Source organism: Pseudomonas lini, assembly GCF_030812475.1.
GTDB lineage: Bacteria > Pseudomonadota > Gammaproteobacteria > Pseudomonadales > Pseudomonadaceae > Aquipseudomonas > Aquipseudomonas lini_A.
Map to the genome: position 1 here is coordinate 342,840 of NZ_JAUSSR010000003.1, position 113,402 is coordinate 456,241.

General features: G+C 60.1%; 109 protein-coding genes, 1 tRNA gene and 1 pseudogene (1 of these 111 only partly in view). 66 read left to right on the forward strand and 45 right to left on the reverse strand.

Annotated elements, in window-relative coordinates:
* Complete coding sequence (gene mvaT / locus J2W17_RS07975) at positions 1-378, reverse strand: histone-like nucleoid-structuring protein MvaT (protein ID WP_007933316.1); 378 nt, start codon at positions 376-378, stop codon at positions 1-3.
* 338 nt (positions 379-716) lie between these two features.
* Between mvaT and purU the strand changes: the two genes are divergently transcribed.
* Positions 717-1,565 carry a formyltetrahydrofolate deformylase gene (gene purU, locus J2W17_RS07980; protein WP_307331883.1) on the forward strand — a complete coding sequence of 283 codons (849 nt, stop codon included), beginning with the start codon at positions 717-719 and terminating at the stop codon, positions 1,563-1,565.
* A 192-nt stretch (positions 1,566-1,757) separates the two neighbouring features.
* Here the strand turns inward: purU and J2W17_RS07985 are convergent, their stop codons facing one another.
* The 5 genes and pseudogenes from J2W17_RS07985 to J2W17_RS31260 form a co-directional block, all read right to left on the reverse strand.
* A complete protein-coding gene (locus tag J2W17_RS07985) occupies positions 1,758-2,753 on the reverse strand; it encodes a lysylphosphatidylglycerol synthase transmembrane domain-containing protein (protein ID WP_307331886.1) in 996 nt (331 codons plus the stop codon).
* Positions 2,750-3,526: a DUF2334 domain-containing protein gene (locus J2W17_RS07990; protein WP_307331888.1), complete on the reverse strand. Its 777-nt coding sequence runs from the start codon at positions 3,524-3,526 to the stop codon at positions 2,750-2,752. The genes J2W17_RS07985 and J2W17_RS07990 overlap by 4 nt, the downstream gene beginning before the upstream one ends.
* Positions 3,519-4,640, reverse strand: coding sequence for a glycosyltransferase family 4 protein (locus J2W17_RS07995; RefSeq protein WP_307331891.1), 1,122 nt, complete (start codon positions 4,638-4,640; stop codon positions 3,519-3,521). The genes J2W17_RS07990 and J2W17_RS07995 overlap by 8 nt, the downstream gene beginning before the upstream one ends.
* Positions 4,641-4,847: 207 nt before the next feature.
* Positions 4,848-5,612, reverse strand: coding sequence for a methyl-accepting chemotaxis protein (locus J2W17_RS31255; RefSeq protein ID WP_444965459.1), 765 nt, complete (start codon positions 5,610-5,612; stop codon positions 4,848-4,850).
* 93 nt (positions 5,613-5,705) lie between these two features.
* Positions 5,706-6,737: pseudogene (locus J2W17_RS31260) on the reverse strand (HAMP domain-containing protein); the annotation flags it as partial.
* Between the two features lie 175 nt (positions 6,738-6,912).
* On the opposite strand from J2W17_RS31260, the gene J2W17_RS08005 reads away from it, so the two are divergent.
* Positions 6,913-8,400, forward strand: coding sequence for a helicase HerA-like domain-containing protein (locus J2W17_RS08005; protein ID WP_307331897.1), 1,488 nt, complete (start codon positions 6,913-6,915; stop codon positions 8,398-8,400).
* A 146-nt stretch (positions 8,401-8,546) separates the two neighbouring features.
* Here the strand turns inward: J2W17_RS08005 and J2W17_RS08010 are convergent, their stop codons facing one another.
* The gene (locus tag J2W17_RS08010; protein ID WP_307331899.1) at positions 8,547-9,002 is read right to left on the reverse strand and encodes a DUF721 domain-containing protein; all 456 of its coding nucleotides are present in this window, start codon (positions 9,000-9,002) and stop codon (positions 8,547-8,549) included.
* Between the two features lie 307 nt (positions 9,003-9,309).
* On the opposite strand from J2W17_RS08010, the gene secA reads away from it, so the two are divergent.
* The 4 genes from secA to J2W17_RS08030 all read left to right on the forward strand — a co-directional run bounded on the left by secA (position 9,310) and on the right by J2W17_RS08030 (position 15,083).
* The gene (gene secA, locus J2W17_RS08015; RefSeq protein WP_307331902.1) at positions 9,310-12,045 is read left to right on the forward strand and encodes a preprotein translocase subunit SecA; all 2,736 of its coding nucleotides are present in this window, start codon (positions 9,310-9,312) and stop codon (positions 12,043-12,045) included.
* A 121-nt stretch (positions 12,046-12,166) separates the two neighbouring features.
* The gene (gene argJ / locus J2W17_RS08020) at positions 12,167-13,384 is read left to right on the forward strand and encodes a bifunctional glutamate N-acetyltransferase/amino-acid acetyltransferase ArgJ (protein ID WP_307331905.1); all 1,218 of its coding nucleotides are present in this window, start codon (positions 12,167-12,169) and stop codon (positions 13,382-13,384) included.
* Between the two features lie 125 nt (positions 13,385-13,509).
* Positions 13,510-14,142, forward strand: a complete 633-nt coding sequence (locus J2W17_RS08025) for a glutathione S-transferase family protein (RefSeq protein ID WP_307331908.1) — start codon at positions 13,510-13,512, stop codon at positions 14,140-14,142.
* A complete protein-coding gene (locus J2W17_RS08030; protein ID WP_307331911.1) occupies positions 14,139-15,083 on the forward strand; it encodes a Nudix family hydrolase in 945 nt (314 codons plus the stop codon). Before J2W17_RS08025 ends, J2W17_RS08030 begins: the two co-directional genes overlap by 4 nt.
* A 118-nt stretch (positions 15,084-15,201) precedes the next feature.
* Here the strand turns inward: J2W17_RS08030 and J2W17_RS08035 are convergent, their stop codons facing one another.
* Genes J2W17_RS08035 through J2W17_RS08045 form a run of 3 tightly spaced genes read right to left on the reverse strand, consistent with a single transcriptional unit; the run spans position 15,202 to position 18,785 of the window.
* Positions 15,202-15,783: a cob(I)yrinic acid a,c-diamide adenosyltransferase gene (locus J2W17_RS08035; RefSeq protein ID WP_307331914.1), complete on the reverse strand. Its 582-nt coding sequence runs from the start codon at positions 15,781-15,783 to the stop codon at positions 15,202-15,204.
* Between the two features lie 2 nt (positions 15,784-15,785).
* On the reverse strand, positions 15,786-17,822 hold the full coding sequence (locus J2W17_RS08040; protein ID WP_307332401.1) for a sensor histidine kinase: 2,037 nt from the start codon (positions 17,820-17,822) through the stop codon (positions 15,786-15,788).
* Between the two features lie 45 nt (positions 17,823-17,867).
* On the reverse strand, positions 17,868-18,785 hold the full coding sequence (locus J2W17_RS08045; protein WP_307331918.1) for a putative 2-dehydropantoate 2-reductase: 918 nt from the start codon (positions 18,783-18,785) through the stop codon (positions 17,868-17,870).
* Between the two features lie 141 nt (positions 18,786-18,926).
* Here J2W17_RS08045 and J2W17_RS08050 point away from each other — a divergent pair, with 141 nt between their 5' ends.
* Entirely contained in the window at positions 18,927-19,412 is a 486-nt protein-coding gene (locus J2W17_RS08050) for a YajQ family cyclic di-GMP-binding protein (protein ID WP_018926510.1), read from the forward strand.
* Between the two features lie 130 nt (positions 19,413-19,542).
* Positions 19,543-20,385, forward strand: a complete 843-nt coding sequence (locus J2W17_RS08055; protein ID WP_307331925.1) for a mechanosensitive ion channel family protein — start codon at positions 19,543-19,545, stop codon at positions 20,383-20,385.
* Between the two features lie 140 nt (positions 20,386-20,525).
* On the opposite strand, the gene J2W17_RS08060 is transcribed toward J2W17_RS08055, so the two are convergent.
* Positions 20,526-21,854 carry an OprD family porin gene (locus tag J2W17_RS08060; RefSeq protein WP_307331929.1) on the reverse strand — a complete coding sequence of 443 codons (1,329 nt, stop codon included), beginning with the start codon at positions 21,852-21,854 and terminating at the stop codon, positions 20,526-20,528.
* 901 nt (positions 21,855-22,755) lie between these two features.
* Here J2W17_RS08060 and J2W17_RS08065 point away from each other — a divergent pair.
* Positions 22,756-23,181, forward strand: a complete 426-nt coding sequence (locus tag J2W17_RS08065; RefSeq protein WP_307331932.1) for an HIT family protein — start codon at positions 22,756-22,758, stop codon at positions 23,179-23,181.
* Between the two features lie 3 nt (positions 23,182-23,184).
* Positions 23,185-23,391 (forward strand): SlyX family protein, encoded by a 207-nt coding sequence (locus tag J2W17_RS08070; protein ID WP_307331935.1) that lies wholly within the window; start codon positions 23,185-23,187, stop codon positions 23,389-23,391.
* A gap of 76 nt (positions 23,392-23,467) precedes the next feature.
* Here J2W17_RS08070 and J2W17_RS08075 read toward each other — a convergent pair whose 3' ends face one another.
* Entirely contained in the window at positions 23,468-24,070 is a 603-nt protein-coding gene (locus J2W17_RS08075; protein WP_307331938.1) for a cold-shock protein, read from the reverse strand.
* A gap of 536 nt (positions 24,071-24,606) precedes the next feature.
* On the opposite strand from J2W17_RS08075, the gene J2W17_RS08080 reads away from it, so the two are divergent.
* The 17 genes from J2W17_RS08080 (at position 24,607) to J2W17_RS08160 (ending at position 37,760) form a co-directional block, all read left to right on the forward strand.
* Positions 24,607-24,945 carry a ribbon-helix-helix domain-containing protein gene (locus tag J2W17_RS08080; RefSeq protein ID WP_307331941.1) on the forward strand — a complete coding sequence of 113 codons (339 nt, stop codon included), beginning with the start codon at positions 24,607-24,609 and terminating at the stop codon, positions 24,943-24,945.
* Positions 24,946-25,080: 135 nt separating this feature from the next.
* A complete protein-coding gene (locus J2W17_RS08085) occupies positions 25,081-25,302 on the forward strand; it encodes an FmdB family zinc ribbon protein (protein ID WP_307331943.1) in 222 nt (73 codons plus the stop codon).
* 123 nt (positions 25,303-25,425) lie between these two features.
* Positions 25,426-27,201 (forward strand): aspartate--tRNA ligase, encoded by a 1,776-nt coding sequence (aspS, locus tag J2W17_RS08090; protein WP_307331948.1) that lies wholly within the window; start codon positions 25,426-25,428, stop codon positions 27,199-27,201.
* Between the two features lie 123 nt (positions 27,202-27,324).
* Positions 27,325-28,071 carry a YebC/PmpR family DNA-binding transcriptional regulator gene (locus J2W17_RS08095; RefSeq protein ID WP_307331952.1) on the forward strand — a complete coding sequence of 249 codons (747 nt, stop codon included), beginning with the start codon at positions 27,325-27,327 and terminating at the stop codon, positions 28,069-28,071.
* 130 nt (positions 28,072-28,201) lie between these two features.
* On the forward strand, positions 28,202-28,726 hold the full coding sequence (gene ruvC / locus J2W17_RS08100; RefSeq protein ID WP_064679389.1) for a crossover junction endodeoxyribonuclease RuvC: 525 nt from the start codon (positions 28,202-28,204) through the stop codon (positions 28,724-28,726).
* A gap of 114 nt (positions 28,727-28,840) precedes the next feature.
* On the forward strand, positions 28,841-29,455 hold the full coding sequence (ruvA, locus tag J2W17_RS08105; RefSeq protein WP_307331957.1) for a Holliday junction branch migration protein RuvA: 615 nt from the start codon (positions 28,841-28,843) through the stop codon (positions 29,453-29,455).
* Positions 29,456-30,517, forward strand: coding sequence for a Holliday junction branch migration DNA helicase RuvB (gene ruvB, locus J2W17_RS08110; RefSeq protein WP_154850125.1), 1,062 nt, complete (start codon positions 29,456-29,458; stop codon positions 30,515-30,517). It abuts the gene before it with no gap.
* A 127-nt stretch (positions 30,518-30,644) separates the two neighbouring features.
* Positions 30,645-31,112 (forward strand): tol-pal system-associated acyl-CoA thioesterase, encoded by a 468-nt coding sequence (gene ybgC / locus J2W17_RS08115; RefSeq protein ID WP_307331962.1) that lies wholly within the window; start codon positions 30,645-30,647, stop codon positions 31,110-31,112.
* On the forward strand, positions 31,102-31,797 hold the full coding sequence (gene tolQ, locus J2W17_RS08120) for a protein TolQ (protein WP_052964284.1): 696 nt from the start codon (positions 31,102-31,104) through the stop codon (positions 31,795-31,797). The genes ybgC and tolQ overlap by 11 nt, the downstream gene beginning before the upstream one ends.
* 23 nt (positions 31,798-31,820) lie before the next feature.
* Entirely contained in the window at positions 31,821-32,273 is a 453-nt protein-coding gene (gene tolR / locus J2W17_RS08125) for a protein TolR (RefSeq protein WP_162493657.1), read from the forward strand.
* Positions 32,273-33,415, forward strand: coding sequence for a cell envelope integrity protein TolA (gene tolA / locus J2W17_RS08130; RefSeq protein WP_307331968.1), 1,143 nt, complete (start codon positions 32,273-32,275; stop codon positions 33,413-33,415). Before tolR ends, tolA begins: the two co-directional genes overlap by 1 nt.
* Positions 33,416-33,462: 47 nt before the next feature.
* Positions 33,463-34,713, forward strand: a complete 1,251-nt coding sequence (gene tolB / locus J2W17_RS08135) for a Tol-Pal system beta propeller repeat protein TolB (RefSeq protein ID WP_371916822.1) — start codon at positions 33,463-33,465, stop codon at positions 34,711-34,713.
* Between the two features lie 52 nt (positions 34,714-34,765).
* Positions 34,766-35,269, forward strand: coding sequence for a peptidoglycan-associated lipoprotein Pal (pal, locus tag J2W17_RS08140; protein WP_064679382.1), 504 nt, complete (start codon positions 34,766-34,768; stop codon positions 35,267-35,269).
* A 6-nt stretch (positions 35,270-35,275) separates the two neighbouring features.
* The gene (gene ybgF, locus J2W17_RS08145; RefSeq protein WP_307331975.1) at positions 35,276-36,112 is read left to right on the forward strand and encodes a tol-pal system protein YbgF; all 837 of its coding nucleotides are present in this window, start codon (positions 35,276-35,278) and stop codon (positions 36,110-36,112) included.
* A gap of 167 nt (positions 36,113-36,279) precedes the next feature.
* Positions 36,280-36,927 carry a 7-carboxy-7-deazaguanine synthase QueE gene (gene queE, locus J2W17_RS08150; RefSeq protein WP_307331979.1) on the forward strand — a complete coding sequence of 216 codons (648 nt, stop codon included), beginning with the start codon at positions 36,280-36,282 and terminating at the stop codon, positions 36,925-36,927.
* Between the two features lies 1 nt (position 36,928).
* Complete coding sequence (gene queC / locus J2W17_RS08155) at positions 36,929-37,621, forward strand: 7-cyano-7-deazaguanine synthase QueC (RefSeq protein ID WP_307331982.1); 693 nt, start codon at positions 36,929-36,931, stop codon at positions 37,619-37,621.
* 63 nt (positions 37,622-37,684) lie between these two features.
* Positions 37,685-37,760: transfer RNA gene (locus J2W17_RS08160), tRNA-Lys, on the forward strand.
* 130 nt (positions 37,761-37,890) lie between these two features.
* Here the strand turns inward: J2W17_RS08160 and J2W17_RS08165 are convergent.
* On the reverse strand, positions 37,891-39,171 hold the full coding sequence (locus J2W17_RS08165) for an MFS transporter (RefSeq protein WP_307331985.1): 1,281 nt from the start codon (positions 39,169-39,171) through the stop codon (positions 37,891-37,893).
* A gap of 373 nt (positions 39,172-39,544) precedes the next feature.
* Here J2W17_RS08165 and nadA point away from each other — a divergent pair, with 373 nt between their 5' ends.
* Positions 39,545-40,603 carry a quinolinate synthase NadA gene (gene nadA / locus J2W17_RS08170; RefSeq protein ID WP_007949416.1) on the forward strand — a complete coding sequence of 353 codons (1,059 nt, stop codon included), beginning with the start codon at positions 39,545-39,547 and terminating at the stop codon, positions 40,601-40,603.
* 134 nt (positions 40,604-40,737) lie between these two features.
* Here the strand turns inward: nadA and J2W17_RS08175 are convergent, their stop codons facing one another.
* The 15 genes from J2W17_RS08175 to gap form a co-directional block, all read right to left on the reverse strand.
* A complete protein-coding gene (locus tag J2W17_RS08175) occupies positions 40,738-41,226 on the reverse strand; it encodes an RDD family protein (protein WP_307331990.1) in 489 nt (162 codons plus the stop codon).
* Positions 41,227-41,322: 96 nt separating this feature from the next.
* The gene (locus J2W17_RS08180; protein ID WP_003175786.1) at positions 41,323-41,535 is read right to left on the reverse strand and encodes a cold-shock protein; all 213 of its coding nucleotides are present in this window, start codon (positions 41,533-41,535) and stop codon (positions 41,323-41,325) included.
* Between the two features lie 399 nt (positions 41,536-41,934).
* Positions 41,935-43,059 (reverse strand): glycine cleavage system aminomethyltransferase GcvT, encoded by a 1,125-nt coding sequence (gcvT, locus tag J2W17_RS08185; protein ID WP_307331994.1) that lies wholly within the window; start codon positions 43,057-43,059, stop codon positions 41,935-41,937.
* Between the two features lie 38 nt (positions 43,060-43,097).
* Positions 43,098-44,474, reverse strand: coding sequence for an L-serine ammonia-lyase (locus J2W17_RS08190; RefSeq protein WP_307331998.1), 1,377 nt, complete (start codon positions 44,472-44,474; stop codon positions 43,098-43,100).
* A 201-nt stretch (positions 44,475-44,675) separates the two neighbouring features.
* Entirely contained in the window at positions 44,676-47,528 is a 2,853-nt protein-coding gene (gene gcvP, locus J2W17_RS08195; RefSeq protein ID WP_307332002.1) for an aminomethyl-transferring glycine dehydrogenase, read from the reverse strand.
* Between the two features lie 11 nt (positions 47,529-47,539).
* A complete protein-coding gene (gcvH, locus tag J2W17_RS08200; RefSeq protein WP_307332005.1) occupies positions 47,540-47,917 on the reverse strand; it encodes a glycine cleavage system protein GcvH in 378 nt (125 codons plus the stop codon).
* A 452-nt stretch (positions 47,918-48,369) separates the two neighbouring features.
* Complete coding sequence (locus tag J2W17_RS08205) at positions 48,370-49,878, reverse strand: sigma-54-dependent transcriptional regulator (protein WP_307332008.1); 1,509 nt, start codon at positions 49,876-49,878, stop codon at positions 48,370-48,372.
* Positions 49,879-50,204: 326 nt separating this feature from the next.
* Positions 50,205-51,554, reverse strand: coding sequence for a CoA transferase (locus J2W17_RS08210; protein WP_307332011.1), 1,350 nt, complete (start codon positions 51,552-51,554; stop codon positions 50,205-50,207).
* A gap of 218 nt (positions 51,555-51,772) precedes the next feature.
* The gene (locus tag J2W17_RS08215; protein ID WP_307332013.1) at positions 51,773-52,177 is read right to left on the reverse strand and encodes a YbaN family protein; all 405 of its coding nucleotides are present in this window, start codon (positions 52,175-52,177) and stop codon (positions 51,773-51,775) included.
* Between the two features lie 162 nt (positions 52,178-52,339).
* Entirely contained in the window at positions 52,340-52,948 is a 609-nt protein-coding gene (locus tag J2W17_RS08220; RefSeq protein ID WP_307332016.1) for a biliverdin-producing heme oxygenase, read from the reverse strand.
* A 114-nt stretch (positions 52,949-53,062) separates the two neighbouring features.
* A complete protein-coding gene (locus J2W17_RS08225) occupies positions 53,063-55,654 on the reverse strand; it encodes a TonB-dependent receptor (RefSeq protein WP_307332019.1) in 2,592 nt (863 codons plus the stop codon).
* 122 nt (positions 55,655-55,776) lie between these two features.
* Positions 55,777-56,742: a FecR family protein gene (locus tag J2W17_RS08230; protein WP_307332023.1), complete on the reverse strand. Its 966-nt coding sequence runs from the start codon at positions 56,740-56,742 to the stop codon at positions 55,777-55,779.
* Positions 56,743-56,832: 90 nt separating this feature from the next.
* The gene (locus J2W17_RS08235; protein WP_307332026.1) at positions 56,833-57,360 is read right to left on the reverse strand and encodes an RNA polymerase sigma factor; all 528 of its coding nucleotides are present in this window, start codon (positions 57,358-57,360) and stop codon (positions 56,833-56,835) included.
* A gap of 77 nt (positions 57,361-57,437) precedes the next feature.
* Complete coding sequence (locus tag J2W17_RS08240; protein ID WP_307332028.1) at positions 57,438-57,902, reverse strand: methylglyoxal synthase; 465 nt, start codon at positions 57,900-57,902, stop codon at positions 57,438-57,440.
* A 3-nt stretch (positions 57,903-57,905) separates the two neighbouring features.
* The gene (gap, locus tag J2W17_RS08245; protein ID WP_307332031.1) at positions 57,906-58,907 is read right to left on the reverse strand and encodes a type I glyceraldehyde-3-phosphate dehydrogenase; all 1,002 of its coding nucleotides are present in this window, start codon (positions 58,905-58,907) and stop codon (positions 57,906-57,908) included.
* Between the two features lie 220 nt (positions 58,908-59,127).
* On the opposite strand from gap, the gene edd reads away from it, so the two are divergent.
* From edd to J2W17_RS08305, 12 genes are all read left to right on the forward strand, one after another.
* The gene (gene edd / locus J2W17_RS08250; RefSeq protein ID WP_154850090.1) at positions 59,128-60,954 is read left to right on the forward strand and encodes a phosphogluconate dehydratase; all 1,827 of its coding nucleotides are present in this window, start codon (positions 59,128-59,130) and stop codon (positions 60,952-60,954) included.
* A complete protein-coding gene (locus tag J2W17_RS08255) occupies positions 60,951-61,910 on the forward strand; it encodes a glucokinase (RefSeq protein WP_307332035.1) in 960 nt (319 codons plus the stop codon). Before edd ends, J2W17_RS08255 begins: the two co-directional genes overlap by 4 nt.
* 186 nt (positions 61,911-62,096) lie before the next feature.
* On the forward strand, positions 62,097-62,828 hold the full coding sequence (locus tag J2W17_RS08260; protein WP_307332038.1) for a response regulator: 732 nt from the start codon (positions 62,097-62,099) through the stop codon (positions 62,826-62,828).
* Positions 62,818-64,287, forward strand: a complete 1,470-nt coding sequence (locus tag J2W17_RS08265; RefSeq protein WP_307332041.1) for an ATP-binding protein — start codon at positions 62,818-62,820, stop codon at positions 64,285-64,287. Before J2W17_RS08260 ends, J2W17_RS08265 begins: the two co-directional genes overlap by 11 nt.
* Before the next feature lie 235 nt (positions 64,288-64,522).
* Entirely contained in the window at positions 64,523-65,782 is a 1,260-nt protein-coding gene (locus J2W17_RS08270; protein ID WP_307332044.1) for a D-mannose isomerase, read from the forward strand.
* A gap of 116 nt (positions 65,783-65,898) precedes the next feature.
* Positions 65,899-67,206 (forward strand): ABC transporter substrate-binding protein, encoded by a 1,308-nt coding sequence (locus J2W17_RS08275; protein ID WP_307332047.1) that lies wholly within the window; start codon positions 65,899-65,901, stop codon positions 67,204-67,206.
* 164 nt (positions 67,207-67,370) lie between these two features.
* Complete coding sequence (locus J2W17_RS08280) at positions 67,371-68,279, forward strand: carbohydrate ABC transporter permease (protein ID WP_064679358.1); 909 nt, start codon at positions 67,371-67,373, stop codon at positions 68,277-68,279.
* Entirely contained in the window at positions 68,272-69,117 is an 846-nt protein-coding gene (locus tag J2W17_RS08285) for a carbohydrate ABC transporter permease (RefSeq protein ID WP_307332050.1), read from the forward strand. Before J2W17_RS08280 ends, J2W17_RS08285 begins: the two co-directional genes overlap by 8 nt.
* 3 nt (positions 69,118-69,120) lie before the next feature.
* Positions 69,121-70,281 (forward strand): ABC transporter ATP-binding protein, encoded by a 1,161-nt coding sequence (locus J2W17_RS08290; RefSeq protein ID WP_307332055.1) that lies wholly within the window; start codon positions 69,121-69,123, stop codon positions 70,279-70,281.
* Positions 70,282-70,304: 23 nt separating this feature from the next.
* Complete coding sequence (locus J2W17_RS08295; RefSeq protein WP_307332058.1) at positions 70,305-70,475, forward strand: hypothetical protein; 171 nt, start codon at positions 70,305-70,307, stop codon at positions 70,473-70,475.
* 24 nt (positions 70,476-70,499) lie between these two features.
* Positions 70,500-71,846 (forward strand): carbohydrate porin, encoded by a 1,347-nt coding sequence (locus J2W17_RS08300; RefSeq protein ID WP_307332061.1) that lies wholly within the window; start codon positions 70,500-70,502, stop codon positions 71,844-71,846.
* A 115-nt stretch (positions 71,847-71,961) separates the two neighbouring features.
* Complete coding sequence (locus tag J2W17_RS08305) at positions 71,962-72,816, forward strand: D-hexose-6-phosphate mutarotase (protein WP_307332065.1); 855 nt, start codon at positions 71,962-71,964, stop codon at positions 72,814-72,816.
* 150 nt (positions 72,817-72,966) lie between these two features.
* Here J2W17_RS08305 and J2W17_RS08310 read toward each other — a convergent pair whose 3' ends face one another.
* A complete protein-coding gene (locus J2W17_RS08310) occupies positions 72,967-73,827 on the reverse strand; it encodes a MurR/RpiR family transcriptional regulator (protein ID WP_307332409.1) in 861 nt (286 codons plus the stop codon).
* Positions 73,828-74,065: 238 nt separating this feature from the next.
* Here J2W17_RS08310 and zwf point away from each other — a divergent pair, with 238 nt between their 5' ends.
* The 3 genes from zwf to J2W17_RS08325 are packed head-to-tail and all read left to right on the forward strand — an operon-like array spanning position 74,066 to position 76,918.
* Positions 74,066-75,535: a glucose-6-phosphate dehydrogenase gene (gene zwf, locus J2W17_RS08315; RefSeq protein WP_307332068.1), complete on the forward strand. Its 1,470-nt coding sequence runs from the start codon at positions 74,066-74,068 to the stop codon at positions 75,533-75,535.
* Positions 75,522-76,235, forward strand: coding sequence for a 6-phosphogluconolactonase (gene pgl, locus J2W17_RS08320; RefSeq protein WP_307332071.1), 714 nt, complete (start codon positions 75,522-75,524; stop codon positions 76,233-76,235). Before zwf ends, pgl begins: the two co-directional genes overlap by 14 nt.
* 17 nt (positions 76,236-76,252) lie before the next feature.
* A complete protein-coding gene (locus tag J2W17_RS08325; protein ID WP_307332074.1) occupies positions 76,253-76,918 on the forward strand; it encodes a bifunctional 4-hydroxy-2-oxoglutarate aldolase/2-dehydro-3-deoxy-phosphogluconate aldolase in 666 nt (221 codons plus the stop codon).
* 264 nt (positions 76,919-77,182) lie between these two features.
* Here the strand turns inward: J2W17_RS08325 and J2W17_RS08330 are convergent, their stop codons facing one another.
* Positions 77,183-78,364 carry an aminotransferase class V-fold PLP-dependent enzyme gene (locus J2W17_RS08330; protein WP_307332077.1) on the reverse strand — a complete coding sequence of 394 codons (1,182 nt, stop codon included), beginning with the start codon at positions 78,362-78,364 and terminating at the stop codon, positions 77,183-77,185.
* Positions 78,365-78,400: 36 nt separating this feature from the next.
* Positions 78,401-78,637, reverse strand: a complete 237-nt coding sequence (locus J2W17_RS08335) for a DUF3820 family protein (RefSeq protein ID WP_128870220.1) — start codon at positions 78,635-78,637, stop codon at positions 78,401-78,403.
* 203 nt (positions 78,638-78,840) lie between these two features.
* On the opposite strand from J2W17_RS08335, the gene J2W17_RS08340 reads away from it, so the two are divergent.
* The 4 genes from J2W17_RS08340 to J2W17_RS08355 all read left to right on the forward strand — a co-directional run bounded on the left by J2W17_RS08340 (position 78,841) and on the right by J2W17_RS08355 (position 82,599).
* Positions 78,841-79,308, forward strand: a complete 468-nt coding sequence (locus tag J2W17_RS08340) for a ferritin-like domain-containing protein (protein ID WP_307332086.1) — start codon at positions 78,841-78,843, stop codon at positions 79,306-79,308.
* A gap of 238 nt (positions 79,309-79,546) precedes the next feature.
* A complete protein-coding gene (locus tag J2W17_RS08345) occupies positions 79,547-81,535 on the forward strand; it encodes an FUSC family protein (RefSeq protein WP_307332090.1) in 1,989 nt (662 codons plus the stop codon).
* On the forward strand, positions 81,522-81,728 hold the full coding sequence (locus J2W17_RS08350) for a DUF1656 domain-containing protein (RefSeq protein ID WP_307332093.1): 207 nt from the start codon (positions 81,522-81,524) through the stop codon (positions 81,726-81,728). Before J2W17_RS08345 ends, J2W17_RS08350 begins: the two co-directional genes overlap by 14 nt.
* Positions 81,729-81,738: 10 nt before the next feature.
* Entirely contained in the window at positions 81,739-82,599 is an 861-nt protein-coding gene (locus tag J2W17_RS08355) for an efflux RND transporter periplasmic adaptor subunit (RefSeq protein ID WP_307332096.1), read from the forward strand.
* 201 nt (positions 82,600-82,800) lie between these two features.
* On the opposite strand, the gene J2W17_RS08360 is transcribed toward J2W17_RS08355, so the two are convergent.
* Together J2W17_RS08360 and J2W17_RS08365 are read right to left on the reverse strand one after the other, a co-directional pair.
* Positions 82,801-83,271, reverse strand: coding sequence for a MaoC family dehydratase (locus J2W17_RS08360; protein WP_307332099.1), 471 nt, complete (start codon positions 83,269-83,271; stop codon positions 82,801-82,803).
* A gap of 43 nt (positions 83,272-83,314) precedes the next feature.
* On the reverse strand, positions 83,315-84,259 hold the full coding sequence (locus J2W17_RS08365) for an alpha/beta hydrolase (protein ID WP_307332102.1): 945 nt from the start codon (positions 84,257-84,259) through the stop codon (positions 83,315-83,317).
* Between the two features lie 245 nt (positions 84,260-84,504).
* Between J2W17_RS08365 and fadD2 the strand changes: the two genes are divergently transcribed.
* Together fadD2 and fadD1 are read left to right on the forward strand one after the other, a co-directional pair.
* Positions 84,505-86,193, forward strand: a complete 1,689-nt coding sequence (gene fadD2, locus J2W17_RS08370; RefSeq protein WP_307332105.1) for a long-chain-fatty-acid--CoA ligase FadD2 — start codon at positions 84,505-84,507, stop codon at positions 86,191-86,193.
* Positions 86,194-86,614: 421 nt separating this feature from the next.
* On the forward strand, positions 86,615-88,315 hold the full coding sequence (gene fadD1, locus J2W17_RS08375) for a long-chain-fatty-acid--CoA ligase FadD1 (protein WP_307332108.1): 1,701 nt from the start codon (positions 86,615-86,617) through the stop codon (positions 88,313-88,315).
* Between the two features lie 223 nt (positions 88,316-88,538).
* Here fadD1 and J2W17_RS08380 read toward each other — a convergent pair whose 3' ends face one another.
* On the reverse strand, positions 88,539-88,916 hold the full coding sequence (locus J2W17_RS08380) for a hypothetical protein (protein ID WP_307332110.1): 378 nt from the start codon (positions 88,914-88,916) through the stop codon (positions 88,539-88,541).
* 200 nt (positions 88,917-89,116) lie between these two features.
* Here J2W17_RS08380 and J2W17_RS08385 point away from each other — a divergent pair, with 200 nt between their 5' ends.
* The 3 genes from J2W17_RS08385 (at position 89,117) to def (ending at position 90,965) form a co-directional block, all read left to right on the forward strand.
* On the forward strand, positions 89,117-89,308 hold the full coding sequence (locus J2W17_RS08385; RefSeq protein WP_046816634.1) for a CsbD family protein: 192 nt from the start codon (positions 89,117-89,119) through the stop codon (positions 89,306-89,308).
* 170 nt (positions 89,309-89,478) lie between these two features.
* Positions 89,479-90,429 (forward strand): YihY/virulence factor BrkB family protein, encoded by a 951-nt coding sequence (locus J2W17_RS08390; RefSeq protein WP_307332118.1) that lies wholly within the window; start codon positions 89,479-89,481, stop codon positions 90,427-90,429.
* Positions 90,426-90,965, forward strand: a complete 540-nt coding sequence (def, locus tag J2W17_RS08395) for a peptide deformylase (RefSeq protein ID WP_307332120.1) — start codon at positions 90,426-90,428, stop codon at positions 90,963-90,965. Before J2W17_RS08390 ends, def begins: the two co-directional genes overlap by 4 nt.
* A 131-nt stretch (positions 90,966-91,096) precedes the next feature.
* On the opposite strand, the gene J2W17_RS08400 is transcribed toward def, so the two are convergent.
* From J2W17_RS08400 to J2W17_RS08410, 3 genes are all read right to left on the reverse strand, one after another.
* Entirely contained in the window at positions 91,097-91,519 is a 423-nt protein-coding gene (locus tag J2W17_RS08400; RefSeq protein WP_307332123.1) for a GNAT family N-acetyltransferase, read from the reverse strand.
* A 504-nt stretch (positions 91,520-92,023) separates the two neighbouring features.
* Positions 92,024-92,656 carry a glutathione S-transferase family protein gene (locus J2W17_RS08405; protein ID WP_307332126.1) on the reverse strand — a complete coding sequence of 211 codons (633 nt, stop codon included), beginning with the start codon at positions 92,654-92,656 and terminating at the stop codon, positions 92,024-92,026.
* A gap of 78 nt (positions 92,657-92,734) precedes the next feature.
* On the reverse strand, positions 92,735-93,766 hold the full coding sequence (locus J2W17_RS08410; RefSeq protein ID WP_307332129.1) for a LacI family DNA-binding transcriptional regulator: 1,032 nt from the start codon (positions 93,764-93,766) through the stop codon (positions 92,735-92,737).
* 214 nt (positions 93,767-93,980) lie between these two features.
* Here J2W17_RS08410 and J2W17_RS08415 point away from each other — a divergent pair, with 214 nt between their 5' ends.
* Positions 93,981-94,514, forward strand: coding sequence for a gluconokinase (locus tag J2W17_RS08415; protein WP_307332132.1), 534 nt, complete (start codon positions 93,981-93,983; stop codon positions 94,512-94,514).
* A gap of 82 nt (positions 94,515-94,596) precedes the next feature.
* A complete protein-coding gene (locus tag J2W17_RS08420; RefSeq protein WP_307332135.1) occupies positions 94,597-95,949 on the forward strand; it encodes a GntP family permease in 1,353 nt (450 codons plus the stop codon).
* A 128-nt stretch (positions 95,950-96,077) separates the two neighbouring features.
* Here the strand turns inward: J2W17_RS08420 and alaC are convergent, their stop codons facing one another.
* The gene (alaC, locus tag J2W17_RS08425; protein ID WP_307332139.1) at positions 96,078-97,295 is read right to left on the reverse strand and encodes an alanine transaminase; all 1,218 of its coding nucleotides are present in this window, start codon (positions 97,293-97,295) and stop codon (positions 96,078-96,080) included.
* Between the two features lie 139 nt (positions 97,296-97,434).
* On the opposite strand from alaC, the gene J2W17_RS08430 reads away from it, so the two are divergent.
* The 3 genes from J2W17_RS08430 (at position 97,435) to J2W17_RS08440 (ending at position 99,235) form a co-directional block, all read left to right on the forward strand.
* A complete protein-coding gene (locus J2W17_RS08430; protein ID WP_307332142.1) occupies positions 97,435-98,097 on the forward strand; it encodes a LysE family translocator in 663 nt (220 codons plus the stop codon).
* 67 nt (positions 98,098-98,164) lie between these two features.
* Positions 98,165-98,650, forward strand: a complete 486-nt coding sequence (locus J2W17_RS08435) for a GyrI-like domain-containing protein (RefSeq protein ID WP_307332145.1) — start codon at positions 98,165-98,167, stop codon at positions 98,648-98,650.
* Positions 98,651-98,746: 96 nt separating this feature from the next.
* Positions 98,747-99,235 (forward strand): GNAT family N-acetyltransferase, encoded by a 489-nt coding sequence (locus tag J2W17_RS08440; RefSeq protein WP_307332148.1) that lies wholly within the window; start codon positions 98,747-98,749, stop codon positions 99,233-99,235.
* 191 nt (positions 99,236-99,426) lie between these two features.
* Here the strand turns inward: J2W17_RS08440 and J2W17_RS08445 are convergent, their stop codons facing one another.
* From J2W17_RS08445 to J2W17_RS08455, 3 genes are read right to left on the reverse strand one after another with little or no spacing between them, the layout of a single operon-like run.
* Positions 99,427-100,476: an alkene reductase gene (locus tag J2W17_RS08445; RefSeq protein WP_307332151.1), complete on the reverse strand. Its 1,050-nt coding sequence runs from the start codon at positions 100,474-100,476 to the stop codon at positions 99,427-99,429.
* Positions 100,477-100,507: 31 nt separating this feature from the next.
* Entirely contained in the window at positions 100,508-101,674 is a 1,167-nt protein-coding gene (locus J2W17_RS08450; RefSeq protein WP_307332152.1) for an MFS transporter, read from the reverse strand.
* A 3-nt stretch (positions 101,675-101,677) separates the two neighbouring features.
* Positions 101,678-101,998, reverse strand: coding sequence for an ArsR/SmtB family transcription factor (locus J2W17_RS08455; RefSeq protein ID WP_074874210.1), 321 nt, complete (start codon positions 101,996-101,998; stop codon positions 101,678-101,680).
* Positions 101,999-102,169: 171 nt separating this feature from the next.
* Between J2W17_RS08455 and J2W17_RS08460 the strand changes: the two genes are divergently transcribed.
* Positions 102,170-102,748: an acyl carrier protein phosphodiesterase gene (locus J2W17_RS08460; protein ID WP_307332159.1), complete on the forward strand. Its 579-nt coding sequence runs from the start codon at positions 102,170-102,172 to the stop codon at positions 102,746-102,748.
* A 108-nt stretch (positions 102,749-102,856) separates the two neighbouring features.
* On the opposite strand, the gene J2W17_RS08465 is transcribed toward J2W17_RS08460, so the two are convergent.
* Both J2W17_RS08465 and olsB read right to left on the reverse strand, forming a co-directional pair.
* Positions 102,857-103,651 (reverse strand): lysophospholipid acyltransferase family protein, encoded by a 795-nt coding sequence (locus tag J2W17_RS08465; protein WP_307332162.1) that lies wholly within the window; start codon positions 103,649-103,651, stop codon positions 102,857-102,859.
* Positions 103,651-104,406, reverse strand: coding sequence for an L-ornithine N(alpha)-acyltransferase (gene olsB / locus J2W17_RS08470; protein ID WP_307332166.1), 756 nt, complete (start codon positions 104,404-104,406; stop codon positions 103,651-103,653). The genes J2W17_RS08465 and olsB overlap by 1 nt, the downstream gene beginning before the upstream one ends.
* A 308-nt stretch (positions 104,407-104,714) precedes the next feature.
* Here olsB and J2W17_RS08475 point away from each other — a divergent pair, with 308 nt between their 5' ends.
* The 6 genes from J2W17_RS08475 to J2W17_RS08500 all read left to right on the forward strand — a co-directional run bounded on the left by J2W17_RS08475 (position 104,715) and on the right by J2W17_RS08500 (position 109,361).
* Positions 104,715-105,809 (forward strand): serine hydrolase domain-containing protein, encoded by a 1,095-nt coding sequence (locus J2W17_RS08475; RefSeq protein ID WP_307332169.1) that lies wholly within the window; start codon positions 104,715-104,717, stop codon positions 105,807-105,809.
* Positions 105,806-106,135, forward strand: a complete 330-nt coding sequence (locus J2W17_RS08480) for an amidase (protein ID WP_307332172.1) — start codon at positions 105,806-105,808, stop codon at positions 106,133-106,135. The genes J2W17_RS08475 and J2W17_RS08480 overlap by 4 nt, the downstream gene beginning before the upstream one ends.
* Positions 106,136-106,296: 161 nt before the next feature.
* Positions 106,297-106,887, forward strand: a complete 591-nt coding sequence (locus tag J2W17_RS08485) for a YceI family protein (protein ID WP_307332175.1) — start codon at positions 106,297-106,299, stop codon at positions 106,885-106,887.
* Position 106,888: 1 nt separating this feature from the next.
* A complete protein-coding gene (locus J2W17_RS08490) occupies positions 106,889-108,046 on the forward strand; it encodes a phospholipase D-like domain-containing protein (protein ID WP_307332177.1) in 1,158 nt (385 codons plus the stop codon).
* A 371-nt stretch (positions 108,047-108,417) separates the two neighbouring features.
* Positions 108,418-108,903: a glutathione peroxidase gene (locus J2W17_RS08495; RefSeq protein WP_307332180.1), complete on the forward strand. Its 486-nt coding sequence runs from the start codon at positions 108,418-108,420 to the stop codon at positions 108,901-108,903.
* Positions 108,900-109,361, forward strand: coding sequence for a MarR family winged helix-turn-helix transcriptional regulator (locus tag J2W17_RS08500; protein WP_307332183.1), 462 nt, complete (start codon positions 108,900-108,902; stop codon positions 109,359-109,361). Before J2W17_RS08495 ends, J2W17_RS08500 begins: the two co-directional genes overlap by 4 nt.
* Here J2W17_RS08500 and J2W17_RS08505 read toward each other — a convergent pair.
* Positions 109,345-111,666 carry a hybrid sensor histidine kinase/response regulator gene (locus J2W17_RS08505; protein ID WP_307332185.1) on the reverse strand — a complete coding sequence of 774 codons (2,322 nt, stop codon included), beginning with the start codon at positions 111,664-111,666 and terminating at the stop codon, positions 109,345-109,347. The genes J2W17_RS08500 and J2W17_RS08505 overlap by 17 nt on opposite strands.
* 163 nt (positions 111,667-111,829) lie before the next feature.
* On the opposite strand from J2W17_RS08505, the gene J2W17_RS08510 reads away from it, so the two are divergent.
* Positions 111,830-112,720 carry an ATP-binding protein gene (locus tag J2W17_RS08510; RefSeq protein ID WP_307332188.1) on the forward strand — a complete coding sequence of 297 codons (891 nt, stop codon included), beginning with the start codon at positions 111,830-111,832 and terminating at the stop codon, positions 112,718-112,720.
* Positions 112,717-113,199, forward strand: coding sequence for a GAF domain-containing protein (locus tag J2W17_RS08515; RefSeq protein WP_307332191.1), 483 nt, complete (start codon positions 112,717-112,719; stop codon positions 113,197-113,199). Before J2W17_RS08510 ends, J2W17_RS08515 begins: the two co-directional genes overlap by 4 nt.
* Before the next feature lie 10 nt (positions 113,200-113,209).
* Here the strand turns inward: J2W17_RS08515 and J2W17_RS08520 are convergent, their stop codons facing one another.
* Positions 113,210-113,402: the 3' end of a transporter substrate-binding domain-containing protein gene (locus tag J2W17_RS08520; protein ID WP_307332195.1), read on the reverse strand. The gene runs 3,455 nt beyond the window's last position; only the last 193 of its 3,648 coding nucleotides appear in the window; its start codon lies off the right edge, out of view; the stop codon is at positions 113,210-113,212.

Below are 113,402 nucleotides of genomic sequence, written 5' to 3' on the forward strand. Positions count from 1 at the left end.
TTAGCCCAACAGAGTAGCCCAACCTTCAACCACGTCGCCGCCCCACTTGGCTTTCCACTCTTTCAGAGTCTTGTGGTTGCCACCTTTGGTTTCGATGACTTCGCCGTTGTGCGGGTTTTTGTATTGTTTAACTTTGCGAGCACGTTTGGTGCCGGTAGTTTTTACTGCGCCACCGCGTGGGGCTTTGGTTTTGGACTCTGGGTCCAGCAACGCGATGATGTCACGCAGGGACTTGGAGTACTCGCCCATCAGGGTGCGCAGTTTGCCTTCGAATTCCAGCTCGGTTTGCAGTTTGTCGTCTTGGGACAGATTCTTCAAACGGGCTTGCAGCTCTTTGATAGCTTCTTCGGTGGCACGGTATTCGTTGATCAAGGACATGAGGACTACCTTATGTTGGGCGCTGGGTGCTAGGTGACAGTGCGGCAATAATAGTCAGGCTGTTTCATCAAGTAAACAATTAACCGGAGTTTATTTAATTTAGTTGTGTTGAACAGGTCCCGATTGGAGGCGCAGTTAAAAGATCATCAACCCGGTATCACAGACAGTCACATTTTGGCACTTGAAGAATGGCTATAAGAACACCATCGCGCGGGGAGCGCCTGTCGCTACAATCGGTCCCGGCAACCTTCGCGCAACGCAGGGCGTCATCAATACTGCAGTTTTGCTGCGCAATCGCTAGAATGGCAGCCTTTGCGAAGTTCTGGAGTTTGACCCTCATGCGCACATTTCGGCTGGTGATTGCTTGCCCGGACCGCGTCGGCATCGTTGCTAAAGTCAGTAACTTTCTGGCGTCCCACAATGGCTGGATCACTGAAGCGAGCCACCACTCGGACAATCTCAGTGGCTGGTTCTTCATGCGTCACGAAATTCGTGCCGATTCGCTGCCCTTCGGTATCGAGGCCTTTCGCGAAGCGTTTGCCCCTATTGCCGAAGAGTTCTCGATGGACTGGCGTATCACCGATACCGAGCAGAAGAAGCGCGTGGTGTTGATGGCCAGTCGCGAGTCTCACTGCCTGGCCGATTTGCTGCATCGCTGGCACAGCGACGAACTGGATTGCGACATTTCCTGTGTGATTTCCAACCATGACGACCTGCGCAGCATGGTCGAGTGGCATGGCATTCCTTACTACCATGTGCCGGTCAATGCGCAGGATAAAGAACCGGCATTCGCCGAGGTCTCGCGGCTGGTCAAACTGCATGATGCCGAAGTAGTGGTACTTGCCCGATACATGCAGATCCTGCCGCCCGCGTTGTGCAGCGAATATGCCCATAAGGTCATCAACATTCACCACAGCTTCCTGCCGTCGTTCGTCGGGGCCAAGCCGTATCACCAGGCCTCCTTGCGTGGCGTGAAGCTGATCGGCGCTACCTGCCATTACGTGACCGAAGAGCTGGACGCCGGTCCGATCATCGAACAGGACGTGGTGCGCGTCAGCCACAGCGACAGCATCGAAGACATGGTGCGATTCGGCCGCGATGTCGAGAAGATGGTCTTGGCCCGGGGCCTGCGTTATCACCTGGAAGACCGGGTGCTGGTGCACGGCAACAAGACCGTCGTGTTCTGACGCGAGACTGCGCGGTTGAAATCCGAAGGGCCTGGGCGTTCAATCGCTTCAGGCCCTTCGCCGTTTCTGCCCTGAGAATATGTTGATGAACATGATCGGGGGGCAGGCCTGAATTGACTGTGCGCTGAAGATCCCTGTAGGAGCCGGCTTGCCGGCGAAGGGGCCCTCAAATCTTGCACAGGACTTAAGCATTCACGCCTGCTTGAACTTCAACAACTTCTTCAACAACGGCCGCCCAAGCATCAACAAGAATACCGGCCCGCCAACCAGCAAATAGAAGTAATAGGTCACCGCCCGCCAGATCAGAATTGCCGCCGCCGCCGTGGATTTCCCCACCATCGGCGCCAGCAACGCCGCTGAGGTCAATTCCGCCGCCCCGGCGCCACCGGGTAACAGGCTGAATTGCCCGGCGCTCAATGAGAGCATTTGAATCAGAAAGCTCCAGGCCCACTGCAAATCCGCTCCGAGCCCGCGCAACGCCAGGTACAACACGCTGTAGCGCAAGAACCAATGCAGGCATGTCAGGGCAAACACTGTGATCAATGTTTGAAACGGCAACTTCAAGGTGTCGGTGAAGGCTGCCAGGAAGTGCAGGAGTTTTCGCGCCCAGCGCACGCGCGTGGCGCCTTTGACATTGAGACGAACGAGCAAACGACCGCTCAGACGAATCAGCAAACGGTGATAGCGCGCCACCACCACACAGGTCAGCAGGCCGCCAAACATGGAAACGGCGCTGACGGTCAGCAGCCACTCCATGCGCTCGCTCAAGTGCTGGAACAGGGCATAAATCAGAATCCCGCTCAGTGCGCAGAGGAAAAACAGCAGGTCGCTCAGCTGATCCATGGCGAACACCGCGCTGCCCCTGGCCGGACGCACGCCGTTACGCGCAAGCAATGCCATGATGGTCAGCGGTCCACCGCTGCCGCCGGGCGTGGCGCAATAAGCGAATTCGGCGGCCATGACCACCCCGAGGCTTTTGATCCGGCTCACCTTGTCGCACTGATCCCCCAGCAACAGACGCAAGCGCAGGGTGTTGAGCACCCAGCACAGCAGGATCATGCCGAACATGATCAGCAGCCATTGCAGCGGAAATTTTTGCAGCCGAGACCAGGTTTCGTTACCGCCCAGCAGTGATGGAATCAGCACTGCGGCGAGCAATGCGACGAGCAGCAATATCCCGCGACTCATGCGGCGCATCCGACACGGTCAGTGCGCATTGACAGCCAATCAGCCTTGGTCATCGGCACGCGCCCCTCGTCGAGCAGGCGCTTGAGCGTCTGCAACCAGTAAGTACGGGAGGACTCATGACGCATGTCCACCGGGTGCAGGCCGAGGCGAATCACCGGCGCCTGCCGCCAGCGTCGCTCGCGCTGCTCACTGAGCAGTCTGGACAGGCCCCGACGCCAGGCACTGCGTGCGCTCCAGACCAACCCGGGAGCGTCAACCACAGCGAAATCAGGCAGTCGGTACAGATGTTGCGGGTCACTGGTGTAACTCAGCGGCAGTTGGCGCAAAGCCTGGCGTGTGCCCTCGCTCATCAGCCAGGCCGGGGCGACGAAACCTGCCAGCGGCCAGTCGTGACGGCGAAACACCTCGATGCCAGCGTGCAGGCGGGCGAGCGCAGCGTCTTGGGACAGGCTGTAGAACTCGCCTTCGTGGGTGTAGATCCGGCGCATGAACCAGTCTCGCGGGGTGCTGGGCACGGGGCCTTCATCGCAGTGAAAGTAACCGTGCAGCGCCAGTTCGTCGCCACGGATGACCCGGCCGGTGAGCATACGTCGAAAGTCCGGATGGGCGTCCAGATTATTGCGCTTGTGAAAATCGGGCACCACCAGCCAGGTCATCGGCACGGCGCCCAAGGCGTCGACGGCGGCGACAAAGGGCTGATAATCAGCCCAGGTTTGTGGCGCCACGTCGTGCAGCACCAGTAACAGGCTGGGCCGGCTCATGAGCTCAGCCATTGGCTGTCAACGGCCAATGGCTGCCAAGCACGGCGTGATAGTGGCCCAGCAGGCTGTTGACCACTGTGTCCCAGGAGTAATGCTGCTCGACATGGCGGCGGGCCTGTTTGCCCAGGACGGCGCTCCCCGAATCGAACAGCTGGCGCACGGTGTTGGCCATCGCCATCGAGTTGTTCGGCGGGCACAACAGGCCACATTGTTCGGTGACGATTTCCTGAAAGGCCCCGGCCGCCACGGCCACCACCGGAATGCCGCTGGCCATGGCTTCAAGAATCACCAGGCCGAAGGTTTCCTGGTCACCGGCATGCAGCAGCGCATCGGCACTGGCCATCAGCCGGGCGACTTGCGGCGCCGGGCAGAATTCATCGACCACGGTGACGTTATCCGGCACCAGGGCCGGCATCGACGAGCCGACCAGCAGCAGGTGGTAGCGCCGCCCCAGTCGTTTCATGCAGTCGAGCAGGACCGGCAGGTTTTTCTCCTTGGAGCCGCGTCCGGCGAAGATCAGCAAGTGAGTGTTTTCATCGATCCCCAATTCTGCCCGCAGACCCGGATCCCGCACAGAGGGATGGAAGGTTTGCAAGTCGACGCCCAAGGGCTGCACGAAAACGTTCTTCACCCCCAGACCGGTCAGCTTGTCGGCCATCACCCGACTCGGCGCCAGGACCCGGTCGAAGTTGCCATACAACTTGCTGACATAGGCTTCGACATTGGTCGTGACCCAGTTGCCCATACGGTTGCTGACCAGCAGCGGCAGGTCCGAATGATAAAAGCCGATCACCGGCACATCGAGTTGCCTGCGCGCATCCAGGGCAGCCCAGGCGGTAAGGTACGGGTCGCCGACTTCGATCAGGTCGGGCTGCAGATCCTGCAGGACATTGCGCCAGGGCGCGAGACGGAGGGGAAAACGATAACCCTTGCCGAAGGGCAGGGCAGGTGCCGGAACCGTGTAGACGCCATCCCGTTCGCCCAGGGACGATCCGGGGATCAGTAAACTGTGGCGAATGCCCGGCTTGCTGCCCAGGCGACGGTGCTTTGCATCCAGATAAGTGCGCACGCCACCGCTGGCAGGGGCGTAGAACATGGTTATGTCAGCGATATGCACGATGAACATCCCTCCGGTCCGTAGTTCTCCCTTGGTTGACCTTTATGAAGGATAGATGTTCGGTTGGGGTTTTGTGGCGGGGTTTCCTGTGAGGGTTTTGCGGTGTATTACAGGCCGCTTTCGCTGGCAAGCCAGCTCCTACAAGGGATTTGCGTGAACCCTGTAGGAGCCGGCTTGTCGGACCGCCGCACCGCAGCGAAGAGGCCCTGTCAGGCACTAGATACGGAAACTACCCACCAACTGCTTAAGCCGCCCCGCCTGCTGTTCCAGATCCACACAAGCACGCAACGTCGACTGCAAATTCTCCACCCCCTCCTGGTTCAGGGTATTGATCTCGGTAATGTCCACATTGATCGACTCCACCACCGCGGTCTGTTCCTCGGTCGCCGTCGCCACGGACTGGTTCATCCCGTCGATCTCGCCAATGCGCAAGGTCACGCTGTTCAGGCGCTCGCCCGCCAGGTTGGCGATGTCCACGCTGTCCTGGCTGTGACGCTGGCTGTCGCTCATGGTGCTGACGGACTCGCGGGCGCCGACTTGCAGTTCCTCGATCATGGTCTGCACCTGCTGCGCCGACTCTTGCGTACGGTGGGCCAGGTTGCGGACCTCATCGGCCACCACGGCAAAACCGCGACCGGCCTCACCCGCACGCGCCGCTTCGATGGCGGCGTTGAGCGCCAGCAGATTGGTTTGCTGGGAAATACTGGTGATCACTTCCAGAATCTGCCCGATGTTCACGGTCTTGCTGTTCAGCGATTCGATGTTGGTACTCGAGGTGCTGAGCATGCTCGACAGCCGATTCATGGCGGCGATGCTGCGCTCCACCACTTGCTGGCCGTCTTCAGCCAGGCTGCGGGCATCGCTGGCCTGACTCGACGCTTGCGCGGCATTGCGGGCAATTTCCTGGGCGGCGGCGCCGAGCTGGTTGATGGCCGCGGCGACGCTGTTGGTGCGCGAAGCCTGTTGGTCGGAGTTGAACATCGACGAGTTCGAGGCCGCTACCACGCGCAACGCCACTTCGTTGACGTGCCCGGTGGCGGAGGACACTTCGCGGATCGAGCCGTGAATGCGCTCGACGAAACGATTGAACGCGGTGCCGAGCACGCCGAATTCGTCGTTGTTATGGATCGTCAGGCGTTTGGTCAGGTCACCTTCACCGTCGGCGATGTCGGCCATCGCGCGGGTCATGACATGCAACGGCTGGATCAGGATCCGGATCAGCATGCCCAACAGGGCGATGATGATGGCCACGGCGATGAGCGTCGCGATGACCGCCGAGGCGCGGAACTCGGTCAGCATCGAGAAGGCTTTGTCCTTGTCCACGGACAGACCGATGTACCAGTTGACCGAGGGCAGGCCCTTGATTTGGGTGAACCTGACGATGCGGGTCTTGCCGTCGACCTGCACTTCACTGAAGTCGCCGCTGATCCGCGGGGTGCTGTCCGGAAACGCCTCGCTCAGGGTCTTCATCACCAGGGTTTTGTCCGGATGAACCAGGATCTTGCCGTCGGAACTGACCAGGAAGGCGTAGCCCATACCATCGAAATCGCGGGCGCTGAGGGTGTCGATCAAGGTTTGCAGGCTCAGGTCGCCGCCCACTACGCCGACGTTTTGCCCGGCTTTTTTCGAGGCGGTGGCGATGGAGATGATGGTCTGGCCCGTGGCCGCATCGATATAAGGTTCGGTCAGGGTCGCGGTGCTGCTGCTTTCGGCGCCTTTGTACCAAGGGCGTACCCGTGGGTCGAAACCGGCGGGCATTTTGGCGTCCGGCCGAATGGTGAAACTGCCGGTGGCGTCGCCCAGGTAAGACGCCATGAAGGTCGACGTCAGGGCTTTCTGCTCGAGCAGGCTGGCGACGGTGGAAGGTTCAGGATTGATCGCGATGTTCTGGGCGAGATTGTCGATCAACAAGATGCGACCGGCCAGCCAGGTCTGGATATTGTTGGCGGTGACATCCCCCATCTCATTGAGGTAGTTGTCCAGGTCTTCGCGGATGGCGTTGCGCTGTAAATAGTCGTTGTACAGCGTGAACGAGGCAAAGGCGGCCATGACGATCAGGGCGGCGGCAAGCAGGATTTTATGGCTGAAACGCAGGTTTTTGTTCATGGCTTGGAGTTCCGCAGAGGTCTTGGTGCCAAAGGCGTGCTTTTATAAAGGAACGCACAATGGACGGCAGTGAAAACAAGCTGATATTTCCGTACTCTCCTTAGGGGAATTACCGACGCTGTTCAGTCTTTTATATCGGCCGTGAAGGATCAAAGATTAATCATGGGGTGACAAAATGCCTGATTCACTGCAACTCGTTATCGGTGCCGACCTCACCGGGCAGCCGATTGCCCAGGCCATGTGTCTGGCCAACCGACATGGTCTGGTGGCGGGCGCTACGGGCACCGGCAAGACCGTCACTTTGCAACGGCTGGCCGAAGCCTTCAGCGATGCCGGTGTGGCGGTGTTTGCGGCCGACATCAAAGGCGACCTGTGTGGCCTCGGCGCTGCCGGGACCCCTCAGGGCAAGGTCGCCGAGCGGATCGCCGGAATGCCGTGGCTGAATCACAAACCCCAGGCGTATCCGGTGACCCTGTGGGATATCCACGGTCAGTCCGGGCATCCCTTGCGCACCACCTTGAGCGAAATGGGGCCGTTGCTGCTGGGCAGTCTGCTGGAGTTGACCGACAGCCAGCAGTCGGCACTGTATGCCGCCTTCAAGGTCGCGGACCGCGAAGGGCTATTGCTCCTGGATCTGAAGGATCTCAAGGCGCTGCTCAATCACCTGCGTGATCAACCTGAATTGCTGGGCGACGACGCCGCGCTGATGACCACCGGTTCCAGCCAGGCACTGTTGCGGCGCCTGGCGATCCTGGAACAACAGGGTGCAGAAGCGCTGTTTGGCGAGCCGGGGCTGCAACTCGAAGATATTCTGCAGCCGGGCGCCGATGGTCGCGGGCGTATTCACCTGCTCGATGCCAGTCGCCTGGTCCACGAGGCGCCCAAGGTGTATGCAACGTTCCTGTTGTGGCTGCTGGCGGAACTGTTCGAGCAGCTGCCGGAACGCGGTGATGCGGACAAACCCCTACTGGCGCTGTTTTTCGATGAAGCGCATCTGTTGTTCGCCGGCACGCCCAAGGCCTTGCAGGAGCGGCTGGAGCAGGTCGTGCGACTGATTCGCTCCAAAGGTGTGGGGGTGTATTTCGTCACCCAATCGCCGGGCGACTTGCCGGATGACGTGCTGGCTCAGTTGGGGCTGCGCATCCAGCATGGATTGCGCGCGTTCACCGCCAGGGAGCAGAAATCCCTGCGCGCAGTGGCGGAGGGCTTTCGGCCGAACCCGGCGTTCGATGCCTTGTCGGTACTGACCGAGCTGGGGATTGGCGAGGCCTTGGTCGGCACGTTGCAGGATAAAGGCACGCCCGGGATGGTTCAGCGGGTGCTGGTGGCTCCACCGCAATCGCGCATCGGGCCATTGACCGAGACGGAGCGCACGATCCTGATCGCGGGATCGCCATTCAAGGGGCGTTACGACAAACCGATCGATCGCGAATCGGCGTACGAAGTGCTGTCGGGACGCAAAGGCCTGGCGCCTGAACCGGACACCGCCCCAGGTAAACCGGCAGACGAAGAGCCGAGCTTCACCGACAAGGCCGGTGAATTCCTCGGCACGGCGGCCGGTCAGGCGTTGAAATCAGCGATGCGACAGGCGGCCAATCAGTTGGGCCGACAATTGGTACGCGGTTTGATGGGCTCGCTGCTCGGCGGCAGCAAACGCCGCTGAAAAGCCAAAGATCGCAGCCTTCTGTAGGAGCGAGCTTGCTCGCGATGGACTTACAGGCACCGCGCCTATTCTATAGAAACGCGTAATCGTTAACGACCATCGTCGGAACGCCGCCCGGAGCAAGCTCGCTCCTGCAGGAGGTAGTTTTAAACCTTGGGCCTGGCGTGCGCCGCAAGGCGCTCCAGCGCTGCCCGCAGATTCGGATCGCTGATGCCATCGGCCGTGGCCTGAATGGTCTCGCCCGCATCGGTGGACAATCTGATGGTATGTCCAGTCGCGCCTTGCTGGACCGTGGGCGGCTGCACCTTGAACAGAATCCGCGTCAGGCTGGCGAACTCATCGAACAGCTGCAATTGCCGTTGCAGACGCTTTTGCTGGTAACGCAAACGAGTGGCCCAGTGACCGTCGGTGACAATCAGCAACAAGTTGCCTTCGCGCCAGGACGCCACATGGCAATGCTCGCGAGCAGCGGGCTGCAACTGGCTTTCCACCAGGCGTTGCAAATGACCCAGGCGTTGGGCGTGGCCAAAGATGGCTTTGAGCGGTTTGGCTTCGCGAAGCAGAACGGCGGGTGCTCTGGCCGTAAGAGGGCGAAATGCCATGATCAGACACCTGAAGAAACAGAGCGGCCATGTTAGCAGAAAGCACCGCATGCGCCCGACCCATTGCGTTGTGAGCGCTTTCCCCATCAAATCAACGGCTAACTTATGGGGCGAACGGCTTGAAGTTCAGCGAAAAGCCCTTATTTTAATGGAGCCCCGTCACAGCGCTGTGCCAGCATCGTGGAATAACGCCACTTTCCTCACCACCGTTTCCGGGTAGAATGCTCGTTCGCATGCGGCCATGAGGGCTGCTCGGGCGACTCATGGGGCCGCCCTCCATCCCTTTAGTGTGGAAGATCCTGCCGATATGTTTGCGCCTTTGTTAAAGAAACTTTTTGGAAGCAAGAACGAGCGTGAAGTCAAACGCATGCTCAAGACGGTGCAACTCGTCAATGCCTTCGAAGAGCAAATGATGGCCCTTTCGGACGATCAATTGCGTGCCAAGACGGACGAGTTCAAGGCCCGCATCGCCAACGGGGAAACCCTGGACAAGTTGCTGCCCGAAGCCTTTGCGGTCGCCCGCGAAGCCGGCAAGCGCGTCATGGGTATGCGCCACTTCGATGTCCAGCTGATCGGCGGCATGACCTTGCACGAAGGCATGATCGCGGAAATGCGTACCGGTGAAGGCAAGACCCTGGTAGCTACCCTGGGCGTTTACCTCAACGCGCTGTCCGGCAAGGGCGTGCACGTTGTGACAGTGAACGACTACCTGGCCCGCCGTGACGCCAACTGGATGCGTCCGCTCTACGAGTTCCTCGGCATGACGGTCGGCGTGGTCACGCCTTTCCAGCCGCCGGAAGAGAAGCGCGCCGCTTACGCTGCCGACATCACCTACGGCACCAACAACGAATTCGGTTTCGATTACCTGCGCGACAACATGGCGTTCAGCATGGAAGAAAAATTCCAGCGCGAACTCAATTTTGCCGTGATCGACGAAGTCGACTCCATCCTCATCGATGAAGCCCGTACCCCGCTGATCATTTCCGGTCAGGCCGAGGATAGCTCCAAGCTGTACATCGAGATCAACAAACTGATCCCGCAGCTGGAATTGCACGTCGAAGAAGTCGAAGGCGAAGTCACCAAGGCGGGCCACTACACCGTCGACGAGAAGACCCGTCAGGTCGAGCTCAACGAAGCCGGTCACCAGTTCATCGAAGACATGCTGACCCGCGTCGGCCTGCTGGCTGAAGGCGAGAGCCTGTACTCGGCGCACAACCTGGGCCTGCTGACCCACGTCTACGCCGGTCTGCGTGCGCACAAACTGTTCAATCGCAACGTCGAATACATCGTGCAGGACGGTCAGGTCGTGCTGGTCGATGAACACACCGGTCGTACCATGCCGGGTCGCCGTCTGTCCGAAGGCCTGCACCAGGCGATCGAAGCCAAGGAAAACCTGAACATCCAGGCCGAAAGCCAGACCCTGGCGTCGACCACGTTCCAGAACTACTTCCGCCTGTACAACAAGCTGTCCGGCATGACCGGTACGGCCGATACGGAAGCGTTCGAGTTCCATCAGATCTATGGCCTGCAGGTCATGGTGATCCCGCCGAACAAGCCTTTGGCGCGCAAAGACTACAACGACCTGGTGTTCCTGACCGCCGAAGAGAAATACGCGGCGATCATCAACGACATCAAGGAGTGCATGACTCAGGGCCGTCCGGTGCTGGTGGGTACCGCCACCATCGAAACGTCCGAGCACATGTCCAACCTGCTCGTGAAGGAAGGCATCGAACACAAGGTTCTGAACGCCAAGTTCCACGAAAAGGAAGCCGAGATCATTGCCCAGGCCGGTCGCCCCGGCGCACTGACCATCGCCACCAACATGGCCGGTCGTGGTACCGACATCCTGTTGGGCGGCAACTGGGAAGTGGAAGTCGCATCCCTGGAAAACCCGACCCCCGAGCAGATCGCCCAGATCAAGGCCGACTGGCAGAAACGTCACCAGCAAGTGCTGGAGTCGGGCGGCTTGCAGGTGATCGCTTCCGAGCGTCACGAATCGCGCCGCATCGACAACCAGTTGCGCGGTCGTGCCGGTCGTCAGGGTGACGCCGGTTCCAGCCGTTTCTACCTGTCGCTGGAAGACAGCCTGATGCGCATCTTCGCCTCGGACCGGGTGAAGAACTTCATGAAGGCCCTGGGCATGCAGTCCGGTGAAGCGATCGAGCACCGCATGGTGACCAACGCCATCGAGAAGGCACAGCGCAAGGTTGAAGGCCGTAACTTCGATATTCGCAAGCAACTGCTCGAGTTCGACGACGTCAACAACGAGCAGCGTAAAGTGATCTATCACATGCGTAATACGTTGCTGGCCGCGGACAACATCGGCGAGACCATCTCCGACTTCCGCCAGGACGTGCTCAGCGCCACGGTCAGTGCGCACATTCCACCGCAATCGCTGCCTGAACAGTGGGATGTGGCCGGTCTGGAAGCGGCACTGCAGAGCGATTTTGGCGTGGCCCTGCCGATCCAGCAATGGCTCGACGAAGATGATCACCTGTATGAAGAGACCCTGCGCGAGAAGCTGCTGAACGAACTGATCGCGGCGTACAACGAGAAAGAAGACCAGGCGGGTGCCGAGGCGCTGCGCACCTTCGAGAAGCAGATCGTGCTGCGCGTGCTTGACGACCTGTGGAAAGACCACCTGTCGACCATGGATCACCTGCGGCATGGCATCCACCTGCGTGGCTACGCCCAGAAGAACCCGAAGCAGGAATACAAGCGCGAGTCGTTCACGCTGTTCTCCGAGCTGCTGGATTCGATCAAGCGCGATTCGATCCGGGTGCTGTCCCACGTTCAGGTTCGCCGCGAAGACCCGATCGAAGAAGAGCAGCGTCTGCGTCAGGAAGCCGAGGCACTGGCGGCGCGCATGCAGTTCCAGCATGACGAAGCACCGGGTCTCGAGCAGCCGGAGTTGCTCGGCGAAGAGGTCGATGTAGCCCTCGCCACCGCGCCGGTACGCAATGAACAGAAGCTGGGCCGCAACGAACTGTGCTACTGCGGTTCGGGCAAGAAGTTCAAGCATTGCCACGGGCAGATCCAGTAACACCCCTTTGTACGCTGAAATACCCGCGCCGCGACCGGCTTCAGCCGTCGCGGCGTTTTGCCATTTAACACCACCGTCTTCCTGAGAGCGGTGCAGACATCATTTATTGAGGAGCGCATTCATGGCTGTTGGTCTTGGCCCTTTGCCAACGTTGCACCCGGTTGCCGGTTTTGAACTCGGTATCGCCTCGGCCGGCATCAAGCGCCCCGGGCGCAAGGACGTCGTGGTCATGCGCTGTGCCGAAGGCTCCACGGTGGCGGGCGTGTTCACCCTGAACGCTTTTTGCGCAGCGCCCGTGATCCTGGCCAGGCAGCGAGTGCAAGGCCCGGTGCGTTATCTGCTGACCAACACCGGCAATGCCAACGCCGGCACCGGTGAGCCAGGCCTGGCCGCCGCCGAGCGCACCTGCGCCAGACTGGCTGAGCTGACCGGCGTCGATGCCGGTCAGGTGCTGCCGTACTCCACCGGTGTGATCGGCGAGCCGCTGCCGGTCGAGAAGATCGAAGGGGCGTTGCAGGCTGCTCTTGATGACCTGTCGGTCAACAACTGGGAAGCTGCCGCCACCGGCATCATGACCACCGACACCTTGCCAAAAGGCGCCAGCCGCCAGTTCGAGCATGACGGCGTGACCATCACCGTCACCGGTATCAGCAAGGGCGCGGGCATGATCCGTCCGAACATGGCGACCATGCTCGGCTACCTCGCCACCGACGCCAAGGTCGCGCGCGAGGTTCTGCAAAACCTGCTGCTGGACGGCGCCAACAAGTCGTTCAACCGCATCACCATCGATGGCGACACCTCGACCAACGACTGCTGCATGCTGATTGCCACCGGTCAGGCAGCATTGCCGGAAATCACTGAAGCCAGCGGTGAATTGTTCGCCAAGCTCAAGCAGGCTGTATTCGAAGTGTGCATGGACGTGGCCCAGGCCATCGTGCGCGACGGCGAAGGCGCGACCAAGTTCGTGACCGTTGAAGTCAACGGCGGCGGCAATCACCAGGAATGCCTGGATGTCGGCTACACCGTCGCTCACTCGCCGTTGATCAAGACCGCGCTGTTCGCCTCCGACCCGAACTGGGGCCGTATCCTGGCCGCGGTCGGCCGTGCCGGCGTACCGGACCTGGACGTGAGCAAGATCGACGTGTTCCTCGGCGACGTGTGTATCGCCAGCCGTGGCGCCCGCGCCTCGACCTACACCGAAGCCCAAGGCGCGGCGGTGATGCAGCAGGAAGAAATCACCATCCGTATCGAACTGGGTCGCGGCGATTGCAGCGAAACCATCTGGACCACAGATTTGTCCCACGAGTACGTGAAGATCAACGCTGAGTACCGCACCTGATTCATCTGTAGGAGCCGGCTTGCCGGCGAAGGCGTCTTCAGCCGCGATTGAAGTGTTGAGGCCGCTACCGCTATCGCTGGCAAGTCAGCTCCTACAGGAATTTTTCCTGTTTGAGGACGCTGAACATGAGTTATCACCTGATCATCGGCGACAAATTGTATTCCTCCTGGTCCCTGCGCGGAGCCCTGGCCCTTGACCTCGCTGGCGCCCCCTACACCGAAGAACTGATCAAACTCAACCAGCCAGACACCCGGCAACGGCTGCTCCAGCATTCGCCCACCGCGAAAGTGCCGCTGCTCAAGACCGAACACGGCACCATCGCCGATTCCCTGGCGATTGCCGAATACCTGGCCGAACAGTTCCCCGATGCCGGGCTCTGGCCCAAAGACACCGCCGCCCGCGCCCAGGCGCGTTCGGCGTGTGCGCAGATGCATTCCGGATTCTTCGCCATGCGCAGCAATATGCCATTCGACCTCAGCCACGACGCCCCGTTGTCGCCGATGCCGGCTGACGTCCAGGCTGACATCGAACGCATGTCGGCGTTGTGGGCCGAGTGCCGCGCCGTCGCGACCGAAACCGGCCCGTTCCTGTTTGGCGGCGCAACCCTGGTCGACGCGTTTTTTGCGCCGATCGCGGTACGCCTGCGCACCTATCAGGTGAAGTTGTCCCCGGCGGACGAAACCTACATCAACACGATCTACCAATGGCCAGCCTTCAAGGCGTGGCAGAAGGCAGGTCTGGAGGAGGTCGGTCAGTGAAACGAGTGCACGTAGCCGCCGCTGTCATCCGCGATAGCAGCGGCAAGATCCTCATCGCCCGCCGTGCGGATACCCAGCATCAGGGTGGGCTGTGGGAGTTTCCAGGTGGCAAGGTCGAGGACGACGAATCCGTCGAAACCGCCCTGGCCCGCGAGCTCCATGAAGAGTTGGGCATCGTGGTCAATGCCGCGCGCCCGTTGATCAAGGTCCGCTACGATTATCCCGACAAGCAGGTGTTGCTGGATGTCTGGGACGTCTCGGATTTTTCCGGCGAGCCTCACGGCGCCGAAGGCCAGCCTTTGGAGTGGGTAGCGCACCGTGATCTGCTGAACTACGAATTCCCGGCGGCCAACCAGCCGATCGTGGCTGCGGCACGACTTCCGGCGCAGTACCTGATCACCCCTGAAGACCTGGAAACTCCGGCGCTGCTGCGGGGCATCCAGAAAGCCATCGCGGGCGGCATCAAGCTGATCCAGCTGCGGGCACCCAACGGTTATGATCCGAAGTACCGCGATCTGGCTGTAGACGCCGCGGGGCTGTGTGCCGGCAAGGCGCAGCTGATGATCAAGGGCCCATTCGAATGGCTGGGCGATTTTCCGTCTGCCGGCTGGCACATCACCTCAAAGCAACTGCGCAAATACGCGGCGTCGGGCCGCCCGTTACCGGCATCGCGCTGGTTGGCGGCGTCCTGTCATGACGCTGAAGAACTGGCGCTGGCCGAACAGATGGGGGTGGACTTTGTGACCCTGTCGCCGGTGCAGCCGACCATGACCCATCCGGATGCTCAGCCGTTGGGTTGGGAACAGGCTTCGGCGTTGATCGAAGGTTTCAGCAAGCCGGTGTTCTTGCTCGGTGGTGTTGGCCCGGCGGAGCAGCAGAAGGCTTGGGAAGCAGGGGCGCAGGGTGTGGCGGGGATTCGGGCGTTTTGGCCAGAAGCTTGATTTTGCGGTGAGCTGGCTGGCCTCTTCGCTGGCAAGCCAGCTCCTACAGGGTCCGAGTCGTACGCGAAATACCCTGTAGGAGCCGGCTTGCTGGCGAAGGCGTCCGCCAAAACGCCGATTAATCCTGAGGCTTCGCCGCCGGCTCCCACAAAATCTCCGCAACCCCCTGCCGCTTCGCAATCAACCTTGCCACCACAAACAACAAGTCCGACAACCGATTGATATAGGCCAGCCCGACGCCGGCCAGCGGCTCAACCGCGTTGAGCTGCTGGCACCGCCGCTCGGCGGTGCGCGCGAGGCTGCGGCAGACATGGGCCTGGGCAATCAACGCCGAGCCACCCGGCAGGATGAAGTTCTCCAGCGGCCCGAGCTCTTCATTCCACACATCGATCGCTGTTTCCAGCCGTTCGATCTCCGCCACGTCCAACGCCTGATACACCGGCATCGCCAGTTCGCCACCCAGGTCGAACAATCGATGCTGGCAAGGCGCCAAGACCTCGATCACCTCGTTCAACCCCGGATATACGTCGCTTTGCGCCGCCAAGCCGGCCAACAGCACGCCTACCTGACTGTTCAGCGTGTCGACCTCGCCAATGGCTTCGATCCGCGGATGGTCCTTGGGTACGCGGCGACCGTCGCCCAGTCCGGTTTCGCCTTTGTCGCCGGTGCGGGTGTAAATCTTCGACAAGCGAAAGCCCATGGTTACCTCGATAGCTGATTGAGTTCTTGAGAGACGAGCGGGGTGCCCGCCAAGGGCAGGCGCAAAGTAAAGCAGGTGCCTTGCCCCAGGGTCGATTGCACTTCCATCTGGCCCTTGTGGTTGTTGGTGATGATGAAATATGACACCGACAGGCCAAGGCCGGTGCCCTGGCCGATTTCCTTGGTGGTGAAGAACGGCTCGAATGTTCGCTTGCGCACGCTCTCGCTCATGCCGATGCCGTTATCCTCGACCTGGATTTCCGCCCAGGGAGGATTCAATCGGGTGCGCAAAATGATCCGCCCCGGCTCCCGGTCGTCTTCGCGTTGGTGAATCGCTTGGGCGGCGTTTTTCAACAGGTTGAGCAGCACTTGCTCCAGTTCGTTGGCGGTGCCGGGTACCGGACCGAGTTGCGGATCGAACTGACGGATGATCGCCTGGCCCTTGAAATCGAAACCGATCGCCAGATCGAAGTCATTTCCGGCAATTTCCACCGCCTGGTCGATCAACGCCGGCAGATCGCACGGCGCCATCTGTCGGGTGCTGCGGCGGCTGAAGCTGAGCATGTGGGTGACGATCTTCGCCGCCCGCGCCCCCGCCTGCTGAATGCCATCGAGCAACTGCGGCACTTCCCGGGCTTGCAGGTATCGGTTGACCGTTTCCAGTTGAACGCCGATTTGCTCGGCCTGTTCAAGGTTTTTCGGCAGCTCGGGGGACAGGCGCCGGCGAATGTTCTGCACGTTGTGCAGGATCGCGCCCAACGGGTTGTTGATCTCATGGGCCATGCCGGCGGCAAGACCGCCAACCGACAGCATTTTTTCCGATTGCACCATCATTTCTTCCAGGGACAAGCGCTGGGTGATGTCGTCGATCCGGATCACCACACCACGCCCGGCACCGCCCATCAGCGGATAGAACGTCAGGGCGTAGTGCCTGGGCTCGTCGTCCTTGAGCCAGGTCACGCGCTCGATCTTGGCCACCGTATGCTGTTCGACGGTTTGCTTGAGCTGCGGCAGAAACTGCTTGAGCGGCTCGAAGGCGAGGAAGATCGGTTGGTTCAAGGCCTCGTCCAGGCGCGTGCCGGACAGGGCACTGGCCTCCTGATTCCACTGGGTGACATAGAGCTGTTCGTCGAGGGCAATCAATGCCGAGGGCATGGAGTCGATAATACTGTTGAGGTAGTTCTGGAACCCGGTGAGCTTCTTTTCGATCTTGCTGCGCACCTGAACTTCCAGTTCCAGCTTGCGATTGGTATGGCGGGTTTCTTCGGCCAGGCCCTGGGCCTGGTCATAAGCGGCCTGGGAATCATCCCGCGCCCGTTTGAGTTGCTGTTCCCGGGCTTCGATGCGCGAGAGCATGGTATTGAACGCCTCGGCAAGGCTGCCGATTTCGTCATGGTTGCCGCGAGAGGCGCGCAGGGCGTAGTTCTCCTCCCGGGTCACTTGTCGGGACAATTCTTCCAGCTGATGGATCGGCCGGGTGATCAACCGTTTGATCTGCCGGGCAATCATCAGCCACAACAGCACACTGAAGATCAGGATCCCGAGGCTGGCGGTCAGGGTGCCGGTGTAGAACGCCATCGGCAATTCGCTGCTGGCCACCAACAGCAGGTGCCCTGGCGCAGTGCCCGGGCGGGGGAGGGTGATCACTTGATTGCTGCGAAACTCGGTGGCCTGCCAGGATTCGATGTGCCGGTAACGCTCCGGCAGCTTCAGATTTTCGCCATGCTGCAGTTGCGCCAGTCGCTCGCCCTTGCCGTCATAAAGGGCCGCCGCGCGCAGGGGGGAATAGCTGTTGAGTTCGTTGAGCAGGCGCTCGGCGCTTTGCGGCGACTTCAGGGCGTCGGACACCAGGCTCGGGTTGGACACCAGGCGACCGATGGTCTGCAGCGCCTGGGGCGCCATGCTTTCCTGGGAAATGTAGTACGCGGCGCTGATAAACGTCAGGTTGGCGACCAGCAGGACGGTGGTCAATAGCACCAGCAGGGCGGCCAGCAGTTTCTGGCCGACTGGAAGGTTTTCGAGGCGCTGGCGCAATGGCATCAGGTTCATCACTGATCAGGAACAAGTGGCCAGCGTAGCCGCTGCTCAGTCGCCGGGCAATCCAAGGCTATGCAGATGGGTCATCAACCGTTGCTGGAGTTGATTGAGGTGCGGCAGGTTCAGCTGGTGCCGGGAAGCCACTTTGCACGCATGACCCAACAGGTAACTGATTTCGGTCCGGCGCCGGTGGCTGACGTCCTGGTACATCGACGAATAATTGGCGGCGGTGGCGTGGATCACCCGTTCGACTTCCGATTGCAGGTCTTCGGCGGCCGCCGGTTGTCCGCAACGTTCGAGCAGTTCCGTCAGCTCGCCGCAGAGCGTGGCGACTTCGCAATGATGGTCCTGCAGTCCGCCGTTGCGACAATCATGGAGCACGGTCAAGGGATTGATTGCACAGTTGAGCGCCAGTTTTCGCCACAGCCTGGTCAGGATGTCGGTGCTCCATTCGTGGGGAATGCCCGCGGCGTCCAGATCGTCCAGCCAGATCGGCGCCACCGGATGACCGGCGTCCCCCAGCCAGGTGTAACCGTGTCCGGCAAATACCACACGCCAGTCGCCATCGCGAAAGGCCCCTTCGGTGCTGGAAGCGCAAATGCATCGCGCTTGCGGCACCTGTGCCGCGACGGCATCCTGACTGCCAAGACCATTCTGCAGCAGAATCAACTCGGCGCCGGGGGCCAGGCGCGGCGCCACCCGGGCCACGGCTTGCTCGGCGTCGTAGGCTTTGCAAGCCACCAGCAGCCGATGGATCGGCTCGCCGCTGTCGGGCGTCTCGGCGGGTACGCGATAGCATTGGGCTTCGCCGTGTTCGACCAGGGTCAAGCCGCCTGCCGAGGCATAGTCTTCAAGGCGCGCGGCGTCGCGCACAATCAACCGAACCGGTACCTCGGCTCGCGCCAGGCGGGTAGCCCACAAGGTGCCAAGGCTGCCGGCGCCCAGAACATGCCAGGTGGTGGACATCAGCTTTTTGCTCTGTTTAAGGCGCGCATGGGAGGCTCGCAGTGAATGATGGGAAAGACCCGTTATAATCAGCGCGGATTTTAACCGCAAGCCAGGCGTGCTCCATTGTGATCGAGCACGCCCTTTTATTGGAGAGATTACATGCCGTCGTTCGACGTGGTATCCGAACTGGACAAACACGAAGTCACCAACGCGGTCGAGAACGCCGTCAAGGAACTCGATCGTCGTTATGACCTGAAAGGCAAAGGCAGCTTCGAGTTCAAGGAAAAGGACCTGACGGTCAACCTGACCGCCGAGGCCGATTTCCAGCTTGAAGCGATGATTGAGATCCTCAAACTGGCACTGGTCAAGCGCAAAATCGACGTGCAGTGCCTTGAAGTCAAGGATGCCTACGCCTCCGGCAAGCTGATGAAACAGGAAGCGGTCCTCAAGGAAGGCATCGACAAAGAACTGGCGAAGAAGATTGTCGCTCACGTCAAGGACGCCAAGCTCAAGGTCCAGGCTGCGATTCAGGGCGAGCAGGTGCGCATCACCGGCAAGAAGCGTGACGACCTGCAGGAAGCCATCGCCGCCCTCCGTGCCAAAACGTTCGACATGCCGCTGCAGTTCAACAACTTCCGCGACTGACCTTGAAGCGGGAACCTCTCGGCGTTTTCGGCGTCCGAGCCCAACGGCAGAAACGATTGAGCCGTAAAGGCGCGTCTTTTCTGCCGCTCATTTTTCGCGTGCCGGGTAGCCGGGGATCAGGAGAAAGAACATGGATTTGAATGCTGAAGTGGACAATCTGGTCAAGGCATCCCAAGCCTGGATTCCGATGATCATGGAATATGGCAGTCGTGTACTGCTGGCAATCATCACCCTGGCCATCGGCTGGTGGCTGATCAACAAAGTGACGCAAAAGCTCGGCGGACTGCTGGCGCTGCGCAACGCCGACCTGGCGCTGCAAGGCTTCATCAGCAGTCTGGCGAACATTATTCTCAAGGTGCTGCTGATTGTCAGCGTGGCTTCGATGATCGGCGTGGAAACCACCTCGTTCGTTGCCGCCATCGGTGCGGCCGGTCTGGCCATCGGCCTGGCGTTGCAGGGCAGCCTGGCGAACTTCGCCGGCGGCGTGCTGATTCTGTTGTTCCGTCCGTTCCGCATTGGCGACTGGATCGAAGCCCAGGGCGTGGCCGGCACCGTCGACAGCATCCAGATTTTCCATACCGTGCTGCGCACCGGCGATAACAAAACCATCATCGTCCCTAACGGCAATCTGTCGAACGGCATCATCACCAACACTAATCGTCAGCCGACCCGCAAGGTGGTGTTTGATGTGGGCGTGGATTACGAAGCGGATTTGCAAAAGGCCCGTGAAGTACTGCTGGAACTGGCGAAGGACCCGCGTGTATTGGCCGAACCTGCTCCGGAAGCCGTGATTTCCACTCTGGGCGACAGTTCGATCACTGTTTCCCTGCGTGTATGGGTGAAAACTGCCGATTATTGGAGTGTGATGTTCATGTTCAATGAACAATCGCGTGATCGTCTGAAAACAGCCGGGATCGATATTCCGTTTCCACAGCGGGTTATTCGAGTCGTTCAGGACTCCGCAACCGCGTAAATGATCGGTTCAGTTCGTGTTTGACCTGTCGGTCAGCAGCGTGCACAGGAATCTGATTCGTTAAGCGCAATGCAGTCGTCATAAAAAAGGCCCATCCGAAGATGGGCCTTTTTTTATTGCCGCAAACTAACTGCTTTCGATTACAAGATCGACAGCGGGTAGTCGACGATCAGACGGAACTCGTCGATATCGCCTTCGCCCTGGTCAGTATTGGCGCGGTGCCATGCCTGACGGATACGGAAGGACAGATCTTTGGCCGGGCCAGTCTGTACTACGTATTTGGCTTCAACGTTGGTTTCGTGGTGCTTGCCATCTTCGCCATACAGACCGGTGTAGGCGCTGTTGGTCGGAGTGTTGGAGCCGTCGATATCCCAGCCTTTCACGTAACGGGTCATGAAGCTCAGGCCCGGAACGCCGTACTCGGCCATCTTCAGGTCATAACGAACTTGTGCAGATTTTTCGTTCGGACCGTTGAAGTCGGAGTACTGGATGGAGTTGGCGAGGAAGATCGAGTCGCCGCCGCGGTTGTTCTTGCCCACGCCGATGTAGTCGAACGGGGTGTCGCCGTTGACTTTCTGGAAGCCGAGGGTAAGGGTGTGCGCTTTCAGGAAGGAGTAAGCGGCTGCCAGCGAGAACGTGGTGTTGCTGATGTCGCCCGCCTCAGCGCTGCCGGTGTCGTCGGTGCGGTAGATGTTACCGTCCAGGTTGATCGACTGATCTTCACCCATCGGGATGGTGTAGTTCAGGTTGGCGTAGTACTGGTCCCAGATGTCTTCCAGCTTGGCGCCGTACAGCGATGCGCTCAGGCTTTCAGTGATGCCGTACTTGCCACCGAAATAATCGATAGTGTTGGCTTCAACGCCAGCGTAGTTAGCCCACAGACCGCCTTCGCTGGAGTTTTTGTCCTGGCTGCTCGCCGAGTAGAAGTGGCCGGCTTCGAGGTCAAGGTCTTTGACTTCGCTGCTCTGCAGTTGGAAACCGGTAGCAGTTTGCGGAAGGATACGGGAGCCGCCAACAGCGAATACCGGCGCGGTGCTCGGCTGCATTTCACCGAATTTCAGTTCGGTTTTGGAAACGCGAACTTTGACTGCGCCGCCTGCCTTGCCCTGGCTGTCATTGTTTTCGCCAGCAGCGTTAGTGCTCAGGTTGCCCGAACCGGAGTGCTCGTCGGTACCGTCCAGTTTGATCGCCAGGTAACCGAAGGCGTCAACACCAAAACCAACGGTGCCTTGGGTGTAACCGGAGCTGAATACACCGTGGAAACCCTGGGTCCAGTCTTTATCGTCGACTGCGCCATCTTTCTTGTTACGGTTGAAATAGTAGTTGCGAAGCAGCAAGTCGAATTTTGCGTCTTCAACAAAACCTTTGGCTTCGGCCTGGTCGCCTACGAAAGGTGCGGCCGTTGCCAATTGAGTACCGGCTGCTGCTGCAACTGCCAGTGCGATCATGCTCCACTTCATCACGCGCATCGTGATTTGCTCCTTTGGTTTTAGAAGAGTACTGCCGTCCCACCTGTTTTATTATCTGGGCGGCTCTTTCTTTTTGTGTCGGCGCAAACTTATATCACGCCGACCATGTTGGCGATACTTGCGAACCTCACCTTTCAGCTTCTTTACGGCCCTGTCGCAAATGACTTGGTAGATGTCGCAAATTTACAGCCCCGACGCAAGTGGATTGACAACTTCAGCGTCGTTTTTCCGGGCTTGAGTATCGGTAAAAAGAGTCCCTGGTGAAACGTTTGAATCTCCATCGGGCAGCCCTGCCGCTGTTTTTATGTGCCTTGAAGGCTTCCGCTTCCAGCGGACGCTTCAAGGCGATGTGGGTGTGAATGCAACAAGCGTGCACAAATCAGAAATCTATTGCGATATTTTTCTGAAGGCCTGCCTGTCGCGGTAAAAACCTCATGAAACCTGGGGTTCAAGCCTGTTTAGTCGAGTCTTGACGTCATGGTTCGCATGGTGTTGCGTCACCTTGGCCGACTGCGTGAAGCCAAAAGCGTTACCGGTCCACCCCCTCAGTGAGTAAACGGCGGATGCCCGTCGCACTGAGCGTAGACGCACTGTGCGTTTTTAGTGCAAAAAATCTTCTTGCTGTACTGATTTCACACAGTGCCGGCCTCACGGAAATTTGAACACATCCTTGTTAATCAGTCATTTCGGCGCTTTTCTTCCTGACTTGGTTCTATGTTGGTGCGGCGTGATGAGAAATGTCCCAGGATGGATCTCTTGCTCATGCACCGGGCTCGCTTTGGCGGGGGTTGGGCGTGAAGCGCGCGCCGATCGCAGGTATGCTGCCGTCCTGTCGCTTGGTGTGTCGTCTCCCGGGGCGGGCGCTAAGCTGAAAATGAATGACCAGGTGGGAGTGTGCGCGATGTTCGCTTTAGATCCACGACTTCAACAAGACTCGCTACCGATCGGGGATTTCCCACTCTGCCGGTTGCTGTTGTCCAACGATTCGAACTATCCCTGGTTCATCCTGGTGCCACGCCGCGAGGATATCAGCGAGATATTTCAGTTGGATGTCGCAGATCAACAGCAGCTGTGGCAGGAAACGACCGCGCTGGCGGAAACGCTCAAGGACTCGTTCGACGCGGACAAATTGAACGTCGCGGCCTTGGGTAACGTCGTCAGTCAGTTGCACATGCATGTGATCGTGCGCAAGCGTGAGGACGCGGCGTGGCCAGCCCCGGTCTGGGGCAGGCACCCGGCGGTACCTTATAGTGCAGAGCAGGTCGCAGTCATTCGTGAACGGCTGCGTCTGGTGTTAACCGATGATTTCACGTTTTTGGAGGGCTGAAACATGAGCCTGGAAGCACGCGTTACCGATCTGGAAAGCCAGATGGCGTTTCAGGATGACACCATCCAGGCATTAAATGATGTGCTGGCGGTACAGCAGCGGGTGGTTGAGCGCCTGCAATTGCAGATGGAGGCATTGCTCAAGCGCCAGGAGGAAATGGTCGGCCAGTTCGAATCCTTCGAAGAAGAAGCGCCGCCACCGCACTATTGAACCCGCGGGGCTCAATGGGCGCTTAATAAAAAACCGCGAACAGCCAGGCTGTTCGCGGTTTTTTTTCAGCCTTGCATCAGCGTCGCGGCAAAGCGGCGATCACGTCTTCGGCTTGCAGGCCCTTGTCACGATTCATGACAGAGAACTCAACGCGCTGGCCTTCGACCAGGACACGATGGCCTTCGCCCCGAATGGCCCGGAAATGCACGAAAATATCATCGCCGGAGTCACGGGAAATAAAGCCGAAGCCTTTGGAGGTGTTGAACCACTTGACGGTGCCCGTATCGCGGTTGCTCATGTCATAGCTTGGCGACGCGGCGGCCGGTGACGATTTGTAGAAACTGATGGCCAGGTGCAAAAGAACGGCGAGCAGCGCAGCGATCAGGCTGAACAGTACGGCAGGTTGACCGGCGATGACTGGCATCTTCGCGATCAGCGTCAGGGTTTGCAAGACAACAGCCAGGACCAGCAGGGCGCTGACCAGGTTTTGCAATTGGTGACGCGCACCTTTGTTCCAGTAGGGAATGACAGGTGCGAGGGTGAGATTGAGCAGGCCGAAAAAGGCCAGGTACAGCGCATCGGGTTGTTGCAGGTAAGGAACAGCCTCAGGTTGCAGGCTAGGGAAGAAGGACAGCAGCAGGGCTGCTGCGCCCATTAGCAGGTGGACGATTTTCAACATTTTGATTGACTCACGTTAAGACGGATCACAAGGAAGAGCTGACAGGGCACGGTTCGCTTCAGAACAATAAGAGGCGTTGGACACGTATCCGTTATCAGCCTATGCGCGGCACCCGGAAAAATAGAGGCCGACGACACACTGCCTATTTAACAGCAAAGCTGCAGGCTACTCAAATCAAGGAGTCCAGTGGTCCATCGGGGACGATTTGTTGCCGCTTGCCAGGGCATCCAGAGCTGCGGTGCGGCAACAGGCTTGCTGGAGTGATGCGGCACCTGTCGGAGGAGTCTCATCACCTTTAGGGAAGATACATGGCAATCGATGTCGGACAGGGTGTCGCTCGCGCTTGAACGAAAGGGTGCCAGGTAATGTGGGAAAATGTTCTGACAAGGACGATCTCCATGATCTGTCTTCAGCTGTTGGCTTATCCTACGTTGATGGTCATAAAGTCATCTGGAGATAACTTTGCGCCTGCGTTTTTATAAGTCTCGCAACAGGGCTCTTATAAAGACCAGGCATGGCAAAGGAGTGTCAACGGTATGGTTAATGACGGCAGGCTAAGCGAAGTAAAGGGTGGTCTACCCAAGGATATAAGGGTCGATCCATTTGTCAGCGAGTTCGACATGGGACTGGCCCAGCCATTATCCCGGTCAGTGCGTTTGAATGGTTTTGCGACCTGTTTGCGGCTTGAACAGGTCTATTGGGATATCTTGGGCGAAATGGCCAGGGTCAATCGTTGCTCGATCAGTGCGCTGCTGTCTCACGTGGACCGTCAAGTGCATTTGCGACACGGCGGGGTGAAGAATTTCAGTGCACTGGTACGGGTGGTCTGTGTGGTGCACAGCCTGAAGGATGGGAATTGCCCGGCCACGGCCTAGGGATGGCGACGGAATGCGTCGAGTGTCGATCTGTGCAGTCTTACGGCTGCACAGGCTGCATTTAATGGATATAATCCCGCTCTTTGCCGCAAAACCCAGTGTGTGCGGTAGCAATCTGATCGCCGAGACAACCCCATGCCAATGTACGACTATCAATGTGCTTCCTGTGGTCATCAGTTGGAAGCCATTCAAAAGATCAGCGCGGAACCGCTGGTCGACTGCCCTGCCTGCCAGGCGCCAGAGCTTAAGAAGATGCTGTCCATGCCGGGCTTCCGCCTCAGCGGCACCGGCTGGTACGAAACCGATTTCAAGACCGGTTCGAAGAAGAACCTGGCCGGCGGCGACAAAGCTGACTAGGGTTCGGGATCTGAGTTGAACGACTACGCGTGAGTTCTTGCATGATCCGGCGCCTTTCACAGGGCAAGGATACGGGCAAGGTCTCCAAACGAATTTCGAATTACGAGAAGTGAAACCACTACCATGATGCGCAGCCATTATTGCGGCCAACTGAACGAAAGCCTGGAAGGCCAGGAAATTACCCTTTGCGGATGGGTTCACCGTCGCCGTGACCACGGTGGGGTGATTTTCCTCGATATCCGTGATCGTGACGGTCTGGCCCAGGTGGTGTTCGACCCGGACCGCGCTGAAACCTTCGCCGCCGCCGATCGCGTGCGCAGCGAGTACGTGGTCAAGGTCACCGGCAAGGTACGCCTGCGTCCGGCCGGTGCCGGCAACGCCAACATGGCGTCGGGCATGATCGAAGTGCTGGGCTACGAGCTGGAAGTACTCAACGAGGCGGAAACCCCGCCGTTCCCGCTCAACGAGTTCTCCGACGTCGGTGAAGAAACCCGCCTGCGTTATCGCTTCATCGACCTGCGTCGTCCGGAAATGCTCGAGAAGCTGCGCCTGCGTTCGCGCATGACCACCAGCATCCGTCGCTACCTGGACGAGAACGGCTTCCTCGACGTCGAGACGCCGATCCTGACCCGCGCCACGCCGGAAGGTGCTCGCGATTACCTGGTGCCGAGCCGTACCCATGCCGGTTCGTTCTTCGCCTTGCCGCAATCGCCTCAGCTGTTCAAGCAACTGCTGATGGTGGCGGGCTTCGACCGCTACTACCAGATCGCCAAGTGCTTCCGCGACGAAGACCTGCGTGCCGACCGTCAGCCTGAATTCACCCAGATCGACATCGAAACCAGCTTCCTCGATGAAAAAGACATCATCGGCCTTACCGAAGGCATGATCCGCAACCTGTTCAAGGAAGTGCTGAACGTGGAATTCGCCGAATTCCCGCACATGACCTGGGACGAGGCCATGCGTCGTTACGGTTCCGACAAACCGGACCTGCGTATCCCGCTGGAACTGGTCGATGTTGCCGACCAACTCAAGGAAGTTGAATTCAAGGTCTTCTCCGGCCCGGCCAACGACCCGAAAAGCCGCGTAGCCGCACTGCGCGTACCGGGCGGGGCGAGCATGCCGCGCAGCAAGATCGACGACTACACCAAGTTCGTCGGCATCTACGGTGCCAAGGGCCTGGCGTACATCAAGGTCAACGAGCGCGCCAAAGGCGTCGAAGGCCTGCAATCGCCGATCGTCAAGAACATCCCGGAAGCGGCCCTGAACACGATTCTCGATCGCGTTGGCGCGGTTGACGGCGACATCGTGTTCTTCGGTGCCGACAAAGCCAAGATCGTCAGCGAAGCCCTGGGCGCGCTGCGGATCAAGGTCGGTCACGACCTGAATCTGCTGACCTGCGAGTGGGCCCCGATGTGGGTGGTCGACTTCCCGATGTTCGAAGAGAACGACGACGGCAGCTTCACTGCATTGCACCACCCGTTCACCGCGCCGAAGTGCACGCCGGAAGAACTGGAAGCCAACCCGGCGACCGCGTTGTCCCGTGCCTACGACATGGTGCTGAACGGCACCGAGCTGGGTGGCGGTTCGATCCGTATCCATCGCAAGGAAATGCAGCAGTCGGTATTCCGTCTGCTGGGTATCAGCGAAGCGGAACAGGAAGAGAAATTCGGCTTCCTGCTCGATGCCCTGAAATACGGCGCGCCGCCGCACGGTGGCCTGGCCTTCGGTCTGGACCGTCTGGTGATGCTGATGACCGGCGCCCAGTCGATCCGTGAAGTGATCGCTTTCCCGAAAACCCAGAGCGCGGCTTGCGTCATGACTCAGGCTCCGGGTGCGGTCGATGCCAAGGCATTGCGCGAACTGCACATTCGTCTGCGCGAAACGCCTAAAGCCGAGTAAGGCTGACCATGCGGGCGCATCGTCGGATGCGCCCGTTTTTTATAAGCAGGTCGAGATTTTTGTTTGCCGGCTGGCGCGTCATGGCGCGGCGGGCAATGTTTCAAAGAGAATTCGGAGCGAGTTATGGCGGGTCATTCCAAGTGGGCGAACATCAAGCACCGCAAAGAACGTCAGGATGCCAAGAAGGGCAAGATTTTCACCAAGTGGATTCGTGAACTGACGGTAGCTGCCCGTCAGGGCGGCGGCGATCCGGGTTCCAACCCGCGTTTGCGTCTGGCGCTGGACAAGGCGTTGGGTGCGAACATGAGCCGCGACATCATCGACCGCGCGGTTGCTCGCGGTGCCGGTGCTGCCGACACCGACGATATGGTCGAACTGACCTACGAAGGCTACGGCCCGGGCGGTGTGGCGGTGATGGTCGAGTGCATGACCGACAACCGCAACCGTACCGCAGCCGCGGTTCGCCATGCGTTCAGCAAGTGCGGCGGCAACCTCGGTACCGACGGTTCGGTGGCTTACCTGTTCGAGCGCAAGGGCCAGATCTCCTTCGCGCCGGGTGTCGATGAAGACTCGCTGATCGAAGCGGCCATGGAAGCCGATGCCGACGACGTCGTCACCCATGAAGACGGGTCCATCGACGTGTTCACCTCGTTCGCCGGATTCTACGCGGTGCGTAACGCCCTGGAGGCCGCCGGTTTCAAAGGAGATGACGCGGAAATCGTCATGCTGCCGACCACCAGTGCCGAACTGGACCTGGAGGGCGCCGAGAAGGTGCTCAAGCTGATCGACATGCTTGAAGACCTGGATGATGTGCAGAACGTTTATTCCAACGCGGACATCCCTGAATCGGTCGCCGCACAGCTCGGTTGATATGCCCCCCCTGCAGGAGCGAGCTTGCTCGCGAAAAACCTGAGAGCGACGCGCTGATTCAGGTGAACCGCGTTATCGTTAACGTCCATCGCGAGCAAGCTCGCTCCTACATTTAAAGCCTGCAGGCGTTATGACTTTAATTCTTGGTATCGACCCCGGTTCGCGCATCACCGGGTATGGCGTGGTATCTGATACCGGCCGTGGTTGCGTGTACGTGGCATCCGGCTGCATCCGCACCGGTTCCGGCGAGCTGCACGAACGCCTGCAAATCGTCTATCGCAGCGTGCGCGAAGTCATCCAGACCTATGGCCCGGTGACCATGGGCATCGAAAAGGTGTTCATGGCCCGCAACGCCGACTCGGCGTTGAAGCTCGGCCAGGCACGCGGCGCAGCGATCGTTGCCGGCGCCGAAGAAAACCTCGAGATCGCCGAATACACCGCTACCCAGGTCAAACAGGCCGTGACCGGCACCGGCGCTGCCAATAAAGAGCAGGTGCAGATGATGGTCATGCACATGCTGAAGTTGACCAGCAAGCCGCAAATCGATGCCTCGGACGCCCTGGCCATTGCCATTTGCCATGCTCACACCCGTTCCAGCCTGTTGCCTCATGGCTTGGGCGCCGCACGCAGTCGTGGCGGGCGCCTGCGTCTCTGATAGCATCAGCAATCATTTTTATGGAGTGAGGGTTTTGCGCCTGGGTCGTCGGCGCAAAACCCTTGCTCTGTCAGTCGCCAGCACTGATCTGGCCAACGCTCAAGGATCTGAAACGTGATTGGACGCTTGCGCGGCACACTGGCTGAGAAACAGCCGCCGCACCTGATTCTGGATGTAAACGGTCTGGGGTATGAGCTGGAAGTGCCCATGACCACGCTGTATCGCTTGCCGTCGGTCGGTGAACCGCTGACCTTGCACACCCATTTAGTCGTACGCGAAGACGCGCAGTTACTCTATGGCTTCTTCGGCAAGCGTGAGCGAGACTTTTTTCGCGAGTTGATCCGTCTCAATGGTGTAGGCCCGAAACTGGCCCTGGCCCTGATGTCGAGTCTGGAAGTCGACGAACTGGTGCGTTGCGTGCAGTCCCAGGACACCTCGGCCCTGACCAAGGTGCCGGGCGTGGGCAAGAAGACTGCCGAGCGTTTGCTGGTGGAACTCAAGGACCGCTTCAAGGCCTGGGAAACGGTGCCGGCGATGTTCGCCCTGGTGCCCAACCAGCCGGGCGGGCCGGATGTAATGCCGGTCGCTACCGCCGAAAATGACGCGGTCAGCGCGCTGATTTCCCTGGGCTACAAGCCGCAGGAAGCCAGCAAGGCGATTTCCGCGATCAAGGAGAAAGGTTTGAGCAGTGAAGACATGATTCGTCGTGCCCTGAAGGGAATGATTTAAGTGATTGAAGCTGATCGTCTGATCGCCGCCACGGGTGCTCCCCGTGACCGCGAGGAAGTCCAGGACCGGGCCATTCGCCCTGTCAGCCTGGCCGAATACATTGGCCAGCCGACTGTTCGCGAGCAAATGGAGTTGTTCATCCAGGCGGCCCGTGGACGTAAGGAGTCCCTGGACCACACGCTGATTTTCGGCCCGCCGGGCCTGGGTAAAACCACCCTGGCCAACATCATCGCCCAGGAAATGGGGGTGTCGATCAAAAGCACTTCGGGGCCGGTTCTCGAGCGCCCGGGTGACCTGGCTGCGCTGCTGACCAACCTTGAGCCTCACGATGTGCTGTTCATCGACGAAATTCATCGGCTCTCGCCGATCGTTGAAGAAGTGCTGTACCCGGCAATGGAGGATTTCCAGCTCGACATCATGATCGGCGAAGGGCCGGCTGCGCGTTCGATCAAGCTCGATCTGCCACCCTTCACCCTGGTCGGAGCGACCACACGGGCCGGCATGCTGACCAATCCGTTGCGTGACCGTTTCGGTATCGTCCAGCGCCTTGAGTTCTACAACACGGCCGACCTGGCAACGATTGTCAGCCGCTCGGCGACCATCCTGGGCTTGCCGCTGGACCCGGAAGGCGCCTTCGAGATCGCCCGCCGTGCCCGGGGCACCCCGCGGATCGCCAACCGCCTGCTGCGCCGGGTGCGCGACTTTGCCGAGGTCCGCGCCAAGGGCCACATCACCAAGCCGATCGCCGATCTGGCGTTGAACCTGCTGGATGTCGATGAGCGTGGCTTCGATCACCAGGACCGGCGTCTGTTGCTGACCATGATCGAGAAGTTCGATGGCGGTCCGGTCGGGGTGGACAGTCTGGCAGCCGCGATCAGCGAAGAGCGCCACACCATCGAAGACGTGCTGGAGCCCTACCTGATCCAGCAGGGCTACATCATGCGCACGCCGCGGGGGCGGGTGGTGACGCGGCATGCCTATCTGCATTTCGGCTTAAACATTCCGTCACGATTGGGCGAGATGCCCGTGGTAGACGAATTTCTCGATGCCGTGGACGATTAATTAACTTTTGCGCGCTGAATTTTCGGGCATTGTGCTGTCCTAGGACCGTACTTTCGCGAGAAAGCCGCAGAACAATGAAAAACAGTTGCCTGGCCGGATTGGCAACCTGAGGAGTAAGCACTAGAGTATGCGCGCGCAAAACGGGCTTGGGCCTTTCGCATTTCGTTGTCGCGTTTATTACGAGGACACCGATGCGGGCGGCATCGTGTATTACGTCAATTACCTCAAGTTTATGGAACGGGCTCGAACCGAGCGGCTCCGCGAGCTGGGCTTTGCCCAGTCGGCGCTGGCAGGTGAGGACCTGTTGTTCGTCGTGCATTCCAGCGAAGCGCGTTACCACGCGCCGGCGCGACTGGACGACGAACTGCTGGTAAGCGCCGAGGTAATCGAATTGAACCGTGCCAGCCTGCGTTTCAAGCAGCAGGTCAGTCGGGCTACAGATAATGTGCTGCTCTGCGAAGGGCAGTTTCTGGTGGCCTGTGTGCGCACTGACAGTTTAAAACCCCGGGCCATTCCCGAAGCTCTACGTACGGCCTTTGCCGACGTGAGCGGCGCGGGTACACACTCAAAGCAGGAGATAAAGCGTGGAAGCTAACGTCGTCGACCATTCCTCCATGTGGAGCCTGGTCAGCAATGCCAGTATCGTGGTGCAACTGGTAATGCTGATCCTGGTAGCCGCATCGGTGACCTCATGGATCATGATCTTTCAGCGCAGCAACTTGCTGCGCGCCGGTCGACGTGCCCTGGAGAGCTTCGAGGAGCGTTTCTGGTCGGGCATCGACTTGTCCAAACTCTACCGCCAGGCGGGCAGCAACCCTGACCCGGATTCGGGCGTCGAGCAGATCTTCCGTGCCGGTTTCAAGGAATTCTCCCGTTTGCGCCAGCAGGCTGGCGTCGATCCGGAAGCGGTGATGGAAGGCGTGGCCCGTGCCATGCGCGTCGCCATTTCCCGTGAAGAAGAAAAGCTCGAGCAGAGCCTGCCGTTCCTCGCCACCGTCGGTTCCGTCAGCCCTTACATAGGTCTGTTCGGTACGGTCTGGGGCATCATGAACTCCTTCCGTGGCCTGGCCACTGCCCAGCAAGCGACCCTGGCCACTGTCGCGCCAGGTATCGCCGAAGCACTGATCGCCACCGCGATCGGTCTGTTCGCCGCGATCCCGGCCGTTATCGCTTACAACCGTTTTGCTGCCCGCAGCGAAACCCTGCTGGGCCGTTACTACACCTTCGCCGATGAATTCCAGGCGATCCTGCACCGTAAAGTGCACACCAGCGAAGAATAAGCAGGTAATTTCCAATGGCTTTAATCGCTCGAGCTCGCAAAAAGCGCAAGCCGGTTGCCGAGATGAACGTGGTGCCTTACATCGACGTGATGCTGGTACTGCTGGTCATCTTCATGGTGACCGCGCCGATGCTCAATCAGGGCGTGAAAGTTGATCTGCCCAAGGTTTCCAGCGAAGCCTTGCCGCAGGACAACAACACCCAGGTCCTGACCATTTCGATCAAGGCTGACAAGACCTATTACTGGAACCTTGGCAGCGAAGTCGACACCGAAAAGCAGCAGGACAAGGCCATGACCTTGCCGCAAATGACCAGCGCGGTGACCAAGATCATCAGCGCCGGCAACAGTAACGGCAAGCGTACCCAGGTGTTCATCCGCGGCGACAAGACCGTCGATTACGGTGCCGTCATGGGTGCCATGGGCGGGTTGCAGAAAGCCGGGGTCGGTAATGTTGGCTTGATTACCGAGGCACCCTGATGCAGCAAATGCGAGAGCCGTCCGCCTCGGAAAGCTATTTCTGGCCTAGTGTCTGGGCGCTGGTCTTGCACGTGCTGGTTTTCGGCATGCTGTTCGTCAGTTTTGCCTTCACACCGGAACTGCCGCCGGCCAAGCCGATTGTCCAGGCCACCCTGTACCAGCTGAAATCGAAAAGTCAGGCGACCACCCAGACCAATCAGAAGATTGCGGGTGAGGCGAAGAAATCCGCCGCGCGCCAGACCGAAGTCGAACAGATGGAACAGAAAAAGATCGAGCAGGAAGCGATCAAGGCCGCGGAACAAAAGAAGGAAGACGCCGCTCAAAAAGCCGAAGAATCCAAGAAGGCCGACGAGACGAAGAAAGCGGAAGAGGCAAAAAAGGCTGATGAGGCCAAGAAAGCCGACGAATCCAAGAAAGCCGATGACGCCAAGAAAGCCGATGAAGCGAAGAAGACCGCGGAAGCCAAAAAGGCCGAAGAGAAACAATTGGCTGATATAGCCAAGAAGAAGTCTGAGGAAGAAGCCAAGAAAGCGGCTGAGGAAGAGGCCAAGAAAGCGGCTGCGGAAGCAGCTAAAAAAGCGGCTGCCGAAGAAGCGAAGAAAAAGATCGTCGAAGACGCGAAAAAGAAAGCCGCGGAAGACGCAAAGAAGAAATCCGACGCTGAAGAGGCGAAGAAGAAAGTCGCCGAAGACGCGAAGAAGAAAGCTGCTGCTGCCGATGCTGCGAAGAAAAAGTCGCAGGAAGCGGCACGCAAGTCCGCCGAAGACAAAAAGGCCCAGGCCTTGGCAGATTTGCTTTCCGACACGCCGCAACGTCAGCAGGCCTTGGCGGATGAGCAGGGTGACGAAGTCGCCGGCAGTTTCGATGACCTGATTCGCGCTCGTGCAGCGGAAGGCTGGGCTCGTCCACCTTCGGCGCGCAAAGGCATGACGGTCGTGTTGCAAATTGGCATGTTGCCGGACGGTACCTTGACCTCGGTCAGCGTGGCCAGGTCCAGCGGCGATGGTCCGTTCGACGCTTCGGCGGTTGCAGCGGTCAAGAATATTGGACGTTTGACAGAAATGCAGGGAATGAAACCGAGCGATTTCGCTCCCTATCGTTCATTCAAGATGACATTCACACCTGAGGATCTAGCCTTGTGAGAAACCTTCTTCGAGGAATGCTTGTCGTTATCTGCTGCCTGGCAGGTATGGCGACAGCAGATGAAAAAAACATTCTGGTCACCAGCGGCAGCGATCGGGCCACTCCGATCGCCGTCGTTCCGTTTGGTAACCAGGGCGGCAGCGTGCTGCCGGACGACATGGCCGAAATCATCGGCAACGACCTGCGCAACTCGGGTTACTACTCGCCGATTCCAAAGCAGAACATGATCAGCCAGCCGAGCCAGGCCAGCGAAATCATCTTCCGTGACTTCAAGGCGCTGGGCGCCCAGTACGTCATGGTCGGCAGCGTTGCACCGGCGGGCGGGCGCCTGCAGGTTCAATACGCACTGTTCAACGTCGCCACCGAACAGCAAGTGCTGACCGGCAGCGTCTCGGGCAGCGTCGATCAGCTGCGCGACATGTCGCACTACATCGCCGACCAGTCGTTCGAAAAACTCACCGGTATCAAAGGTGCGTTCTCGACACGTCTGCTGTACGTGACCGCCGAGCGCTTCTCCGAGAAGAACACGCGCTACACCCTGCAACGTTCGGACTATGACGGTGCTCGTGCTGTCACCCTGCTGCAATCGCGCGAGCCGATCCTGTCTCCGCGCTTCGCACCGGATGGCAAGCGCATCGCCTATGTGTCGTTCGAGCAGAAGCGTCCGCGCATTTTCATGCAGAACATCGACACCGGGCGCCGTGAGCAGATCACCAATTTCGAAGGCCTGAATGGCGCACCCGCCTGGTCCCCGGATGGCAATCGCCTGGCGTTCGTGCTGTCCAAGGACGGTAACCCGGACATCTACGTGATGAACCTGGGTTCGCGCCAGATCACCCGTGTCACCAACGGCCCCGGCATCAACACCGAACCGTTCTGGGGCAAGGATGGTTCGACCATCTACTTCACCTCCGACCGTGGCGGCAAGCCACAGATCTACAAAACCAGCGCCGGTGGCGGTGGTGCGGAGCGTGTGACCTTCATTGGTAACTACAATGCCAACCCTAAACTGTCGGCTGACGAAAAGACCCTGGTCATGATCCATCGCCAGGAAGGTTTCACCAATTTCAAGGTGGCGGCCCAGGATTTGCAACGCGGCAGTGTAAAGATACTCACTGATAGCACTCTGGACGAGTCACCTACTGTTGCGCCCAACGGCACCATGGTAATCTACGCCACCCGCCAGCAGGGCCGGGGAGTCTTGATGCTCGTGTCCATTAATGGACGCGTGAGGCTCCCGCTTCCTACCGCACAAGGCGAAGTCAGAGAACCGTCCTGGTCCCCTTACCTGAACTGACGCGGCGCTACACGTTGTACTTAACACATTGGGGTTCATTAGGAGTTTCACGATGGAAATGCTGAAGTTTGGTAAGTTTGCTGCTCTGGCTCTGGCTTTGTCCGTAGCCGTTGGTTGCTCGTCCAAAGGCGGCGACAATGCCGGTGAAGGCGCAGTGGCTGTTGATCCAAACGCTGGTTACGGCGCAAACACCGGTGCCGTTGATGGTTCCCTGAGCGAAGAAGCTGCTCTGCGCGCCATCACCACTTTCTACTTCGAATACGACAGTTCGGACCTGAAGCCAGAAGCCATGCGCGCTCTGGACGTTCACGCCAAAGACCTGAAAGCAAACGGCGCTCGCGTTGTTCTGGAAGGCAACACCGACGAACGTGGTACTCGTGAGTACAACATGGCACTGGGCGAGCGTCGTGCGAAAGCCGTTCAGCGTTACCTGGTACTGCAAGGCGTTTCCCCAGCTCAGCTGGAACTGGTTTCCTACGGCGAAGAGCGTCCAGTTGCTACCGGCAACGACGAGCAGTCCTGGGCTCAAAACCGTCGCGTCGAACTGCGTAAGTAATTCGCCATGCGAACGTGCCGTCGTGCTGTAACTGTCTTGGCTCTCAGCCTCGCGCCGCTTGCGGTGTGGGCTGCGGTTCCTGTGGTCGAGGACAACTCCGGCTATAACAATAGCGGGAGCAGTTATCCGCCTGCAGGTTACGGTACGAACGGCGCCTATGCCGGGGGAGGGGTTTCGGCCCCTGTCTCGGCACAGGGCGAGCTGTTCAACCAACTGCAATCGATGCAGGAGCAGATCTCGCGCCAACAAGGCATCATCGAAGTTCTGCAAAATGATGTAGCGCGCATGAAGCAAGAAAGCCTGGAGCGATATCAGGATCTTGATCGGCGCATAGGATCCGGCGTTGCACCAGCCGCGACTCCTGATAATTCTTCCACCGGTGGCGATTTGAACGCCCCCGGTGCAGCAGCCGGCGCAGGGGCGGGAGCGGCGGCTCAAGCGCCTGCCGCGGGCGGCGAACCGGCGGATCCGGCGAAGGAAAAACTGTACTACGATGCAGCCTTCGACCTGATCAAGGCCAAGGATTTCGACAAGGCCAGCCAGGCGTTTGCCGCATTCCTGCGCAAATACCCGAACAGCCAGTACGCGGGCAACGCCCAGTACTGGTTGGGTGAAGTGAATCTGGCCAAAGGCGATTTGCAAGGCGCAGGCCAGGCATTTGCCAAGGTTTCGCAGTTGTACCCAAAGCACAACAAAGTGCCTGATTCGCTGTACAAGCTCGCTGATGTGGAGCGTCGCCTTGGTCACCCCGACAAGGTCAAAGGCATTCTGCAACAGGTTGTGTCCCAATATCCGGGCACTTCCGCCGCTCAGCTGGCGCAGCGTGATCTGCAAAAAATGTAAGGGCTGCTTGAGCCGTTTTGAAGAAACCCGCGCTTGTCGCGGGTTTTTTCGTTAGAATTCACGCCCTTTTTATGAAACACGCTTTTTGGGATCTGCGCGTTGGCGGGGTTCCTTGAAGTGCCTGACGGAGGCGGACAGCCTGTTTAGCTGTCATGCCCGTGGCGACTATGCAAGACACATTGAGAATCACCGAAGTTTTCTACTCGTTGCAGGGTGAAACGCGGACTGCCGGGCTGCCCACTGTTTTTGTGCGCCTGACCGGTTGCCCATTGCGTTGCCAGTACTGCGACAGCGCCTACGCGTTCAGTGGCGGCACCGTTCGCACCCTCGACGACATCCTCGAGCAAGTGGCCGGTTTTCGCCCACGCTACGTGTGTGTCACCGGTGGCGAGCCGTTGGCGCAACCCAATGCCATCCCTTTGCTCACGCAGCTGTGTGATGCCGGTTACGAAGTGTCGCTGGAAACCAGTGGCGCCCTGGATATCTCGGCGGTAGATTCCCGGGTCAGTCGCGTCGTCGATCTGAAAACCCCGGGTTCGAAAGAAGCACATCGCAACCGCTACGAGAACATCGAACTGCTCACACGCAACGATCAGGTGAAGTTTGTCATCTGTTCCCGGGAGGACTATGACTGGGCCGTGTCCAAGCTGATTCAGTACGGTCTGGATCAGCGCGCCGGCGAAGTCCTGTTCTCGCCAAGCCACCATGACTTGAATGCTCGGGACCTGGCGGACTGGGTGGTGGCGGACAACCTGCCCGTGCGCCTGCAATTGCAGCTGCATAAATATCTTTGGAATGACGAGCCGGGGCGCTGAAATGTCTGAACAACTGAACACCACCGAAAAACGTGCAGTCATCCTGTTGTCCGGCGGCCTGGACTCGGCCACCGTCGTGGCGATGGCTCGTGCTGAAGGCTACAGCTGCTACACCATGAGCTTCGACTACGGTCAGCGCTCCCATGCCGAGCTGTACGCTGCCGAACGTGTCGCTCGTGACCTGGGGGTGGTCGAACACAAGGTGATCGGCCTGAACCTGAACGGTATCGGTGGCTCTGCGCTGACCGACAGCAGCATCGACGTGCCGGAAGTGGCGGGCGAGGGCATCCCGGTAACGTACGTGCCGGCGCGCAACACGGTGTTCCTGTCATTGGCGCTAGGCTGGGCCGAAGTGCTGGGTGCGCGTGACATCTTTATCGGCGTGAACGCCGTCGACTACTCCGGCTACCCGGATTGCCGCCCCGAGTTCATCGAGTCCTTCGAGCGCATGGCCAATCTGGCGACCAAGGCCGGTGTAGAAGGAAACGGATTCCGTATCCAGGCTCCCCTGCAGAACCTGAGCAAGGCACAGATCGTCCAGGCCGGCGTGAAGCTCGGCGTCGATTACGGCCTGACCGTTTCCTGCTATCAGGCCGACGATAACGGCCGTGCATGCGGCAAATGCGATAGCTGCCGCCTGCGTGCAGAAGGCTTCGCGGCGGCCGGAATCAGCGACCCAACCCCTTATTTTTGATTTATTTCAAATTAGGTGTTGAATAGTCCTTAAAAATCAGTATTATACGCGCCACCACACAGCGGGTCGTTAGCTCAGTTGGTAGAGCAGTTGGCTTTTAACCAATTGGTCGTAGGTTCGAATCCCACACGACCCACCATTTTTGTAGCAGTTTTAAAAGTCTGGAAGGCCCACGCAAGTGAGGATTTCCGGATTTTTTTTTGCCCGCGATTTAGTGCTGGCAGGTCTGGAGGATCGGGCTTTAGCCAAGGAAGTAGTGGTTGCCTGGTTTACCTGGTCGCCGCGGTTTTCAATTCCCATGGTTTAAAGCTCAGCCATAACATCACTCCCGGTACCTGCAGCGCAATCATCACACCCAGCGACCACTGATAAGCCTCTACCGGATGGCCGTGCCCAGCTGCTGGCCACAGGTTCAGAATTTCTCCCATCAACCATTGCAAGACAAACGCCAGCACGAATACCAACAGGTTGAACGACGAACTGACTCGCCCGGCCAGTTCAGTCGATACCGACTGAGCCACGATCGCGTAGTTCATGGTGGTGGAGGTACCGAAGAAGCTGAAGCCCATGGCAATCAGCAGCGGCGATACAGGCAGTCCGCTGATCATCAGCGATTGAAACACGATGAAGATCGAAACCCCGACGCCGCACACCATGATCGGTTGCACGCCAAAGCGCCGCAGGTAGTCGGTGATCGAGCCGAAAGCCAGCGAGCCTGCAACCATCGCCACAGTGCCCCAGAGCAGGGTATTGGCCATGCTGGACTCGCTCAAGTGGGCGACATCGCGTAGCCACGGTCCCATCCACAGCGACAGCACCGACATATAGATCGCATGGGCAAATACCGAGTACAACGCCAGCCGCCAGAATACCCATGAGGAGTAAAGCGTTCCCACGGCCTTGGACATTTCGGCGAGCGTGGTGTGTTTGGGTTTATAGGTGCGCGGCACGCTGAGATGAATGACCACGCAGACAAGCAAAGTCAGTAGCGCCAGAATCAAGAATGCTTCACGCCATGAGATCCACTTGAGCAGTTCATGCAACGGCGTGGTGGACGCCATGGCGCCGAGGCCACCTACCGATAACAGGCATGCCGTACTCAGCGGCAGGCGTTCGACAGGCAGCCAGATGGCGCACGCCTTGATCGCACTCATCAGAGAACCGGCAACACCCAGGCCAATCAGGCCGCGACCAATGATCAGGCCCAGTTCCGTATGGGCGAAGCTGAAAATCAGCGAGCCCATCACCGCAAACAACAGCATGGGGGCCTGCACGCTGCGCGGCCCGTAGCGGTCGAGCAGGACGCCCAAGGGAATCTGCGCCGCGGCGAAAGTCAGAAAATACACACCCGTCAGCAGGCCCAGGCTGCTGGCGGGCAGGTGCAGTTCCCGTTCCAGATCCACATAGATCAAGGCATTGACCGTACGAAACAGGTAGGACACAAAATGCCCGAGGCCAAAGGGGATGAATATGGTCAGAAACAGGTACAAAAACGTGTGTTTGACTTCCTGGTCGGCCTTGGAGCAAGAGCCTGTATTCTCATTGCTCATGTCGAAGGCGCCTCGCGTGTGGAAAAGGGGGAATGGCACATTTCACCATTCATTTTCTGCGCGCGATACGTGTCTGGTGTCTGTTTATTTTGTAGGAGGTTTCCCAGGGTAGTAAGTCAGTGCACCCGTCGGCCCACGCAAGTGAGGATTTGCGGATTTTTTTTGTCTGCGATTTGAGTTCGGCTCGGTCCTGGGCTGCTGCTCATCACACAGGTCAAAATCATCTTTTGCATCAATGGGATATTCTGTAGCCTTGCGCAGCTTCAACGTTGTCCATGCCTGATGACACTCACTCTCCCGGCGGTACCCTGAAGGGTCCGGAGCCGGGTGTATACTCGACTTTCGCGCGAAAGCGCCTGCAGGTCTTGCGAACATGACGCAGATTTCCGAACGCCTACTGGTTCAAGCCCACCTCGATGCCAAACAGCCCAAACCGCTGACGGCTGAAGAAGAGGCCTACTATCGCGCCGCCATTGCTGCCGAGCTCAAGGCTCAGGATGCGGTGCTGGTTGCGCATTTCTATTGCGATCCGGTGATTCAAGCCCTGGCCGAAGAAACCGGTGGCTGCGTCTCCGACTCGCTGGAGATGGCCCGCTTCGGCAATGCTCATCCGGCCAAGACCGTGGTCGTCGCCGGTGTGAAGTTCATGGGGGAGACGGCCAAGATCCTCAATCCTGAAAAGCGCGTGCTGATGCCGACCCTGGAAGCCACCTGCTCCCTGGACCTGGGTTGCCCGGTGGACGAGTTTTCGGCCTTCTGCGATCAGCACCCGGAACGCACGGTGGTGGTGTATGCCAACACCTCGGCGGCGGTCAAGGCGCGGGCGGACTGGGTGGTGACGTCCAGTTGCGCGCTGGAGATCGTCGAGAGCCTGATGGATAACGGCGAAACCATCATCTGGGGCCCGGACAAGCATCTGGGTACCTACATCCAGCGCCAGACCGGTGCGGACATGTTGCTGTGGGACGGTGCCTGCATCGTTCACGAAGAGTTCAAGTCCAAGCAGCTCGAAGACATGAAGGCGCTGTATCCGGACGCTGCGATCCTGGTGCATCCGGAATCGCCGACCGCGGTGATCGAACTGGCAGATGCCGTCGGTTCCACCAGTCAGCTGATCGCGGCGGCGCAAAGCCTGCCGAACAAGACGCTCATCGTCGCCACCGATCGCGGCATCTTCTACAAGATGCAGCAGTTGTGCCCGGACAAGGTCTTCATTGAAGCGCCAACGGCCGGTAACGGCGCAGCGTGCCGCAGTTGTGCACATTGCCCCTGGATGGCGATGAATACCCTTGAGCGCACGCTGAAGAGCTTGAAGGAGGGGACGAACGAGATCTTTGTCGATCCGGCGTTGATTCCGCAGGCGATTCGGCCGTTGAAGCGGATGCTCGACTTTACCCAGGCTGCGCGGATGAAGTTGGCTGGTAACGCCTGAGATCTGTCAGGCTGTTCGCAAAACCTGTGGGAGCGGGCTTGCTCGCGAAAGCGGTGTGTCAGACAACGTCAAAGTCGACTGATACACCGCTTTCGCGAGCAAGCCCGCTCCCACAGTGATTTTCGATGGCTGAATTATTTGGTCTTCTTCGGGATACGAACCAGCTGCGTGTCGGAATACATGTCATGCCAGCTGCGCTTGCGCTTGTCGAACAGCGACCAGAAGAATCCCAGCCCGACGCATAACAAGGATGCGATCGACACCACAAAGCGCAACAGCGCCTGCCACAGGCTGATGGAGGTGCCGTCGGCGTTTTGTACGCGGATGCCCCAGACCTGCATGCCCAGGGTCTGACCGGACCAGGTCCAGAACTTGGCGAAGAAGCCGAACAGCACGAACAGCAGCACCGTCGACAGCAACGGGTCACCGTCCAGTGCGCCCGCTTCGGTCAGGGCGCGCATTCTGTCCTCGCCGATGACCGACATCTGAATGATCTTGTAAATGCCGCTGGTGACGATAAGCAAGGCGGTACACAGAAGGAAATCATAGAACATCGCTGCCAGGCGACGTCCCAGGCCTGCGGCGGGAAACTCGCCCTGGGGTTTGAGCAGGTGTTTCGACATGGCAGGGCTCTCGGGGAAAAAAGAAGCCATTTTACGGATTTGTGCGCACAAAAAAGCCCCTGATGTCACCATCAGGGGCTTTTTCGTAACAGAAGGTTAGGCTTCTGCCTGTACCTCGTCAGCCTGCATGCCTTTCTGGCCTTGCACAGCGACGAAAGTCACTTTCTGGCCTTCTTTCAGGCTCTTGAAGCCGTTGCCCTGGATGGCGCGGAAATGCACGAACAGATCCGGACCGCTTTCAGGAGTGATAAAACCAAAACCTTTCTCGTCGTTAAACCACTTGACGGTACCGCTCTGACGTTGGGACATTTCTTATTTCCTTGACGCAAAAATTAATGACAGTCTCCTTCTCATGAAAGAGTACTGGGGCTGGTTGCAGGAGAGTAAGAAGACGTCGAACGGGATGTAGCTAACTTGTAGGCTACTGCCCAGGTCACGATTCCAAGCGACCCATGCAAACACAGTGAACAAACTCTACGCCAACTACGGGAGAAAAAACAAGCCCTGTGAAGGCCCGGATTTACTAGGGCCGACGCGTATGGGTCGCAACTAGTGCTGGCTTATGCGTTAGAGGGGTTCAGTTGTTTTCAATCGTTATAAGGAAAGTTCATAAACGAAGCTTAAAGCTGCGTGTGCACTGTTTTATGGCGATTGCGTTACACATTAGTGCAGTGTTAACGCAATCGCGTTACTTATAGAAACAGTCAATCAGCCGCGGTAGTAGCGTTGTGGAACAAATGGCATTTTGCTTACAAGCAAAGGTACCTTTTTCCCACGCACAATCGCCCATACCGGCGTATCGAGGGCGGTGTAAGCCTTGTCGAGGTAACCCATGGCCAGCGGGCCACCCAGGGTTGGACCGAAACCGCCGCTGCAAACGGCGCCAATGGTGTCACCCGCCTCGTTGACGATCTCTGCGCCTTCGCGCACGGGCGTGCGTTCCTGGGGTAACAGGCCAACGCGTTTGCGGCTGACACCGGCTTGCTGTTGAGCGAACACGGTTTCAGCGCCAGGGAACCCACCGGCCCGCGCGCCATCGGCACGCCGTGGTTTGGAGATCGCCCACAGCAGGCTCGCCTCGATCGGGGAGGTCTCGGTGTTCATGTCGTGGCCGTAGAGGCACAGGCCGGCCTCCAGGCGCAGGGAATCGCGGGCGCCAAGGCCGATGGCGGCCACTTCGGGTTCGGCCAACAGGGCGCGAGCCAGGGTTTCGGCGTTGGCGGCCGGTACGGAAATTTCGAACCCGTCTTCACCGGTGTAGCCCGAACGGCTGACAAAGCAATCCACTCCCAGCAGTTTTACGCGGGCGAACTGCATGAAGGTCATTTTCGCAACTTCAGGGGCCAGGCGTGCGAGCACGGTAACAGCAGCCGGGCCTTGCAGTGCGAGCAGGGCACGCTCTTCGAACAACGGCTCGATCGTGCACTGGTCGCCGATGTGCTGTCGCAGATGCGCCAGGTCCTGATCCTTGCAGGCGGCGTTGACCACCAGGAACAGCTCGTCGTCACCCAGGTTGGCGACCATCAGGTCGTCGAGAATGCCCCCGGTCTCGTTGGTAAACATTGCGTAACGCTGCATGCCCACCGGCAGGTCGATGATGTCCACCGGCACCAGTGTTTCCAGGGCTTTGGCGGCATTGGCGCCGGTCAGGCGGATCTGGCCCATGTGCGAGACATCGAACAACCCGGCCTGCTCACGGGTGTGCTGGTGTTCTTTCATCACGCCCAGTGGATATTGCACCGGCATGTCATAGCCGGCGAACGGCACCATGCGCGCGCCGAGTTCGATGTGCAATGCGTGCAGCGGAGTTTTCTGCAATTGTTCGGTGGACATATTCAGTTCCTGAAAAAGTGTGCGGATGCGCGTGAGCGTCAGCACTCGATAATGTTGACCGCCAAACCGCCACGGGCGGTTTCCTTGTATTTGCTTTTCATGTCGGCGCCGGTCTGGCGCATGGTGCGGATGACCTTGTCGAGGGAGACGAAGTGCTGGCCGTCGCCGCGCAGGGCCATGCGTACCGCATTGATGGCCTTGACCGAACCCATGGCATTGCGCTCGATGCAGGGGACTTGCACCAGGCCGCCAATCGGGTCGCAGGTCAGGCCGAGGTTGTGCTCCATGCCGATTTCGGCAGCGTTTTCCACCTGCTGCACGGTACCGCCGAGCACTTCGCACAAGGCGCCGGCCGCCATCGAGCACGCGACGCCGACCTCACCCTGACAACCAACTTCGGCTCCGGAGATCGAGGCGTTTTCCTTGTACAATATGCCGATGGCGGCGGCGGTCAGCAGAAAGCGCACGACGCCGTCGTCATTCGCGCCGGGAATGAAGCGCATGTAGTAATGCAACACGGCCGGGATGATCCCCGCCGCGCCGTTGGTGGGCGCAGTGACCACGCGCCCGCCGTTGGCGTTCTCCTCGTTGACCGCCAAGGCGTACAGGTTGACCCAGTCCAGCACCGACAGCGGATCGCGCAGTGAGGATTCCGGGTTTTTGCACAGCTGCCGATGCAGTGCCGCCGCGCGACGCTTGACCTTCAACCCGCCGGGCAGAATGCCTTCGTTGCGGCAACCGGCGTCGACGCAGTCCTGCATCACTTGCCAGATCTTCAGCAGGCCGGCGCGGGTTTCCGCTTCCGGGCGCCAGGCACTTTCGTTGGTCAGCATCACCTGGCTGATGGACAGGCCGTAGGTGGTGCAATGACTGAGCAAGTCCTTGGCACTTTTGAACGGGAAGGTCAGCTTTGTTGCGTCTTCGACGATGCGGTCGGCGCCGGCGGCGTCTTCATCGACCACAAAACCACCACCGACCGAGTAGTACTCGCGGCTGCGGATCTGCAGGCCGGCGGCGTCGAATGCGCGAAAGATCATGCCATTGGGGTGATAGGGCAACGGTTTGCGAATCATTGCCAGGTGTTCTTTCTCGTTGAACGCAATGCTGTGTTCACCGAGCAGGTTCAAGCGACCGTTGCCGCGAATCTCTTGCAGGCGGGCGGCGACGGTTTCGGTATTCACGGTGTCCGGGTGTTCACCTTCGAGGCCGAGCAACACCGCCTTGTCGCTGCCGTGCCCCTTGCCGGTGGCGCCGAGCGAGCCGTAGAGCTCGACTTTGACGCAGTTGGTGGCGGCGAGCAGCCTTTCACGGCGCAACCCTTCGGCGAAACGCGCGGCTGCGCGCATCGGGCCGACGGTGTGGGAACTGGAGGGGCCGATGCCAATCTTGAACAGGTCGAACACGCTTAACGACATGAGTTGTTCTCCGGTTTCCTTGTTATAGAGGGTCAGCATCAACCTTGAGTGAAACTCGATTTTGTAGGCGCTGGCTTGTCAGCGAAGGCGGTGTGTCAGGCAACATTTGTGTCGGCTGATATTCCGTCTTCGCTGGCAAGCCAGCGCCTACAGGGGATATGCGGTGTACTTGAGTGGGGCGGATTGCCGCCCCACACAGGTTTAAGCGTAGCTTTCGATCGACGGGCAGGCGCAAACCAGGTTGCGATCACCAAACACATTGTCGACCCGGCCGACCGGTGGCCAGTACTTGCCTTCGATCAGCGACGCGACCGGGTATACCGCTTGCTCGCGGCTGTACGGGTGCGTCCACTCGCCCACCAGCTCCGCCGCGGTGTGCGGGGCGTTTTTCAGCGGGTTGTCGTCTTTGTCCAGGGTGCCGTTTTCCACCGCGCGGATTTCTTCGCGGATGCGGATCATGGCGTCGCAGAAGCGGTCCAGTTCTTCCCTGGATTCGCTTTCGGTCGGCTCGATCATCAGCGTGCCGGCGACCGGGAAGGACATGGTCGGGGCATGGAAGCCGAAGTCGATCAGGCGCTTGGCGACGTCATCGACGCTGATGCCGCTGCTGTCTTTCAACGGACGCAGGTCGAGGATACATTCGTGCGCCACCAGACCGTTGCTGCCGGTGTACAGCACAGGGTAGTGCTCTTCCAGGCGACGGGAAATGTAGTTGGCATTGAGGATCGCCAGTTGCGAAGCACGCTTGAGGCCAGCGCCGCCCATCATCCGGATGTACATCCAGGTGATCGGCAGAATGCTCGCGCTGCCGAACGGGGCGGCGCAGACCGCGCCTTCCTTGCGTTCCATCTGGGCGTGGCCCGGCAGGAACGGGGTCAGGTGCGACTTGACGCCGATCGGGCCGACGCCCGGGCCGCCACCGCCATGGGGGATGCAGAAGGTCTTGTGCAGGTTCAGGTGCGACACGTCGCCGCCGAACTTGCCCGGTGCGCAGAGGCCGACCATGGCGTTCATGTTGGCGCCGTCGATGTACACCTGGCCACCGTGGTCGTGAATGATGCCGCAGATTTCACGGATGCCTTCTTCGAACACGCCGTGGGTCGAAGGATAGGTGATCATCAACGCCGCGAGATGCTCGCGGTGCTCGATGGCCTTGGCCCGCAGGTCTTCGATGTCGACGTTACCGCGGGCATCGCAGGCGGTCACGACCACACGCATGCCGGCCATGTTGGCGGTGGCCGGGTTGGTGCCGTGGGCGGACGACGGGATCAGGCAGATGTCGCGACGGTCTTCGCCACGGCTCTGATGGTAGGCACGGATCGCCAGCAGGCCAGCGTATTCCCCTTGGGAACCGGCGTTCGGTTGCAGCGAGATCGAGTCGTAACCGGTGGCGGCGCAGAGCATCGCTTCCAGCTCGTCAGTCAGTTGCTGATAGCCAGCGCTTTGCCCAGCCGGAGCGAACGGGTGCAGGGCGCCGAATTCGGCCCAGGTCACCGGGATCATTTCGCTGGCGGCGTTGAGTTTCATGGTGCACGAACCCAGCGGGATCATGGTGCGATCCAGGGCCAGGTCCTTGTCGGCGAGCTTGCGCAGGTAGCGCATCAGCTCGGTTTCGGAGTGATAACGGTTGAACACCGGATGGCTGAGAATCGGCGACTGGCGAACCAGGGCCGCCGGGAGGGTGCTTTGTACGGAGGCGGCGAGGGCGGCGAAGTCCGGCAGCGCTTTGCCGTCAGCCAGCATGGCCCAAAGGGTTTCCACATCAGCCTGGCTGGTGGTTTCGTCGAGGGACAGGCCCAGACGTTCGCCATCGATTACTCGCAGATTGATCTGCTGCGCACGCGCCTGGTCGTGCAGTTTTGCGGTGTTGGCGCCGGTATTCAGCGTCAGGGTGTCGAAGAAGCTGGCTTGCTCGACGCTCAGGCCCAATGCGCTCAAGCCTTGGGCAAGAATCGCAGTCAGGTGATGCACGCGCTTGGCGATCTGGGTCAGGCCTTTCGAGCCGTGGTACACGGCGTACATGCTGGCGATGTTGGCCAGCAGCACCTGGGCGGTGCAGATGTTGCTGGTGGCTTTCTCGCGGCGGATATGTTGCTCGCGGGTTTGCATGGCCAGGCGCAGGGCCGGCTTGCCGAAGCGGTCCACGGAGACGCCGACCAGACGGCCCGGCATGTCGCGCTTGAACGCATCCTTGGTGGAGAAGTACGCCGCGTGCGGGCCACCGAAACCCAGTGGCACGCCAAAGCGTTGCGCACTGCCGATGGCCACGTCGGCACCGAATTCGCCAGGCGGGGTCAGCAGGGTCAGGGCCAGCAGGTCCGCGGCGACCGCGACCAAGGCGTTGGCCGCGTGGAAGCGCTCGGTCAGTTCGCGGTAGTCGAACACATCGCCGTTGCTCGCCGGGTATTGCAGCAGGGCGCCGAAAAACGGCGTCACGTCAGTCAGTTGTTGCTCGTCGCCGACCACCACGTCTATGCCCAGCGGCTCGGCACGGGTGCGCAGCACGTCGAGGGTTTGCGGGTGGCAATGCACGGAGGCGAAGAACGCGTGGCTGCCCTTGTTCTTGCTCAGGCGTTTGCAGAAGGTCATGGCTTCGGCGGCGGCGGTGGCTTCGTCGAGCAGCGAGGCGTTAGCGATGGGCAGGCCGGTCAGGTCGCTGATCAGCGTCTGGAAGTTCAGCAGCGCTTCGAGACGGCCTTGGGAAATTTCCGGTTGGTACGGGGTGTAGGCGGTGTACCAGGCCGGGTTTTCCAGCAGGTTGCGCAGGATCGGCGACGGCGTGTGAGTGCCGTAGTAGCCCTGGCCGATGTAGGTCTTGAACAGCTGGTTCTTGCCAGCGATGGATTTGATCAAGGCCAGGGCATCGGCTTCGCTCAAGCCGTCGTCCATGCCGAGCACGCTGGTGCCTTTGATGCTTTCTGGAATCACGCTGGCGCTCAGGGCTTCGAGAGAATCGAAACCGAGGCTGTTGAGCATGGCTTGCTCGTCGCCTGCGCGCGGGCCGATGTGGCGGGCGACGAATTCGTTGGCGGTCGTAAGGTTTACTTGAGTCATGGCAGCGCTCCTCAGGCTTGGGCGTTGATCAGGCGGTCGTAGGCGTCCTGATCCAGCAGTTGGCCGACTGCCGAGGCGTCGGTTGGCTTGAAGCGGAAGAACCAGCCTTCGCCCAGCGGATCTTCGTTGACCAGTTCAGGGCTGCTGTCGAGGGCCGGGTTCACTTCCAACACTTCACCGTCGAGTGGCATATACACACCGCTGGCGGCTTTCACCGATTCCACGGTGGCAGCTTCAGCGCCTTTGTCGTAGGACTGCAGCTCAGGCAGTTGTACGAAAACCACGTCGCCCAGGGCATTTTGCGCGAAAGCGGTGATGCCAACTGTGACGCTACCGTCAGCTTCGGTGCGCAGCCATTCGTGATCTTCAGTAAAACGCAATTCGCTCATGGAAACTCCTAAGGGGCCAGACTCGTCTGGTGGACGCGGTGGTGAATGCCGGGGCAATGCCCTGTTTTATGAGTGGTTACTAAGCAAATTTGCTGCCAACCTTGTTTATTCTTTACAAATCAATGAGTTATGTAATTTTGTGGGGCAAGGTTGTTCTGCAGCCGTAGCGAAATCGCTACAGTAGGAGGCGAAGAAAAAAGTTTAGGTGGATCAAAGCCTTGCGCAGTGGCGATCAGAGAAGGGTGTAGCGATATCGTTCCACTGTAGCGCTTTCCGTACAGGTGGAGGTCGCTTTTGAAGCGGTTTTATTGGCTGGACACAAAACCTGTGGGAGCGAGCCTGCTCGCGAAGAGGATGCGTCAATCGACATTAATGTTGGCTGATACACCGCTTTCGCGAGCAGGCTCGCTCCCACAGGGGTTTTGTATGGGGAATGGATTGGATTCTCAGGCTTACGGCTTATTGGGAATCCCGTATTTGCGCAACCGATGGGCAATCGCGGTGTGGGAGGTTTGCAGTCGACTGGCCAGTTGGCGAGTGGAGGGGTAACTGACATAGAGTTTTTCCAGCAGCGTCTTCTCGAACTCTTCCATGGCTTGCTCGAGGCTGTCGACCTCGCTGTCGCTCTGACGCGCCACGGAGGTGCCGGCGATGTCCAGATCGCCGATGTCCACCAGGCTGCTTTCGCAAATCGCTGCGGCACGGAAGATCACGTTCTGCAGTTGCCGCACGTTGCCCGGCCAGCGGTTGCCCAGCAATGCCGGATAGGTCCCCGGCGCCAGGCGGCAGACCGGGCGCTGGATCTGCGCGCAGGCCTGCTGCATGAAATAGCGCGCCAGCAGCAGGATGTCCTGGCCGCGCTCGCGTAGCGGCGGGACTTCGACGTTCAGGACGTTGAGGCGATAGAACAAGTCTTCGCGGAACGAACCTTCGCCGACCATTTTTTCCAGGTCCCGATGGGTCGCGCTGAGGATCCGCACGTTGACCTTGACCTCACGATCACCCCCCACACGGCGGAAGCTGCCGTCGTTGAGGAAACGCAATAATTTCGCCTGCAAGTAAGGCGACATCTCGCCGATCTCATCGAGAAATACCGTGCCCTGGTTAGCCAGTTCCATCAGCCCCGGCTTACCGCCCCGCTGTGCGCCGGTGAACGCGCCGGGGGCGTAGCCGAAGAGTTCGCTTTCGGCGAGGTTCTCCGGCAATGCCGCGCAGTTCAGCGCCAGGAACGGTGAACTGTGCCGGGCACTGATGGCGTGACAGGCGCGGGCCACCAGTTCTTTGCCGGTGCCGGTTTCACCCTGGATCAACAAGGGCGCATCGAGGGCCGCAACCCGTTGGGCGCGGGCCTTGAGCGTGCGAATCGTCGGGGACTCTCCCAGCAACGAATCGAAACCCTCGGCATGGTCGTGATGCAGTGCCGAGAGGCGTTCGCCGATGCGGTTCGGTTGATACAGCGTGAGCAGGGCGCCGGCGTCGGTGATGGGTGTGGCGTCCAGCAACAGGGTCTGGCCATTGACGGTGATCTCGCGCAGCGGCAAGCGAAAGCCGTTTTCCAGCAAGGTATCCAGCAGTGACGCGTCGGCGAAGAGATCGGCGACGCTTTCGCCGGCCGGTTCCCGACCGTAAAGGGCGATCAACGCCGGATTGGCCAGCAACACCTTGCCGGCGCTGTCCAGCGCCAGCACCGGGTCGGTCATCGCCGCGAGCAAGGCGTCGAGCTGCAAGTGCCGACGCTGCCCGGGAAGGATGTCGACCACCGTCACCGCCTGCACGCCGCGTACGCTGAACAGCGCATCGCGCAATTCTTCGAGGACTTCCGGGCTCAGGGTCGGGGCGTCGATATACACGTTGGGCGGCACCATTTCCACCGCATCCAGGTTGAGATTGCGCCCACCGAGCAAGGCCAGGACTTCCTGGGTAATGCCGACGCGGTCGATGAAGCTGACGTGGATACGCATGGGGCGGTTCTTGGTTCTGGAGTGCGGAGGGTGGCAAGTATGCCTTGGCGCGGGCCAATGATGAAATCCTGCGCAGGACTTCAGGGTGCAGAACGCTGGACCTGTGGACGCTTGCTGTTCCTTTGCCGTTCAGTCAAGGAACTGTAGGAGCGAGCTTGCTCCGGGCGGCGTTCCGAAGAAAAACTCGAAGCCGCCGCGGGGTATCAGGTTTGTCGCGTTATCGTTAACGAACATCGCGAGCAAGCTCGCTCCCACAGTTGACCGAGTTGTCACGACGGACGCGGACTAATGTGGGAGCGGGCTTGCTCGCGAAGGGGCCGGTATCGTCACCACCACAACGGGCGATGTGAACCCAGTTCCCCAGCCGGAATCGCCCACTGCAGCGGCGTCCCGGTAATTCTCAAAGGAACCTGCAACCGGTGCGCCGGCCCCCAGGGCGTTTGCTCGAGCAACAACCCTTGATCGCTTTGCTCCTCCGCCCGCAGCGGCTCCTCCGTCCCGGCGCCAGCCTCGATCAACAACTTAGCCGTCCGCGCCAGTGACAACCGCGCCGAGCCACTTCGTCCGCTGTTCAAACGCTCTGCCAGCAACTTGATCGCACTGGCCGCCATCAAATACCCGGTGGCGTGATCGAGCGCTTGCAGGGGCAGGGGCGTCGGTTTTTCTGCGTTCTTCCATTGCATGCCGGCTTCGGCAATGCCGCTGCTCATCTGCACCAGGCTGTCGAAGCCGCGGCGGTTCTGCCATGGGCCGCTCCAGCCGTAGGCGTTCAGGCAGACGTCGATCAGTCCGGGCGCCAATCGCTGGCGCTCGGCCAGGCCATAACCCAGGCGCTCCAATGCATCGGCGCGATAACCGTGCAGCAGGATGTCGGCGTCCTTGAGCAGCACTTCGAACAGCTCGCGATCGGCCTTGACCTGCAGGTCCAGACGCGCGCAGCGTTTGCCAAGGGTGACTTCAGGCACCACGCCCGGTTCGTTCCAGGTTGGTGGATCGATACGCAGTACGTCGGCGCCCAGCCCTGCGAGAAAACGGCTGGCGACCGGTCCCGCGAGTACGCGAGTCAAATCCAGCACCTTGATCCCGGCCAACGGTTGCGCCACCGAACCTTGCCAGGGGTTTGCGTTTTGACTGCCGTTGGCGTCGAACTGAATCAGCCGTTCGGCATTTACGGCCTGCCCTTGGGGATGGGCTTGCCACTGCGCCCAGGATCGCATTTCGGCGGCGCAGCCTCCGGCGTCGACCACCGCCTGTTCCAGGTCGGTCTTGGCCCATTGAGCTACCTTGCTCGCCATCGCTGCGCGGTCGGCGCAGACACCGAGGACGTGTTCGGCGGCGGCGCGGTGATGGGGGGCGTTGGTGTGCAGGCGGATCCAGCCATCCCTGGTCGCATAATCGCCTGCGACCGCATCCCACAGCGGCGGCACGCTCCAGCCCACCGGGCGAATCGACGTCGAGAACCAGAAGGACGCCAGGCGCCGGTCGACTTCAAGGTGGGGCAAGCGCCCGGTTTGCTGATGGAGTAATTCGCTGATGGCCTGGCCGGCGGCGGCAATGCTGGCGCACGCCAGGTCAGTCACGGCAAACGCCGAGGGCAGGGCGCCACTGGAGGTGAACGGGATCGGGGTGTGAGGCAAGCCGAGTGCGGCTTGAATGGACGTGAGTAGATCAGTCATCGAAGGCCCTCCGGAACGAGAGCCCGAGCATAAACCATGTAGGAGCGAGCTTGCTCGCGATGGTCGTCAACGATAACGCGTCTTTGCTGGATAACACGCGGTGTTCTGGAATCCATCGTCGGAACGCCGCCCGGAGCAAGCTCGCTCCTACTAATGTCCTTAACTGAATAGCATTACCTTGTGAGTGCGAGACCGGCTTGCCGGAGAAGGCTGCTGACTCAGTCTGTCAGGATGGATGGGGGCAAGCTTTCCGGCCGCGACCAGATCCACATGTTCCCCAGGCTCATGCCGGCGATCGCCAGGTAAACCGGCCAGCCATGCTCGAGCATGACCAGCATCAACCCGGTGCACAGCAGCATGCTGACGGTGGCGCTGACCTTGGCTCGACGGGCAATGATTTTGCCGTTGCGCCAGTTGCACAGGATCGGCCCGAACAGCCGATGGTTCTCCAGCCAGGCACTCAGGCGCGGTGAACTCCTGGTCGCAGCCCAGGCGGCCAAAAGGATGAACTCGGTGGTCGGCAGGCCGGGTATGACGATGGCGATCAGGCCAATGCCGAGGCTGACGTAGGCCAGGAGACCGAAGAGGATGCGGGCGAGTCTGGAAGTGGCTGGGTGAGGCATGGGTTTTGGAGGATGCCCGAGAGGCTTTATGGAGATCTTGCAGGCTGACACAGTCCTTGTGGGAGCGAGCCTGCTCGCGAAAGCATTGTGTCAGTCGACATAAGTGTTGCCTGTCACACCGCCTTCGCGAGCAGGCTCGCTCCCACAAGGGATTGCATTCAGTCAGGCGAGTTCGGGAGTGGTGGCGTAAGCCTGTTCCAACAGAACCGTGAAGCGGTTGAATGCAGCGATCGCGCCTTTATCCAGCTCGGTTTCTTCCTGTTCGGTGAGCTCCAGACCATCCAGGGTTTTGACGAAGCTTTTCCAGCCTTCAGCACGGCCTCCGGCCGGTTCGCCGAGGTGCCGGGCGCCGAAGGTTTCGCTCAGGCCCAGACCTACGGCACGCTTGATCAGGAAGGCCGCACCTAGCTTCGAACCTTCCGAAACAAACAGCCAGCCCAGGGCTTCGGCTTTGGTTGAATGCTTTACGGCACCGGCGACTGGGGCTGGAACTTCGGTGTCCAGGTCCGCCAGGTCCGCCTTTGCCGCTTCAGCACGGCAACGGGCCGACAAGTCCGGGACGATAGCGATGAGTTCGGCATCGTTGTACAGCGACACCAGTTCCGACTGGAACAGATACTGCGCCACCACGAACCGCGCGAAATTGGCCTGGGTTTCAAACGGTGCGTGGGCTTTGACCAGCGCATCGAGTTTGCTGTGAGGCTCATGGGTGATCTGGTTCAAGCGTTGCGAACGCAGAGCAGGGCGTTGAGCGGTGTCCTGAGTGGTCATGAGAAGTCCTTGAGAAAAAGAGGCGCCTGGTAACGAGACGGATGGGCAGGCGCCGGACAGTAAAAACATCCTCACTGTGCGGTGATGAACAACCGCGCAGCGAGGTGCAGAGGGTCAGATATCCCAGATCAGATTGACCGCGACATTGCGACCCGGCTGGGTCAGGCGATCGAGGTTGGCCGGGTTGATCACGGCTGCCTCGCCCACGCCGTCATAACCGCGCACGTCATCCCACAGCCAGTATTTCTTGTCGGTCAGGTTGTAGAGGCCGGCGCTCACGGTCACGTCGTTGGTGACTTTGTAGAAACCGGTCAGGTCGAGCACGCCGAAACCCGGCGACTTGAATTGACTGCTGACGCCATCCGGCGATTTGAAGTTGCTGTCGTCGACGCGATCCTTCTTCTTCACCAGCGTCCAGCTGAGCAGGCCGCCATAGTTGTCCTGGTCGTATCCGAGGCCGAACACGCCCGTCATCGGGTTGACACCGTTGAGCGGCTCGCCGGTGTCGTTGTTGCGACCGTAGGCATAAGCCAGCGAACCCTGGGTGTACAGGCCCTGTGGCGCACCGAAGGCATCGAGGTTCAAACGCCCCTTGATCTCCGCGCCCTTGATGGTGGCGTGCCTGATGTTGTGACTCTGGAAGGTCAGCTTGTCGTCGCCGGGTGTGATCGCGTCTTCATTGATAAAGTCACGGTACTTGTTATAGAACACCGCCACATCGAACGAACCGGATTCGAAATTGCCGCGCAGGCCGGTTTCGTAGCTTTTGCTTTTTTCCGGTTCCAGGTCCGGGTTCGGCGCCACTGTGTAGCCGGGGGTGGAGTTCTCGAAGCGCCCGTACAACGCCTTGGCGGTCGGCGTACGGAAACCTTCGGCGTACTGGCCATACCAGGTGTATTGATCGGTCAGGGCATAGGTAAGGCCGAACCTGGGTGAGACCTTGTGCCAGGTTTTGTTCTTATCGCTCACGGTGCCCAGACCGTCGGCGGCCACGGTGTTGAGGAACTCCTGGGTAATGTGCGGCTTGAGTTGCGTGTAGTCGTAGCGCACACCTGGCAGGAAGGTCCATTTGTCCCAGCTGATCCGGTCCTGGGCAAACAGGCTGTAGGTGTTGATGGTCGGGTCCGGGAAGTCGCTGGATTTTTGCAGTGCATCGCCCGGGCTGATCGCGCCGATGGCCCGGCAGCTGCCAGACACCGCAAGACAGGTGCCGTTGCCGCTGCGCGAGCCGGTGACCTTCTGCTGCTTGAGGGTGGCGCCATAGGTCAGGAGGTGATCGGTCTCGCCAACGCCGAAGGCTTTATCCAGTTGCGCATCCACTACCCACTGCTTTTCTTCGTAGAGGGTTTCGCGGGTTCGCAGCACCTGGCGCGAGATCGGGTAGTAAAACTCGACGGTATCCTGATCGGTTTTGGCGACCTGATGATTCAGGCTCCACTTGACGTTGTCCGCCAGCAGGCTGTCGAGGGCGAAGCGGTGTTCCAGGCCGAAGCGCTCACGGGTCACCGTGTCGTTACCGGTGCGCCACTGGTACATGCCGCCCGGGAAGATGCGATCGGGAATGGTCGGCTGGCCATTGAAGAAAGGGCCGCCGTAGGCGCTTTTCAGATCGCTGTCGCGGTCGTCCTTGTACTTCTCGTAAGTCAGGCCCAGGCGTGAATCATCGTTGTAGTTCCAGCCGGTTTTGGCCAGCACGTTGGTGGCGCGCACGTCTTGCGGGTTGGCCGCGGTGCGTGCCAGGCCAGTGCCGTTGTTGCTGCCAAAGGACTCGGTTTCATGACCGTCACGCTGGCTGTAATGCAACAAACCGTCGAACCGCTCGGCCCGACCGGCGACGGTGGCAGACTTGAGCCAGCTCTCATCGGCGGAACTGTAGCCGGTCTTGAGGCGTGCCCCGACGTCCTGGCCCGGCTTGATGATGTCGTCCGGATCGAGGGTGAAGTAACTGACCGCGCCACCGATGGCGTTGCTGCCGTAGAGCACCGAGGCCGGGCCGCGCAGGATTTCCACGCGCTTGATGATTTCCGGGTCGACGTAGTTACGTTGAGTCTTGGCGTAAGGGCCATTGAAGAATCCGTTGGGGATTTCGACGCCGTCGACCTGGGTCAGGATCCGGTTGCCGTCGATGCCGCGAATGTTGTAGCCGCTGATCCCGCCGCGCTGACCCGTACCACCCACCGAAACACCCGGTTCGTAACGCACCAGATCCTTGATGGTATTGACGTTGTTGCGATCCAGTTCTTCACGGGTGTGAACGGTGACGGTGCCCGGCACGCTTTCCACGCTCTGTTCCTGGCGAGTGGCGCTGATGGTCATTTGCTGCAGGTTGATGGCGCCACTGGAGCTGCGCTTCTCCAGCACGATGTTATTGGTGCCCAGTTTGCGATAGCTCAGGTTGGTCCCCACCAACAGGCGATCCAGGGCTTTCTCCGGTGGCAGGGACCCGCGCACCCCCGGCGATGCCACACCTTGCGCCAGTTCGGCCGGCAAGCCGACCTGCCAGCCGGTCACCGCAGTAAACGCATTAAGCACCGACACCAGCGATTGCTGGGGAATGGCGAAGGAATAATCACCCCTGTTGCGGGTCGGCTGCCCGTCGGCGGCAGCGGCCATGAGCGGCGCACTGCCGGCCATCAGGATGGCGGCAGTCAGCAGCGACAGCATGCGCGAAGGTGAAGAGGACTGGCGGGTAAGGCGAGGGGACATCGATAGCGCTCCGTGTCGCACGAATCTTTATAGGTGCTGATTGGCATATGGAGATGCGAATCAATTGCATTGGCTATAACGAGACGAACGACCTTCAGCTATCGAGTAAAAATAATGCTCATTCAGTTCAAGATGACCAGCGCCGGAAATTCCTGGAGCTGTGCGGAGGTGATGTGAGCCAGTGAGCGCACAACGTCCAGTGGCTGATCGAGACGGTAGTTGCCGGTCACCGCCACATTGGCCAACTGCTCGTTGTTGTTGATGATCCAGCCGGGGTAATAGCGCCGCAACTCTGCCAGCACCTGGTTCAGCGGGCAGTTTTCGAACACCAGCCGGCCCTGGACCCAGGCCAGGTCGGTGGCGGCATCGAGTTTGACCGGGCGATCGAAACCGTTGGGCCCGATGCGGATGCTTTCCCCGGCGGACAACCGGACCCTCATATCGCTGCGGGTGGCTTGCAGGTCGACGTCGCCCCGCTGCACCCGTACTTGTGCCACGCCGTCGAGGTAGCGCACCGCAAACGCGGTATCGCGCACGCTGGCCTTGACCGGGCCGGCGTCGATTTGCAGCGGCTGGCTGCGACTGGCCGACACGTCGAAAAATGCCTCGCCCTGATACAACCGGGCCACGCGCCGCCGATCGTCGATGGTGCTGGAGAAGGCCGAATTGGTATTGAGCAGGACTTTCGAACCATCCTCCAGTTGCAGGCGCTGGCGCTCGCCGATCACGGTCAGGTGATCGGCCTGCAGGCGCATAGGCAGGTTGCTGAAGCTGAACATGCCGAGGATCAGCACGGCGGCGGTGGCCAGGGGTTTCCAGTGCAATCGCAGGCGCGACACGACCGTCACCTTCGGCGGTCGGGCGGCCAGGTTTTGCGCGCATTGCAGCACTTGCGGGCCGTCCCAGACTGACTGGGCCCTGGCGAACGCTTCGGCATGCCGGGGATCGGCGGCGAGCCATGCATGGAATTGTCGGGTCTGCTCCTCGCTCGGACTGTCCAGCACGATCAGCCAGTCCAAAGCCTGGTCCATTGCGCTGGCGGGATCCCGTGCCGGGGAGGGCGCGGGGGAGCGGTGAGTGTCCGTCACGGTGTTTCCTCGGCAGTGGCAGGTGAAGCAGTTTCAAGTTTCAAGCCACAAGCTGCAAGCTCAAGCTTGGTTCGGCGGTTAGCTTGCGGCTTAAGGCTTACCGCTGCCGTCGTGCCTTTGTGCCACACCGATGCAGATCGCCATGATCAGCTTCAGTTCTTTTTGCACGGTGCTCAGCGACACGCCGAGCTTCTGGGCAATCTCCAGGTAACTGTGCCCGTGCAGGCGGCTGAGGATGAAGATCTGCTGCTGACGGGCGCTGAGCTGGTTGAGGCTCAGGTTCAAACGCTCCAGCAGTTGTTCGGCATGGGCGGCGTCCTCGGCACTGCTCAGGGGGGAGGCAACGGCCTGCACCACGTCCAGCGGCACGTCGTCGAGCACGGTGCGCGACTGGATGCGACGCGCACGCAAGTGGTCCAGCGCCAGGTTGCGGGCGGTCTGGAACACGAAGGGTTCGAGGTGATCAATCGCCCGTTCGCTGAGCGCACGGGTCACGCGCAGGTAGGTCTCCTGCAAGAGGTCTTCGGCGGTGCTGTGATTGTTGACCATCCGCTCCAGGGTGCGCAGCAGAGACACTCGCTGGGTGATGAAGACGTGATTAAAGCGCGATTGACTCACGGGAGGACCTGATCCATGTCGAGCGAATGATAATGCTTATCATCCGCTCGGGTGGTCAAGGACTCATTTGTGAAGGTTTATGCGCGGCCCAGCAGATAGGTGGCGTAATCGGGGATCCGGTGCGGGTGCGCCTGATCCATCAATGGGCTGCTCAAGAGATAGTCGGCGCTGCATTCATTGCAGGCGACGGGAATGTTCCAGACCGCCGCGACCCGCAGCAGTGCCTTGATGTCCGGGTCATGGGGCTGCGGTTCGAACGGGTCCCAGAAGAACACCAGCATGTCGACCCGCTGCTCGGCGATCCGCGCGCCGAGCTGTTGGTCGCCACCCAGCGGGCCGCTGATCATGCTCTCCACAGGCAAATCCAGACGCTGTTGCAACAACAATCCGGTAGTGCCGGTGGCGACCAGTTCGTGTTGTGCGAGCTTGTCTCTGTGCCGCTCGGCCCACTCCAGCAAAAACACTTTGCAATGATCATGGGCAACCAGGGCGATACGCTTGCGCGCCGCCACGGTCTTTTGCGTAAAGCTGATACCGATCATGGGTTATTCCGCGTTGCACAACGCCAGGCAGTTATCGAGCATGCGGTTGGAGAAGCCCCATTCGTTGTCATACCAGGCCAGGACCTTGAGCAGCTTGCCGTTTGACTTGGTGTGGTTGGCGTCGAAGATCGACGACAGCGGGTTATGATTGAAGTCGCTGGAAACCAGCGGCAGGGTGTTGTAGCCGAGAATCTTCGAGTGCCGGCTGGCTTCCTTGAGCAAGGCGTTCACTTCATCCGCCGACGCTTCGCGCTTGAGCTGCACGGTCAAATCCACCAGCGATACGTTGATCACCGGTACACGCACAGCCATGCCGGTCAGTTTGCCCGCCAGTTCCGGCAGCACCAGGCCGACCGCTTCGGCGGCGCCGGTCTTGCTCGGGATCATGTTCTGGGTGGCGGAACGGGCGCGGTACGGGTCGCTGTGGTAGACGTCGGTCAGGTTCTGGTCGTTGGTGTAGGCGTGGATCGTGGTCATCAGGCCGCTTTCGATCCCGAGCTCGCGATGCAGCACCTGGGCCACCGGGGCCAGGCAGTTGGTGGTGCATGAAGCATTGGAAATGATCTGGTGCGATTGGCGCAGGATATCGTGGTTGACCCCATACACCACGGTGGCGTCGGCGCCTTTGGCCGGGGCCGAGATGATCACTTTGCGCGCACCGGCCGTAATATGCGCGGCGGCCTTGGCCCGGTCGGTGAACAGACCCGTGCATTCGAATACGACATCGATCTTTTCCGCCGCCCAGGGCAGCTCCGCCGGGTTGCGAATGGCGCTGACCGAAATGCGGTCGCCGTTGACGGTCAGGCTTTCCAGATCGTGCTGCACTTGCGCGTCGAACGTGCCATGAACCGTGTCGTACTTGAGCAGGTGAGCATTCATCGCGCTGTCGCCCAAATCATTGATGGCAACGATCTGCAGGTCCTGGCGATAGCCTTGGGTATACAGTGCACGAAGCACGTTTCGGCCAATCCGGCCAAAACCATTGATTGCGATTCGAAGAGTCATTTAACAGGGCCGCCGTCGTTTTGTTGTTGGAATTACAAGATTATTCGCAAAAAAATAGAAAACAAGCCTTTTTAATGGCAATATTTTGTTCAATCTACAACGAGTGACCTGAATCAACTGGTCCGACCGAGCAAGAAAACCGTTTGTCATCCCATCGACAACGGCCCTTGCTCTGCATAGACAATCAGGTCGCCACATCCGTTAGCCTGGAGTTCTACACATGCATCCCCGCGTCCTTGAGGTCACCGAACGGCTTATCGCCCGTAGCCGCGCAACACGTGAGGCTTACCTTGCACTGATTCGTGGTGCCGCCAGCGACGGGCCGATGCGCGGCAAGCTGCAGTGCGCCAACTTCGCCCACGGCGTCGCCGGTTGCGGCAGCGATGACAAGCACAGCCTGCGGATGATGAATGCCGCCAACATCGCAATTGTTTCGTCATATAACGACATGCTCTCGGCGCATCAGCCGTACGAAGTCTTTCCTGAACAGATCAAAAAGGCCCTGCGCGAAATCGGGTCCGTCGGCCAGTTCGCCGGCGGCACCCCGGCCATGTGCGATGGCGTGACCCAGGGCGAGCCGGGGATGGAGCTGAGCCTGCCCAGCCGGGAAGTGATCGCGTTGTCCACGGCCGTGGCCCTGTCCCACAACATGTTCGACGGCGCGCTGATGCTGGGCATCTGCGACAAGATCGTGCCGGGCCTGATGATGGGGGCGTTGCGTTTCGGTCATCTGCCGACGATCTTCGTCCCGGGCGGACCGATGGTCTCGGGCATTTCCAACAAGCAGAAAGCCGATGTGCGCCAGCGCTACGCCGAAGGCAAGGCGACTCGCGAAGAGTTGCTGGAATCGGAAATGAAGTCCTACCACAGCCCCGGCACCTGCACCTTCTACGGCACCGCCAACACCAACCAGTTGCTGATGGAAGTCATGGGCCTGCACTTGCCGGGTGCCTCTTTCGTCAACCCGAACACGCCGTTGCGCGATGCCCTGACCCGCGAAGCGGCGCATCAGGTCACGCGCCTGACCAAGCAGAACGGCAATTTCATGCCGATCGGCGAAATCGTCGACGAGCGTTCACTGGTCAACTCGATCGTGGCGCTGCACGCCACCGGCGGCTCGACCAACCACACCTTGCACATGCCGGCCATCGCCATGGCGGCGGGCATCCAATTGACCTGGCAGGACATGGCCGACCTCTCCGAGGTGGTGCCGACCCTGAGCCACGTCTACCCCAACGGCAAAGCCGACATCAACCACTTCCAGGCCGCGGGCGGCATGTCGTTCCTGATCCGCGAACTGCTGGAAGCCGGGCTGCTGCACGAAAACGTCAACACGGTGCTGGGCCATGGCCTGAGCCGCTACACCATGGAGCCTTTCCTCGATAACGGCGAACTGGTCTGGCGCGAAGGCCCGATTGAAAGCCTCGACGAAACCATCCTGCGTCCGGTCGCCCGGGCATTTTCACCCGAAGGTGGTTTGCGCGTGATGGAAGGCAACCTCGGTCGCGGTGTGATGAAAGTCTCGGCGGTGGCCCTGGAGAATCAGGTCGTCGAAGCACCTGCGATGGTGTTCCAGGATCAGCAGGACCTGGCCGATGCGTTCAAGGCCGGGCTGCTGGAGAAGGACTTCGTCGCCGTGATGCGCTTCCAGGGCCCGCGCTCCAATGGCATGCCGGAGCTGCACAAGATGACGCCGTTCCTCGGCGTGCTGCAGGATCGCGGCTTCAAAGTCGCACTGGTGACCGACGGGCGCATGTCCGGCGCGTCGGGCAAAATCCCGGCGGCGATTCACGTCAGCCCCGAAGCCTATGTCGGCGGGGCTTTGGCACGGGTGCAAGAGGGCGATATCATCCGCGTCGATGGCGTCACCGGCACTCTGGAGCTTAAGGTGGACGCCGAAGAATTCGCGGCGCGCGAACCTGCCAAGGGCCTGTTGGCCAATAACATCGGCAGCGGTCGCGAACTGTTCGGTTTCATGCGCATGGCCTTCAGCTCGGCGGAGCAGGGCGCCAGCGCCTTCACTTCTGCCCTGGAGACGCTTAATTGAAACTGGCTTTGGTCGGTGACATCGGTGGGACCAACGCACGTTTCGCGTTGTGGAAAAACCAGCAGCTGGAATCGATCCAGGTGCTGGCGACGGCAGACCATGCGAGCCCGATCGATGCGATCAGCCTCTACCTGAGCGGACTCGGCATGGCGCCGGGTTCGATCAGTTCGGTATGCCTGTCGGTGGCGGGCCCTGTGAGCGGCGATGAATTCAAATTCACCAACAATCACTGGCGGCTCAGTCGCAAAGAGTTCTGCAGGATTTTGCAGGTTGACCAGCTACTGCTGGTCAATGATTTCTCTGCGATGGCGTTGGGCATGACCCGCTTGCAGCCGGGTGAATTCCGGGTGGTCTGCGAAGGTACCCAGGAACCCTTGCGCCCCGCGGTGGTGATCGGGCCCGGCACTGGTCTTGGCGTGGGGACGTTGCTCGACCTGGGTCAAGGTCGATTCGCTGCATTGCCAGGGGAGGGTGGTCACGTCGATCTACCCTTGAGCAGCCTGCGAGAAACCCAGCTGTGGCAGCACATCTTCAACGAGATCGGTCATGTCAGCGCTGAAACGGCATTGAGCGGCAGTGGCTTGCCGCGGGTTTATCGGGCGATCTGTGCGGTGGACGGCCACGAGGCCGTGCTCGATACCCCGGAGTCGATTACGGCAGCCGGCCTGGCGGGGGATCCGATTGCCCTGGAAGTGCTCGAGCAATTCTGCTGCTGGCTCGGTCGTGTGGCCGGCAACAACGTGCTGACCACTGGTGCACGGGGTGGCGTGTACATCGTGGGCGGTGTGATTCCGCGGTTTGCCGACTTCTTCATCGAAAGCGGTTTCGCCCGGTGCTTTGCCGACAAGGGCTGCATGAGTGATTACTTCAAGGGCATCCCGGTGTGGCTGGTGACGGCGCCGTATTCGGGGCTGATGGGCGCAGGGGTGGCGCTGGAGCAATCGATCACAGCCTGAAATGAGTACCCATGTAGGAGCGAGCTTGCTCGCGATGGACTTGAGAGCACCGCGTGCATCCAGACATGACGCGTTATCGTTGACGTCCATCGCGAGCAAGCTCGCTCCTACAGTTGTTCTGAGTTGTTTGTAAAAATGGTGCTTCAGGCATAATCCGCCCCAACTCAAATAACAAGGACGCCTTCTGTGAGCTCAGTCAACAAGTCGATTTTGTTGGTCGATGACGATCAAGAGATACGCGAGTTGCTGGACGCCTACCTGACTCGCGCCGGTTTCCAGGTCCGGACTACACCCGATGGCGCAGGCTTTCGCCAGGCCATGAACGACGCGCCCAGCGACCTGGTGATCCTCGACGTGATGCTCCCGGACGAAGACGGTTTCAGTCTGTGCCGCTGGATTCGCCAGCACCCGCGCCAGGCCCAGGTGCCGATCATCATGCTCACCGCCAGTTCCGACGAGGCCGACCGGGTCATCGGCCTGGAGCTGGGCGCCGACGACTACCTGGGCAAACCCTTCAGTCCCCGTGAACTGCAAGCACGCATCAAGGCACTGCTGCGCCGCGCGCAATTCGGCCAGGAACGCGCCGGCGGTGATGTGCTGGCCTTCGATGACTGGCGCCTGGACATGGTCAGCCACCGCCTGTTCCACATCGACGGTGAAGAAGTGATTCTCTCCGGTGCCGATTTCGCCCTGCTGAAACTGTTCCTCGATCACCCTCAGCAAATCCTCGACCGCGACACCATCGGCAATGCCACCCGTGGCCGTGATCTGATGCCACTGGATCGCATCGTCGACATGGCCGTCAGCCGCCTGCGTCAGCGTCTGCGCGACACCGAAAAACCGCCGCGGCTGATCCGTACCGTGCGCGGCAGCGGCTACCAACTGGCAGCCACCGTGGTTGCCAGTAATGGCCACTGAGTTTTTCCGCAAGCTCGCGGCCAGGGTGCCTGTACCGCGTTCGCTGCTCGGGCGGATGTTGCTGCTGACCTTGCTGGCGGTGCTGTTCGCCCAGGCACTGTCCAGCGTGATCTGGGTATCGCAGCTGCGCGCGACCCAGCTCGAAGGGCTGGTCACCAGCGCCCGCAGCCTCGCGCATTCGATGACCGCCAGCGTCAGTTACTTCCGTTCGTTGCCGGTGGCGTTCCGACCGCTGGTGCTCGATCAGTTGCGCAGCATGGGCGGCACGCGGTTCGTGGTGACCCTCAACGACAAACCCCTGGGCATGGAAGTGCTGCCGATCACTGCGCGTAAAGCGGCGGTGCTCAAAGCGGTGGACGAAGTCTTGCGCCAATCCCTGGGCCAGGACACCGATATCTCCGTAACCTTTGTCAGCCCCGAAGACCTGCGGATCTTCAATGGCGGGCTGAAACTCGACGAGTTGCCTCGCTCCTGGGCGCACTACGCACTGACCCTGGAACCGGTCAATCCGCCGGTGCTGGTCACCCAGATCCAGATGGCGCCGGGGGAGTGGCTGTACATCGCCTCGCTATTGCCCGAGCCCTATACCAGCCTTGAAGAGCAGGGGCTGCCGGCGCAGCAGGTCTGGTTCATCGTGCTCACGAGCGGCTTCCTGCTGTTGTTCATCGGCCTGCTGGTGCACTGGCAGAGCCGCCCGCTCAAGCGTCTGGCACGGGCGGCGCGCGATATGTCATTGGGGGCCGAAGTCGAGCCGGTGGCCGAGGGCGGCGGCAGTGAAGTGGTCGAAGTGGGCCGTGCCTTCAACGCCATGCGCGAGCGCATCAGCCGCTACCTGACCGAACGCAGCCAGTTGTTCAGCGCGATTTCCCATGACCTGCGCACGCCGATCACCCGCTTGCGCCTGCGGGTTGAACTGCTCGAGGACGAACAGCTGCAAGCCAAGTTCGGTCGCGACCTGGATGAGTTGGAGCTGCTGGTCAAAGGCGCGCTGCAATGCGTGAAAGACACCGACATTCACGAAAATATCGAACCGGTGGACCTCAACCATGTGCTCGATTGCCTGGTGGAACCGTACCTGGCGCCCAACGGCAACGGCCGGGTGACCCAGCACGGACGGGCGCTGGCGCCGTATCCGGGCAAGCCGTTGGCACTCAAGCGCTGCATCGGCAACCTGATCGACAATGCCTTGAAATACGGGCAGAACGCGCACCTGCACATCGATGACGATGACAGCGCGTTTGTCCTGCATGTCGATGATGAAGGGCCGGGGGTGCCGGAGCAGCGACTGGAGCAGGTATTCGAACCGCACTTCAGGTTGGCGGGGCAGCAGCAGGGTTATGGGTTGGGGTTGGGGATTGCGCGCAATATTGCCCATAGTCATGGGGGGGAGGTCAGCCTGCAGAACCTGCGGGAGGGTGGGTTGCGGGTGACGTTGCAGTTGCCGCGCAGTGTTGATTAGTCACACCGCGTTATCGTTCTTCGCGAGCAGGCTCGCTCCCACAGGATTACCTACCTTCTGAAAGTGTGGGCAGAACATTGTGGGAGCGAGCCTGCTCGCGAAGGCGTCAGACGCTTCAATACATCCCTCTAGGCAAATGTCACAGATCAGTGACATAACCCACCCCCTTCGTTACAAGTCCGCCACCGCCCGTTGTTTAGACTGCCCCAGTCATAACAACAAAAAAAGGCACCCCATGGACACCTTCCAACCCGCCTTCAGCAGTTGGCTGAATGCACCTGCCCATCAGCAATGGCTCGCCGCCGAAGGCCTGCGCCTGCTGTCGTTTGCCAAGGCCGCAACGCACCCCGAAGGCTTCGGCAACCTCGATGAAAAGGGCCGCCTGCCGGCCAGCGCGCACGCGCAAACCATGAACACCGCGCGCATGACCCACAGTTTCGCCATGGCCCACATTCAGGGGCTGCCGGGTTTTGCCGAACTGGTGGATCATGGCGTCAAAGCGCTCAACGGCCCGCTGCGCGACAACGAGCACGGTGGCTGGTTTGCCGTCGCCCTGCATCGCGACGACAACACCGACAAAGCGGCCTACCTGCATGCCTTCGTCGCTCTGGCCGCCAGTTCCGCGGTCGTCGCGCAGCGCCCCGGCGCCCAGGCGCTGCTCGATGACGCGATCAACATCATCGACACGCATTTCTGGAGCGAGGAGGAAGGCGCCATGCGCGAATCCTTCAACCGTGACTGGAGCGTCGAGGAAGCCTATCGCGGCGCCAACAGTAATATGCACGCCACCGAAGCGTTCCTCGCGCTGGCCGACGTCACCCAAGACAACCGCTGGCTGGTCCGCGCCCAGCGCATCGTCGAGCGCGTCATCCACACGCACGCCGCCGCCAATGACTACCGGGTGATCGAGCATTTCGACCGCGACTGGCAGCCGCTACGCGAGTACAACCACGACTATCCGGCCGACGGGTTCCGTCCCTACGGCACCACGCCCGGCCACGGTTTCGAGTGGGCGCGGCTGTTGCTGCACCTCGAAGCGGCGCGGGTCCGGGCCGGGATGCTGACGCCAGGCTGGCTGGCAACGGATGCGCAAAAACTGTTCGACCACAACTGTCGTGACGGGTGGAACGTCGACGGTGCGCAGGGCATCGTCTACACCCTCGACTGGGACAATCGCGCCGTGGTTCGTCATCGCCTGCACTGGACCCATTGCGAAGCCAGCGCCGCCGCCAGCGCTCTGCTCAAGCGCACGGGCGACGAACAATACGAACACTGGTACCGGCAGTTCTGGGAATTTTGTGACAGTCATTTCATCGACCGCCGTGACGGCAGCTGGTATCACGAACTCGATCCGCAGAACCGGCCGAGCGCCGATATCTGGGCCGGCAAACCCGACCTCTATCACGCCTGGCAAGCGGTATTGATCCCGCGCCTGCCGCTGGCGCCCAGCATGGCCACAGCGCTGGGGCAGTTGTCCCAGAGCGTTCCTGTGTAACCATGTGGTGACATTCCAACGTCCCTTCGTTACCTGCGAAGGCATGACTCCTGTTTAGAATCCATGCAGCGCAAGCACCAGACTTGCATGCATAACAACAAGAAAGGTACTTCCAGATGAATGCGATTTCTCGCCTCGCTACTGTCATTTCTCTCGCCTCGCTGCTTCCCCTGTCTGCATTCCCGTTGAGTGCACTTGCCGCCGACGCCAAAGGCTCGGTGGAAGTCGTTCACTGGTGGACCTCCGGTGGTGAAAAGGCAGCGGTCGATGTGCTCAAGGCCCAGGTCGAAAAAGATGGCTTTACCTGGAAGGACGGCGCCGTCGCCGGTGGTGGCGGATCCACGGCCATGACCGTGCTGAAAAGCCGCGCCGTCGCCGGCAACCCACCGGGCGTCGCCCAGATCAAGGGCCCGGACATCCAGGAGTGGGGCAGCACGGGCCTGCTCAGCACTGATGCGCTGAAAGACGTTTCCAAGTCGGAAAACTGGGATGGCCTGCTGCCTGCGAAAGTCTCCGACACCGTGAAATACGAAGGCGACTACGTTGCAGTACCGGTGAACATTCACCGCGTCAACTGGCTGTGGATCAACCCGCAAGTGTTCAAGAAAGCCGGGATCGAAAAAGCGCCGACCACCCTCGAAGAATTCTATGCCGCCGGCGACAAGCTCAAGGCCGCCGGCTTTATCGCGCTCGCCCACGGTGGTCAGCCCTGGCAGGACAGCACCGTGTTCGAAGACGTGGTGCTCTCGGTCATGGGCGCCGACGGTTACAAAAAGGCCCTGGTAGACCTGGACCAGAAGACCCTCTCGGGTGCCGAGATGACCAAGGCCTTCACCGAGTTGAAAAAACTCACCGGCTACATGGACCCCAACCGCGCCGGTCGTGACTGGAATATCGCCGCCGCCGACGTCATCAACGGCAAGGCCGGCATGCAGATGATGGGCGACTGGGCCAAGAGCGAATGGACTGCCGCGAAGAAAGTCGCCGGCAAGGACTACCAGTGCGTACCGTTCCCGGGTACCGAAAAAGCCTTCACCTACAACATCGACTCCCTGGCGGTGTTCAAGCTTAAAGCTGACCGCAAAGGCGACATCGCCGCCCAGCAAGACCTGGCCAAGGTCGCCCTGGGTAAAGACTTCCAGAAGATTTTCAGCATCAACAAAGGCTCGATCCCGGTGCGTACCGACATGCTCAACGACATGAGCGGCCTGGGCTTCGATGCTTGCGCGCAAACCGCGGCCAAGGACTTCCTGGCGGACGAGAAGACCGGCGGCCTGCAGCCGAGCATGGCGCACAACATGGCCACTTCCCTGGCCGTGCAGGGCGCGATCTTCGACGTGGTCACCAACTTCATGAACGACAAAAACGCTGACCCGGCCAAGGCCAGCGCGCAACTGGCGTCGGCTGTGAAAGCTGCCCAGTAATCCCTGACTCTGAGTGACCCCTGTAGGAGCGAGCTTGCTCGCGATGGACTACCAGGCACCGCGTTAATCCAGACAGAACACGGTGTTCTTGATTCCATCGCGAGCAAGCTCGCTCCTACAAGAGATCGCACTCCGATCCTCACTTCTTCACCTGGATTATCCCGATGAGCTCTGTGGCGGTTTTCAGCAAAGCCTCACCGTTCGATGCGCTGCAACGCTGGTTACCCAAGTTGGTACTCGCGCCGAGCATGCTGATCGTGCTGGTTGGCTTCTACGGTTACATCATCTGGACATTCGTACTGTCCTTCACCAATTCCAGCTTCATGCCGAGCTACAAGTGGGTCGGCCTGCAGCAATACATCCGCCTTATGGACAACGATCGCTGGTGGGTCGCGAGCAAGAACCTCGCGCTCTTCGGCGGCATGTTCATCGGCATCAGCCTGGTGCTGGGGGTGTTCCTCGCGGTGCTGCTGGACCAGCGCATTCGCAAGGAAGGTTTCATTCGCACCGTGTACCTGTACCCGATGGCGCTGTCGATGATTGTCACCGGTACCGCATGGAAATGGTTGCTCAACCCGGGCCTGGGCCTGGACAAGATGCTGCGTGACTGGGGCTGGGAAGGCTTCCGTCTCGACTGGCTGGTGGATCAGGATCGCGTGGTGTATTGCCTGGTGATCGCCGCCGTCTGGCAAGCTTCCGGATTCGTGATGGCGATGTTTCTCGCCGGGCTGCGCGGGGTCGATCAATCGATCATCCGTGCCGCACAGGTCGATGGTGCGAGCCTGCCGACCATCTACTTGAAGATCGTGCTGCCGAGTCTGCGCCCGGTGTTCTTCAGCGCCTTCATGATCCTCGCGCACATCGCAATCAAGAGCTTCGACCTGGTGGCGGCCATGACAGCAGGCGGCCCGGGCTACTCGTCCGACCTGCCGGCGATGTTCATGTATTCCTTCACCTTCAGCCGCGGTCAGATGGGCATTGGTTCGGCCAGCGCCATGATGATGCTCGGTGCGATCCTGGCGATTCTGGTGCCGTACCTGTACTCCGAATTGCGAGGTAAACGCCATGAGTAATCAACTCGCAAAACCGGCGATCAGCTTCAGCCGCATCGCGATCTACGCCACCTTGTTGTTGGCCGCCGCAATCTACTTGATCCCGTTGGTGGTGATGCTGCTGACCAGCTTCAAATCCCCGGAAGACATCCGCACCGGCAACCTGCTGAGCTGGCCGACCGTGATCGACGGCATCGGCTGGATCAAGGCCTGGGACACCGTTGGCGGCTACTTCTGGAACTCGGTGAAAATCACCGTGCCGGCGGTTCTGATCTCGACCTTCATTGGCGCGATGAACGGTTACGTGCTGTCGATGTGGCGCTTCCGCGGTTCGCAGTTGTTCTTCGGCCTGCTGCTGTTCGGCTGCTTCCTGCCGTTCCAGACCGTGCTGCTGCCGGCCTCGTTCACCCTCGGCAAGTTCGGCCTGGCCAACACCACCACTGGCCTGGTGCTGGTGCACGTGGTTTACGGCCTGGCCTTCACCACGCTGTTCTTCCGCAACTATTACGTAAGCATTCCGGATGCGCTGGTCAAGGCGGCACGCCTGGATGGCGCAGGCTTTTTCACGATTTTCTGGAAGATCCTGCTGCCGATGTCGATCCCGATCGTGATGGTCTGCCTGATCTGGCAGTTCACCCAGATCTGGAATGACTTCCTGTTCGGCGTGGTCTTCGCCAGTGGCGACGCCCAGCCGATTACCGTGGCCCTGAACAACCTGGTCAACACCAGCACCGGGGCCAAGGAATACAACGTTGATATGGCCGCCGCGATGATCGCCGGGCTGCCGACACTGCTGGTCTACATATTCGCTGGCAAGTATTTCCTGCGTGGGCTGACGTCCGGCGCGGTCAAGGGGTAGAACATGGCAACTCTCGAATTACGCAATGTCAACAAGACCTATGGCGCCGGTTTGCCGGACACCCTGAAGAATATCGAGCTGAAGATCGATGACGGGGAATTCCTGATCCTGGTCGGCCCGTCGGGCTGTGGTAAATCCACGCTGATGAATTGCATCGCCGGCCTGGAGAACATCAGCGGCGGGGCGATCCTGGTGGATGACGCCGACATCAGCGGCATGAGCCCGAAGGATCGCGACATCGCCATGGTGTTCCAGTCCTACGCGCTGTACCCGACCATGAGCGTGCGCGACAACATCGCCTTCGGCCTGAAGATTCGCAAGATGCCGACCGCCGAAATCGACGAAGAAGTCGCTCGCGTGGCCAAACTGTTGCAGATCGAACATTTACTCAGCCGCAAACCCGGCCAGCTCTCCGGTGGCCAGCAACAGCGCGTGGCCATGGGCCGTGCCCTGGCGCGGCGGCCGAAGATCTACCTGTTCGACGAACCGCTGTCCAACCTCGACGCCAAGCTGCGGGTCGAGATGCGTACCGAAATGAAGCTGATGCACCAGCGTCTGAAAACCACCACGGTCTATGTGACCCACGACCAGATTGAAGCCATGACCCTGGGCGACAAGGTGGCGGTGATGAAGGACGGGATAATCCAGCAGTTCGGCACACCGAAAGACATCTACAACAACCCCGCCAACCTGTTCGTGGCGAGCTTCATCGGTTCGCCGCCGATGAACTTCATCCCGCTACGTTTGCAGCGCAAGGAAGGTCGTCTGGTGGCGCTGCTCGACAGCGGTCAGGCGCGCTGCGAATTGCCATTGGGCATGCAGGACGCCGGGCTCGAAGACCGCGAAGTGATCCTCGGCATGCGCCCGGAGCAGATCGTGCTGGCGGGCAGCGAGCCGAACGGTTTGCCGACCATCCGCGCCGAAGTCCAGGTCACCGAACCGACCGGTCCCGACACCCTGGTGTTCGTCAACCTCAACGAGACCAAGGTCTGCTGCCGCCTGGCGCCGGACGTTGCACCGGCCGTGGGCGAGACCCTGACCCTGCAGTTCGATCCGTCGAAAGTGTTGCTGTTCGATGCGAAAACCGGTGAGCGGCTGGGGGTTGCCGGCCTGCCGAAAACCGAGGCCCACACTGCCAATGTGGCGCAGTTCAAAGGCCGCTGAAGAACAAAACTGTAGGAGCGAGCTTGCTCGCGATGGACGCCAACGATTACGCGTTTTTTCTGGATAAACGCGTCGCCCTTGAGACCATCGTCGGAACGCCGCCCGGAGCAAGCTCGCTCCTACAGGGGGAATCTGCGGTGGATGGCCTGTCATCCGCCGCAACCGATGTCACCGCGTTAGATAAAAAAAGTTAATAACAATAAAACGAGGATGTAGGGATGAAGAAGAACAACAACGCTCAGCTTATCTGCCAGTTATCAGCGATTGCGGCCATGACGCTGGCCGGCAGTGTGCAGGCGGCTGACGCGTTCAGCGCCGATTCCGAATGGATGACTGGTGATTGGGGGGGTGAGCGGACCCGGCTGATCGAGCAGGGTATCGACATCAAGATGGACTACGTCGGCGAAGTGGGTGGCAACCTCCACGGTGGCTACAACAACGACAAGACGGCGCGTTACGCTGACCAGTTTGGCCTGGGCGTGGCGTTGGACCTGCAAAAGCTGTGGGGCTGGGATAACACCCAGGCCAAGATCCAGCTGACCAATCGTAATGGCGAGAACATCTCCAATGACCGTGTCGGCGATCCGCGTGCCGGCACCTTGAGTTCCTCCCAGGAAGTCTACGGCCGTGGCCATATGGTCCGTCTGACCCAGTTGTGGATCAAGCACCAGTTCCTCGAAGGAAAACTGGACGTCAAGGCCGGTTACTTCGGCGAAGGCGAAGACTTCAACACCTTCCCTTGCGAGTTCCAGAACCTGGCGTTCTGCGGTTCCCAGGTCGGTAACTGGGCGACCAATATCTGGTACAACTGGCCGGTCAGCCAGGCCGCGATCCGCGTGAAGTACAACATCTCGCCCGAGTTTTATGCGCAGATCGGCGCCTACAACCAGAACCCGTCGCAACTGGAACACGGTAATGGCTTCAAGCTCAGCGGCAGTGGGACCAAGGGCACGGTGTTGCCGGTCGAACTGGTCTGGTTGCCTAACCCGAACAACCTGCCGGGCGAATACCGTGTCGGTTACTACAAAAGTACGGCCAAGGCCGATGACGTTCGTGAAGACGAAAACGGCAATGATGCGGCCACCAGCGGCAACGCCTACCGCAGCCACAGCAGCAAGTCCGGCTACTGGTTCGTGGCGCAGCAACAACTCACCAGCCACAACGGCGACGCGTCCCGCGGCCTGAACATCGCCGCCAACGCCACGTTCCATGACAAGGACACCAACCTGGTCGACAACTACCAGTCGCTGATGTTTGTGTACAAGGGCCCGTTCGATGCGCGTCCGAAAGATGACATGGGGATCGGTTTCGCCCGCATCCATGTCAACGATGACGTGAAGAAGAACGCCGAGCTGGTCAACGCCTCCAATGGAGTTTCCGACTACCAGGATCCGCTGTTCTCGCCACTGCGTGACACCGAGTACAACTACGAGATCAACTACGGCTTCCACGTCACCAATTGGCTGACAGTACGACCTAACCTGCAATACATCACGCACCCGGGCGGTGTCGATGAAGTTGATAACGCACTGGTGGCCGGTTTGAAAATTCAGTCGGTGTTCTAACGTTGTTGCGATAAGCTCTTCTCCATGTGCGCATTTTTGCGGACGGCCAAGGCTGTCCGCTTTTTTTTGGGGCGGCGCACCCCGGGGAACAGGATGATTTTCAGGACCGTGGCACATGCATGAGCATCCGCTACAACGCTTCTTCAAGTCCTTGCGCGAACGGCCGGTATTCGCCTGGGAGCGCTATCAGATGCGCGATGTGCTGGTGATCGATCATCCGCTGTGTCAGGCGGTGTTCAGTCGGCAGGGCGCGCAGTTGTTGCACTTTCAGCCCCGGGACCAGAAACCCTGGCTCTGGTGCGCAGCCAAATGGCCGCATGTGGGGGCGATTCGGGGTGGGGTGCCGGTGTGCTGGCCCTGGTTCGGGCGCCATCCCAGCGAAAACGCCTGGCCGTCCCACGGCTGGGCCCGGCTGCTCGACTGGAAGCTGCTGGACAGTAGCAGTGACGACGATGGCGTGCGTCTGCACTGGCAACTGCAGTTGTGTGACTGGCAAGTGGACTTGCATGCGCACCTGGGCGATCGCATGGAGTTGCGCCTGTGCACCGAGCATCAGGACAGCCTGCCGTGCCAGTTGAGCCAGGCGTTGCACGCATATTGGCGTATTGGTGACGTTGGCGAGGTAGCGCTGTCTGGGCTTGAGGGGGCGCACGGCTACGACCATTTGAATCGCCAGGTTTGCCAGCAGGAAGGCGAGTTGCGAGTCGAGGGCGGCTGTCAGCGAGTGTTTCAACAGGAAGGGGAGTTGCAACTCAACGACCACGCCTGGCAGCGCGCGTTGTGCATCGACACCGGTGACGATGCGGACACGGTGGTCTGGCATCCCGGGTCGCGGCCGTTGCTGGGGGTGAGCTGGAATGAGATGGGTGAGTTTGTCTGTGTCGAAGCGGCGACCGGCGGTACCGACAGCCTGAGCCTGGCGCCGGGGCAGAAGGCGCATTTGAGTTTGCAGGCGAGGGTTGGGGTTTAGTTCTGAATCTTGCGGTGTCTGGGCTGGCCCCATCGCTGGCAAGCCAGCTCCTACAGTGTCCGCGTCGAGTACAAAAATTGCGACCGCCGCTGAACCTGTAGGAGCTGGCTTGCCAGCGAAGAGGCCCTGACAGGCAATGAAGATGCCGGCCTAGTTGAACTCATCCCCAATCGGATACCGACTGGCATTCAGGCTTTCCTTGATCTTGCGCAAATGCGGCTGGAAATCCACGCCCCGGCGCAAGGTCATGCCGGTCGCCAGCACGTCCAGCACGGTCAGCTGAATGATCCGCGACGTCATCGGCATATAGATGTCGGTGTCTTCCGGCAACGGAATGTTCAGGCTCAAGGTGCTGGCCTTGGCCAATGGCGAACCTTCAGCGGTCAAGCCCAGCACCGAAGCGCCGTTTTCCCTGGCCAGGCGCGCCACTTCCACCAGTTCACGGGTGCGGCCGGTGTAGGAAATGATCACGAACAACTCGCCGGTGTGGGCGACCGAAGCAATCATGCGCTGCATCAGCACGTCCGCATGGGCGGTGACCGCCAGGTTGAAGCGGAAGAATTTGTGCTGCGCGTCCAGCGCCACCGGAGCCGAGGCGCCGAGGCCGAAGAAGTGGATCTGCCGGGCCTGGATCAACAGGTCGACGGCGCGGCTGATCAGGTTCGGGTCCAGCGCCTGCAAGGCACTGTCCAACGAGGCGATGGCGCTGCCGAAAATCTTCTTGGTATAGGCTTCCGGATTGTCATCGGCCTCGACCGCACGGCTGACATAGGCCGCGCCACTGGCCAGGCTTTGGGCCAGTTGCAGTTTCAGCTCGGGGTAACCGCTGACGCCGAACGAACGGCAGAAGCGGTTGACCGTCGGCTCGCTGACCTTCGAGGCCTGGGCGAGGGCGGCGATGCTGAACCGGGTGGCCTGCTGTGGGTTGAGCAGGATCACTTCGGCTACTTTGCGTTCTGCCTTGTTCAGGTCTTCAAGGCGACTCTGGATCTGCTCAAGTAAATTTCGCACGCGGTCCATACAGGTTCCTTAGCTCCACACACAAGAGAGCAATGCAAATAAGGGCCCGGCTATGCAATTTGGGACTTTGATCGGGCCCGTCACGGTGGCCTATCCTACTGGTGGCTCCTATCGACCACCACTCGCAATGTCTATTTTGCTAAAATGTTGTGGTTATTACTACATTTTCCCTTGAATGATGCCTTGAAAAAAGGTATTTGTAGCTTAACTTGATAAAAGAACAAACATCATGCCTTCGATTACGGTTGAACCGTGCACCTTTGCCTTGTTTGGCGCCCTCGGCGATCTTGCCCTGCGCAAGCTGTTTCCTGCCCTTTATCAGCTCGATGGCGCAGACCTGCTCCATGAGGATACGCGCATCATCGCGCTGGCCCGTGAACCCGGCAGCGAGCAACAGCATCTGGCGTTCATCGCCGCCGAGTTGCGCCGCTACGTCAATGACAAAGAGCTGGACGAAGCGGTGGTCGAACGCTTCCTGGCCCGCCTGAGCTACCTGCACGTCGATTTCCTCAAGGCTGACGACTACGTCGCCCTGGCCGAAATGGCCGGCAGCGCCCAGCGCGTGATCGCCTACTTCGCGACACCGGCAGCGGTCTACGGCGCGATCTGCGAGAACCTGTCGAAGGTCGGTCTGACTGAAAACACCCGCGTGGTGCTGGAAAAACCCATCGGTTCGGACCTTGAATCCTCGCGCACGGTCAACGACGCCGTAGCGCAGTTCTTCCCGGAGAACCGCACCTATCGCATCGACCATTATCTGGGCAAAGAGACTGTACAAAACCTGATCGCCCTGCGTTTCGCCAACAGCCTGTTCGAAACCCAGTGGAACCAGAATTACATCTCCCACGTGGAAATCACCGTGGCGGAGAAAGTCGGGATCGAAGGCCGTTGGGGCTACTTCGACAAGGCCGGTCAGCTGCGGGACATGATCCAGAATCACCTGCTGCAACTGCTCTGCCTGATCGCCATGGACCCGCCGGCCGACCTGTCCGCCGACAGCATCCGCGACGAGAAAGTCAAAGTCCTCAAGGCCCTGGCACCGATCAGCCCTGAAGGCCTGACCACGCAAGTGGTGCGCGGCCAGTACATCGCCGGCCACAGCGAAGGCAAATCGGTGCCCGGTTATCTGGAAGAGCCGAACTCCAATGCCCAGAGCGACACCGAAACCTTCGTCGCCCTGCGTGCCGACATTCGCAACTGGCGCTGGGCCGGGGTGCCGTTCTACCTGCGTACCGGCAAGCGCATGCCGCAAAAGCTGTCGCAGATCGTCATCCACTTCAAGGAGCCGTCGCACTACATCTTCGCGCCGGAGCAGCGCTTGCAGATCAGCAACAAGCTGATCATCCGCCTGCAACCGGACGAAGGCATCTCCTTGCGCGTGATGACCAAGGAACAAGGCCTGGACAAGGGCATGCAACTGCGTAGCGGTCCGTTGCAGCTGAATTTTTCCGATACCTGGCGCAGCGCACGGATTCCCGATGCCTACGAGCGGTTATTGCTGGAAGTGATGCGCGGCAATCAGAACCTGTTTGTCCGTAAAGATGAAATCGAAGCCGCGTGGAAGTGGTGTGACCAGTTGATCGCCGGGTGGAAGAAATCCGGTGACGCGCCCAAGCCGTACGCGGCCGGGTCCTGGGGACCGATGAGCTCCATTGCACTGATTACGCGGGACGGGAGGTCGTGGTATGGCGATATCTGAATTGAAACTGCCTCAGGGCGTCAGCGCCCATGAGTTCAAGAGCCCGGTGCTGCTCGCTGAAGGCCTGGCGCTGAATGTGGCCAAGCAATTGAGCGATGCGATCGACGCCAGAGGTACCGCAACGCTGGTGGTCTCCGGGGGGCGCAGCCCGGTGGCGTTTTTCCAGCACCTGGCCAGGCAGACGCTGGACTGGTCCAACGTCGTGGTGACCCTGGCGGACGAGCGTTGGGTGCCGGTGGAACACGCCGACAGCAATGCCGGTCTGCTCAAGCGCTACCTGTTGCAAGGCCCGGCGGCCAAGGCTCAGTTCTTGAGCCTCTACAGCGCCACCGCCAATCTCGAACAGGCGGCCGAGCAGGCTGATCGCTTGTTGGGCGAATTGCCACCGATCGACGTGCTGATCCTCGGCATGGGCGACGACGGGCACACCGCCTCGCTGTTCCCGAACAGCCCGAACCTGGCCGACGCCTTGAAAGTCGACGGCAGCCGTCGCTGCTGGCCGATGCTGGCGCCGACGGTGCCGCATCAGCGCCTGACCATGAGTCGCGCGCTGCTGGCTTCGGCGAAGAACACCGTTCTATCGATTTCCGGTCAGTCCAAGCTGACCACCCTGAGTGCCGCATTGGCCGGTGACGATGTCGCCGCCATGCCGATTCGCGCGTTTCTGCAACCTACGTTAGAGATTTACTGGTGCCCATGAGCCAAGGATCAGCCGCTATGACAAACACATCCCCGACCGTTTCCATGGTGGACAAAGTTGCCCTGATCGACAGCCTCTGCGCCAAGGCGCGGATCCTGCCAGTTATCACCATCGCTCGCGAACAGGACATCCTGCCGCTGGCCGACGCCCTCGCGGCCGGTGGCCTGACCGCCCTGGAAGTGACCCTGCGTTCGCAGTTCGGCCTCAAGGCCATCCAGGTTCTGCGCGAGCAGCGTCCGGAGCTGGTGACCGGCGCCGGTACTGTATTGGATCGCAACATGTTGGCGGCTGCCGAAGCCGCGGGTTCGCAGTTCATCGTCACGCCGGGCATCACCCGTGACCTGCTCGAAGCCAGCGTCGACAGCCCGATCCCGCTGTTGCCAGGCATCAGCAATGCCTCGGGCATCATGGAAGGCTATGGCCTGGGTTATCGCCGTTTCAAGCTGTTCCCGGCGGAAGTCAGCGGCGGCGTGGCAGCCATCAAGGCCTTGGGCGGCCCGTTCGGCGAAGTGAAATTCTGCCCGACCGGCGGCGTCAGCCCGGCCAACATCAAGAGCTACATGGCGTTGAAAAACGTGATGTGCGTGGGCGGTAGCTGGATGCTTGATCCCGAGTGGATCAAGAACGGCGACTGGGCCCGCATTCAGGAATGCACCGCCGAGGCCCTTGCGCTGCTGGACTGATCGGCTTTCACCAAACACCTCGTTGTGTGTTCTACGGCTTTACGGTGCGCTTGGTCGGTGCACCGTTTTTTTTTGCCCGCAAAAAAACCTCTGTAGGAGCGAGCTTGCTCGCGATGGTCGTTAACGATAACGCGTGTCTACTGGTTAAACGCGGCGCCCTGTAGGAGCGAGCCTGCTCGCGAAGGTCGTTAACGATACCGCGTGTCAACTGTTTAAACGCGGCGCTCTTGAGACCTTCGCGAGCAGGCTCGCTCCCACAAGGTATCAACGCAGCTCCGTCAGCGCCCGGATCAATAGATCAATGTCTGCTGCAGTGGTAGTGAAGCCCGGCGTGATGCGAATGCACGGACCGCTCGCGGCCCCGCTGCGCGCGATGGTGAACAGGTTGTAGTCCTTGAGCAACCGCTCGGCCATCGCCTGTTGATCGGCATGCCGGGTAAAACGCATCGACGTGATGCCGCAATACAGGCGCGGGTCCTCCGGGGTCATGACTTCGATGCCCGACAATTCGCGTACCGCGCGGACCCAGCGGTTGCGCAGGTAATTGAGGCGTGCGCCCTTGGCGGCGGCACCGCCCATGGCCCGATGTTCCTCGAACACCAGTGGCAGGGTCAGCAACGCCGGGATGTTGGGCGTGCTGTGTGGCGTGCGGGCGCGAATGTCCGTGGGGGGGAAGTGCATCTCGCCCATGTCCGGGTCGATGTCGCCCAGGCGCTCGGGGCTGATGTAGATGAAACCGAGGGTCAGCGGCGCACCGATCCATTTGTGCAGGTTGTAACCCGCGAAGGCGATTCCCAGGTCTTCGAGGTCGAATTCGATCTGGCCCAGCGCATGGGCGCCGTCGAGAATGACATCGACTCCGTATTCCCTGGCGGCTGTGGCAATCGCCTTCACCGGCATCACCAGGCCCGTGCGATGGGTAACGTGGGTCAGGGCCATCAGTTTCAGGCGCGGATAACGTACGAAGGCTTCGCGGTAGGTGGCCAGCAAACTGTCGAAACTGGCAGGGTGACGGTGTTCGACCTCGATCACCTCGACCCCGCGATAGCGCGCCAGCCAACGCATGGCGCCCTTGACCGTGTCGTATTCCAGATCGCAGATCAGCACCTGGTCGCCTGGCTGAAGGCGATTGTAGTTGCGGATCAACGATTGCAGTCCGTCCGTAGCGTTGCGGGTGAGGGCAACGCTGTCGGCGGGTACGCTCACCAGTTCGGCCACTTGCGCACGGATTTCCAGGCTTTCGTCCCGATCGAAGCGTTGGCGCACGTGCACCGAATTGCTGCGGTTGATGAGTTCGATGTTGCGCTGGTATTCCTCGACCACCGTGCGCGACATGCGTCCGAAGTAACCGTTCTCCAGATTGACCGGGCCAGGTTCGACAGCATAGCGGTCGGCAAAGGTCAGCCAGAAAGCTTCATCACGGGCGCGGCGGGTGTTATCGGGCATGGGGTTACTCAATCAGGGGCTGGTGAGCGGGAAGTTTCAGTGCCGAGGGGCAGGTTTGCCATGTTTGGCGCGTAGCGGTTCGAGCAACTCCGACAGGCCGTTGTGATCGATTTCCTGCATAAGGGCCAGCAAACCACCGAGTTCGCCGTGGGGGAAGCCTTCCCTGGCGAACCAGTTCAGGTATTGGCCGGGCAGGTCGGCAATGATTCGACCCTTGTATTTGCCGAAGGGCATTTCACGGGTTACCAACAGTTCGAGCTTTTCAGGATTCATCTATCAGCCGTCTGGATTCAATCAATCTGGAAAATACAGGCATTCTGCATGCAGGCCAAATGACAGATCATGCAAAAAACGCGGATACAGATTTACCTGATAAACATAACTATTTGAAAAATAAGGATTAAGTGATCAATTCAAAGCTGGCATGCAGGGTGCAATAGCTACTACATCTTTCATCAACCCGCGAGGAATTGAAAATGACCGACATGAATAAAGAAGCCATCTCTGTACTCAACGACCTGATCGAAACCAGCAAAGACGGTCAGGAAGGGTTCAAGACGTGCGCTGAAGACATCAAGAATCCGGAACTGAAATCGCTGTTCGTGCAGCGTTCCGCCGATTGCGCCACCGCGGCGTCCGAACTGCAAGCAGCCGTGCGTTCGATGGGCGGCGATCCGGAAACCTCCACCAGTGTCAGCGGTGACCTGCACCGTCGCTGGGTCGATGTGAAGTCCATGTTCACCGGCAAGGATGAAGAAGCCGTGCTGAATGAAGCCGAGCGTGGTGAAGACCATGCGCTGAAGGCTTATAAAGAAGCCCTGGAAAAAATCACCAAGCATAATCTGGTCGGCATTCGTGACCTGGTTGAACGTCAGTACCATGGCGTGCAACGCAATCACGACCAGGTCAAAGCCCTGCGTAACCAGGCTCGCGCGCGCTCGTAAGCGCCCTTTGTCTGTCAAAAACGCCAGCCAGTCTGGCGTTTTTTTGTGTCTGGCGTTTAACGTTGAATCAACCCTTGTAGGAGCCGCCGAAGGCTGCGATCTTTTGATCTTTCTTTGTTGCGACACCAGAGATCCAAAGATCGCAGCCTGCGGCAGCTCCTTCATCGGACCGTGATCTTTTGACGGTGTCTTGGCGAAGCCGTCTATCGTTAAATCGTCTTTATCAAGAGTGTTTTACGTGCCTATCACCTTGCAGGCTTTGCTTGCGCCTGACCGCCGCGCCCTTCAATTCGCGATCAAGACCTTGCTCGGTGGCGGCCTGGCGTTGTGGCTGGCACTGCGCTGGGGACTGGAGCAACCGGCCTGGGCGCTGATGACCGCTTTCATCGTCGCCCAGCCCTTGTCCGGGATGGTGGTGCAGAAAGGGCTGGCGCGTCTGCTGGGCACCCTGGTCGGGACAATCATGTCGGTGGTGTTCATGGGGTTGTTTGCGCAGACGCCCTGGCTGTTCCTGTTGGCATTGGCCTTGTGGCTCGGTCTGTGTACGGCCAGTTCGACCATGTTGCGCAGCGCCTGGTCCTATTCGTTCGTGCTGGCCGGTTATACAGTGGCGATCATTGCGTTGCCGGCCCTTGCCCATCCGCTGACGGTGTTCGATCAAGCCGTGGCTCGCTGCACGGAAATCTGCCTGGGCATTCTGTGCGCGACCGCCGCCAGTGCGCTGCTATGGCCAATGCGTGTCGAGCAACAACTGGCGGATCAGGCGCGGGCGGCGTGGCACAGCGGGATGAATGCCGCTCGAGCGACCCTGGCCGGGGACGGCCAGGCGCGCAAAGGTCTGCTGGAGATCCTCGGCAGGATCGTAGCGGTGGATGCCCAGCGGGAACATGCCTGGTTCGAAGGCAGTCTTGGTCGCCAGCGCGCGCGGTCCATCAGTGGCTTGAGCCAGAAGCTGTTGATGTTGCTGCGCATCGCCCGTTCGGCGCGCCGGCAGTGGAAGCAGTTGCAAACGCAAGAGGCCGAGCAATTGATGCCGTGGATGAGTGAAGTCCAGGCGGCGCTCGCCAGCCCGGATAGCGCGACCCTGCAAGCCCTGCGCCCGATGTTGCTCGATGCTACCCATGACCCGTTGATCAGTTCCGCACAAAGTTTTTGCCTGGCGCGTTTTACCTTGCTGCTCGACACCGCGCTGGCGGCGAGGGCGGCGCTCAAAGCGGTGGAGGAGGGCAAGGACGCGGTCGATCCACCGCGAACCCTGGCGCCCCATCGCGACCTGTCATTGGCGCTGGTATTCGGTGCCCGCAGCGCCCTGGCGTTTCTGGTGGTGTCATGCTTCTGGCTGGCGACCGCCTGGCCCGCCGCCTCGGGCGCATTATTGCTGACCTGTGTGGTGTGCAGCCTGTTTGCCAGCCGTGAAAACGGCGCGCAGATCGGCATGAGTTTCATGCGGGGGATTTTCCTGGCGGTTCCGGCGGCGTTTTTCGTCGGGCAGATTCTGCTGCCGCAATGGAGCAGCTTTGCAATGCTCTGCCTCGGGATGGGCGTGCCATTATTCCTCGGTGCGCTGGGCATGGCCAATCCGCAGATCGGCGCCACGGCGACCTCGTTCTGCCTGCACTTTATTGTCCTGATCTCGCCGCTCAATGCGATGAAGTTCGATGTTGCGAATTTCTTCAACAGTGCCCTGGCGATGGTGATCGGCGTGGGCGCGGCGGTTCTGGCGTTCCGGCTGTTAATCCTGCGCAATCCGACGTGGCATGGCCGCCGTCTGCTGGTGGCGACACTCCATGACCTGGTGCGCCTGACGCGGCGCAATCTGCGCGGTGCCGAAAGCTGGTTCGGTGGGCGCATGGCCGATCGTTTGCTGCAACTGGCGCGGCACTATCCCGAATTGCCGGAACCGGCGCGCAGCCGCTGGGATGACGGGCTGCTGGGTTTGGACATCGGCGACGAATTGCTGCATTTGCGTTTGAGCATGGCGGTGGCGCAGGCACCCGTCAGTGCGGCGCAACGGCGTTATCTCGATCAATTGGAGAAAGTCCTCGAGCAAGGCCCGGCCGGCAGTCGCGCCGATGCGCTGGAACAACCCAGCGAAGAATTCTTGAAAACGTTGTACGCGTTGCCCGCCAGCGATGCGGTGAAACTGGCCCAGGGCGCGGTGCTGCAACTGCAGAGCAGCTGGCGTGCCTGGTGCCGTCAGCAGGAGGAGAGTCATGGGCTTGCGTGAGTGGTCGGTGGGTGGCGTGCTGCTCAGCCCGTTTCTGATTTATGTGCTGCTGGCGCTGCTGGTGACCGGCGTCTTGCGCCTGTTGTTGCGCCTGACCCCGGTCGGCCGCTGGATCTGGCACGAAGCATTATTCGATTGCGCCTTGTACGTCTGTGTATTGACCCTGATCACCGTCGTCCTCGGACCTTTATAAGGAGTTGAACATGCGTACACCCGTACGTGTAGCAGTAACCTTGTGCCTGGTGGCGGTAGCGATCTTTGCCGGTTTCCATTTATGGCAGTACTACATGTTGACGCCCTGGACCCGCGACGCACGGATCCGCGCCGACGTGGTGGTCATCGCCCCCGACGTGTCGGGCTGGGTGCGAGAACTCAAAGCGTTCGACAACCAACAGGTCAAGGCTGGCGATCTGTTGCTGAGCATTGATCGCGACCGCTTCGAAGCGGCGCTGGAGAAAGCGCAAGCGGTGGTCCAGACCCGCCAGCAGCAACTCAATCTGCGAGAGCGCGAAGCCAGCCGCCGCGCCAGCCTCGGACCGCAGGCGATCAGTGCCGAGCTGCGCGAGAATGCGCAAATCAACGCCGGCATTGCCCGTGGCGAATTGCGTGAAGCCCAGGCCGAAGCCAAGGTCGCGCAACTCAACCTGGACCGCAGCCAGGTCCACGCGCCGCGCAGCGGCCACATCACCAACCTGCGCCTGGCCCAAGGCAACTATGTGAACGCCGGGCAACCGGTGATGGCGCTGATCGACGATTCGACTTTTTATGTGCAGGCGTACTTCGAGGAAACCAAACTGCCGCGGATTCGCATCGGTGACCCGGTGAAGGTCTGGTTGATGAGCGCCGGGGAGGCACTGGAGGGACACGTGGCAAGCATCAGTCGCGGGATTACCGACCGCAACACCACACCGGACGGGCAGTTGCTGGCGGAGGTGGAACCGACGTTCAACTGGGTCAGGCTGGCCCAGCGGATTCCTGTGCGGATCAAGCTGGACAAGATTCCGGAGGGGATCAATATGAGTTCGGGGATGACGGCGAGTGTGCAGGTGCAAGAAGCGCCTTAAGAGCAAAAGGCCGCGCAACACCAGTAGGCGCGGGCTTGCCAGCGAAGGGGGCGCGCCTGACACACCGCGTCGCCTGGTTCGCCAGGGCTCCTACCGGGTTTTGCGTACACCTGTAGGAGCTGGCTTGCCAGCGAAGGGGGCGCGCCTGACACACCGGCGTCGCCTGGTTCGCCAGCAAGCCGGCTCCTACAGATCGGCGATTTAGCCGATGCTGATCGCCGGCAGGGTGGTCAACGTCACGGTTTGCTGCTTGCGGGGTGCCAGGATCTCCGCCTCGCCGTCCACCACCAGCTCATCGTGCTGGTTGAATACGCGAGTGGCAATCCGCACACGAAACTTGGGCAGTTTCTCGAGGATTTCCAGGCGCACGGTCAGGGTATCGCCGATCTTCACCGCCTTCTGAAAGCTCATCTGCTGGCCGATATAAATCGTCCCCGGCCCAGGCAGTTCACAGGCTACGGCCGCGCTGATCAGGGCGCCGCTGAGCATGCCGTGGGCGATACGCCCCCTGAACGCGGTGCGGTCGGCGAATTCAGCGTCCAGGTGTACCGGGTTGTGATCGCCGGACATCGCGGCGAACAACTGAATGTCGCGCTCTTCGACCGTCTTGCTGTAACTGGCGGTCTGGCCGACTTCGAGGGTTTCGTAAGGGGTGTTGGTAACCTGGGTCATCTGTCTCGATTCCTGTGACGAACTAAAAAATCCACAAAAAAAACTATTCGGATCGGGGTGGCCGTCGGTGGCTCAGCGCCTGGGCGATCCAGCTAAGTACATCGGCGGTCACTTCATCGCGGTTGCTCTCATTGAACAGCTCATGCCGTGCCTGCGGGTAAATGTTCAGTTGCAGGTTCTGGCTACCGGCGGCGCGCAACGCATGCGCCAGATCTTTGAGACGCTTGCCGTCACTCACCGGATCACATTCGCCGCCCATCACCAGCAGCGGCAGGCCTGGATCGATCTGGGCGAGATTGGACGCTTTGCTGATTTGCTGCAAGCCGCCAAGCAAATCGATCCAGAACTGATTAGTGCAACGAAACCCGCAGAGAGGGTCATTGGCGTACTTGTCGACCTCGGCCGGATCGCGGCTGAGCCAGTCGAACGGCGTGCGCACCGGCTTGAATTTCTTGTTGAACGAGCCAAAGGACAACCATTCGATCAGGGCGCTGCGGCCCTTGGGCCCCTGGCGCAACCGTTCGAACCGGGCGATCTGCCGGGCAGCGCTATAAAGCGCCACCGGCTGGAAGTTCGAACCGCTGAGTATGGCGCCGTGCAGGCTGGCGCTGTGGTGCAGCAGATACGCCTGGGCGAGGTAGCTGCCCATGCTATGCCCCAGCAAGACGATCGGCACGCCGGGATGGTGTTGACCAATGTGCTGGTTGAGGCTGGCGAGATCGCCGACCACCTTGCACCAGCCATCGTCGTCGGCGAAATGCCCCAATGTCCCGTTTTCGGCAGTTTTGCCATGTCCGCGCAAGTCCGGGGCATACACCCCGTACCCCTGCTCACAGAACTTTTCCGCCAGACGGGCGTAGCGGGCACTGTGTTCCGCCATGCCGTGGGCCAGCAGGATCACCGCGTTCAAAGGCGCGACGGGCAGCCACTGGTTGACGAAGAGGCGACTGTGGTCACTCGCGGTCAACCAGAACGTGTCGTGGATCATGGCGATTCCTTTGCAAAGGGCTGCATGTGGCATGGGCGTCGTTGCATTGTATAGCGCATCCGTAGTCAGTCGTCTGAACAGCCCACGCCACGGCAGGAAGATTCATACGGTCAATGACGGCGATTGGCATATTTGCCTGTTTCGTCATAGCTGCTAGTGTCCGGGGAGCTCCGCTTTTCGCTGTTCGTTTTCAGAAACGACACAAAGCGGTCCCCGGATAGGCTCAGGTAAAGAGGACAAGAACAATGCAACCTGATTTCTGGAATGACAAACGCCCGGCTGGCGTGCCCCTGGACATCGACCAAGGAGCCTATAAGTCGGTAATCGAGGTGTTCGAGCGTTCCTGCAAGAAATTTGCTGACCGCCCGGCCTTCAGCAATATGGGCATCACCCTGACCTACGCTGAACTGGAACGTTACAGCGCAGCGTTCGCCGGTTATCTGCAAGCCCACACCGACCTGATGCCGGGTGATCGCATCGCGGTGCAGATGCCCAACGTCCTGCATTACCCGATTGCCGTGTTCGGCGCCTTGCGTGCCGGACTCATCGTGGTCAATACCAACCCGTTGTACACCGCGCGCGAGATGCGCCATCAATTCAAGGACTCTGGCGCCCGGGCGCTGGTGTACCTGAACCTGTTCGGGCAGAAGGTCCAGGAAGTGCTGGCCGACACCGACATCCAGTACCTGATCGAAGCGAAGATGGGCGACCTGATGCCCGCCGCCAAGGGCTGGCTGGTCAATACCCTGGTGAGCAAGGTGAAGAAAATGGTCCCAGCCTATTCCCTGCCCCAGGCCATTTCCTTCAAGAGCGCGTTGCGTCTGGGCCGGGGCCTGGGCATCAAGCCGTTGAATGCCGGCCTGGACGACATCGCTGTGCTGCAATACACCGGCGGCACCACCGGCCTGGCCAAGGGCGCGATGCTGACCCATGGCAACCTGGTCGCCAACATGCAGCAGGCGCGGGCCTGCCTGGGTCAGTTCGGCACTGACGGTCAACCGCTGCTGCGCGAAGGGCAGGAGGTGATGATCGCGCCGTTGCCGCTGTACCATATCTATGCCTTCACGGCGAATTGCATGTGCATGATGGTGACCGGCAACCATAACGTGCTGATCACCAATCCGCGGGATATCGACGGATTCGTCAAGGAATTGAAGAACTGGCGGTTTTCGGCGTTGCTGGGGCTCAACACGCTGTTCGTCGCGCTGATGGACCATCCCGACTTCAAGACCCTGGATTTCTCCAGCCTCAAACTCACCAACTCCGGCGGTACCGCGCTGGTCAAGGCCACCGCCGAACGCTGGGAACAGTTGACCGGTTGCCGCATCACCGAAGGTTACGGGCTGACCGAAACCTCGCCGGTGGCTTGCACCAATCCGTACGGAGATAAATCGCGCATCGGCACGGTCGGCCTGCCGGTGCCGGGTACCACATTGAAAGTGATCAACGATGAAGGCGTCGAGCAGGCCTTGGGCGAGCGCGGCGAACTGTGCATCAAGGGCCCGCAGATCATGAAGGGATACTGGCAGAAGCCCGAAGCCACCGCCGAAGTGCTGGATGCCGAGGGCTGGTTCAAGTCTGGCGACATTGCGGTGATCGATCCGGATGGTTTCGTGCGCATTGTCGACCGCAAGAAAGACATGATCATTGTTTCGGGTTTCAACGTCTACCCGAACGAGATCGAGGATGTGGTGATGGCTCACCCTAAGGTCGCCAACTGTGCGGTGATCGGCGTGCCGGACGAGCGATCGGGGGAGGCGGTGAAGCTGTTCGTGGTGGCCCGGGAAACGGGAGTCAGTCTTGAAGAGCTCAAGGCCTACTGCAAGGAAAATTTCACGGCGTACAAAGTGCCCAAGCACATTGTGTTGCGTGAGTCGTTGCCGATGACGCCGGTGGGCAAGATTCTGCGGCGCGAGCTGCGCGATATTGCCTGATCGTTGAATGGCCGCGCTTCGCGCGGATCCCCTGTAGGAGCAGCCGGTCGACGCTCGATCGCTCGCGATGGTCGTGAACGAAAACGAGTAAAACCAGATGCCCAGCGGCGTCCTCTGGTTTTTCGCGAGCAAGCTCGCTCCTACAGTCTTTGCCTAAAGCCACGATTTCCGGGGCTTTCAGCGACTTATAGGTTTTTTGCTCTAAAATGACTGCTTGATGGTCTTGAGTCATTAAAGTGACCATAGAGACCGCTTTTGGCTCTGGTCGACCCTCGGCAAAGCTGCTACTCTCGGCCCGCTTTGTGACTTCTCGGCCTAAGAAAAAGCCAGACTCACCAACACAATAGACACCAAAAACACACACCAATAATAATCGCATCAAATGCGGTGATGAATTCGCGTTGCTGAGGAGTGGGCTTCCATGATCGAAGACTTTTGGAAGGATAAGTACCCTGCCGGGATTGCTGTCGAGATCAATCCCGACGAGTACCCGAATATTCAGGCGGTATTGAAGCAGTCCTGCCAACGCTTTGCCGACAAACCGGCGTTCAGCAACCTGGGCAAGACAATCACCTACGGTGAACTGTACGAATTGTCCGGTGCCTTTGCCGCTTACCTGCAACAGCATACCGACTTGCAGCCAGGCGATCGAATCGCCGTGCAGCTGCCAAATGTCTTGCAATACCCGGTCGCTGTCTTCGGCGCCATCCGCGCCGGGCTGATCGTGGTCAATACCAACCCGCTGTACACCGCGCGGGAGATGGAACACCAATTCAACGACTCCGGTGCCAAGGCACTCGTCTGCCTGGCCAACATGGCGCACCTGGCCCAGGCCGTCGTGCCCAAAACCGGCGTCAGGCACGTGATCGTCACCGAAGTGGCCGACCTGTTGCCGCCGCTAAAGCGGCTGCTGGTCAACAGCGTCATCAAGTACGTGAAGAAAATGGTCCCGGCGTATCACCTGCCCAAGGCCATCAAGTTCAACGACGTGCTGAGCAAGGGCCATGGCCAGCCAGTGTCTGAAGCCAACCCGGCCAGCAGCGACGTCGCGGTGCTGCAATACACCGGCGGCACCACCGGCGTCGCCAAGGGCGCGATGCTGACCCATCGCAACCTGGTGGCGAACATGCTGCAGTGCAAGGCGCTGATGGGGTCCAACCTCAATGAAGGCTGCGAAATCCTGATCACGCCGCTGCCGCTGTATCACATCTATGCCTTCACCTTTCATTGCATGGCGATGATGCTGATCGGCAACCACAACATCCTGATCAGCAACCCGCGGGACCTGACGGCGATGGTCAAGGAACTGTCGAAGTGGAAGTTCAGTGGCTTCGTCGGCCTGAACACGCTGTTTGTCGCCCTGTGCAACAACGAAGGCTTCCGCAAGCTGGATTTCTCTGCGCTGAAAATAACGCTGTCGGGCGGCATGGCCTTGCAACTGGCTGCCGCCGAGCGCTGGAAAGCAGTCACAGGCTGTGCCATCTGCGAAGGTTACGGCATGACCGAAACCAGTCCGGTGGCCACGGTCAATCCGATCCAGAACATCCAGATTGGCACCATCGGCATCCCGGTGCCGTCGACCTTGTGCAAAATCATCGATGACGCCGGCGTTGAACGGCCGTTGGGCGAAATCGGCGAACTGTGCGTGAAAGGTCCGCAGGTCATGAAAGGCTACTGGCAGCGTCAGGAAGCCACCGATGAAATCCTCGACAGCGAAGGCTGGTTGAAGACCGGTGACATCGCGGTGATCCAGCCTGATGGCTACATGCGTATCGTCGATCGCAAGAAAGACATGATCCTGGTGTCCGGTTTCAACGTGTACCCGAACGAGCTCGAAGATGTGCTGGCGACCCTGCCGGGTGTGCTGCAATGCGCTGCTATCGGCGTGCCGGACGAGAAGTCGGGCGAGGCGATCAAGATTTTCATCGTCGCCAAACCGGGCGTGACCCTGACCAAGGAGCAGGTGATGGAGCACATGCGCGCCAATGTCACGGGCTACAAGGTTCCACGGTCTGTCGAGTTCCGCGATGCGCTGCCGACCACCAATGTGGGCAAGATCCTGCGCCGCGAGTTGCGCGATGAAGAGCTGAAGAAGCTGGCTGCGAAGAAGGTCAGTGCATAAAAACAAAAAGGCCTGCGGATGCGGTTAAGCCTTTGTAGGAGCGAGCTTGCTCGCGATGGTCGCCAACGATAACGCGTGTTTGCTGGATAACACGTGGTGTTCTGGCGTCCATCGTCGGAACGCCGCCCGGAGCAAGCTCGCTCCTACATGTGATCGCGTTTATTCTGAAGAAGCCCGGTCAACTGTGGGAGTGAGCCTGCTCGCGATGCTCTTGATTTTGCTGCTACAGGCGGAACTGCGCGAAATTGACGTTGGTGCCCGCCGGGCGCATGTCCTGCAAGTACGAATCCTTGTCAGCACTCAGTTCCAGGCTCAGCGCGGCCTTGCGCTTCCCCTGGTTACGCACGACCAGGCCTTCGAGCTTCTCGCGCAGGAACACCGTCGGCACTTTCAAATGCAGCAGTTCGTCGGAATCCGGGGTGTGCATCAGCAGGTGAATCCATTCGTACTGACCGACGGCCAGGCGCGCGACCGGGATATCGAACCACCAGATGTTGCGGTTGCGGTTCAATTCGGTGAAGTGGCAGTTGTTGACGCCAAGCACAGCACCGCCGAGTTCCTGGTTTCTGCGGGCAATGGCCTGCTTTTTATCGAGTTTCATAACATTCCTACGGGATTGGATCTTCAGCGCCACGGCCTGAATACGTTGCGCATTCTCGGGGGTTGCTTGGCAAACATAAAGCCCAACCTGCACTGAACGATGAAATGTCGCGGTGAAAATAAATGAAACTCCGTGCAAACGACCCCGGTCAATCCTTGTGTAACTACTTTTTCCGTTCAATTGTTCACAGGAGTAACACCATGGGCAGCACTGGCGATAAAGTAAAAGGCATGGCCAACGAAGCCGCCGGCAACGTCAAGCAAGGCGTCGGCAAGGCAACCGGTAACGACAAAATGCGCGCCGAAGGCGTGGTGCAGGAAAAGAAAGGCGAAGCTCAGCAAGCTGTGGGCAAAGCCAAGGACGCCGTCAAGAAAGGCGTCGACAAGGCTTGATTTGGCCTTTGACGACTATCAGGAACGGCCATCCGCGGATGGCCGTTTTTGTGTCAGCCTGAACTTGAGTCTGAAAATTGTTTCAAAGTCGCCAAATCAGCTACTTTGTTGTAAAAAACGGCCCCTGAGTCGCCACGACTTCATCAAATTTGCGGCGAAAGGAGACGCTTATGATTTTCCCGGACATGAAAGGTCTGCCCATCCACCGTGTGATGGTGCGCACGGTCACCGAGTTCGTCGACGACGAGATGTCGACCTATGCCTCGGCGCTCGCCTATCAAATGCTGTTCTCGCTATTTCCCTTCATCCTGTTCCTGATCGCCCTGATCGGTTTCCTGCACCTGCCGGACTTCTTCTCCTGGCTGCGCCTGCAATCGGAACTGGTCCTGCCGCCCCAGGCGCTGGAGCAGGTGAACCCGGTGATCGATCAACTCCAGCAGTCCACGGGTGGCTTGCTGTCGATCGGTATCTTGATCGCGCTGTGGACCGCGTCCGCTGGCGTGCGATTGATGATGAGTGCGATGAACGCCGCCTACGATGTGGTCGAGGGTCGTCCGGCGTGGAAGCGTTTCCCGCTGTCGATTATCTATACCATCGGCATCGCCGGCATGCTGTTGATCGCTGCCGCATTGATGGTGCTCGGGCCGCAGGTGATGGGTTGGATCGCTGCGCAAGTCGGCGTCGAGGAATTCATCGTCACGGTGTGGACCATTGCCCGCTGGCCGGTGGTCGTGATCCTGATGATGGTCGCGGTGGCGCTGATTTATTACGTCATGCCCGACGTTAAACAGGAGTTTCGCTTTATCACGCCGGGGTCGGTGCTGGCGGTGGTGGTATGGATCCTCGCATCGGTGGGTTTCGGTCTGTATGTCAAAACATTTGCCGACTACAACGCCATGTATGGCAGTATCGGCGCGATCATCGTGCTATTGCTGTACTTCTATATTTCCGCAGCGGTGCTGCTGCTCGGTGCGGAAATGAATGCGGTGATCGAACACATGTCGACTGAAGGCAAGAATGCTGGCGAAAAAGTCGCCGGCGAGCCGGAACCCAAACACCACGTTTCGGGACTGGGTCGGGATCACTCGATCAAGCCGAGCACTGACGAAGTCACCAAATGATCCGTGAAATCCTGAAAATGGGCGACGAGCGCCTGCTGCGCATCGCCCCGCCGGTACCGGCAGAAATGTTCGACAGCCCCGAGTTGTGGCAACTGATCGACGACATGTTCCAGACCATGGAAAGCGTCGGCGGCGTCGGCCTGGCTGCACCGCAGATCGGCGTCGACCTGCAGCTGGTAATCTTCGGTTTCGAGCACAGCGAACGCTACCCGGACGCCGAAGCGGTGCCGCAGACCATTTTGATCAATCCGCTGATCACGCCGTTGAGCCCTGTCCTCGAAGAGGGCTTCGAAGGCTGCCTGTCGGTACCCGGCCTGCGCGGTGCGGTGGATCGCTACCAGCAGATTCGCTACGAAGGCGTCGATCCCAAGGGCCAGCCGATTTTGCGCATTGCCGAAGGGTTCCATGCGCGGGTGGTGCAGCACGAATGCGATCACCTGATCGGTCGGTTGTACCCGTCGCGCATTACCGATTTCAGCAAGTTCGGGTTTACCGAAGTGATGTTTCCGGAGCTTGATCCCAACGCCGACGACTGAGATCACCACAAACCTAATGTGGGAGCGGGCTTGCTCGCGAATGCGGTGTGTCAGTCAAAGTAACTATTAACTGACACACCGCATTCGCGAGCAAGCCCGCTCCCACATTGGATCTTCATTGACTCATTGACTCATTGACTTTTATTCGCCTCCAGTCCCATGGCAATCATCGGTTTGCTGCGCGCGTAACGGCTCAACCGCTCGACCATGGCGTACGGCATCGGCGGATCGAAGACAAAGCCACGCCGCTCATAAAACCCCCGCAAGTCCGGATGGCAGAACAGCCACACCGGGTTGTCGAGTCCTTTGACTGCTTCGGCAATCAACGTGGCGGCAATCCCCTGTTCCCGGCAAGCCGGATCAACCAGCAAACCCGTCAACCAATGCCCGCCCGAGACCGGTCGCAAACACAGCGCACCCACGATATCGTCGCGCCTGGCGACCCACAGTCGAGCATCGCGGACCGCTTTCATCGACGATTGATGGGCGCGATAGAACTTGTTCATCAACGGCCATAATGGCTCGTCGAGCAAGGTGTACTGGGTGTTGGGCATGGTCTTCGACTGTCGGTGCGCAAAGCGGGCGATTATAAAAGAACGCGAGCGCGGGGATAGGTGTATACCTGATCTCACATCCCGTATGAGTGGAGTACGTATCATGGCCAAAGGCATGGATTCAAAAAAAGCGGCAAAGAAGAAACCGGCGAAAACCGCCGATGAAAAGCGTGCGGACAAAAAAGCCAAGAAGGTGGATGTGTTCGGGCATTAAGCGAAAAATCAAACAGGTACCAAAATAGTCCTGACACCTGTCCCCTGTAGGAGCTGGCTTGTCGGAGCGCCGAACCGCAGCGAAGACGGCATAACTGGCAGCATTGATGTTTGAACGTGTCGGCCTCTTCGCGGCGATGCGGCGATCCGACAAGCCAGCGCCTACAGGGGGCGCGATGAATAATCAAATAATCTGCAAGATTTCCCGCCAAAGTCGGTATGCGTTGTTCATGGTCAGCGCCGCGTTTTTCTCAAATAAACGGCATTTTCAATGAGCGAGCTGCCGACCCTTCAAGGCAGACCATTGCAGCCGTGTTTCAAGAACCCCGGACGTTGTGCCAGCCGCTGAAAATACTCGTCGATAGCGGGGTAGTCTGGCCGCTCCATGGGCGTTATCAGCCAGCGATTGACCGATAGCCCGATGACAATATCGGCCAGGGAGAACCGAGGCCCGGCGACATAGGCCTTGGTGGCTGCGAGCTGATGCTCGAGGATGCCCATCTTCTGATTCCAGCCACGCACGCCAGCGGCGATGTGATGTGGGTCCTGGAACTCCGGATCCTTGCGCACCAGCGCCGTGAACGCATAGCTCCAGGCCGCATTGAGTTCGGTGGCCTGCCAATCCATCCACTGCTCCACCCGGGCACGTGCCGCCGGTTCGTGCGGTAGCAGGTCGGTGTTCTGGTGTTTGTTGGCCAGATAACGGCAGATGGTGTTGGATTCCCAGAGCACGCCGGCCTCATCGATGATCACCGGCACCAGCGCGTTGGGATTGAGCCTGAGAAACTCCGGCGTGTGAGTCGAGGCATAACCGCCGCCCCAATCCTCACGTTCGTAGGACAGGCCCAGCTCCTCGCAAGTCCACAGGACCTTGCGGACGTTGATCGACGAGGCTTTGCCGAGAATCTTCAGTGCATGTTCCATGGGCTACTCCGTTAGCGGATCAGGGCTTCGGGGATTTAATAGTGTGCCTGCCAACGGGAGACATCAAGTCGGAAACGGTCAGGTACTCTCGCGCACTTTCAATTCGAACCCCATGTCCTGCACCGGTTTGGCCACCACATTGCCAGCCAGCAAGGTCAGCATCAACTCCGCCGAACGCCGGCCAATGGCTTCGCGCGGCGTGCTGATGCTGCTCAGCCGCGGGACCATGTGAGCCGAGGCCGGCAGGTCGTTGAAGCCGAGGATTGCCACCTGCTGCGGAATCCTGATCCCGCAACGCATGGCTTCGAGGAGCGCGCCCTGGGCCAGGTCGTCGTTGCCGAAGAAGATCGCATCGACATCCGGGTGACTGGCCATCAGTTGCAGGAACAGTTCACCGCCCAAACCGACGGATGAGGCACGCGGGGTCAGCACTTCAAGATCCGGGTCATACAAATCGGCTTTTTGCAGGGCTTTGCGGAAACCTTCGCCGCGCAGCAACGTGCGTTGGTCCAGCTGCGCGCCGATGTACGCCAGGCGCTTGCGACCGCGGGAGAGCAAATGTTCCGCCGCCGTCTCACCGGCGGCGAGCTGCGAAAAACCGACGCAGTTAAGCCCGGCGGCACTGTCCAGTTCCATCATGTACACGCACGGAATGTTGCTCGCCTCGATCATCCGCCGCGAACTTTCGGTGCGGTCGAAACCGGTCAGCAGCAAGCCGCGAGGTTGATAGGCCATGTAATTGCGCAGCAGGTTTTCTTCTTCATCGCGCGAGTAGTGGAAGTTGCCGATCAGCACTTCGAAGCCCTTCGGGCGTAAAACCTGATGAATGGCTTCCAGCGTGTCGATGAACAGCAAGTTCGACAGCGACGGCACCAGAACCACCACGGAATGGCTCTGGGCCGAGGCTAACGCGCGGGCGGCGGGGTTGACCACGTAGTTGAGCTCGAGGGCGGCTTTCTGGACTTTTTCCACCAGTTCGGTGGCCACCGTGGAGACTCCGCGCAAGGCGCGGGACGCGGTGATCGGGCTGACACCGGCCAGGCGTGCGACTTCATTGAGGGTAGGGCGGCCAGTGGTGCGGGTATTTTTATCGTTTTTAGGAGAGGTCATCGGGCGGCTTGCCAAACAAAATTCAAGGCACTAAGGTAGCGCTGTCTCGATGCAGCTGCAAATGCGTGAGCGGGGTCTGCCTGATTTCGGCTCTTTGGTATTGGGACAAACATGCTGCAACCCACAAAAATGACAAGAAGGCGTCGGCAACTTCTGCTTTTGCTCCAGTGTCATAACCAGCAAAGGTAGCGCTGTCTGCGCGCTGAGGTGTTACATGAATCATCCCATCAGAGCCCTGGTCATCATGGGCGTTGCCGGTTGCGGCAAGACGTGCGTCAGCGAGTCCTTGTGCCAACTCAGCGGCGCGACCGCCATTGAAGGCGACTCCTTTCACCCTGCCGCCAATATCGAAAAGATGAGCGCAGGTATTCCCCTGAACGACGAAGACCGTGCCGGCTGGCTCGACAGCCTGTGCGACGAGCTGCGCCGCATTGATGCCAAGGGCGAACGCCCGGTGCTCACCTGCTCGGCCCTCAAACATATTTACCGGGAACGTTTGCGCAGCGCCTTGCCGGGCCTGGGCTTCGTGTTCCTGGAACTGACCCCTGAAGTCGCCGCTGATCGAGTCTCCCATCGCCCGGGCCACTTCATGCCGTCAACGTTGATCGACAGCCAGTTCGCCACCCTTGAATCACCCGTTGGCGAGCCCCTGACCCTGGCTCTGGACGCGTCGAACCACAGCGTCGACCAATTGGCGAAGCAGGCCCATGACTGGTGGCAGGCTCATGGCCTGCAACGCGCCGGATGAATTTGCCTTGCAAAGGTAGCGCTGTCCTGATGGCTCGCGAATTACCCGCTTTAATAACAACAACAACCAGGAGACACCCCTAATGTTTGGCATGTCCCACGAGACGTTCCTGCTGCTCGATGCAGTGGTCACGGTGATCGGGCTTATCGTCCTGATCACCAAGTTCAAGTTCCATCCCTTCATTGCCCTGATCATTGCCGCCGCCTTTCTCGGCCTGACGTCCGGCATGCCGTTCGGCACCATCATCAAGGCGTTCCAGGACGGTTTCGGCGGGGTGCTCGGTTTCGTCGGGATCATCCTGGCGCTGGGGACCATGCTCGGCAAGATGATGGCCGAATCGGGCGGGGCGGATCAGATTGCCCAAACCCTGATCCGGGCGTTCGGCAAGGACAAGGTGCAGTGGGCGATGATGTTCGCCGCCTTCCTGGTCGGCATTCCATTGTTCTTCGAAATCGGCTTCGTGCTGCTGATCCCGCTGGTGTTCATCGTCGCCCGCCGCACCGGGGTGTCGATCATCAAAATCGGTATTCCGCTGCTGGCCGGTCTTTCCGCCGTGCACGGTCTGGTTCCGCCACACCCGGGCCCACTGCTGGCGATCGGCGTGTTCGGTGCCGACATAGGTAAAACCATTCTGTACGGCCTGATCGTTGCGCTGCCGACGGCGATCATCGCCGGCCCGATCTACGGCACATTCATTGCCAAGTACATCCCCGGCCACCCTAACCAGGAGCTGGTGGATCAACTGGCGCGCGAACCGGACTCGGCCGAACTGCCGAGCTTCAGCATCACGTTGATCACCGTGCTGCTGCCGGTGTTCCTGATGTTGCTCAAGACCTTTGCCGACGTGGTGCTGCCGGAAGGCAATTTCGCGCGCTCCTTCATGGACCTGATCGGCCACCCGATCTCGGCGCTGTTGCTGGCATTGCTGTTGTCGCTGTACACCTTCGGCCACCGTCAGGGCATGGGTTCGAACAAGATTCTGAAGTTGCTCGACGCCAGCCTCGCACCGACCGCCGCGATCATTTTGATCATCGGTGCCGGGGGTGGCTTCAAGCAGATGCTGGTGACCAGCGGCGTGGGTGACGTGATCGGCCACATGGCCGTGAACGCGCAGATCTCGCCGATCCTGCTCGCTTGGCTGGTGGCGGCGGTGATCCGGATCGCGACCGGTTCGGCAACCGTGGCGACCATCACCGGCGCGGGCATCGTGGTGCCGGTGGTAGGGATGATGCCGGGTGTGAACCGTGAACTGTTGGTACTTGCCACCGGTGCCGGTTCGTTGATCCTGTCCCACGTCAACGACGCGGGTTTCTGGCTGGTGAAGCAGTACTTCAACATGACCGTGGCGGAAACCTTCAAGACCTGGACGGCGATGGAAACCATTCTGTCGGTGGTGGGCTTGGGCTTTATCCTGCTGTTGTCGATGTTCGTCTAAGCAACACCGCAACTCAATGAGCTGCGGTGCGGCGATCCGACTTGCCAGCGAAGAGGGCCTGACATTCAACATTGATGTTGACTGTCAGGCCGCTTTCGCTGGCAAGCCAGCTCCTACAGGGTTCGGTGTCAGGCGTTAGATTTACTTATCAGCCCATCCGCCCGGAACATACCGCGAATCCCGCGTATCGCCTGGCGAATCCGGTCCTGGTTTTCGATCAGCGCAAAGCGCACGTGATCATCCCCGTATTCACCGAATCCCACACCCGGCGAGACGCAGACCTTGGCCTCGGCGAGCATTTTCTTGGCGAATTCCAGCGAGCCCAGGTGCGCATAGGCCTCGGGAATCTTGGCCCAGACGTACATCGCGGCTTTAGGATTTTCCACCATCCAGCCCAATTCATGCAGGCCCTTGACCAGTACATTGCGCCGCTGGCGGTATTGCTCGGCAATGTCCTTGACACACTGCTGATCGCCTTCCAGTGCAGCGATGGCGGCGACTTGCAGCGGGGTGAAGGTGCCGTAGTCGTGGTAGCTCTTGATCCGCGCCAGGGCGTTGACCAGTTCGGCGTTGCCGACCATGAAGCCGATGCGCCAGCCGGCCATGTTGTAGCTCTTGGACAGGGTGAAAAACTCCACCGCGATGTCCTTGGCGCCCGGCACTTGCATGATCGAGGGTGCTTTCCAGCCGTCATAGACGATGTCGGCGTAGGCCAGGTCGTGCACCACCAGCACGTCGTACTGCTTGGCGAGGGCGATCACCCGCTCGAAGAAGTCCAGCTCCACGCACTGGGCGGTGGGGTTGGACGGGAAGCCGAGGATCATCATTTTCGGTTTCGGGATCGAACCGCGAATCGCGCTTTCCAGCTCGGCGAAAAAGTCCACGCCCGGGATCAGCGGCACCGAGCGCACCTGGGCACCGGCAATCACGGCACCATAGATGTGGATCGGGTAACTCGGGTTCGGCACCAGCACGGTATCGCCCTGGTCGAGAGTGGCCAGCATCAGGTGCGCCAGGCCTTCCTTGGAACCGATGGTGACGATGGCTTCGCTTTCCGGGTCGATGTCGACCTCGTAGCGATCCTTGTACCAGTTGGAAATCGCCCGGCGCAGACGCGGGATGCCCTTGGACGTGGAATAGCCGTGGGTGTCTTCGCGCTGGGCGACGGTGACGAGTTTGTCGACAATGTGCGGCGGTGTCGCGCCGTCGGGGTTGCCCATGCTGAAGTCGATGATGTCTTCGCCACGACGACGGGCGGCCATCTTCAGCTCGGCAGTGATGTTGAATACGTAAGGGGGGAGTCGATCTATGCGCGCAAAGCGGCGCGGCGAACCTGGGTTAGCCATTGTTGCCTCGGATAACGTGAGCGCCCGGAACCGTCCGAGCGACGCTGGCCACTGCGGTGGCCTGTGGCGGAATGTACGGGCAGCTGTGGCACACTGTCCAGCGTCTATGTAAACAAATTTGTCCGAAGGAAATCGGTTGATGGAATTTACCAGTGGCTTTTTGCTGAGCCTTTCGCTGTGCCTGGACATCGGTGTGGCCAATATCGCGATGATCACTTTGGCGATGCAGCGGGGCTATTTCCAGGGCTTCGCCCTGGGGTTGGGCACCTGCGTCGGTGACCTGATCTATGCGGTGCTGGCATTGGCGGGCATGACGGTTTTGCTGCAATACGAGACTGTGCGCTGGGTGCTGTGGATCGGTGGTTCGGTGTTGCTGGTGTATTTCGCGGCGAAGATGATCTATTCGGCGATTCACCACGAGACACTGCTGGCCGAGGCTGCCGAAGTCGGGCACAACTCGCACCGCAAGGAGTTTTTCCGCGGAATATTCCTCGCCATGTCGTCACCCAGCGCCATTCTCTGGTTCGCGGCAGTGGGCGGCACGCTGATTGCGCGTTCCGGCGGTGGCGGTGTCCTCGGTTCGGCGCTGTTTCTCGGTGGGTTTCTGTGCGCCGGAGTGCTCTGGTGCGTCGGCCTGTGCTTCGCCGCGAGCCATGGTGGCAAGTTGCTGGGCGACAAACTGCTGCGTTACTCGTACCTGGCATCCGCGGCGATCTTCTGCTATTTCGCGGTCTACGTGATTCTATCGGGTTATAACGAGTTCATTGGCGCAGGTGCCGTCGAGCCACTACACGGGCTTTGACTGGGCGAATCGGGTTTGGCTTCTATACTCCGAGCCGAACCCACTTTTTTGTATCAGGAGTCGAGTCATGGATGAGAACACAGAGGTCAAACTGGCCGAGCCGCGCTTCGAAAACGGTCAGTTCCTGCTCATTGCAGGGCTTGGCGGGCGATTTACCTCGTCCACTACGCAAGGGATCCCCGCGCTCTGGGAGAAATTCATTCCCGAGATCGGCAAAATTCCCAACCAGAAAAGCGAAGTGACCTACGGCATCTGTTGCAATCCGGATGGCAAGGGTGGTTTCGAGTACATCGCCGGGGTCGAAATCAGCAAGCTCGACGACCTGCCTGATAAATATCGCTGGGTAGAGGTTTTGCCTCAGCGTTATGCGGTGTTCGAACACAAGGGCGCTCTGGACACCTTGCCCCAGACCTTCCAGTACATCTGGAAAACCTGGCTGCCGCAATCCGGCCATCAGGCGGCAGATGCCCCGGAGTTCGAACGCTACAGCGAAGACTTCAACCCAAAGCTCAACACCGGCGTGCTGGAAATCTGGTTGCCGCTCAAGCCGTAATGGCTGGATCGAGAGGCGGATCAGCGATTCGCCTCTCGATGTCGAGTTGACGCTGCTTTATGATCCCCTGTCTTTCCCCCGCTGATTCGAGCCGACATGAACACCGCCATTCGCCACGTCACCCCCGCTGACCTGGATCGCTGCTACGCCATCGAAATCCTTGCCTACGAAGGTGACGAAGCCGCGACCCGGGAGAAAATAGCGACCCGCATCGCCACCTGGCCCGAGGGGTTCATCGTGGCCGAAGTGGATGGCGTCGTCGCCGGATTCATCAATTCCGGAGCGGCGTTTCAGGTGGAAATGTCGGACGAGGCGTTCAAGGAACTGATCGGCCACGACCCGGCCGGCTCCCATGTGGTCATCATGTCGGTGGTGGTGCATCCGGATTTCCAGGGGCAAGGCCTGGCAAAACGTTTGATGGCTGAGTTCATCGAGCGGATGCGCGCACTGAACAAGGCCAGCATCCACCTGATGTGCAAGGAGCGGCATATTGCGCTCTACGCGGGTTTTGGCTTCGCCTACATCAAGCCTTCCGCCTCCGACCATGGCGGGATGGCGTGGCATGAGATGGTGCTCGAACTCTGACCCTGTAGGAGCCGGCTTGCTGGCGATGGACTCAAGTGCGCCGCGTTTAACCAGATCGCACGCGTTATCGTTAACGATCATCGCCAGCAAGCCGGCTCCTACAGGTCAGTGTTCACCGGGATTGCGTGAATAATCACAAAAAAGCCCCGGCTCTTTCGAGTCGGGGCTTTTTGCATTGCAGAGACTGGCGCTTACATCACCGGGTAGTCGATGTAGCCCACCGGCCCCTTGGCGTAGAACAACTCAGGGCGGGCCTCGTTCAACGGCGCATCAGCCTTCAAGCGTGCTGGCAAATCGGGATTGGCAATGAACGGCACACCGAAGGCGACCGCATCGGCCTTGCCGCTGGCCAGCCAGGCGTTGGCACTGTCTTTGGTGAAGCGTTCGTTGACGATGTACGGGCCGCCGAAGGCTTCCTTGAGTTGCGGGCCGAGGCTGTCGCCGGCTTCTTTTTCCCGTGAGCAGATGAAGGCGATACCCCGCTTGCCCAGTTCGCGAGCGACGTAGGTGAAGGTTTCGGCCAGGTTGTCATCGCCCATGTCATGGGAGTCGGCGCGCGGCGCCAGGTGCACACCGACGCGGCCGGCGCCCCAGACTTCGATTGCGGCATCCGTCACTTCCAGCAACAGGCGCGCCCGGTTTTCCAGGGAGCCACCGTAGTTATCGGTACGCTGGTTGGTGCTGCTCTGCAGGAACTGGTCGAGCAGGTAACCGTTGGCGCCGTGGATTTCCACGCCGTCGAAACCGGCAGCCTTGGCATTTTCGGCACCCACGCGATAAGCGTCGACGATGTCGGCGATTTCAGCGGTTTCCAAGGCACGCGGGGTCGGGTAGTCGGCCAGTGGACGAACCAGGCTGACGTGACCCTTGGGCTGGATGGCGCTCGGTGCGACCGGCGCTTCGCCGTTCAGGTATGACGGGTGGGAAACCCGGCCGACGTGCCACAGTTGCAGGAAGATCTTGCCGCCCGCGCCGTGGATCGCTTTGGTCACGTTGGTCCAGCCACGTACCTGGTCGTTGGACCAGATGCCCGGGGTGTCCGGATAGCCGACGCCCATCGGCGTGACCGAGGTGGCCTCGCTGAGGATCAGGCCGGCCGAGGCGCGCTGCACGTAGTATTCGGCCATCAGCGCGTTCGGCACCCGGCCTTCGTCGGCGCGGCAGCGGGTCAGCGGCGCCATGATGATGCGGTTGGCCAACTCGAGGTCGCCCAGTTTGATTGGATCGAAAATAGTCGTCATAAAAGTACAACCCTCGTGAGGTATCAGTTGATCAGTAGGTAGCAGGGGCCAGTTCGGGATTGCCGCGCTGACGGAAAGTAATCAGGGTCACCAGCAGGGCGAGCACCGCCAGTGCGGCTGCCGCGAGAGGCACGCTGGTCAGGCCGAAGCCGTGGGCAATGACGCTGCCGCCGACCCAGGCACCGAGGGCGTTGCCGATGTTGAAAGCGCCGATGTTCAGGGTCGACACCAGGTTCGGTGCGGCCTTGCCGTAGGTCACGACATTCACTTGCAGGGCGGGTACGGCGGCAAAGCACGCGGTCGCCCAGAGGAACAGGGTGATTTCGGTGGGGATCAGCGCGACGCTGGTCCAGGTCAGCACCGTAGAGATCACCGCCATCGAGATGAAGACGCCGATCAGCGTGGCAGCCATGCTTTTGTCCGCCAGCTTGCCGCCGATGATGTTGCCGACGGTCAGGCCGAGGCCGATGAGCATCAGGGTCCAGGTCACGCCTTTGGGCGAGACGCCGGTGACATCGCCGAGCAGCGGGGCGACATAGGTGAACAGGGTGAACACGGACGCCGCGAACAACGCCGTCATGCTCAGGGACAGCCAGATCCCGGCACCCTTGAGCGCGCGCAGTTCGGCGCGCATGTCAAGCTTCTCTTCATCGCGCTTGGCCGGCAGGAAGCGGATCAAGCCGATCAGCGCAATCACACCGATCACGGTCACGGCCCAGAACGTCGAGCGCCAGCCGGCTTCCTGACCGAGCGCGGTGCCCAGTGGAACGCCGAGCACGTTGGCCAGGGTCAGGCCGGTGAACATCAAGGCCACGGCCGAAGCGCGCTTGTTCGCCGGCACCAGGCCTGCCGCCACCACCGAACCGATGCCGAAGAACGCACCGTGACACAGGGCAGTGACCACCCGGGCGAACATCAGCACGTTGTAGTCACTGGCCACTGCACAGAGCAGGTTGCCAACGATGAAGATGCCCATCAACGCTACCAGGGCGGCCTTGCGTGGCAGCCGGGAGGTGGCCAGTGCCATGAACGGCGCACCGATGGCCACGCCCAGGGCGTAACCGGTCACCAGCCAGCCGGCGCCGGGGATCGACACACCAAGGTCGGCCGCCACATCGGGCAGCAAGCCCATGATGACGAACTCGGTGGTGCCGATGGCGAAGGCGCTAAGGGCCAGGATGAGTAGCGAGAGGGGCATTGTTCAGTTCCTTGTCGGAGCGCTGAGCTCCTTGACGATGGCGTCGAGGAACGCCTGGATCACGTCCTCGTTGCGTTTGAAGAAGTGCCATTGACCGGCTTTCTGGCTGCTGATCAGCCCCGCACGCTGCAAGGTCGCCAAGTGAGCGGACACGGTCGACTGCGACAGGCCGCAGCGTTGGTCGATCTGTCCGGCACAAATGCCGTACTCGTGGTTGTGCAGCTGTTCCGGGAACTGTGTCTTGGGATCTTTCAGCCAGATGAGGATGTCTCGGCGTACTGGGTGTGCCAGCGCTTTTATTATTTCGTCGAGGTCGATGGTCATGGGATTGGGCTCGTGATGAGTAAAACGCTATATCGCGATGAGGCGAACTTTAAATCGGTACTTCGCGATACACCAATATGATTTTGGTCTGATGACCGTATAAATCGGTATATCGGGTTATAACGATACGTGGGTTGTCCAGATACAAAGCTGCAGTGCTAAGCTGCGTCCATGAATTATCTCGCACATCTGCACCTCGGTGGTCAGCGTCCCGGTCAATTGCTCGGCAGCCTGTACGGCGATTTCGTCAAAGGACGGCTGCAAGGGCAGTTCGATCCGGAAATCGAGGCGGCCATCCAGTTGCATCGACGCATTGACGTCTTTACCGACCGCCATCCGTTGGTGGATATCTCCCTGTCGCGGTTTTCCATGACGCGTCGGCGTTATGCCGGGATTGTGCTCGACGTGTTTTTCGACCATTGCCTGGCGCGGGACTGGACGCTCTACTCGGACCAGCCGCTGGAGCGGTTCACCTCGGATGTGTATCGGGTGCTGTCGGCGGAGCCACAATTACCGGAGCGGTTGGCGAGGATCGCGCCGCACATGGTGGCCAATGACTGGTTGGGGTCTTACCGGGAGTTCGCGGTGTTGGAGCAGGTGTTGCGCGGGATTTCGCGGAGGCTGACACGGCCGGAGGAGCTGGCGGCGGCGATGCAGGAGTTGCGGGGTTTGTATGAGCCTTTGAGCGATGACTTTCGATTGTTCTATCCACAGCTTCAGGATTTCGCCCAGAACCACCCAGCGACTTAAACCCCCCTGTAGGAGCTGGCTTGCCAGCGAAGGCGGCGTGTCAGTCAACACATGTATTGGCTGATAGACCGCCTTCGCTGGCAAGCCAGCTCCTACAGGACGGTGGTGTTACGCCGCGATCAGTTCGCCGGTACGCCGCGGCTCCGCTGGTTTCGCCACTTCCCCAAACAACGCCTTTTGCACCGCCTGCTGCGCTTCAAACGCCAGCGCGGCCCGCTCGCGACCTTCGCAGGCGATCGGCTTGAGCAGATGAATCTCCACCTCGCCCCGATCATTGGCAAACAAACGCATCAAGTGCGAAAGCAAATCATCATCGCCAATGAAGGGTGCCAGGGAGTCCAGCTCACCGTCTCGCAGATAACGAATCGCCACCGGCTGCAGCTTCACTTCGGAATCGATCGCCGCCGACAGTAAACGACCGTGGAAGGTGCGCAGCGAGCGTCCATCGGTGGTGGTGCCTTCCGGGAACATCAGCAGCGGATGTTCCTGCGCCAGATGGCGGGTCATCTGTTTGCGGATCAACTGGCTGTCGCCCGACCCGCGACGGATGAACAGGCTGCCGGCCTTGGCCGCCAACCAGCCCGCGACGGGCCAGGTGCGCACTTCGGCCTTGGACAGGAACGACAGCGGCGTGAGCATGCCCAGCAGCGGGATGTCGGTCCAGGACACATGGTTGCTGACCCAGAGCATCGGCGCTTTCGGCAATTCCCCATGCACGGTCACGCGAAAGGGCAGGGCATTGCCCAGGCGCGCCATGAAGAACCGCGACCAACGCTGGCGGCGGACCATCGAATGGGCGATCCCCAGGCGTTCGAACAGCCCGAACACGCCGGCCATGGTCAACCCCAGCGCTACCACCACCAACACTCGCGCAATCCGCGCGTACACCCGCAACCGGCTCATCACACAGCCGCCTTGAAGTGCCTGGCGTAACGCGGGCAGAGTTCGTCGCGCTTGAGCAGGATGAATACGTCGGCGACCTGGAAGTCTTCGTCCCAGCACGGCTCACCGCAGATTTTCGCCCCCAGGCGCATATAGGCCTTGAGCAGCGGCGGCATTTCGGCGATGACGTTGGACGGAATGTCCAATGCCGGCAGCGGTTTTTTCGGTTCGGCCCGCAGGTGTTCGGTGCACAGGTAACGTTCGCGCAGGCGCTGCATGATCGCGTGGGCCTGGATGCCGCCGTCCTGCATGGGGATGCTCGCGCAACCCATCAAATAGCTGTAGCCACCCTGGTTCAGCACGTCGGCCAGTTCACCCCAGAGCACGGCGATGGTGCCGCCGTTGCGATAAGCCGGGTCGACGCAGGTGCGGCCGATTTCCAGGATCGGGCCTTTCAAGTGGACCAGGCCATGCAGGCTGAATTCTTCTTCGCTGTAGAACTTGCCCAGCGAGCTGGCGGCCGTGTGATCGAGCAAGCGGGTGGTCGCCACCAGGCGCCCGCTGTTCAAGTCACGCACGCCGATGTGGGCGCAGTGAACATCATAGTCATCCATGTCCAGTCCCAGCTCCGCGCCTTTGAGCCTGGCGTTGAATTCGCCGCTGAACACGTTGAAGCGCAAGGCCTGGGCTTCCTGCAAGGCCTCGGCGCCCACCAGGCGTTCGGCTTGCAGGCGGCGTTCATTGCCGGTGTCGCTGATGCGGGCGATCTGAGTCATTGCGAGTCTCCGTACGGGCTGTTCACCCGTCGTGGGTAGCAGCCGATCGACTTTCTTTATGCAGCCGTGTTGTGCAAAGTCAGGCTATGTAGCCCCGGTGTCATCGCCATGAAGCTTTGGTGATGCTTATATGACAGCCTGCAAGGAGCCTCTTCGCTGGCAAGCCAGCTCCTACAGGGGATCTGTGAGCAACACGAAACCCGTGTAGGAGCTGGCTTGCCAGCGAAGGCCTCATGGGCGCCGCAAATTCCAAAACTGTCATCAAGCTCCACTAACCTCAGCAGGGCCAATCCCCCCGAGCCCCCACCATGTTCAAAGGCTTGCCCCTGCTTTTCCTGCTGCTGCTCAGCCTCCCGGCGCACGCCGAAAACTGGCCTGGCGCTCAATGGGCGACCGGCCCCGCAGTCACCGGCCCGGCGCTTCAAGCCCTGGAGGCTTACGCCTTTCCACCCCGCGACGACAACACCCGCCAAGGCATCCGCACCGATGCCTTGCTGGTGATCCGCGACGGTCAATTGATCTACGAACGCTACGCCGGCCCAACCACCGCCAATACCCCGCACCTGACCTGGTCCATCAGCAAAAGCCTGATGGCCACGGTCTTCGGCGTGGCTTATGGCGAGGGCCTGTTCAACCTGCAGGATCCGGTGTCGAAGTTCTATCCGCCGCTGCACAGGCATCCCGCCATGACCCTGGCCGATCTGCTGCACTGGGCGTCGGGGCTGGACTGGCAGGAAGACTATGAATACGCACCGTTGAAGTCGTCGGTGGTGGCCATGCTCTACACCCGAGGTCACCGGGATATCGCCGCGTTCACCGCTGGCCACGACAACTATGCCCGGCCCGGCCAGGCCTTCCGTTATTCCAGTGGTGATACCAATCTGCTGTCGGCGGCGTTGAAAACCATCGTCGGTCCGACCCGGTATCCGGACTACCCGTGGACCGCACTGTTCGAGCCTTTGGGGATTGACCGCGCGGTCTGGGAAACTGACGCCAGCGGCACCTTCGTCGCCTCGTCCTATGCCTACCTCACCGCCCGGGACCTGGCACGGATCGGCCTGTTGATGGCCCGCGACGGACGCTGGATCGATCGACAAGTTTTGCCCAAAGCCTGGGTTGCCTTTAACCGCGAACCTTTCGCCGGCTATCAGGCCCATCAGGACGAAGCAGTGCCAGGCGGCCATTGGTGGCTCAATCGCTCGATAGAGGGTGGCGCAACCCCCTGGCCCGACGCCCCCGGCGACACGTTCGCCGCCCTTGGCCATTGGGGGCAGGCGATGTATGTGATTCCCGGCGAACATTTGGTGATCGTGCGCTACGGCGATGATCGCGACGGCAGCTATCGACACAACGAATTGCTCAAGTTCGCGCTCGAGGCCTTTGTCGCGAAGGTGCAGCCATGAACCGCCACGGTTTTGTTCGTCGCCGACCGTTCTACACGTTGTTGTGGGTCCTGTTGATCGTCTTGTTCGCCTGGGGCTGGCAGGAGCGGGTGGCGCTGTGGGCCTTCCCGGACATCATCAGCGCCTACACCGCCAAGGAATATTGCTCATGCCGTTACGTGATGGCTAACGATGTCGAGTATTGCCACGGTTACGTGAAGCAGTGGTTGCCCGTCAGCGGGTTCACCGATGACGCGGCGAGCAAGCGCGTGACGGTCAGCGGCATGGGGCGCAGTAATAGCGCGCAATGGCTCGGCGAACACCAAGGCTGCCGCCTGAATCCCTGATGGGTCGCTCTTTTCAGGAGCCGGCTTGCTGGCGATGGCGCCCGAGAGATCGCTATCGCCAGCAAGCCGGCTCCTACCGGTGCGATCTTTTGATCTTCACGGTTTGCAATGAGCCCACGGCCAGTTAAGGTTCGCTCAGGTTTATCTGCCCATGAGTCTCTATGTTCAACCGCCCCCTCTTCAAAACCCTCGCCTTCCTGCTGCTGGCCGGCACTGCATTGTCAGCCCAGGCCAATTGGTACCTGGACGGCGAGTCCTCGCGGCTGTCGTTCATCAGCACCAAAAACACCAACATCTCCGAAGTGCAACGTTTTCTGGTACTGCACGGCAAGGTCAGCCCCACGGGCCTTGCCGAGGTGGAAGTGGAACTGGAATCGGTGAACAGCGGCATCCCCTTGCGCGACGAACGCATGCGCAAGGAGCTGTTCCAGATCCAGACATTCCCCGAAGCGTTGATCACCACGCAAATCGATCTGCGCCCGATCAACGACCTCGCGCCCGGTGCGCAACTGGAATTGCGATTGCCGTTGACGGTCGACCTGCATGGCAAGCAACACCAGTACAACGCCGAACTGCTGGCGACCCGCCTTGATGATCGACGCTTTCAGGTCGTGACCCTCGAGCCGCTGGTGATCAACGCCGAAGATTTCGACCTGGCACCTGGCCTGGAAAGCTTGCGCAAGGTCGCCGGGTTGTCGGCCATCAGTCTGTCGGTGCCAGTGGGTGCGGTACTGATTTTCACGGCGCGCTGACATGGCCGGTGCAATTTTCCCCTGGCGTGAAGGCAATGCTTTTGAACTGCTGGTCGACGGCCCGCAGTTTTTTCCGCGGATGCTGGTCGCGATTGCCCGCGCCGAAGAACAGGTAGAGCTGGAGCTGTACCTGGTGGAAGCTGGCGCCTGTGCCGAGGCCATGGTCCAGGCGTTGGTCCAGGCCGCTGAGCGCGGTGTGCGGGTACGTTGCCTGTTCGATGATTACGGCAGTCTGGCGTTCACGCTGACCATGCGACAGCGGCTGATAACGGCGGGTGTCGAACTGCGATTCTACAATCGCCTGAGCTGGCGCCGCTGGGTGGGCAATTTCTATCGCGATCACCGCAAGCTGTTGCTGGTCGACCAGTGTCTGGCGGTGGTCGGCGGCACAGGCGTGACCGATGAATTCTGGACACCGGGTGAAGACACCAGCGAATGGCACGAAGTGATGGTGGAAATCAGCGGCCCGCTGGTCATTGACTGGCAGTTGCTGTTCGATCGTCAGTGGATTGCCAACCGCCATCGCCGTGCCTGGAAACCGGCATCGAACTTCGGCTTGCCGCGTCTGCCGCGCGTGCCGGCCATGGGCGAGGGCATGGGCCGGGTCGCGTATGCCGATGCCCGTCAACACCGGGACATCCTGCAATCGCTGATTCGCGCACTGAACAGTGGCCAGCGGCGGATCTGGCTGGCCACCCCGTATTTCTTGCCAACCTGGAAAGTCCGTCGCTCACTTCGCCGGGCGGCCGCCCGCGGCATCGACGTGCGCCTGCTGCTGACCGGGCCGCGCACCGATCACCCATCGGTGCGCTACGCCGGGCATCGCTACTACCCGCGATTGCTCAAGTCCGGGGTGAAGATCTTCGAATACCAGCCGTGTTTCCTGCACCTGAAAATGGTGCTGGTCGACGATTGGGTGAGCATCGGCTCGTGCAACTTCGATCACTGGAACCTGCGTTTCAACCTGGAAGCCAACCTTGAAGCGCTGGATGCAGGGCTGACACGTGCGGTGGCGGCGAGTTTCGAGAAGGACTTTGCCCTGAGCCAGGAGGTCAGCCTCGAGTCGTGGCAACGCCGGCCGTTATGGCGGCGGGTGAAGCAGAGGGTGTGGGGGTGGGTGGATCGGCTGGTGGTGAATGTGCTGGATCGGCGGGGCTGAACCCAATCTGCATAACGCCCTTGACCACTGTGGGAGCGAGACCGGCTTGCCGGCGAAGAGGGCATGCCGAGCACTAGCGAGGCACCGAACGACAGGGGCAAAAGCCCTTGGTTACTTGGGGCTCTTCCCAGTGACTCGCCGTAAGGGCGAAGCCCTAAGTGGCCGTTACCGCAAAAATGGATATGTGCACGATCAAACGAATGCGCCAACCATACAGACGCCATCGCGAGCAAGCTCGCTCCCACAGGAATCGAGTCCAGTATGGAAGATCCGGATGTACCTGACAGACACCAACAATCGATTTATTAAATTGCACACAATTCAATTGCTCGCTATCTTTATACAACCTGCCTACCTTCAGAGTCCAGATCATGAGCGACAACCTGCTGAGCATCCCCTGCACCACCATCAAGGGCGAGCAAAAGACCCTGGCGGATTACGCCGGCAAAGCCGTACTGGTGGTCAACACCGCGAGCAAATGCGGCTTCACTCCGCAATACAAAGGGCTGGAAGAACTGTGGCAGACCTACAAGGATCAAGGCCTGGTGGTGCTCGGCTTTCCCTGCAACCAGTTCGGCAAGCAAGAGCCGGGTAACGAAGGGTCGATTACCGAGTTCTGCGAGTTGAACTACGGCGTCAGCTTCCCGCTGTTCAAAAAGATCGAAGTCAATGGCACCGACGCCCATCCACTGTTCGTGCAATTGAAAAAGCGCGCACCGGGCGTACTGGGTTCCCAAGGCATCAAGTGGAACTTCACCAAGTTCCTGATCGGCAAGGACGGGCAGCTGGTCAAGCGCTTTGCGCCGGCGACCAAGCCGCAGGACCTGAGCCGCGAGATCGAAGCCCTGCTCAAATGACTACCTTGTCCGTCGATTCCCTGAAGCTCGACAGTCAGCTCTGCTTCAAGTTGTATGCCGCGTCCCGGGCGGTCATCCGCGCTTATAAGCCGATGCTCGATCAGCTCGGCCTGACCTACCCGCAATACCTGGCGATGCTGGTGTTGTGGGAGTGGCAGGAAGCGACCCCGGAGCAGCCGACGGTCAAGGCGTTGGGCGAACGCCTGGCGCTGGATTCCGGCACGTTGACACCGCTGCTCAAGCGGCTTGAGCAGTTGCAACTGGTGCAGCGTCAGCGTTCGGCGCGGGATGAGCGTGAAGTGCACCTGAGCCTGTCACCCCATGGCAAGGCGTTGCGCGCCCGGGTGGGGCCGCTCAAGGCGCGTCTGTTGTGCGACAGTGGTGTCGATCTGGATCGCCTGAATGATCTGCGTGAAGGTCTCGATCATCTGTTGGGCCAGATCAAGGCACTGTCGTAGCCGGCATCCACAAGTCCAGCAGGGCGGCCAGCTCTTCGCGGCGGAACGGTTTGGCCAGGTAGTCGCTCATGCCCGCTGCACGGCAGCGTTCGCGTTCTTCGGACATCGCATTGGCGGTCAGGGCGACAATGGGCAGCTGTGGCCAGCGCCCGCTGCGCCGGATTTGCCGGCTGGCTTCGTAACCGTCCATCACCGGCATGTTGCAGTCCATAAGCACCAGATCGAACTCACCGTGCTCGAGTTGATCCAGCGCTTCGCCACCGTGCGCGGCGACGATCACCTCGCAGCCAAGTTTGCCAAGCATGCCCTTGGCCACCAGTTGATTGACCGGATTGTCCTCCACCAGCAGCACCCGTCCGCGTCGCAAAGGTGAAAGATTATCGAGCCGGGCATCGCTGATGATGCTGATGTCCGGCTGCAGCACCCGACGCAGTGTCTGATACAGCGCATTACGCGCCAGAGGCCGCGCCTGTTGCTGCAAGGGCGCCAGGGCGCTGGCTTCTTTGCTGGGCAGGAAACTGCCATAGGCGGTTACCAGCAAAATCGGAGCAGGGCAGGTAGGCCGCAGGCCGAACAGGCATTCGGGGCAGTCGGTGATGACCACATCCGGGTCGAGTCCGATCAACGAGTCGTCCATCGATCGTTGCTGATACTCCAGGCCCCAACCCGGCAACAGGCTCTTGAGCAGTTCCGCCAGGCCGCTGCTGGCGGCGGTGATCGCGATGACCTTGCCCGTTAACTTTGCCGGCGTCAGGGCGCGGGTGTGGCAAGGCAGCGGCAGGTCGGCGCAGAACTGACTGCCGAAACCGGCTTCGGAGCTGATGGTGAGGCGTCCTTGCATGGCTTCGCAGAGGTTGTAGGTCAATGCCAGGCCCAGGCCGGTACCGCCAAATTGCCGGGTAATGCCGGCACCCGCCTGGGTGAAGGGCTGGAAGATCTTGACCTGGGCGTCCTGGGCAATACCGATGCCGGTGTCGCAGACCTCGATTCTGACGCCGTCCCCGAACGTGGACAGGCGCACATCGACCCGCCCGAAGCGGGTGAACTTGAGGGCGTTGGACAACAGGTTGCTGACAATCTGCCGGACCCGCGTAGGGTCACCGAGCACCAGCGCCGGAAAGTGCGGATCGATCAGGCAGGTCAGTTCGACGCTCGGTGCCGCGTTCTGCGACAGCAGGTTGGCGGTGTCTTCGATCAGCGAGCCGAGATCGAATGGAATGTGTTCGAGCTCAAGCTGGCCCGCGTCGAATTTCGACAGGTCAAGTATATCGTTGAGCAATTCCACCAGCACTTTGCCCGAGTCGTGGGCAATGGACAGCTGTTGTTGTTGCTCGGCATTGAGCGGCCCGTCCAGTGAGAGCGCGATCATCCCCAGCAGTCCGTTGAGTGGGGTACGGATTTCGTGGCTCATGTTGGCCAGGAACGCCGAGCGCGCTTCGGCCATGTCCAGGGCAGTGCTGCGGGCGACTTCCAGTTCCTGGTTGGATTGACTGAGCCGGGTGTTGATGGCCTTGAGTTCCGCGGTCCGCGCCGACACGATGTTTTCCAGTTGTCCGAGGTAGTCGGTCAGACGGTTTTCGGCATTGCGTCGCTGGTGGATTTCGGTGGCGATGTTTTCGAATTGCTGGTTGGCGACTTTGACCAGCACGCCGATCTCGTCGTTTTCGTGACCGGCGGGGCACTCCAGCGACGTCGGTTCGACACTGCGCGGATCACGGCCGCTGAGTTCACGGATCACCCGTACCAGGGGTTTGGTCAGCATCACATAGAACAGTGCAAGCAGAATGCCGGTCAGCAGCAGGCTCCGGGCGAAGCCGTTGAGCAGGGTCACTTCGGCCCGCCGCAGGAACCGGCTGCCAAATGAATAGGTGTCGACGTCCAGGCGCAAGGTGCCGAGGGATTCGGAGGGTAAATGATCCAGGTACAGTCGGTCTTCGAAGTGACGGTTGGCGCCAAACAGGAAGTCGCTGATCAGCCGATACCCGCTTTGCAGGCCAGGGCGTTTGACTTTGGCCAGCACCGTGCCGTTGTTGTCGGTCAATTGCGCGCCGATGATGGCGGGCGAGCGCAGCAGGCCCAGGGTCAGTTCCTGGGCGAGTTCGGCGTCGATGTTGTAGGCGATGCGCGAAGCGGGGTTATGACTGATTTCCAGCAATGACTGGATTTCGCGGTTGATGGACGCGTCTTCACTGGCATAATCGATGCCTATTTGCAGCAGACTGAGCAGCGTGCCCAGGATGAAACCGACCAGCACGGTCAGTCGGGCTTGCTTGTAGGACAGCCGGTTGGTGAACTTGATATCCATGGGGTGTTGAACCACTTCCGTTTCCCTTCGCTGCTCAAGCATAGTCGATCATGCATGGATCCCGATGGTCCCGCGCAACCCTTGTTCCTGGGTTAAACAGGACATCGTACTGTGTTGGGTCGCTGTAACGCACCATTACTTTGAACGTGTCCGAGGAGAAGACGTGGATTCCCGATTGAATGCTTTTCTTGAACGCGCCGATGCCGTGCTGGCCCGTATCGAACCGCTGCTGCCCGCACCCCGGCAAACCATCGACTGGACACACTGCCTGGCCGCCCGCTGGCAACGCGAAGGGCGCAGCGGTTTTCTGTTGCCGCTGCAAGTCAGCCTCGACACGCGTTTGTCCGACCTGATCGGCGTCGACCGGCAAGTGGAACAATTGGGACGCAATACCCAACAATTCCTCGACGGCATGCCGGCCAACCACGCCTTGCTATGGGGCTCGCGTGGCACCGGCAAATCGTCCCTGGTGCGCGCCTTGCTGGCCGAACACGCCCAGGCAGGGCTGCGGCTGATCGAGATCGAACGCGATCACCTGGCAGACTTGCCACGCATTGTCGAACAGATCGCCAAACTGCCCCAGCGCTTCGTGCTGTTTTGCGATGATCTGTCGTTCGAGTCGGGCGAGGGTGATTATCGCGTGCTCAAAAGTGTACTCGACGGTTCTCTCGAGCAGGCGCCGGACAACGTGCTGCTCTACGCGACCTCCAATCGTCGGCACCTGGTACCGGAAAAAGAAAGCGATAACCAAAACTGGAAAAGGGTCGACGGTGAACTCCATCCCAGCGAGGCGGTGGAAGACAAGATCGCCTTGTCGGACCGTTTTGGCTTGTGGCTGTCGTTCTATCCGTTTACCCAGGAGCACTTCCTCAACGTCGTTGAACACTGGATCGGTCAACTGGCCGACAAGGCCGGCCTCGAGTGGCAGCGCAATGAAGAGCTGGACATTCTTGCCGTGCGCTGGGCTACGGGCCGGGGCAATCGCAACGGACGATGCGCCTATCAATTTGCCCGTTATTGGGTCGGGCTCAAGCTGTTGGAGCACAAGGCATGATCGATTTACACAAAAGCGGCCAGGGTCTCGAAGGCTACGGCATGTTGTGGGCGCAGCTGGAATCATTGCTGGCGGATGAGCGGGATTTCATTGCCAACGCGGCGCAGTTTTCGGCGTTCCTGTACAACCAGCTCGATGATTTGAACTGGGCCGGATTTTACCTCAACCGCAATGAGGAGCTGGTGCTGGGCCCGTTTCAAGGCCAGATCGCCTGCGTACGCATTCCATTCGGTCGCGGTGTGTGCGGGACGGCGGCGGCGACCTTGAAAACCCAATTGGTCGAAGACGTGCACGCGTTCCCGGGGCATATCGCCTGTGACAGCGCGTCCAATAGCGAGCTGGTCGTGCCGCTGGTCAAAAACGGTCGGTTGATCGGCGTGCTGGACCTCGACAGCCCGAAGCTCTCCCGGTTTACCGCTGAAGATCAAGCCGGTATCGAACAACTGGCGGCGATTTTCCTGCGCCTGACTGACTGCTGATCATCAAGGGTTAAGCCTCTTTCATTGTGCTGTTGTCTTTTTGTGGCAGTTGCTGTTGCAGCGCCTGCTCCAGTTCGAGCATGGCGCTCTCCACGGCATTGCTGCACTCGGTGACTTTGGCGCGATGGAACGCTTCATGGCAGGCGCTCTCCAGCGCCTCGCAGTTGTGGATCAGGCGAGAGGCCTGGACGATTCGGGCCGCG

Bases quoted from the DNA above. Each gene is read 5' to 3' on its own strand.
- queC (WP_307331982.1), top strand. From the start codon at position 36,929: ATGTCTGAACAACTGAACACCACCGAAAAACGTGCAGTCATCCTGTTG.
- J2W17_RS08010 (WP_307331899.1), bottom strand. From the start codon at position 9,002: ATGGCATTTCGCCCTCTTACGGCCAGAGCACCCGCCGTTCTGCTTCGC.
- gcvP (WP_307332002.1), bottom strand. From the start codon at position 47,528: ATGACTCAAGTAAACCTTACGACCGCCAACGAATTCGTCGCCCGCCAC.
- J2W17_RS08005 (WP_307331897.1), top strand. From the start codon at position 6,913: ATGCCTGATTCACTGCAACTCGTTATCGGTGCCGACCTCACCGGGCAG.
- J2W17_RS08055 (WP_307331925.1), top strand. From the start codon at position 19,543: ATGGATTTGAATGCTGAAGTGGACAATCTGGTCAAGGCATCCCAAGCC.
- J2W17_RS08045 (WP_307331918.1), bottom strand. From the start codon at position 18,785: ATGTCCACCACCTGGCATGTTCTGGGCGCCGGCAGCCTTGGCACCTTG.
- J2W17_RS08075 (WP_307331938.1), bottom strand. From the start codon at position 24,070: ATGTTGAAAATCGTCCACCTGCTAATGGGCGCAGCAGCCCTGCTGCTG.
- mvaT (WP_007933316.1), bottom strand. From the start codon at position 378: ATGTCCTTGATCAACGAATACCGTGCCACCGAAGAAGCTATCAAAGAG.
- aspS (WP_307331948.1), top strand. From the start codon at position 25,426: ATGATGCGCAGCCATTATTGCGGCCAACTGAACGAAAGCCTGGAAGGC.
- J2W17_RS08455 (WP_074874210.1), bottom strand. From the start codon at position 101,998: ATGACCATCGACCTCGACGAAATAATAAAAGCGCTGGCACACCCAGTA.
- J2W17_RS08280 (WP_064679358.1), top strand. From the start codon at position 67,371: ATGAGCTCTGTGGCGGTTTTCAGCAAAGCCTCACCGTTCGATGCGCTG.
- J2W17_RS08405 (WP_307332126.1), bottom strand. From the start codon at position 92,656: ATGGAACATGCACTGAAGATTCTCGGCAAAGCCTCGTCGATCAACGTC.
- J2W17_RS07985 (WP_307331886.1), bottom strand. From the start codon at position 2,753: ATGAGTCGCGGGATATTGCTGCTCGTCGCATTGCTCGCCGCAGTGCTG.
- J2W17_RS08065 (WP_307331932.1), top strand. From the start codon at position 22,756: ATGTTCGCTTTAGATCCACGACTTCAACAAGACTCGCTACCGATCGGG.
- J2W17_RS08355 (WP_307332096.1), top strand. From the start codon at position 81,739: ATGCGTACACCCGTACGTGTAGCAGTAACCTTGTGCCTGGTGGCGGTA.
- edd (WP_154850090.1), top strand. From the start codon at position 59,128: ATGCATCCCCGCGTCCTTGAGGTCACCGAACGGCTTATCGCCCGTAGC.
- J2W17_RS08360 (WP_307332099.1), bottom strand. From the start codon at position 83,271: ATGACCCAGGTTACCAACACCCCTTACGAAACCCTCGAAGTCGGCCAG.
- J2W17_RS07995 (WP_307331891.1), bottom strand. From the start codon at position 4,640: ATGTTCATCGTGCATATCGCTGACATAACCATGTTCTACGCCCCTGCC.
- J2W17_RS08485 (WP_307332175.1), top strand. From the start codon at position 106,297: ATGTTCAACCGCCCCCTCTTCAAAACCCTCGCCTTCCTGCTGCTGGCC.
- gcvH (WP_307332005.1), bottom strand. From the start codon at position 47,917: ATGAGCGAATTGCGTTTTACTGAAGATCACGAATGGCTGCGCACCGAA.
- J2W17_RS08475 (WP_307332169.1), top strand. From the start codon at position 104,715: ATGTTCAAAGGCTTGCCCCTGCTTTTCCTGCTGCTGCTCAGCCTCCCG.
- J2W17_RS08085 (WP_307331943.1), top strand. From the start codon at position 25,081: ATGCCAATGTACGACTATCAATGTGCTTCCTGTGGTCATCAGTTGGAA.
- J2W17_RS08365 (WP_307332102.1), bottom strand. From the start codon at position 84,259: ATGATCCACGACACGTTCTGGTTGACCGCGAGTGACCACAGTCGCCTC.
- J2W17_RS08050 (WP_018926510.1), top strand. From the start codon at position 18,927: ATGCCGTCGTTCGACGTGGTATCCGAACTGGACAAACACGAAGTCACC.
- J2W17_RS08440 (WP_307332148.1), top strand. From the start codon at position 98,747: ATGAACACCGCCATTCGCCACGTCACCCCCGCTGACCTGGATCGCTGC.
- ybgF (WP_307331975.1), top strand. From the start codon at position 35,276: ATGCGAACGTGCCGTCGTGCTGTAACTGTCTTGGCTCTCAGCCTCGCG.
- J2W17_RS08465 (WP_307332162.1), bottom strand. From the start codon at position 103,651: ATGAGCCGGTTGCGGGTGTACGCGCGGATTGCGCGAGTGTTGGTGGTG.
- J2W17_RS08480 (WP_307332172.1), top strand. From the start codon at position 105,806: ATGAACCGCCACGGTTTTGTTCGTCGCCGACCGTTCTACACGTTGTTG.
- fadD2 (WP_307332105.1), top strand. From the start codon at position 84,505: ATGCAACCTGATTTCTGGAATGACAAACGCCCGGCTGGCGTGCCCCTG.
- purU (WP_307331883.1), top strand. From the start codon at position 717: ATGCGCACATTTCGGCTGGTGATTGCTTGCCCGGACCGCGTCGGCATC.
- nadA (WP_007949416.1), top strand. From the start codon at position 39,545: ATGACGCAGATTTCCGAACGCCTACTGGTTCAAGCCCACCTCGATGCC.
- J2W17_RS08035 (WP_307331914.1), bottom strand. From the start codon at position 15,783: ATGGGCTTTCGCTTGTCGAAGATTTACACCCGCACCGGCGACAAAGGC.
- tolB (WP_371916822.1), top strand. From the start codon at position 33,463: ATGGCGACAGCAGATGAAAAAAACATTCTGGTCACCAGCGGCAGCGAT.
- J2W17_RS08400 (WP_307332123.1), bottom strand. From the start codon at position 91,519: ATGCCCAACACCCAGTACACCTTGCTCGACGAGCCATTATGGCCGTTG.
- J2W17_RS08380 (WP_307332110.1), bottom strand. From the start codon at position 88,916: ATGAAACTCGATAAAAAGCAGGCCATTGCCCGCAGAAACCAGGAACTC.
- ruvC (WP_064679389.1), top strand. From the start codon at position 28,202: ATGACTTTAATTCTTGGTATCGACCCCGGTTCGCGCATCACCGGGTAT.
- J2W17_RS08190 (WP_307331998.1), bottom strand. From the start codon at position 44,474: ATGTCGTTAAGCGTGTTCGACCTGTTCAAGATTGGCATCGGCCCCTCC.
- J2W17_RS08335 (WP_128870220.1), bottom strand. From the start codon at position 78,637: ATGAATCCTGAAAAGCTCGAACTGTTGGTAACCCGTGAAATGCCCTTC.
- olsB (WP_307332166.1), bottom strand. From the start codon at position 104,406: ATGACTCAGATCGCCCGCATCAGCGACACCGGCAATGAACGCCGCCTG.
- J2W17_RS08410 (WP_307332129.1), bottom strand. From the start codon at position 93,766: ATGACCTCTCCTAAAAACGATAAAAATACCCGCACCACTGGCCGCCCT.
- J2W17_RS08060 (WP_307331929.1), bottom strand. From the start codon at position 21,854: ATGCGCGTGATGAAGTGGAGCATGATCGCACTGGCAGTTGCAGCAGCA.
- secA (WP_307331902.1), top strand. From the start codon at position 9,310: ATGTTTGCGCCTTTGTTAAAGAAACTTTTTGGAAGCAAGAACGAGCGT.
- gap (WP_307332031.1), bottom strand. From the start codon at position 58,907: ATGACTCTTCGAATCGCAATCAATGGTTTTGGCCGGATTGGCCGAAAC.
- J2W17_RS08265 (WP_307332041.1), top strand. From the start codon at position 62,818: ATGGCCACTGAGTTTTTCCGCAAGCTCGCGGCCAGGGTGCCTGTACCG.
- J2W17_RS08175 (WP_307331990.1), bottom strand. From the start codon at position 41,226: ATGTCGAAACACCTGCTCAAACCCCAGGGCGAGTTTCCCGCCGCAGGC.
- pgl (WP_307332071.1), top strand. From the start codon at position 75,522: ATGGCGATATCTGAATTGAAACTGCCTCAGGGCGTCAGCGCCCATGAG.
- J2W17_RS08495 (WP_307332180.1), top strand. From the start codon at position 108,418: ATGAGCGACAACCTGCTGAGCATCCCCTGCACCACCATCAAGGGCGAG.
- J2W17_RS08205 (WP_307332008.1), bottom strand. From the start codon at position 49,878: ATGCGTATCCACGTCAGCTTCATCGACCGCGTCGGCATTACCCAGGAA.
- J2W17_RS08165 (WP_307331985.1), bottom strand. From the start codon at position 39,171: ATGAGCAATGAGAATACAGGCTCTTGCTCCAAGGCCGACCAGGAAGTC.
- J2W17_RS08275 (WP_307332047.1), top strand. From the start codon at position 65,899: ATGAATGCGATTTCTCGCCTCGCTACTGTCATTTCTCTCGCCTCGCTG.
- zwf (WP_307332068.1), top strand. From the start codon at position 74,066: ATGCCTTCGATTACGGTTGAACCGTGCACCTTTGCCTTGTTTGGCGCC.
- J2W17_RS08460 (WP_307332159.1), top strand. From the start codon at position 102,170: ATGAATTATCTCGCACATCTGCACCTCGGTGGTCAGCGTCCCGGTCAA.
- J2W17_RS08505 (WP_307332185.1), bottom strand. From the start codon at position 111,666: ATGGATATCAAGTTCACCAACCGGCTGTCCTACAAGCAAGCCCGACTG.
- J2W17_RS08305 (WP_307332065.1), top strand. From the start codon at position 71,962: ATGCATGAGCATCCGCTACAACGCTTCTTCAAGTCCTTGCGCGAACGG.
- J2W17_RS08220 (WP_307332016.1), bottom strand. From the start codon at position 52,948: ATGACCACTCAGGACACCGCTCAACGCCCTGCTCTGCGTTCGCAACGC.
- J2W17_RS08240 (WP_307332028.1), bottom strand. From the start codon at position 57,902: ATGATCGGTATCAGCTTTACGCAAAAGACCGTGGCGGCGCGCAAGCGT.
- J2W17_RS08290 (WP_307332055.1), top strand. From the start codon at position 69,121: ATGGCAACTCTCGAATTACGCAATGTCAACAAGACCTATGGCGCCGGT.
- J2W17_RS08490 (WP_307332177.1), top strand. From the start codon at position 106,889: ATGGCCGGTGCAATTTTCCCCTGGCGTGAAGGCAATGCTTTTGAACTG.
- ybgC (WP_307331962.1), top strand. From the start codon at position 30,645: ATGCGCGCGCAAAACGGGCTTGGGCCTTTCGCATTTCGTTGTCGCGTT.
- J2W17_RS08385 (WP_046816634.1), top strand. From the start codon at position 89,117: ATGGGCAGCACTGGCGATAAAGTAAAAGGCATGGCCAACGAAGCCGCC.
- J2W17_RS08300 (WP_307332061.1), top strand. From the start codon at position 70,500: ATGAAGAAGAACAACAACGCTCAGCTTATCTGCCAGTTATCAGCGATT.
- argJ (WP_307331905.1), top strand. From the start codon at position 12,167: ATGGCTGTTGGTCTTGGCCCTTTGCCAACGTTGCACCCGGTTGCCGGT.
- J2W17_RS08225 (WP_307332019.1), bottom strand. From the start codon at position 55,654: ATGTCCCCTCGCCTTACCCGCCAGTCCTCTTCACCTTCGCGCATGCTG.
- J2W17_RS08350 (WP_307332093.1), top strand. From the start codon at position 81,522: ATGGGCTTGCGTGAGTGGTCGGTGGGTGGCGTGCTGCTCAGCCCGTTT.
- J2W17_RS08040 (WP_307332401.1), bottom strand. From the start codon at position 17,822: ATGCCATTGCGCCAGCGCCTCGAAAACCTTCCAGTCGGCCAGAAACTG.
- def (WP_307332120.1), top strand. From the start codon at position 90,426: ATGATCCGTGAAATCCTGAAAATGGGCGACGAGCGCCTGCTGCGCATC.
- J2W17_RS08435 (WP_307332145.1), top strand. From the start codon at position 98,165: ATGGATGAGAACACAGAGGTCAAACTGGCCGAGCCGCGCTTCGAAAAC.
- J2W17_RS08025 (WP_307331908.1), top strand. From the start codon at position 13,510: ATGAGTTATCACCTGATCATCGGCGACAAATTGTATTCCTCCTGGTCC.
- J2W17_RS08450 (WP_307332152.1), bottom strand. From the start codon at position 101,674: ATGCCCCTCTCGCTACTCATCCTGGCCCTTAGCGCCTTCGCCATCGGC.
- tolA (WP_307331968.1), top strand. From the start codon at position 32,273: ATGCAGCAAATGCGAGAGCCGTCCGCCTCGGAAAGCTATTTCTGGCCT.
- J2W17_RS31255 (WP_444965459.1), bottom strand. From the start codon at position 5,612: ATGTTCAACTCCGACCAACAGGCTTCGCGCACCAACAGCGTCGCCGCG.
- gcvT (WP_307331994.1), bottom strand. From the start codon at position 43,059: ATGTCCACCGAACAATTGCAGAAAACTCCGCTGCACGCATTGCACATC.
- J2W17_RS08180 (WP_003175786.1), bottom strand. From the start codon at position 41,535: ATGTCCCAACGTCAGAGCGGTACCGTCAAGTGGTTTAACGACGAGAAA.
- J2W17_RS08430 (WP_307332142.1), top strand. From the start codon at position 97,435: ATGGAATTTACCAGTGGCTTTTTGCTGAGCCTTTCGCTGTGCCTGGAC.
- J2W17_RS08340 (WP_307332086.1), top strand. From the start codon at position 78,841: ATGACCGACATGAATAAAGAAGCCATCTCTGTACTCAACGACCTGATC.
- J2W17_RS08415 (WP_307332132.1), top strand. From the start codon at position 93,981: ATGAATCATCCCATCAGAGCCCTGGTCATCATGGGCGTTGCCGGTTGC.
- J2W17_RS08095 (WP_307331952.1), top strand. From the start codon at position 27,325: ATGGCGGGTCATTCCAAGTGGGCGAACATCAAGCACCGCAAAGAACGT.
- queE (WP_307331979.1), top strand. From the start codon at position 36,280: ATGCAAGACACATTGAGAATCACCGAAGTTTTCTACTCGTTGCAGGGT.
- J2W17_RS08325 (WP_307332074.1), top strand. From the start codon at position 76,253: ATGACAAACACATCCCCGACCGTTTCCATGGTGGACAAAGTTGCCCTG.
- pal (WP_064679382.1), top strand. From the start codon at position 34,766: ATGGAAATGCTGAAGTTTGGTAAGTTTGCTGCTCTGGCTCTGGCTTTG.
- J2W17_RS08420 (WP_307332135.1), top strand. From the start codon at position 94,597: ATGTTTGGCATGTCCCACGAGACGTTCCTGCTGCTCGATGCAGTGGTC.
- J2W17_RS08445 (WP_307332151.1), bottom strand. From the start codon at position 100,476: ATGACGACTATTTTCGATCCAATCAAACTGGGCGACCTCGAGTTGGCC.
- J2W17_RS08215 (WP_307332013.1), bottom strand. From the start codon at position 52,177: ATGCCTCACCCAGCCACTTCCAGACTCGCCCGCATCCTCTTCGGTCTC.
- J2W17_RS07990 (WP_307331888.1), bottom strand. From the start codon at position 3,526: ATGGCTGAGCTCATGAGCCGGCCCAGCCTGTTACTGGTGCTGCACGAC.
- J2W17_RS08500 (WP_307332183.1), top strand. From the start codon at position 108,900: ATGACTACCTTGTCCGTCGATTCCCTGAAGCTCGACAGTCAGCTCTGC.
- J2W17_RS08330 (WP_307332077.1), bottom strand. From the start codon at position 78,364: ATGCCCGATAACACCCGCCGCGCCCGTGATGAAGCTTTCTGGCTGACC.
- J2W17_RS08390 (WP_307332118.1), top strand. From the start codon at position 89,479: ATGATTTTCCCGGACATGAAAGGTCTGCCCATCCACCGTGTGATGGTG.
- J2W17_RS08270 (WP_307332044.1), top strand. From the start codon at position 64,523: ATGGACACCTTCCAACCCGCCTTCAGCAGTTGGCTGAATGCACCTGCC.
- alaC (WP_307332139.1), bottom strand. From the start codon at position 97,295: ATGGCTAACCCAGGTTCGCCGCGCCGCTTTGCGCGCATAGATCGACTC.
- J2W17_RS08080 (WP_307331941.1), top strand. From the start codon at position 24,607: ATGGTTAATGACGGCAGGCTAAGCGAAGTAAAGGGTGGTCTACCCAAG.
- J2W17_RS08070 (WP_307331935.1), top strand. From the start codon at position 23,185: ATGAGCCTGGAAGCACGCGTTACCGATCTGGAAAGCCAGATGGCGTTT.
- fadD1 (WP_307332108.1), top strand. From the start codon at position 86,615: ATGATCGAAGACTTTTGGAAGGATAAGTACCCTGCCGGGATTGCTGTC.
- J2W17_RS08515 (WP_307332191.1), top strand. From the start codon at position 112,717: ATGATCGATTTACACAAAAGCGGCCAGGGTCTCGAAGGCTACGGCATG.
- J2W17_RS08210 (WP_307332011.1), bottom strand. From the start codon at position 51,554: ATGACTGATCTACTCACGTCCATTCAAGCCGCACTCGGCTTGCCTCAC.
- J2W17_RS08285 (WP_307332050.1), top strand. From the start codon at position 68,272: ATGAGTAATCAACTCGCAAAACCGGCGATCAGCTTCAGCCGCATCGCG.